The organism is Bartonella bilalgolemi, from assembly GCF_023500045.1.
Classification (GTDB): Bacteria; Pseudomonadota; Alphaproteobacteria; order Rhizobiales; family Rhizobiaceae; genus Bartonella; species Bartonella bilalgolemii.
In genome coordinates, this window is sequence record NZ_JAMCOF010000003.1 from 1 (window position 1) to 115,343 (window position 115,343).

Below are 115,343 nucleotides of genomic sequence, written 5' to 3' on the forward strand. Positions count from 1 at the left end.
CCCAATATGTTTGATTTTCACCAAACATACTTTGATCTTCACCGTGAGAGGAAGCTTGAGGACCGTAGGCGTTAAGAGTATATTTATAAGGAGAATTATTTATTGTGGTGTAACCATTTGCCAATTTAAAGGAGTCTTCATTTGCTTTCCCAGAAACTTGGATGAGTGAGACTCCACGTTCTTTTGCAGGAATAGAAGTATTTTCTGTTGTTTGCGTCTTTCCCTTGATACCGTTGACATAAACTGTCGTTGTACCTAAAGCACTACCATTAATTACAAGTCGATCTGTTTTTTGCTCTTTTGTTTTAAGTCCGTTACTCCATTCAGTATTGAAGTAAATTTTTGCATCACCTTTTGCATTATAGACTGTTGCTGGGTCATTTGCAACTATTGCAGGTCCTTCTGCTTTTTCTATTGCAAGTCCTACATGTAATACCTGATATTGATCATCTGTTGGTTTGTCAAAAACAATGCTACTGTTATCAAGATTAAGCATAGAAACAGAAGAGGTTGAACAAGTATGAATACTAGTATTGTTGATACGAGTTATTTCTTTTTTACTGATTTTTGGTGTCCATACTGTACCATTGCTCAGATTAAAGACTACTGTAAGACTTTCCGATACGTCAACCAAGGCACCACCTTCTAAAATTGAGTGATCTGCGTTTAATGTAAAATTTTGCAGGGGATATTTTCCTTCTATTAGAACATTAGAATGTATTTCTGAATTTTTAAGATTAAAGTTAATTAAATTTGTAGAAGAGGACGCTATAATACCAGCTGTTTCTGACTCGATTCGTACATCAGTTAATCTAATTTCAGTTCTTTTCTGTAAAATTCCTAATAATTTTCTATCTATTGCAAAATCTACATATCGATAAATCCCCACACCCTCTCCTTTCGCTTTGATAAAGCCTTTATTCATCATGAAGGTACCTCCAGTTAGAATGGAAACACCTTCTCTTTCTGCTTCAATTTGTACATTATTTACTTCAATCATGGATCCATTTTCAATATGTATACCTGTTTGCCCCTTAATAGAGCCTTTTTCCATTGTAACGATGCTGTTGTTATTAGCATGAATACCTCCAGTCTTTCCTTGGATTTGTATATCACCTAATTTAATCACACTATTATAACCCGCAGCTTGCACAGCAAAGCTTTGTGCTGTAATCAAACCTTTTTTCATTGTGATGGTAGCGTTATTTCCAGTATAAAGAGCTGTTACACCAGACTCAATTTGTACATTACCTAATTCGATCATACTGTTAAGACCATATGCTTCCGCAGAAGCTCCATTCTTATTTATAATAGAGCCTTTTTCCATTACGATAACATTGTTCGCCTTCATAGCAGAAAGAGCTGTGTATTCTGATTCGACTCGTACATCACCTAACCTAAACCTATTTCCTTTTCCTTTAAGGAGGACAGCAGTCTTATAATCAGTTGGTTTGATGGTACCTTTTTCTATCACAGTCTCGGTATTGTCCGCTTCAATAGAAAAATTTTCATAAATCACACCATTTATTTTGCTTTCCTGACTGTTTGCAGTTGTATGAGAGAACATTCCGAGATTTATAAATGTAGAACACACTAACATACATTTGATATATTTAAAATTCATTGATATAATCCACAGAAAAACCCCCATTGTTACAAGACTTCGATTAAGAGAGGAATTCTAACTTAGATTGTGTCTAAATTATGTCTAATTAAAATAAGAAAGATGAAATAAATAGTGAAATATACTTTATAAATAATCTTGCGATATAATTACATTATGGGCTTTTCTATCAAAAGCAGGCATCATTTTCACGCAAGTTTTGTTTTTTATGATTTAAGCAGTAGGAGTGGGGAAACAGCTGTTTCCCTTTAGTTTTACGTGAGATTTTCTTATTTAAAATAATGGTGCAAATCTATGTTTGATAAATTTTTGGCTTTTCTTTCTTCTTCTGGAAATGCTCTTCATAAACTAGGAGTAAAGCGCCTTATTGCGCTTGGTATGGTTGGATTAACTTTGTTTGGAACAATTTTGTTTTCTAGCTTTTATTTAACACGTCCTGTTTATGAAACACTTTATGTGGGTCTTTCTCGTGATGATGTGAATCGAATGGGAATGGCGTTGGGTGAAGCGGGGATTACTTTTGATGTTTCTTCTGATGGTAGTGTTGTTCAGGTTCCTGTAGGACAAGCAGAGCAAGCACGAATGTTTCTTGCTGAAAAAGGATTGCCAACATCAAATAATGCTGGATATGAATTGTTTGATAATATGGGGTCTTTAGGGCTTACATCTTTTATGCAAGAAATTACACGCCAACGTGCTTTAGAAGGTGAAATCGCACGGACGATTCAAGTTGTACAAGGTGTAAAGGCAGCACGTGTCCATATCGTTTTACCAGATAAAGGATCATTTCGTAAGGCTAATCAGAAGCCTACTGCTTCTGTTGTAATTCGTACTAATAGTGGTTTTGCAGTTGAATCTGCTCAGTCTATTCGTCAATTAGTAGCGGCAGCTGTTCCTTCACTTGAAGCAAGCTCAGTGACAGTAATGGATACGCGTGGACAGTTGCTTGCTTCTGGAGTGGATGCAATGAATGGAGCTCCGATAATGATGGCGTCGCTTGAGCAACAGGTTGCTTCGCAAATTGACGCGAATATTCGTAAACAATTGGTTCCTTATCTTGGTCTTGATCATTTTCAAACCAGTGTGCAAGTTGTTTTAGATACAGATCGCCGTCAAACGAATGAAACCGTTTTTGATCCAGAATCACAAGTTGTACGTTCTGTGCGTTCTGTGCGTGATCAAGCTGATAGCGAAAATAATCGCAATAGTGATGCTGTTGGTGTAGAACAAAATATTCCGCAAGAAGAAATTGCTAATGGTGGTGGAGAAAGATCAACGGATAAAAAAGATCGCCGTGAAGAAACAACTAATTATGAAATTAACTCTAAGACTATCTCTACAGTTAGTGATGGTTATAGTGTGAAGAAATTAGCTGTTGCTATCGTGGTAGATCGTGCGCGTTTGATTCTTCCAGATGGTACAAAGCCAACCTCTGAAAATGCTCTTAATGATGAAGTAAACCGTATCCAGCAGATGGTAGCAACGGCAGCAGGTCTTGATCCAAAACGTGGGGATATTATTAATGTTACAGCCGTTGATTTCGTCGGTCATTCTGAGTCCGATATGGCACCTGTTCAAACACCTATTTGGAAATCATTGTCACGTTATACATCTGGTTTGATCAATGGAGTTGCTTTAGTGATTGCTGTTTTCTTGATTTTATTCTTAGGTGTGCGTCCTTTGATGCGTGAAATGCGGGAAGGGAAAAAGGCACTTGAAAGTAATGAAAGTACTGTAGCTGGTCTTGGAAATATACCTGCTTTGGAACACCAATATCAAGCTAATGCAGAATTCGGTAGCGTTACAGGGACAAATAATGATACACTTAACAATTTGCGCAATCGTATGCGTGTTCCACCACAGGATCGTCTTGAGAAAATGATTGCAATGGATGAAGAACGTTTTGCTGGAGTTTTGCGTGAATGGGTCAATGACACCAATACAACTATGGCTGCGTAGAAGTGAAATGTTAAATGGAAGTGGTAAATGGAATGGAACAAATAGGTGAAAAACTTGAAAAACAAGTAAGTCTTCCGTTATCTTCTTTTTTGAGTGATTTTTCATCGCGCTATATTTCTCCTGAGGATATAGAGATTTCGCCTTCTGATGATGAAAGCGAACTCATGTATAATAACGAGAAGCAGGAAGATTTTTCATCATCCAATATTGAGTTTGCAAAAGAATATATGGAAGAGATATTATCTTTCGATCTTTCTTCTGAAGGCGTTGTTGATGTTGAAGTAGCCCGAAAGGAGGCTGTTGATCAAGCTGTGCAAGAGGCAACAGAAAAATTGCAAAAACAGTTTGAAGTGGAAAAAAAATGTATGGAAGAAGAGCATGCAAAAGCTATTGAAGCGGTTAAACAAAGTTTTGTTGAATCGCTAGGAGCTAATGTACAGCGTCAATTAACAAAGGATTTTGCCGATTTACGTCAAGAAATTTCTCAAGAAATTGCACAGGTTCTTTCCATATTTATTGGTGAAAAAATTACAGAAGAAGCACTTCAGGAATTTGCTACAAAAATGTTAGATCAGGCTCTTGGTGCAGAGAAACCTTTAGTCCTTGAGGGGAGTGAAGAATTATTTGAACAACTCAAAAAGCAGCGTGATTTTGATGCATCTCAATTTGAATTTCAACCGACCAAAAGTACAGAGATACGTTTACATCGTGGTGAAATGGTCATTGCTACACAGCTTACTCCATTGTTGATGACGTTGAAGGAGTTGATACAATGAAATCTGATGATCAACAATCTTCTTCTGAAATTATTATTGTTCGTCGTGGGAGACATGGAGATCATGATGATCATCATGGTGGTGTTTGGAAGATTGCTTATGCCGATTTTATGACAGCAATGATGGCGCTTTTTCTCGTTTTGTGGCTTGTTAACGTCCAGGATGATGAGGCAAAGGAAGCTATCGCAAACTATTTTAATCCAATCAAACTCGTAGATCCCCAAACAAGTAACCGTGGTATTCAACATAATGATATTGAACAAGATAAAAAAAGCTCTCTTGATCAAGAGCATAGAGATGATGCTCAGTCAGAAAAGTTAAATGCTACGGAGGAAGCAGAATTAATGCTCAATCCTTATCCTGGATTGGAAAAGATTGTTCAATCAGAATACTCCGCACAAAATCCTGCTGAACAGCAGTTCAAACAAGGGGATCTTGTAGGGCAGGGAGCTGGTGATTCTAAAGAAAATTTACAATTAGGAACAAAGCATCATGATCCTTTTTCACCATATTATTGGAAAGAAAATATTGATTCTTCTCAAAAAAGAAAAAACCAAAAGCAAAAAACACTGGTAAAAGAATCCACACAAGAAAATAATTTTTCTGAGAATACACGTACTCTTGCAAAAGACTTAACAGATTTAATAGAAGGGACAAATAGTGATATATTGGTTCATGTGAAGCCGATTAAAGAAGGAGTTATGATTGAATTAATGGATCAGCCGAAATATGAAATGTTTAAAGTTGGTCTGTCTGTTCCAACGGCGCGGACTGTTGATTTGATTGGTAGCATGGCAGGAATTATTGCAAAACATCAGGGAGATATAGTGATTAGTGGGCATACTGATGCGCGGCCTTATCGTAGTACTGTTTATGATAATTGGCAACTTTCGACAGCACGTGCACAGATGGCCTATTATATGTTGGTGCGTGGTGGTTTGGATGAAAAACGAATTTTGCGTGTTGAAGGTTATGCAGATCGGGATTTGAAAAATAAAAAGGATCCATATGCTGCTGAAAATCGGCGTATATCCATTTTTATACGAGATCCAAAAGGTGAACAAATACAGGAAAAATCGACATTAGGAACGTCTTCCTCTGAGGGGGCTATACAAGACAAATCAGTTTTTGAAAAGGAAAAAACACCATGATTGTGAAAAAGACATACTATGTCTATTTTCTATCTTTTGTGGTCTTTCAAGGAATTTTCATACAAGAGGGTAGAGCTTTTTTACAAAAGATAGGAAGAGATTCTCAGGAAGTTTTTGTTGCACAGGCAGAGCGTGAAATTAAAGAGCCCTCTATATTATCAAAAAATATTGTCTCTGAGCCAGTAAATCTTGTGCGTTCTTTACAAAATTTACAAGATAAAATTATATCAGGACAAGAGGAGGACCTGCAAAAACAACTACAGCTTTTGGGAGAAATTGGTGATAAATTTTTAACTTTTGATTCTAGTGTTTGGAAAGATAAGAATAATCTCTATGCGTTATTGATCTATCTTTTTAATGGTGGAAATCCTCGAGTAGTGCAAAGCATCCTAGAGAAATATGGGGAGGGAGTGATCTCACAAAATGTAATAGATGTTGCTTTGGCGTATGCATCTCATAAAAAAAACGCTTTTTTAAAGGCATATACACAATTAACTGAAAAAGATGTTCAATCTATTCCTCCTGCTTTATTTGCATCTATTGTGCTTTCTACAGTTGTTAATATTATAGAAAAAGATCCTGTTTTAGCTTTGAATAAACTAGATCAAGTAAGGCTTTTTGCTCCAGGAACTTTATTTGAAGAGGGTGCTATTCGTCGAGAACTAAAAGTTGCATCAATACTTGGTGAAATAGATCTTATAGCTTTATTAACTCGTCATTATGCGCATCGTTTTTGGAAATCACCTTATGCTTATGACTTTTGGCATGAGTTTATTCCCGCTATATTGCAGGTTGATGAAAAATTAAGTGTTGAGCAATTGGAAACATTGCTTGTTTATGCACCGACAAAAGTCCGGTTTATGGCATATATGGCAGTGAGTCGTGCTGCGTTAATTGATGCACGTATGGAAAAAGCGCAAATAAGTGCTCAGAAAGCTTTGGCATTAGCACGTGAGATCAGTGTAGATGATACATCCGCACGTCTATATTATGCTATGAGTCTTGCTGCTTCAATCGCTGCAGAAGAAGCTCTACAGATGATACAAAATATCGTCTACAAAGATTTATCAGAAAAAGATCGTTTTTTATTTATTGCTGCACAAGCTGTCGCAAAAAGAGTTATTTCTTTTCCGTTGGGTATTCTGAAAGAGAAAAAGGCACAAGTTGCATTACAACCGCAAAGTTACGAAGAATTAAAGTTAACCTTAGAAAAAGATGCTAAACAACAAAACACAACATCTTCTATAGAAACAGAAATAAAGCAGTTTATTCAACATACACGAGAAAAGATAAACGAAGTCGACCAAATTATTAGGATACAAAAATGATGATAAACGCTGATGGGTTGTATGGTCTCCTTTCTGTACAAATGGCTACAATAAGTAAAACTACAGCAGATAAAGTTGCAGTTCAATCAGAAGATTGTGCAGATAATCAACTACCTAAAACGTTTGATACGTTGCTTAAACAAAGTAAATTTGTGCAAGATAAAAATTTTCATGAAGATTCTTCGCTTATGTATATGGGGAAAGAAGCTTTAGGAGAGTCTGTAAAAAAGACAATTCTAGATGATGGTTTAGAGTATTTAAATGAAGTTATGGAACAGGATTCTTTAGATAAAATTATAGAGTTGGAAATATCAAAAGAAATTGTGGAACAAAATGTAATTAAAGCTTTTGAGAAAAAATTGCAAAAAGCAAAGCATAATTATATTGGTAATAAAGAAAATATTTCTCTTCAAAATTTTTTGAATCCACTTTATTTGGTGCAGAGGTTTATAAAGCAAGAAAAAATTGGAGAAAAAGTTAATGAGTATATAAAAAATGAGAGCACTATAGCTTCTATAAATGATGATATACAAGATCAGTGGGTTGCAGATATTCAAAAAGAATGTGCTGTTGAAGAAAAAATTCAAGTTAAAGCAATCGGCAAACATTTTCTTACACAACAAAAAATACCACAGCATAGTATACAAAATTTTGCACATGGAAGTGAATCCTTGATGCTACGTGTGGGTATGGAGATAGAAAAAGCTCAATTTCTTAAGAATTTAGAAATAGGGAATAGGCTTATTTTTCAAGAAGAAAAGCCTGATTTTATGATGCAGTTAAGTGGTGTTGATATTACGTGTAATAAAAAGGTTGGGGATGTAAGGATTCTGCATTTAAAACTCACACCTGTAGAGCTTGGGACAGTTGATGCAAAAGTGAGAATGACTGCGCAAGGGCTTCATATTGAATTATGTGCTCAACATCGGGAAACAGCGCGTCTTTTAATCAGCAATCAGCAGATGTTATCATATGTTTTAGAAAAGGCACATATTCATGATGGTGGTCATTTATTAATTAGTGTTGTTGATAAAAGTGCTCAAGTTGTTCTACAGAACCAATCTTTACAAATAGAGCAAGATAATAGCGGACAACATTTTGATGGTCAACATCAAGCGTTTGGTGATAATAAACAGAATGGAAAAAATGAATCAAAGCAATTTTTCAAGCAATTTTCTTTGTCAGATGCATCATTTTTGGATATTCCTCTTGAAGATATTTCCTCACGCACTTCTTATCGGTTGGTCGTATAGCATTATAATATTAAATTGTGCGGTAGCTAAGAATATTTGTGAAGCAGAAATGATTTCTGCTTCTAAACGCTATGGTGTACCGCTAGGCATATTATATGCAGTTGGTTTAACAGAAACAGGCCATAAAGAATCGCTCCAACCTTATGCATTGAATATTGATGGCAAAGCTGTTTTTGCAAAAAATCAAGCGGAAGCTTTACATATCTTTAAAAATGCTAAGCGTTATGGAGCAAAATTCATTGATATAGGTTGTATGCAAATTAATTATTATTACCACGGTAAAAATTTTTTTTCTGTTGTAGAAATGTTAAAACCTCGTCTTAATGTTGATTATGCTGCGCGCTTTTTAAAAAAATTGTACCAAAAAGAAGGCAGCTGGACTATGGCAGTTGCACGTTACCATGCAGGACCTAATAATGATCCAGCTCAAAAGCGTTATGTATGTCGTGTTATGCGTAACATGATTGCTAGCGGGTTTGGTCGATGGACACCTAATTCCCGATCATTTTGCGAAGGAGTTTTATGAATCATTATGACAAAAACAGTGAATCATTTTGATAAAAAAATGAAATTTTGTACCACTTTGAGACAATGATATCTTTAAAAACAACCAAAAGTTGTTTTTGTGTCAAAAAAATGCAACTAAAAATAGCAATTGTGTTTTTATGGATAATAAATCGTAAAAATAACTTGTATTTTTAAAAATTAAAGTTGTATAAATTTAAGAATATGTAGATTTTCCTGCGTATGCATTTTAAATTTTAGTTCTAAATTGCTGAGTGAGTGCTTATGATTGTTGTAGTAGATGACCGTAAATTGGTAACAGATGGCTATGCTACCTTATTTTCTCGCGAAGGAGTTGCTGCAACAGGTTTACCTCCTTCTGATTTTAGTGAATGGATTTCAACCGCCCCAGATAATGAGTTATCTTCAATTGAAGCAATTCTTTTAGGAAAATGTAAAAACCAAATTGAGTTACCGAAAGAGATTCGGAATTACAGCCCAACCCCAATTTTGGCCTTAACAGAGACAAATGCTTTAGAGCACACGATAGAACTTTTCCAATCAGGTATTGACGACGTAATCCGCAAACCAATTCACGTTCGTGAAATTTTAGCGCGAATTGCCGCTATTCGGAGACGAATCAGAAGCGATATACGAGGAACAAATACCGCAATTAAAATCGGCCCTATCAGCGTTTTTAATGACGGGCGAGACCCACAAATTAATGGGGTAAACTTCCCTCTCCCACGCAGAGAACGTCGCATTCTTGAATACCTAACAACAAACCCTGGCAGACGCGTCAACAAAACACAAATATTTAACGCTGTCTACGGTATCTTTGATGATACAATAGAAGAAAATGTTATTGAAAGCCACATAAGCAAACTTCGCAAGAAACTAACAACAAAACTCGGCTATGATATCATAGACTCAAAAAGATTCCTTGGTTACAGTTTAAAAATTAAAAATGACTTAGACTAAATTTATACTAAGATCTCCTCTGACTTTAAAAAATACACTTCAAATTAACATTTTAACCTGATCCCAAATACATAAAGATAAATTATGTTTTTTTTATGATCATATAATTTATTTTTATAAAAACATTTAAGCAAAAGCTTCACGTAAGGAAGTTTATTTATGGTAGTGTTATAGGCTAAAAATCATAGGAGATGATATGGGTATTTATGGAATGATGCGTACTGGTGTTTCTGGTATGAACGCTCAGGGGACGCGGCTGTCTGGTGTGGCTGACAATGTCGCTAATGTTGGTACAGTCGGGTATAAACGTACGAATGTTCAGTTTTCTAATTATGTAACGCCTTCAGGACAATATGCTTATGTTCCTGGTGGAGTGAAGAGCCATATTGGTCATGATATTTCGATTAGTGGTCCGGCGCATGCAACAGGTCGTTCTGGTGATGTGATGATTCATGGAAATGGCTTTTTTCGTGTTGCAGATGAAAATGGAAAAGAATTTTTAACGCGTGCAGGGTCTTTTACACGCGATAAGGATGGGTATCTTCGTAATACTGCAGGGTATTATCTTTTAAATGAAGATGGAGAAAGAATCCAAATTAAAGGTGGTCCAACCGATTTATTCGGTCCTGAAGCGACGACGAAAATTGATTTTAAAGCAAACTTTAATCCGAGTGCAAAGGTTGTGATGCCGAAGGATGGTCAAATTGATCCTGATAATCCTAAAAGTTATAGTCAGAAGAAGTCAATGACGACTTATGACAGCCAAGGTAAAAAGGTGCAGGTTGATTTTTATATGAGAAAAACCGATGAAAATAAGTGGGTTGTTGATGCTTATTCTAACGGAGAAAAAGTTGGCTCTACAAAGTTTAATTTTGATAAAGAAGGAAATCTTATAGAGCCTACAAAAGAATTTAAATTAACATTGCCAGATAGTGAAGGGCAAACTTTTGAGGTCAATGTTAATTTTGGCGGGGTGGGGGCAGATTCCTTGGTGACGCAAAAGGGCAATTTATTTGCTTTTGAAGCGGAAGCAGATGGTATGGAGTCGGGAGCCTTTGATGGTTTTACTTTTGGTAAAAATGGTGAAATTGAGGTTATGTATTCCAATCAAAAAACGCGGATTATTGGGTATGTAGGCATGACGACTGTGGCTTCACCAGAAAGTTTAACTTTTTTAGGTGGCTCTGCTTTTGAAACTAATAGTCAGACGGGAGCTCAAATGATGGGACGTCCTGGTGATGGTGTCTTTGGTACTCTATCTTCTGGTTATTTGGAGGATTCAAACGTTGATATGGGCGATGAACTGACAGATATGATTGAAGCGCAACGGAATTATACAGCGAATTCCAAAGTATTTCAAACGGGTTCGGAGTTGATGGATGTTATTGTTAATTTGAAACGATAATGTAAACACAATCAAAAGGGGATAAGATTATGTCGCTTAACTTAGCACTTAACTCAGCCCGAAACTCGCTAAAAGCAACTACAGGTCGACTTGATACTGTTTCGCGTAATGTCGTGAGAGCAGGTGATCCGAATTATACGCGTCGCACTTCATATTTAGAATCGGGGCCGGGGGGAGCGGTTCATGTTGTTGTGCGTCGTGATGGTGATATCCATTTGTTGAATAATTATTTGGTCAAAGCAAGCGAAGCTGCTGCTGCTGGCAGTCTTTCTAATGGGCTTAATCGTTTATCTGATATTTATGGAGCGGATAAATTTTCAAATTCACCTTCTAAATTGCTTGGTGAATTTCAAAAAGCACTTCAGTCGTATGCTAATGATCCACAACAGCGTTCTAATGGAGAAGCAGCAGTTGATCGTGCTCGTGATTTGGCCAAAGGATTGAATACAGGAAGTCGTGAAATTGAGAAATTATGTAATGATGTGAATAGTGATATTGAAGATTCTGTTAATTACATCAATGATTTATTGCAAAAATTTCATGAGATTGATCAGCTTGTGGTGCGGGAGAGAAATGCAAATCGAGATGATAGTGTTTATATGGATCAAAGAGATTCTGTTTTAAAAGAGTTATCTCAAGAAATTGGTATCAATACAGTTAATCATTCTGATGGAACAATATCCATTTATGGTATGGATGGCAGTACTTTGTATGATAAAATACCACGGACAGTATCGTTTCAATTCAGTACTTCTTTGCCACCTGGTATTTCTGGAAAACAGGTTTTCATTGATGGTGTCCCTTTAGGTCATTCATCTTTTATTGATCCTAATGGAGGAGGTAATCTCGGCGGTTTATTGAAGCTACGTGATGATATTATACCACAATATCAAAAGCAGTTAGACGGAATAGCACATGCTTTGATGCAGATGTTTCCTGGCCCTCCTTCTTTATTTTTAGATGGAGATCAGCTGAGTGATCAGATCAGTGCTTTTGAGGGGCTAGCAGGAAGGATACAACTTAATCCTATATTTGACAGCAAAACAGAGGGTGGTGGTCCAGAACATTTTGGTGATAATCTTCAAGAATTAGTAGATGCTTTTAATAAAAAACAGAAATTTGGAATAGGTACAGGTTTGGGTCCAGAGCAGTCAATTATGGATTTTGGTAAAAACTCAATAGGTTGGCTTGAAGGTTTACGGTCAAATGCAGACAAAGAATCTAGATATCAGGGTGCAATGTTTTTGCATGCTGCTGAGGCATTATCCAATGCAACAGGTGTTAATACGGATGATGAATTAGCTTTGATGTTACAATTAGAGCAGACATATGGAGCAACCTCTCGTATTATCAGTACGGTTGGTAAAATGTTAGATGATCTTCTAGCAGCAGTTAGGTAGGTGTAAAGTGAGAGTTTCTTCAATTTCGACATATGTTTTAAACAATGCACGGCGTAATATAATTTCTGAAGGGCAGTCTGATTTGATGAAAGCGGGCTATGAAATGGCTACTGGACAGGTGTATGATCCAGGTCTTGCATTGGGGCATAAAACAGGACGCTTAATGGATCTTGAGAATCAGATGAGTTATCTCGAAGGTTATAGTACGAGCAATAAACTTCTTTCATTAAGACTATCTTCTGTGCAGGTTGCGATTCAAAGCTTAATTGCATCAGGTGATAAAGAAGCAACACCAGGGGCATTGACTATTTTTAATAATATGCTTGTAGGTGATGCAGGAAATGCAACACCATCTGCAGCGCAAGCTGTTGCCCAAAATTCTTTGGGTGCATTTATTTCGGCTTTAAATACCAATTTTAATGGTGAGTATGTATTTGGTGGAATAAATACGAGTGAACCGCCGTTAAAGTTTTATAAAGTAGGTGGTGAAACGGGTCCCAGTAAAATTGTGCAAGAGACGTTTGAGAATTTTCTAAATGGTAGAAAACTAGAAGATCTCACCAGTGAAGAGATGGAAGAATTTATTGATGGGTCCTTTAGCGATTTATTTAATGAAGAGAATTTTAAGGAATTTTTTTCAAATGCTCAAGATGGTTCTATTGAGAAGCACATTGCATCCAATGGTGATAAGGTAGATGCTGCGGTAAGTGCTAATGAAAAAGGTTTCCGTGATGCTATGAAAAATCTGATTTTAGTAGCAGAATTTGGTGATATCGGTTTATCAAAAGAAGCACAAGAAAGTCTCTTTTCAAGAGCACGAGTGTCTGCCGATGATACATCTACAAGCAGTGCTGTAGATAAAATTATTGCAACAGCTTCTAGAGTGGGAAGTACAGAGGCAAGGGTGAAAGGGGCTACGCAACAAATTGAAACTCAAGTAGGCCTTCTCAAAGGAGCACAAATTAATATGATTGGTGTTGATGCGGCAGAGGTCGCTCAAAAAGTCAAAGCTTTGGAGGCTATGTTAGAAGCTTCTTATACTTTGACAGATATGATAAGACGATTAAGTCTTATTAATTATTTAAAATAAAGAGGTTAAGCTGTTTAATGTATCAAATGCGATATGAAGATATCATGGAAGATGATGCAATGAGTGCACGTGAGCGTGAACGGTTTTTGTTTGATCGCTGTATTAAGCTTCTTTTAGCTGCAAAAGCGAAAGGTCCTGGTACGTGTGAAGCTAAGGATGCAGTTCAGTTCGCTCGAAAGCTTTGGGTTATTCTTATTGAAGATCTTGGGCAGGCAGCAAATGCCTTACCACAGGCATTGAAAGCATCTCTCATTTCTATTGGTTTTTTTATTTTAAAAGAAATTCAGAAATTAGATGAAGGAGAGATTACTGATTTTGATGTTCTTGTTGAGATCTCTGAGTCTATTCGTGATGGTTTGGCAGAAAATGCGGAGATATGTGAATGAGCAAGAAAACAATTCATTTGACACTCAAACCAAATGAAAGAATCTTTCTTAATGGTGCTGTATTACGAGTGGATCGTAAAGTAACTTTTGAATTGTTGAATGATGCAACTTTTCTTTTAGAAGGGCATGTTTTACAAGTTGAAGATACTGATACTCCTCTTAAACAGCTTTATTTTTCTGCTCAGCTTATGTTGATTAATCCAAATGAAGCGGAGAAAGCATTAACTGTGTTTGTTGATCTGTTAAAAAAATTACTTCAAACTTTTACTGATTGTGACCTTTTGAAAGGCTTAAAGGAATGTATTTATTTAACTGAGCAAAATAAAATTTTTGAGGTATTAAAAGTTCTCCGTAGTTTGTTTCAGAAAGAAGCACAAATTATGGGTAAAATATCTTCAACAAATTCGACAAGTATGAATGTAAGGCAAGTTAGAATATAATATTAACGAGGTGTGATATGGTATTGGATGCGGTTAGTGCTCTTAGAAGTTATTCTCAAGATAGTGGTGGACAGCCGGAAATAGCTGGAGCAAAGAGGAATGCAGATTATGATACGTTTATAAAGCTGTTGGTAGCACAGATGAAAAATCAAGATCCAACAAATCCTATGGATTCAACAGAATTTGTGGCGCAGTTGGCAAGTTTTTCATCTGTTGAACAAGGTATAAAAATGAATGAGACACTTGCCCAGATGCTTTCTAATGGATCAATCAACGGGGCAGAGGGCTATGTTGGCAAATATATTCAATTTACAGATGAAAAAGACACAGTTATTGAAGGATATGTGGTTTCTATTGATATTTATAGTGATGGTATAGTTGCAACATTGGACAATGATGAAAAAGTTGTTATTGGTCCAGGTGTTAAAGTTATGGCTGAAAAACCTGATATAGAGAATGATAAACCTGGTGAAAATGGTGATAAAATTGAAGCTGATGGTCGTAAATCTTATGTTGGTAGGTTTTAGAGTATGAATGAAGCTGATGCTATTGATATGGTAACAGCAGCTATATGGACTGTTTTAACTGCTAGTGGTCCAGCAGTTTTTGCTGCAATGTCTGCAGGTATTATTATTGCTTTATTTCAAGCGCTAACACAAATTCAGGAAATGACTCTGACATTTATTCCTAAAATTATTATTATTTTTTTAGTGTTAGCATTTACAGCTCCATTTGTTGGAGGACAGATTTACGCTTTTACACAATTTGTTTATAATCGAATAGAAACGGGATTTTAGAAATTTTTGTTAAAAGTGTATCATAGGATACTAGAATACTTTTTCTTATATCTGCCTATTACAAATTTTTTAGAAAATTCTTTGTAAAACACGCATTAAACCTTTTTATAAACAACAGTCATTCATTTCACACTGATTATTTTAACTCAATTACCATTCTGTAAATTTCATATATATTTATGCAGGGCTTTCTTTTTCTAATGCAATTAATTGGCCATTTGTCCTTTGTGTTGTAAGAAGCTCTTCTTTTTTTACCATTTCACGTTGTTGCATTGGTTGCTTCTTATACTCTTCTGCAGCATTTAAAAAGAAAAAGTCATCATAGTTTGTGACTGGTTTCATTACTTTCTGACGGATAATCTCATTAATATGCGTAAGCATATCAGAGATATTTGCTGAAAGAGGATAATGGGGCATGGGTTCAACAACAGGAGCCATTTTTATAAATTTCTGAGTTGATTGCACGCCATTTTTAGAAAATGTTACTGGCGGCATTGGTGTTGCAAAACGCATTGTTGAAGTAATTTTCTCTGGCTTCATAATCATTACCCCTCATTGCATTAACTATTTAATGATTCATAAAAACTACATAAAGGTAATCGATTTTTTTCATAAAATCAAGCAGCTAATAGATAATATGGGAAAAGGATACATAAATAGGGCACTTAGATTAAGAAAAAAGCTGAATTTTCATTTTATAAATGTTCAGGAGTCATGTAGCGTTAATTTCTTTGTATAAAAAATGATCGAATTAGAATTTTCTTACGTACACCTGTTTTGTTTTTTGTAACACTGTCTTCTATTTTTGAAATAACAATTAGCAGATTATTTGAAATGGTGTTGCTCCTTTTTGTCATTAGGGTTGCTATTTTAATGATTACAAAATTTCAGGATTGGGAAAAATTAGTTAGATGAGAAAAAAGATCAAGATTTCTGGATCTAAAATGTAAGTTACTGATTTTATTAATTTTTTATAATTTTGATTTGTTCCAAGATTGATGGTATCAGAGTCTATTATTACTCAATATTCAAAATTCAAGTTTTATTTTTTTAGAAAATTTTGAAGAGTATACGAGTTCTAAAGAAAAGTTTTTTATTGGTAATAAAGAGCAATAGGTATATCATTGATGGTTGTAACTTGAATATCCATATCATAAATGTCTTTGAGAATTTTAGGCTGGATAATTTCTTTTGGACTTCCACAATAAACAGCTTTGCCATTTTTGATTGCGACAATCAAATCTGAATAATATGAGGCAAAATTAATATCATGCATAACAAGAAGAATGGTTTTTTTTAATTCATTGGCTGCACAGCGTAGTTGCTTCATCATGGAAACGGAATGTTTCATATCGAGGTTGTTCAATGGTTCATCTAATAAAAAATAGTTAGTATTTTGACAAATGACCATTGCAATAAAAGCACGTTGACGCTGTCCTCCAGACAATTCATCTAAAAAGCGCGTTTCTAAGTTTTTTAAACCAAGATATTGAATAGCACTATTGATAAATTGTTTATCTTCATTATTATATCGACCTTTAGAATAAGGATAGCGACCAAAACTGACTAAATCACGAACTGTTAGGCGAACAGATAAAGGATTATCTTGACGTAAAAGTGAGAGTTTTTTAGCTAAAATATCGTATGATGTCGTTTGAATATCAAAGCCATCGACATTAATTGTGCCTTTAGTAATCGGCAGAAGGCGTCTGATCATCATTAAAAGAGTTGATTTTCCTGAACCATTAGGGCCAATAAGAGAAATAATTCCCCCCTTTGGTAAATGAAGGCATAAATTATCAATAACCGTCTTAGCTCCATAGGTTTTGGAAAGATGATTGATTTTAATCATTTTAATTGTCCCTTCATCAATAGAGTTAAAAAGACGATACCACCAAAAAATTCAATAATGAAACTTAGTCGTCCTCCCATATTCAAGATTTGTTCTAAAATAAATTGTCCGCTTACTAAAGAAATTATGGCTAATAATATTGTAATAGGTATAACAACATGGTGTTTTGCTTGAGGTGAAAGCTCATAAGAAAGATTGGCAACTAATAATCCAAAAAAAGTGACTGGTCCAACAAGTGCGGTAGAAATCGATACAAGAATAGAGATGAAAATAAGAATAGCTGTAGCACTTTTGTGATAATCAACGCCAAGATTAAGAGCAGCTTCGCGCCCAAGAGAAAGAACATCAAGTAAGTGAAGTAAACGCCACCCAATCAAGCTTACGATGAAAACAATGATTGTAGCAAAGCCAATTAATGATGTATTGAATTTATTAAAATTTGCAAACATAATATCTGTCAAATTCATCATTTGATCTGGATTCAGTTGTAATTGCATAAACATGCGTAAGCTGAAAAAAAATCCACCAAAAACGACACCAATCAATAAAGTCAGATGAAGACCTTGAATGCTTCCTGAAAATAACCAGCGAAAGAGGCTTGTTGAAAAAATAATAAGAATAAGAGCTTCAAGAATTAATTGCCCTTCTTCATTGAGGAATGGTAACGAAAGAGAGTCGAGAGAATAAAGAATAACGGTTTTGATTAAAATATAAAGCTGATCAAATCCCATGATTGAAGGTGTTAAAAGACGATTATTAACCACTGTTTGAAATAAAACAGTAGAGATAGCAATTGTATAAGCAATGAGAAGAAGAGAAACAAGTTTTGCGAAACGAAATTTCCATGTAAAAATAGTTATATTCCATAGCATATAAAGACTAATCATGACACATGCCATTATGGTCAGTGCTGTCAATATCAGTATAGTCGTTTTTTTTCTATCCAAAACGCTGCCTCCAGTGTAACAGCAGTATGATAAAAACAAAGCTACCAATGACACCCATTACAGTACTGATAGGAATTTCAAAATCATGGTGAAGAACTCGTCCTAAAAGATCACAGATTAATACCAGTCCAGCACCGCTAATCATTACCCAGGGAGCACTATGACGCATATTGTCTCCCATGAAATTTGAGATAAGATTTGGGATAATCAATCCGACAAAAGGAATACGACCAACTGTACAAGTGACCAAAGCGGTAATTGATGCAACGATAAAGAGCCCAAAAAACATGACAGTACGGTAATTAAGACCAAGATTATTGGTCAAATCTTCTCCGAGGCCAACTACAGTAAAGTGATGGGCAGCAAAATAGGCAAGAATGCATAAGGGAAAAGATAACCATAAAAGTTCATATTTCCCATCAATAATCATTGAAAAACTACCAAACAAATGGGCTTGAAGAGAGGGAAGAAGCATTTCATGGTCAGCAATAGCATTTGTTAGGGCATTAATGACATATCCCAGCATAATTCCTATAAGTGGTACGATGAGAACAGATTTTAAAGGAACCTTGTATAATAAAAACATAAAAATTAATGTACCAATCATAGCAAAAGCTGTGGAAACAACCATTTTTCCAAGTACAGGTATGTCAGGCATAAAAATCATAACGAAAAGGATGCCGAGTGATGCGGATTCAACTGTCCCAGCGGTTGAAGGCTCGACAAAGCGATTACGTGTTAACAATTGCATAATCGTTCCTGAGAGAGCAAGTGACATACCTGTCAAAAGTACTGCAATTGTTCGAGGAAGACGCGTTTGCCAAAAAAGAAGCCATGCTTTTAAATCGCCTGATAATAAATCAGCAAGTGTCATATCAGAATAACCAACGAAAATGCTACAAGCAGAAAATATTGCAATGATCGCTATGGTTATCGAATAATTTTTCACATCAAATTCTTTTTTTTAAATAACAGAAGCTTTTTGGTATAACAATATAAAAACTTCTGTTATTAAATCTTGTTTTATAACGAGCAAGTTATTTTATATTTAACTAGTTCTTATTTACTTTCTGTAAAAGCTTTGCTGATTTGTTTTGTTGCTTCATTAAGTCCAGTTAAACCACCACTTGCACGATACCAGCTCCAGGAATCTAGGTAAATAATTTGATTTTTTTTCCCAGCAGTTGTGCGGTGAACAAGTTCATTGTCTAACAATTTTGCTGCAGATTTTCCTTCCCGTCCAATTGCGGCATCACGATCAATAACTAATAGCCAATCAGGATTAGTTTCAAGAATAAATTCAGGAGAAATAGGTTGTCCATGTTTGTGCACAACTATCTTATCAGTTGCAGCAGCAATTCCAAAGTTAGTATGAATAATATCTATGCGTGATTTTGGACCCAAAGCATTTATTTTTCCACCTGAAGTCATAAGAACGAGTCCTGTACCTTTTCCCTCCGTGCTTTTACGAACCATTGCTAAATTTTCTTTGAGCGTTGCAATTTCTCGTTCCGCTTCTTTTTCTTTACCAAAAATTTTTCCAAGAATGGTGATATTCCGTTCAATATTTTGGAGAGCATTTTCATACCCTACTGTCAAATCAATCGTTGGAGCGATTTTCGATAAATCATGATATTTAGATTTCGTTCTTGAGGAAATAATAATAAGATCAGGCTGAAAAGCAGCGATTTTTTCATAATTAGGTTCAAAGAAAGTACCGATTTTTTCATATTTTACATCATCAAAATGTTGCAAATATATGGGTTTTTTTCCTTCAGGAACACCAACCTCAATGTTAATGCCTAAACGATTTGCATTATCAAGCGATGCGAGATCAAAAAATACAACCTTTTTAGGATTGTTAGGAACAGAAGTTGTGCCTGAAGCGTGCTCAACTGTTAGATTGGCCCACGCGGTGGTTATAAAGCTCATTATTACAGTTAAAGTAAAAACTGCTTTTATTATACGTTTAACAATCATTATTTTGTCCTTTTCTTAAAAAAACATTTTTAAAATTTTAGGATCAAGATCCTTATATTAAGTTTTTTACACAATAAATATATAGCAAGAACACATTATGTTACCAAAACGATCTAAGATATGCAATGTTTAGTTTATAATTCAATGTCAATCAAGGATTAAATTTGTTTTTGTATTTTTCATGTTGTACAAACTTTTTATGGCTAGTTTACAGAAAATTATTGAGTAAGCTGATAAAGTGTATCTATGATTTTTTTATTTTTTCACAAAAGTTGTTTCCTGCTTTTTATTTCATATGATTTGTGAGCATGATGTGCAAAGCGAATTTGATGCTTATTTGAAAAAAGAGTGACGATTTATAAAATTGTTTATAATTTTATTTTTGTATTGATTAAGGCTTGTTAATATTTTTGTTCTTTTAAAGGAATGGGCAATTAAAAAGTTTGTGATTATTAAATGCTTTGATTTAAAAAGAATAAGTAATGTTTTTCTCTTTGAGGCTAAGAAGTGATTTAGTTTCTTTTTTTATTTATCTGGGGTTGTTTTACGCGGTTTAGTACTTTTAAATGGCCAGTATGGCTTATACGAGGAGAATATTTAATGTAGCAAGAGGTCTTGTTTCTTACGCAGTTGTGCAATCCATTGATTTTCGTGAATAGTTGTATTGTGTATTGTAATGAGTTCATTCTTTTTAATTGCGGCTGTAACCGTTGCTTTTTCTAAAAGTCCACAAGGGATAGCTTGATGAGCACGTGCTTCTTCAACGCTCATTGTCCAAGCACGATAGCTGTAAAGACCTATAAAATCTAATTGTTCACCAGGGTGTAAGTCTTTTTTAGCAACAGCACAAACCTCCGCTACTGGGTGTTTAAGTGGTGCCATATCTGTTTTACCATACAACATAATGCGTGCGCAGGTAAGCGGAACTTCCATTGCAGTTAAGTGATAGGGGCGATGAAAGGTAAAGTAAGGTCCTTGACCGATTTTTAAATCTTCCATACGTTCACGTAAACGTGGATGTGCTATTTCTGCAATGACAAAAACACCAGGGGCCACTCCTTTACCTATTGAATAATCTACAACACCGCATCTGTTTAAAATGCCACCATCTTGTTTTGGAATAAGTACTTTATTTAAATCTTTGAGTGCAGCATTAGGGCCATGCATTCCTGGGCAATCGGGAAGGAGTCCTGTTGCATTAGCAATTGCTGCCATTTCAACCATTGTTTTAGATCCATCAATAAATTCAACTAACATACGAACATTCATATTGCGTCTTCTGGCTTCTTCTTCGTAAGCATCAGGAGTGGCATCTAAAATAAGTGGATTATTTTTTCCTTTACCTACTGCAACAATCTTATGTCCGAGTGCTGAGACAAATTCAATGAGTTCCATACAAGATGTCGGTTCATCACCAGCACCAAGTGTATAAATAAGACCTCGTTTATCTGCTTCATACTTGAGATAAGCACCAATCGTAACATCAGCTTCCACATTCATCATGACAAGATGTTTATTGTTGCTAAGTGTTTTGAAACCAATTTCTGCACCTGCTTCAGGATGACCTGTTGCATCAACAATAATGTCAATTTGTTCATGGCGTAAGACAAGGTCTAAATCATTCGTAGCAGCAATTAAGCCTTTTTCAATAGTTTGGGTTAAGGCAGTAGTGTTTTCAACTTCACATACATGGCCTTCTTCTCCATAGGCTAATGCAGCAGCATCAAAAATGCGAGATGGTGTGCGGCTAGCAACAGCTGCGACTGTTATGCCATCCATATGCGTAATACTAGATAATAAATCTGTTCCCATTTCACCACAACCAATTAGTCCAATACGAATGGGTTTATAGGTTTCTGCACGCTGTTTCAAATCACGCGCTAAGCCTGTTAGGTTTATATTGCTGGTCATTGTTGTTTCCTATTTAAATTTTTCTTTAAGAAAACATTTTATTATTAATAAATGCGTTTATCTATGAGACATTTAAACTTTATATTGTTGATGCTCTAAACAATGGCTTTTATAAAAGCAAGAGAGAAGGCATTTAGTCTTTTGTCCAGTAAAACAAGGATAGTGTTATGCAACGAAAAATAGCAGTACAAGACATAGCCAATTTCATTGGAAAAGAAATTGGCTTATCACAGTGGCGTCTTGTTACACAAGATATGATCAATCAATTTGCATATGCAACGGATGATCATCAATGGATTCATGTAGATGAAGAAAAAGCGAAAAAAACGCCTTTTGGAGGTACTATTGCTCATGGTTTTTTAACATTGTCACTTTTGTCTGTGTTGGCTTATGAGGCATTGCCAGAGTTGGAAGGCGCGACGATGGGGATTAATTACGGTTTTGATAAAGTTCGTTTTATAAATCCTGTAAAAACAGGGGCACGAGTGCGTGCTCGTTTTATTTTAAATAATGCTAAAGTTCGTCCTTCTGGTCGTGTTGTTTTTAATTATGAAGTAACGATGGAAATTGAACAATTAAAAAGTCCAGCTCTTATTGCCGATTGGCTTATTATTGCTATGATTGAGGAAAAAAAGTCAGCTTGTGAAACTGTTTAATATTTTGTTTTATCCAATTTCTGTGCAATTTGATCACCAGTCCATTGAACAATTATATTGAGAATAATTAAAAAAATAATCGCTATTGTCATGATAATGGTATTGTAGCGTTGATAGCCGTAGCGAATTGCTAGATCACCCAAACCACCACCACCAAGATATCCAGCAAGCGAGGTAGCACTGATTAGAGAAATGACCATGACTGTAAAACCAGTAATGAGGCTAGGGAGTGCTTCAGGAATAAGGACATATCTGATGATTTGAAAGCGATTGGCTCCCATAGAACGGACGGCTTCAACTAAATTATGATCAACTGTTTTAAAAGATAATTCTGCTATGCGCGCATAAAAAGGAGTAGCTGAAATAGTAAGAACAAAAATCACTGAAGAAATTCCTATGCCGCTTCCTATTACCGCACGGGTAATGGGTAAAAGATAAAAGGCTAGTATAATAAAGGGAATAGCACGAATACTATCGATAATAATAGTCAAAAGGCAATGAATAAGGAATGACGGAAAAAGTTCTTCATGTGCAGTTGTATGAAGCAACAAACCAAGCGGTAGTCCTAAAATAAGGGCCATAAAAGAGGCACTTATTGTCATGAATAATGTATCAAAAATAGCATTAGGAAGCTCATGATATAGAATATTAAACATAGCCCAAAACCTCACAATATTGTCCCTTTTCAGTTAACCATTGGACAGCTTTTTTTAGAGCTACTTTATTATGTCCAGGAAGTCCTAAAAAAAGACGTCCAATAGTTTCTCCTTGGACTGTATCAAGGCCACCATGAAGAATACGCGCTCTTAAACCTGTTTCATCTTCAAGAAGATTAAGAAAAGGTTGTTGAGTAATTTCACCGGCAATATTGATTTCGATAATCGCTTCTTGACCTATTGATTTAAGATTTTGTGCAAATTCTATAGGAAGTTGCGGTGTTACAAGTTTTAGCATGGCAATGGTTGTATCTTCTTGGGGTGATGTAAAAATGTTTTTAACACATCCTTCTTCTACAATTCGTCCTTGGTTAAGGACAACAACGCGATGCGCAATAGTACGCACAACTTCCATTTCATGAGTAATGAGAACAATAGTAAGATTAAAACGTTTATTAATATCGGCAAGAAGCTCCAGAATAGATTGTGTTGTTTCAGGATCAAGAGCAGAGGTTGCTTCATCTGATAACAAAATTTTGGGGTTTGCTGCCAAAGAGCGGGCAATACCAACACGCTGTTTTTGTCCTCCCGAGAGTTCTGCAGGATAACAATATTCTTTTCCGCATAATCCCACTAATTCAATGAGTTCAGAAGCTCGTTGGCGGCGTTTTTTTTTGTTTATACCTGCTAATTGGAGTGGTAAAGCAATGTTGTCAATAATGTTTTGCGATGATAAAAGATTGAAATGTTGAAAAATCATTCCAATATGTTTGCGGTAGGAAGCCCACTCTATTTCTGATAAGTTGGAAACGTTAACGCCATCAAAAAGGATGTATCCTTCATCAATTTTTTCTAGGCCATTTAAACAGCGAATAAGTGTCGATTTTCCTGCACCACTGCGTCCAATAATACCAAGAATTTCACCAGCATGGATATCGAGAGATAAATTATCAATAGCTGGAATACCTGTTGTTTTTTTGAAGCGGCGGCTAATGTTCTTTAGAGAAATAAGAGTGGTATTTTCCATTCACAATTACCAAGATATTTGAGCAGCTGTACCAAAAATTTCTTTAATTTTTGTACGAACAGGTTCACTATTATAGGCATCAACTAATTTTTTGACCCATAATTCATCTTTATCGATAGTGCGCACAACAATGATATTGTTATAAGGGTTGTCATCTATTTTTTCCCATGCAATAGCATTTTTGTGTAAGTTTAATCCAGTGGTCAAAGCCCAGTTTGTATTGACAATTACAATATCAAAATCATTGATTACTCGCCCTAAAATACCGGCATCTAATTCACGAATTTTCAATTTTTTAGGGTTTTCAATAATATCAAGTGGAGATGCAAGAATATTATTAGGATCTTTCAATTTAATAAGACCTAAGGAATCAAGAAGAAGCAAAGCTCTTCCACCATTTTATGGATCGTTAGGAATACCAACAGTTGCTCTATTCGGAAGCTCTTTTATATCTTTGATTTTATGTGAATAGATACCAATTGGAGTGATAAACGTATATCCAGCAATTGAAAGTTTATAATTACGCTGCTCAATTTTATTGTTCAAATAAGGTATATGCTGGAAGGCATTTGCGTCGATATCTCCCATATTAACAGCATCATTAGGAAGGGTGTAATCAGAAAAATAAACAAGTTCAATATCTAAATTGGCCTTTTTTGCTTGTTCAACGGCAACTAACCAAATAACTGCTTCTTTTCCTTCCATAATACCAAGTTTAATTTTTGATTTATCTTCTGCTATAGTGTAGGAAGCGTGCAAGATAAAGGCAGAGATAGAAAGAAATAATCCAATGATTTTGTACTGGAACAGTTTATTCAATTTCATACGTATTTATCTTTCTTTTATTTTTGTATAAAGGGTTTTAAGGGAAAATTTTGTATATTCGAATTGTCTTGAAAAAAATTAAAGAATATAAAAGCTTCAAAGAATGTTCAATTATTTTTATTTAAAAAATAATATTATTTTTTATCTTCTGTTACGAAGTGTTTATTTTTGAGCAAACACACCCTATTGGTGGAAGAGCTTTACTCCAACTTAGGTCAATATATTCTATGTTATGATCTTTTTTGTGGAACCAATAGTATTTTCAAAACTTTTTTAAGAACTGATGATCAGGTGATCAAATGATATTTTTGCACGCAATGATTGATAAGGTCAGCATTGTTCGCAAGAGAAGAGCTTGTGTCTATAGGGTGGTGGGAGACACGTAAGAGAGCTTTTGCAATTTTCTCAAGATGTAGCAGACTTTTGAGAAGTTAGAAAATTTACCACCATTTTATTGCAATGAGACAAATTTTTGCAAAGACAAATTTGAGTCTCCGAATACTATGAATAGGAAAAAGAGAGAATGTTTAAAAAGAATTTTTTATCAGCAACAATGATGTTGACATCTTTGATGGGAGCTGGGCTTATGATGGTTACTTCTGATGCAGCTGCTGGAACAGTTGCTAAAATAGAAAAAGGTAAAGCAATTTTACGCGCAGGGCCAGCTACAACTTATAAAGTTACGGCGATAGTTCCTACTGGAGCAAAAGTGCAAATTAATGGTTGCCTTGCTAATAAAGTATGGTGTTTACTTCAACATAATGAAATGGTTGGTTGGGCATCTGCAAATTATTTTAATGTTCACAATGTTCCCGTAATTTCTTTTATACAGGTGAAAGGAAAGTCGAAGCCTGTAATTCAAGAGCAAATAGTACAAGAAAAAAAGGTTGTCTCTCATTCAAAAAATACGCCTATTGCTCCAGTAGTAGAAAAGAAGGCGCAAAAAAAAGATGAAACAAGCGTGATGGTTAAGAAACCTACAGATATTAAGGATATTGTGCATACAGGTGTGAAAAAAACTGATGATCGAATAATTTTAAAACCGTCTGAAAATACACGTGAAATATCTATAAAACGAGTAACAGCTTATAATCCTTTGTTTCCAGATAACGTCAATTTTGAAAATGCTGAACGCAATGAAACACGCTATCGTATTATAACATATCCTACTCTATAAAAATCAAGAAAACTTTCTTGTATTTTCTGGAGAAAAATAAACAAAAATAGCAGCATAAAAATTCTCTTTATGCTGCTATTTCCATTTAGATAGCTGATTTAGGTGTGATTAAATTACGAGAGATGAGAAGTTCAGCAATTTGAACCGCATTCAATGCTGCTCCTTTTCTTAAATTATCAGCAACAACCCAAAAAGCTAAACCATTTTCAACTGTGGCATCCTCACGAATACGGCTAATAAAAATATCATCTTCTCCTGTGCACTCATAGGGAGAGATGTAACCACCGTCTTCTTGTTTATCTATTATTTGGCAACCAGATGTGTTACGTAAGAGAGTGCGTGCTTCATGAGCACTTAATGGCTTTGCAAGTTCAACATTAACAGACTCAGCATGACCAATAAAGACAGGAACTCGAACAGCCGTAGCCGTTAATTTGATCTTTGGATCAAGAATTTTTTTTGTTTCAGCCATTATTTTCCATTCTTCTTTAGTATAGCCATCTTCCATAAAAACATCAATATGAGGAATGATATTAAAGGCGATGCGTTTAGTAAACTTTTTTAATAAGATTGGATCAGCAACGAAAACAGCTCGTGATTGTTCAAATAATTCATCCATTCCTTCTTTACCAGCTCCGGATACTGATTGATAAGTGGATACAACAACGCGTTTGATGATTGCTACATCATGGAGAGGTTTTAAAGCAACAACAAGTTGAATGGTTGAACAATTAGGATTGGCAATAATGTTACGTTTAGAAAATGCTTTAATGCTTTCTGCATTTACTTCTGGTACAATCAAGGGAACATTGGCATCATAGCGCCATGTAGAGGAGTTATCGATGACTATACAACCAGTAGCACTAATCTTAGGAGCGTATTCTTTGGAAATATTTCCTCCTGCAGACATAAGACATAAATCAGTGTCAGAAAAATTATATGTATCAAGTGCTTTGACTTTTAAAGTTTTGTTGCCATAAGAAACACTTTGCCCTAGTGAGCGTCGTGAAGCTAAAGGGACTATTTCGCTAGCTGGAAAGCAACGCTCTTCTAGAATTGTTAATATTTCACGACCAACATTTCCAGTAGCACCAACAACTGCAACTTTAAAATTCATATTTTAACTTCTTTCTCTATTTTATAAAAATAGATATGAGGCTGACCTTTTTGCTTGGATCAAATCTAATAAAGAGGATAAATAAGCCAAGAAATTTGCATATTTTTAATCATTACCTCCTTAGATCTAATTGTATGTATACAATTATTATGACGAAGGTACTATAGATCATCTTACTTGACAATACACTGTTTCCTTAGTTCTTTTAGAACTGGAGAGTGTCTGCTATCAATTGTCATTCCTTTAAGATTTTTTGTTGCGTAAGGATCAGAATTTAAAAGAATAAGCCTGTTTTGATTAGCAGATGATAAATCAGATTATTTACGCCTTTATCAAGGGATATTCAAAGAAATAGCATGAGTTTTTTATGGAAGCAAAGAATGAGTTTCTTTATTGAATAAAATTAAAACCTTAACATTATTAGTAAGTAGAATAGTTTTTTGAGATTCTTTTTGAGTATGCGTTGAAAAAAGCTGATCGAGAGAAAATATATTTTGATATAAAATTTATAATCGGTTTTATAAAAAGGGAAATAAAAATTATTTTTTTTCATTATGTTCTAAAGGACGCGCTTCTGAAGTAAGCATAATAGGGACACCATTACGAATAGGATAGGCTAGTTTTGCTTTTAATGAAATTAATTCTTGTGTTTTTTTATTTAAAGAGAGAGGCTCTTTTGTAATTGGGCAGACCAGTAATTCAAGCATTTTAGGATCAGTTGTCATTTTTTTCATATTTGAAAATCCGTTAATGTAAGCGATGATATGCCCCTGTTTGTTTCATAAGTGAACGCTCAGTTAAAGCAAGGAGAGTTTGGGCGCGACTTGCAATATCTGGTGCTTCCAGTAAAGCTTGTTTTTCTTCTGGAGCAAAGGGAATAAGAGTTGAAAGAGCATTAACGAGTACAGGTGTAGGCGTTTGTACAATATTATTCCAATTATGTTCAATTTCATGGAGTACAAGATAGTGTTCGATCGTATTGAGTAAATTTTCTCGATTAACATTCTCTGAATTTTCACGTTCTTGTAAATCTTTTATATTAAATTCAATGATGGCAATCCGATAAGGTTTTTTACTCACTAATTCTTTTTTTAAGGTAAAACGACAAACACCTTGTAATACGATAAGAAGTCGCCCATTTCCTGTTTCATTATAATTTGTAATACGACCAACACAGCCCATTTCATAGAGTTCTGAGGAAAAATTATTTGTACCCGATGATAACGGCTGAATGATTCCTAATAGACGATTAGATGTCATAGCATCTTCAACCATTTCAAGAGCACTTGGTTCAAAAATGTTAAGCGATAAAAAACCTCCAGGAAGCAATAATGCGCCTTCTAAAGGAAAAAGGGCAATTTGTTTTGGTAAGTCATTTTCACTATTATAGTGGATATTACCAGCTTTCATGAGTGTTCTGTAACCTTTATCTAATGGCAGTTTCGTATGTAAAATTATTATAGTTTTTTTATTATAAGGAAAATTACATTATTGTGAGCGAGATCAGATCACATAATATAAGTTATTATAATGAGAAAAACTATAATCCTCTCTTATAGAGAAAAGGAAGAGAAACAACAATATCTTGGGTTATATTCAGCAAGATTTTAAAGAATATGAATTTCCTCTAAGTAAAGATTTATGATGATAGTTTGAAAAAACAAGATTATTATAAAAAAATTAAAAATTTAGAGGATTATAATCAGTTTTTTAATGACAGTGTAGAGAAGATAAGTTATAGCGAAAATGTGTTGGAAAGAATGTCATTGCTTCTTTAATTCTTTGCGGGAGAGTGCAAAATGCTCACTTTAACATCTGCTGCTAAAGAGTAAAATAATCTGTAATCTTGCAGGTTTAAGACAAAGGGTAAGAAAGACGACTACAATATAGAGTAGTAAACGCGGCTTTGGAGAAATTATGAGCACCGATTTGCTGGCACTTGAGACATTGCCTTTAAAAAAGCTTCCCTTACATGATTTGCATGAAAAAGCACAAGCGAAATTTGGTGCTTTTGCTGGTTGGATGATGCCTTTAGTCTATCCTCTAGGTGTTTTGAAAGAGCATTTGCATACACGTGCTCAGGCTGGTCTTTTTGATATCTCTCATATGAAGTTGATAGCTATTGAAGGGCAAGAAGCAGCTGAATTTTTATCTTATGCTCTTCCTATTGATGCATCACTTTTACAAAAAGGCCAATCACGCTATAATTATTTGCTGAATGAGCAAGCTGGTATCCTTGATGATCTTATTCTTACTCGTTTAGATGAATGCCGTTTTGTGCTGGTTGTCAATGCAGGGAATGCACAGGTTGATTTTTCTGAGCTTAAAAAACGTGCTGTTGGTTTTAAGTGTCAAATAGTTACGCTTGAGAGAGTATTGCTTGCTCTTCAAGGTCCGCAGGCTGCATCTGTTATGGCTGATGTAGGCTTGCCTGGTAATGAGCTTTTATTTATGCAAGGGTTTGAGCCACATCAAGATTGGTTTTTAACACGTTCTGGTTATACAGGAGAGGACGGTTTTGAAATTGCACTTCCAGAAAATCAGGCACGTTCATTAGTTGAAAAATTACTCGATGATTGTCGCATTGAATGGGTCGGTCTTGCTGCGCGTGATAGTCTTCGATTGGAGGCGGGATTGTGTTTACATGGTAATGATATTACACCTGACACTACTCCTATTGAGGCTGGGCTGACATGGGCTGTGTCCAAAAGTGTTCGGGAAAAAGCTAAGTTTTATGGAGCAGAAGCTTTTCTTAGAGCATATCAAAAAGGCCCTTCTCGTTGTCGCGTTGGTTTAAAACCACAAGGACGTCAGCCTGTACGTGCAGGTGCAGTTCTTCTAGATAATAAGGGGAATCAGATTGGAATAGTAACATCAGGTGGTTTTGGTCCTTCTTTTAATGGTCCTGTAGCAATGGGCTATGTTCCTATTGATTGGAAAATCGAAGGAACAGAAGTTTTTACTGAAGTGCGTGGCAAAAAAATCATGTTGTCTGTTCATTCGCTTCCTTTTGTTGTACAACGTTATATTAAGGGATAATTTTTTATGTCTGAAATTTATTTTACGCAAGATCACGAATGGGTAAGTGTTGAAGGACAGATTGCTACGGTTGGAATTACCAATCATGCTCAAGAGCAATTAGGTGATTTAGTGTTCGTTGATTTGCCACAGAGCGGAACACATTTTTCTAAGGGAGATGCAGCTGCTGTTGTTGAGTCTGTTAAAGCGGCATCAGACGTTTATGCACCTATTGATGGAGAAGTGATTGAAAGTAATAGAGCTTTAGCAGATGATCCTGCATTGGTAAATCGGCAAGCTGAAAAGGAAGGCTGGTTATGGAAAATGAGGGTACAGGATAAGACACAGCTTGATGAGCTATTAGATGAGCCTTCTTATCATGCGTTGATTGGGTAAAAATCATGCAAGAACATCGTTTTGTTTCGCGGCACATTGGGCTTCGACCTGATGAAATACAAAAAATGCTTAGTGTATTAGCACTTGATTCAATAGAAGCTTTAGTTTCTCAAGCTGTCCCTCAGTCCGTTCATTTGAAACGATTACTTAATTTACCAGAAGCAGCAAGTGAAGCACAAGCTTTGAAAGAATTATCGAAGATTATGGAACGCAATCATGTACGGAAGAGCTTTATTGGGCAAGGCTATTATGGAACATCTGTACCACCTGTTATTTTGCGTAATTTTTTTGAAAATCCAGCTTGGTATACCGCTTATACACCCTATCAGGCAGAGATTAGCCAAGGCCGTTTAGAGCTTTTGTTTTATTTTCAAACATTAGTAAGTGAATTGACGGGATTACCTATTGCTGCTGCTTCACTTCTTGATGAGGCGACGGCTTTAGCTGAAGCTAATGCGGTGGCTGTCCGTTTTGCACGTGAGAAAAAAACAAAAATTTCAATTCAAGGCTTTTTGCATCCTCAAACATTGAGTGTTGCGCAGACACGTGCTCAGACACAAGGAATTCACATAAGCGAAAAGAGCAAAATTTGCTCTGATACGGCGGCTGTTATTTTACCATGGCCAGACACAAGAGGATGCTTTAATGATTACAGTGAAGTCATTAAAGAAGCAAAGGAGAAAGGTGCTCTGGTTATTGTTGTTGCAGATCCTTTAGCACTCACTCTTATGGAAGCACCAGCAAAATGGGGTGCTGATATTGTTGTTGGTTCTATGCAGCGCTATGGAGTCCCAATAGGTTTTGGCGGTCCTCATGCAGGTTATCTCGCAGTGAGTGATGCTTTAATGCGTTTAATTCCAGGGCGTATCGTTGGACAATCAACGGATACGAAAGGGCGTATTGGTTTTCGATTAGCGTTGCAAACTCGTGAACAACATATTCGACGTGATAAAGCAACGTCGAATATATGTACTGCGCAGGCTTTGTTGGCTAATATGGCGGCGGCTTATGCTATTTGGCATGGACCACAAGGCTTACAGGAAATTGCTAAACGTGTTCATCATTTAACATGTCGTTTCGCTGCGGGTTTAGAAGCGGAGGGTGTTCGTTGTGAAGGTAAATATTTTTTTGATTGTATTAGTGTTTTTGTTGAGAAGAGAGCTCAGGATATTGCGGATCAAGCAAAAATGGATGGACGGCTTGTACGTATTCTTGATGATGATTGGGTTGCAATTAATTTTGATGAATTGTCAACAGAAGAAGATGCTATTGCTTTAGCAAAGCTTTTTAACGCTCAATTAGCTGATGAAACTGTTTCAAGGCTTTTTGGTAAAGAGCGCGATTCTGCTTTTCTTTCGCAGTCATTTTTTCATACAGTGTGTTCAGAAACAGATATGATGCGTTTTTTACGTCGTTTATCAGATAAGGATTTAGCACTAGATCGGGCGATGATCCCACTTGGTTCTTGTACAATGAAACTTAATGCTGCTGCTGAATTAATACCTGTGAGTTGGCCTACAGTGGCCAATATACATCCTTTTGCACCTAAAGATGATGCGTTGGGATATCAGGAAATGATGAATCAGTTAAATGCATGGTTATGTGAAATTACAGGATTTGCCCAAGTTTCCTTCCAGCCTAATTCTGGTGCTCAGGGTGAATATGCTGGACTTTTAGCTATTCGCAGATATCATCAATCTCGTGGTGATTATCAACGTAACATTTGTCTTATTCCTGCATCAGCACATGGAACCAATCCAGCCTCAGCACATATGGCAGGGATGGAAGTTGTGGTAGTGAGATGCTTAAGCGATGGTGATGTTGATATTGATGATCTTAAAGTAAAAGCGCAATTGCATAAGACTCATTTGGCAGCTTTAATGATTACCTATCCTTCAACACATGGTGTTTATGAGGAAAACATTAAAGACATTTGTGCCATTATTCATGAAAATGGTGGACAAGTCTATTTCGATGGAGCTAATTTAAATGCACTTGTAGGTCTTGCACGTCCTGCGGATATGGGGGCAGATGTTTGTCACATGAATCTTCATAAAACATTTGCAATTCCTCATGGTGGCGGAGGTCCTGGTGTTGGTCCGATTGGCGTTGGAACGCATTTAAAACCATTTTTACCTGGGCATGAACAAGATAAGACGACGCATGCTGTTTCGGCAGCTCCCTACGGAAGTGCTTCTATTTTAGTGATTACATGGATGTATATTCGGATGATGGGGGCTGATGGACTAAAATGTGCGACACAGATAGCAATATTAAATGCTAATTATATCGCTGAGCGTCTCTCAAAAGCTTATTCTATTCTTTATCGGGGTAAACATGGGCGTGTTGCACATGAATGTATTGTAGATACACGGTTGCTGAAAGAGCAATATGGAGTCAGTGTTGATGATATTGCAAAACGTCTCATTGATTATGGATTTCACGCTCCAACGATGTCATTTCCAGTTCCTGGAACTTTGATGATTGAGCCAACTGAATCAGAACCGAAAGCAGAAATTGATCGTCTTTGTGATGCTTTGTTATCTATTGCTGAAGAGTCTAAGAAAATTGGCGCAGGCATTTGGCCAAAAGATGATAATCCATTGGTGAATGCACCGCATACGTTAGCAGACACTTTAGATGATAATTGGAAACGGGCTTATTCACGAAAAGAAGCTGCTTTTCCTAATCCTCACTTTGATCCAGCGAATAAATATTGGCCACCTGTTTCACGTATTGACAATGTTTCTGGTGATAGAATGTTAATTTGTTCTTGCCCACCATTAGTGAATACCTTTTAAATTTATTTGCTTATGTTTCAATCAAATAAGCTTACGTAAAATCTGTAGAATTGGGTATAAGTTATTTCAATTTTTGTTTAAGATTGATCATGGTTGTCTTAGATTCACTTTATGAGAATACGAAGATTTAAATGTAAATACGTTTATAACGAGAACCAAGTGAGGTAAGAATTTCGTAAGGAATGGTTCCTGCATCTGCAGCAACGTTTTCGATAGTTTGATGTCTTCCAATAAGCTCTACCCAATCACCTCGTTTTGGTTTTTCATGTTTAAGATTGGTTGCATCAACGATAATAGAATCCATAGAGATTTGTCCAATGATGGGTAGCTTGTGTCTTTTAAAATAAACGAAACCTTTATTAGAAAGGTTTCGTAGCCAGCCATCAGCATAACCAATAGAAATGGTGGTAAGAATGCTGGGTTTTTGGGTGATGAAACTTCCTCCATAACCAACAGGAGCCCCTGCTTCGGTGTAACGGCTCTGAATAACTTGAGCCTTAAGTTTTAAAACGGATTTAAGAGATGTGGAATGTTTTTTATGGGGATCAATTCCATAAAGTGCAATACCTGGGCGAACAAGATCAAAATAAAAGTCTGGGCCAAGAAAGATTCCTCCAGAATTAGCAAGTGAGGCTTTACAGGCAGGAAGTTGTGCAAGTGCTGTTTTCATGGCATTTTTTTGGATACAATTGGATGCATGTGTTATATCATCTCCGTTAGCAAGATGACTGATAATATATTTTATGTTTGCTCTTTCGAAGAGAGTGGGATTTTGGATCAACCATTTTAGCTCTTCTTGATCGAGCCCTAGTCGATTCATATTAGTATCAATTTGAATGATTGCTGGAAATTTTTTACCATTTTTTTGACAATGCATTTGCCAGTTTTCAATTTCATGCCGAGAATTAAGAACAGGAACAATACCAGTTTTAATTACGAGTTCTTCTGCAGTAGGGGGAATACCGTTCAGAAGGACAAGGGTGATATTTTGTGGTAAAATTGCTTTTAATTGAAGTGCTTCTTTAAGATGGGCAATAAAAAAAGTGCGGCAACCAGCTTGATAAAGTGCAGGGGCAATTTTTTCAGCTCCTAGCCCATAGGCATCAGCTTTTACAACAGCTGAACATTCTATAGGAGCAACACGTTGGACTAAAGTTTTATAATTAGCGACAATTGCACTAATATCAATAGTTGCTATGGCAGTATAAGGTAAAGTTGCATTTGCTTCATAACCAGCGAATTTATCCATTTTGTAATCCTATCTCTATATAATAAGATGCGAATTTCCTTTTAAATTATTATCCTTATAACTATGCCTATAATATACAAAAATGCGAATATTATCTTTATTTGAAATATAAAAATGGTGAAAGCACTTATTAAAGTGATAGATGCAATGTTGATATAATGAATAAAAGTGTTATTCTCTTTGAATAACAGTTTATTTTGGAAAAATATTTTTTTATTTCAATTTATCTTTTGAAGCAAAAAACATTTATCTAAATGTCATAAGAAAAAATAATAGATGATAAATTATTTAAAAAAGAATTTTACAATACCTTTTAGGGGGTATCTGTATAGTTGTAATATTATAAGAAAATAAAATATATGAAGTAATGATGATATTGATTTTTGCTTTATAAATATAAAGATGGTAGCAATTCAGTTGATTTTACGTTATATTTTCTATGGATGATGCTAAGAGATAGGTTTGAGAGAAAATATAAATATCTTTTAAAACGGATTTGTAAAGTGGTTGTGCACTGTTTTTTCATAAGAAATACGGTTCTATTAAAGAATGCGAAAAAAATGTGCAGTTATTGGCAATCTTCATTATTTAAGAGGTATTGCTTTAGATAATTTTTAAAGCCATTAAATTGAATTTAAAAAGATAGTAAGGCCGGGCATTAGGTGTATTTTGACCATGTTTTTTTAAAATTAGGCTGTCTCTCTGTTGTAGAGATAGGCTAAATTAATGTATGTAACATTTTCATTTCAATCTGTTATATATAAAGTTGGAATAGCAGTGAGAGCTCTAAACTGTTTCAGTGTGTCACTGCATTAGAGGTAGATACTTAATTTACAGGTAAAAGTTAAAGTATATTCTTCACAATTAGGCCAATAATATAATAAAAGATATCACTGCTATGAACTAAAGGGATATTCCGACTTTTATTAAACACTTCAAAAGCAATCACATATATGGCTTTGTGTTTGCTTATTTTGAAATCGATGAGAATTTATGGTTTTTTGTAACCAGCAATGAGATCAGATTTGATATCTGTTGTTCCAGTGAGGCGCGCTTTGTAAATTTCATAATTTTCTATAACACGCATCACATAGTTACGCGTTTCTGTATAGGGAATACGTTCAATCCAATCGACAACGTTATCAAGAGATTGTCCTCTAGGATCACCATAACGTTCTATCCATTCATTTGCACGACGGAAGCCTGCATTATAGCTAATAAGAGCCAATATATAAGATCCATTAAAACGTTTTAGTTGTTCACTTAAAAAATGAACACCTAATATAGTATTATAATTGACATCACTGCTAAATTTTTTGTGAGACCACGCTATTGAATGTTTTTTAGCTAATGCTCTTGCTGTGGTAGGTAACAATTGTAACATACCTTGAGCTCCTGCTTTTGATATAGCGATAGGATTAAATTCGCTTTCTTGGCGTGCAATGGCATAGATGAGTGCTTTTTTTGTTGCAGAAATGTTGATGGATGTTGGAATAGCACCGATAGGATGAGAAAGAGCACTGACAGCCTTACCTTGAAAAACAGCAGTTTTACCAATTTTGAGGCTGGTATAATAGTCACCATTTTTTTCTGACATAACAGCTAAAAGAGCTAGTTCACCAGGATTTTCTATTGTTTTGCTGAGTTCTTGATAAAAAATTTTAGCGAGATTAGCATAGCCAGCAGCTTCAAGCCTTTGGATAATTTGGACACCTTTTCGTGCACTAAAACTTTGCCGTTCATTCATTGTTGGTTTAGGAAAATGAATTTCAAGTTTTTGTTTGTTAAGTCGAGAGGCTGCTAATTGACCATAATAAGTTGTACTAAAATGAGCAGCACGTTGGAAATAATGCTGAGCATTTTTATGTTCACCTAAGGCTTCTGCTGTTCTCCCCATCCAGTAATAGCCACGGGATGTTGAGAGAGGAGAAGAAGAGAGTTGAGAAATACGCGCAAAATGGTGCATTGCTGTCTTGGGATTATGCAAAAACCGAAGTGCATACCATCCTGCATGAAATGCAGCATCAATTTCTAATGAAGGTGTTCCTCCAATATGAGCTGAAACAAGTTGATAAGCGATTTTAGGTTTGTTTAAATCAAGCATTTCGCGAGAAAGAACACGTCGTTCTATCCACCATGCATCAGGGTTAATCAGATTTATTGCATCTCGCGGTGCTCGCATCATGAGTTGTGCAGCAGTATGGTATTGTCCAGTTCGTCGAAAATAACGAATTTTAGCAAATTGTAAGAGAGGATCTTTTCTCCATGATTGATCAACAGTTTTTAGTTTTTGTGCGGCTTGAGGTTCATTTTTTTCAACAGCAGCAAAAGCGTTAAAGAGAGATTGAGCATAGGCTAATTTTGCAATTCGCTGGGCTGAATCGATACGATTTGCATAAAGCATAATCTTCATACGTTTTAAATGATCAATAGGTTTTAATGCAGCGCTTGCATTTTTAAGAATAAGGTCTTCTTCTTGAGCCTTGAGCTGTACTATATGCCACCATGGCGCAATGATTTGTCGCGCACGGGTGGTTTGCCCAGTTGCGATAAGGGCTTTGGCAAGTGCAGCCATTCCTTGTACTGTGAGGGGGGAGTGGTGAGTAAATTTTTGAATAATAGCTTGTGTAGAATTGTTTTCATTAATGAAGGTACGTTCAGCATTGCGTTTCATTATATTCATACCTGGCCAATCTTTTAATTCATTGATGGCACTTAATATTTCAGAGCTTGGTATATTCGTTTGATATGATGTATTGATTGCCCACGTTAAGATATGGCGATCAAGACTGTTTCGAGGCATTGTATTGCGAAGTGCTATTGTTTTTGTAATATCTTTGTTTGAAAGAGTATCTAAGCCGAATTTAAGTTGGCTAGTTCTAGTAATATTAATTCTTGTTGGGGTGTTATTATTTATAGGAGGAATAACCTCAAAAGATTTTTTAAGTTTTTTTATGGTCGTAAGAGAATGAGGATGAACTAAGGGGATTGGTCCATTTTGTGGTAGAAGAACTATTTGTGCTGAGGCGTTTGAGAATAAAATTATAGCTGCCAATTTAAGTATAATAAAGATTGATACAAAAAAGTGAGCAGAGATTATACGCATGGAGGAAAGACCTTTAGATATTGCTTTTTAGGCAACATTTTATAATTTTAAAAGAGAAGCATGAAAGACATGTTAACGGATTAGTTGTGTTTTTAGGAAATGTTCAGCGTACAGAAAAATAGATTAATAATATGGATCAATATTGTAAGATCTTTATGAAATTCAACTTGCTTTGGCTATAGAGCAAGACTATGTTTTATAATAAGGTGACTATTGAAAATAAAATAAAGTTAAATATTATCGGGAGTTTATTATGCTCAAGGGAGCACTAACTGCATTAATCACACCGTTTAATGAAGATGGTGTTATTGATGAAAAGTCATTTTGCAGTTTCGTTGAATGGCAAATTAAACAAGGCATTAACGGTGTGAGTCCCGTTGGAACAACAGGCGAGTCAGCTACTTTAAGTCATGAAGAACATAAGCGAGTTGTAGAATTATGTGTTAAGCAAGTTGCTAAACGTGTTCCTGTTGTTGCTGGGGCAGGATCAAATAGCACAGATGAGGCTCTGAAGCTTGCACAGCATGCAGAGAAAGTAGGTGCAGACGCAGTATTAGTGGTAACCCCTTATTATAATAAGCCTAATCAAAAGGGATTATATGCTCATTTTTCTACTATTGCGAAAGCTATTTCTATTCCCATTGTGATTTATAATATTCCTGGGCGCTCTGTTGTTGATCTCGCTGTAGAAACTATGAAAAATCTTTGTCAGGATTTTAAAAATATCATTGGCATCAAAGATGCAACAGGTAAAATTGAGCGGGTAAGTGAACAACGAGAAAAATGTGGTCAGGATTTTATACAGCTCTCCGGTGATGATAGAACAGCGTTAGGTTTTAATGCACATGGAGGTGTAGGGTGTATTTCAGTTGTATCCAATGTTGCTCCAAAGCTTTGCGCAGAGCTTTATACCGCTTGTCATCGTGGTGATTATAATACAGCATTAGAATTAAATAATCGTTTAATGCCTCTCAATCGCGGAATATTTATTGAGCCCAATCCAGCAGGTATTAAATATGCTGCTGCAAAATTAGGGCTTTGTAGTGATACTGTTCGTTTACCGATTGTTCCATTAGATGATACTACAAAGAGGATTATTGATGCTGCTTTGCAATATGCAGGTCTTATTAAAGAATAAAATGATGTTGAAATAGCCATGAACAACAAAAAAAAGACTGCATCAATACGAAAAGTTATTGCAGATAATCGTAAAGCACGTTTCAATTTTGAAATTCTTGATACTCTTGAGGTCGGTATTGTTCTTCAAGGAACAGAGGTTAAGTCTTTACGTTCTAGTCATGCTAACATTTCTGAAAGTTATGCTAGCTTTGAAAAGGGGGAATTATGGTTGATTAATTCTCATATTCCTGAATATACACAGGCGAATCGTTTTAATCATGAGGCACGTCGTTTACGTAAATTATTACTTTCAAAGCGTGAAATGGCACGTTTCTTTAATGCAACTTCTCGTGAGGGCATGACGATTACTCCACTTAAACTTTATTTTAATGAGCGGGGGCGTGTTAAATTGGAGATTGCTTTGGCGCGTGGTAAAAAACTTCACGATAAACGTGAAACGGAAAAAAAACGGGATTGGGGACGTGAAAAGGCACGACTTTTGAAAAGGCATGGATAATAGGAAAGAAATTTACATATCTTGGTTAGAGAGATTTCAACGTTGATTTAAATAGATTTTTGCAGCTTGGAAGACTTGATAAAACATAGTATCTGTCAAGCGACCGGTATTAGTATTGTAGCGTGAACAGTGATAACTTGAAAAAATACGTAGTCTACCAATATCACTGATTTTTCCGTGACCAAAAGGGTGCGCTAAGATTTTTGCGTTTAAAGCTCGTATAGTGGAGTTATGAGCAATGCTGCCAAGAGTAATGATGGCTTTAAGTTGGGGAAGATTTGTTAAAAGAGGTGAAAAAAAATGCCGACAAGTGTTAATTTCAGCGCTAGTGGGTTTATTTTCTGGTGGGACACAACGTACTGAATTAACAATAGCGGCATCGATGAGCTCGAGGGTATCATCTGCTCTTTCTGCAAAGGTACCTTGAGCAAAGCCAAATTTTTTTAAAGTGGAATAAAGGAGATGTCCAGCATAATCGCCTGTGAAAGGGCGTCCAGTTCGATTTGCTCCACGTAATCCAGGAGCAAGTCCGATGATTAGAAGGCGTGTTGTTGCAGCCCCTTTATGAGGGAAAAATGGACTGACAGGTGCATTGTGCCAATGAGGCTCTTTAATACGCCAGTTAGCGATAAAGTTGTTTAGGCGAGGACACAAATTACAATTTGGTGGCGGTTCTGGGCACAATGATGTTAATTTACTATTCATGGATTGCAGGTACCAATTATGTTTTATCAAAAATCTTTTAAGTTATTTTATTTCATATTCAGTAGAGTATATCTTTGTAAACGATCTTATAATATGTATACAAAGATTTTTTCACAATAGATTAAAATGAATTTCTTGCTGATTGTATTATAGGGAGAACATGTATTGCTATGATTAATTGCTAATACATTGACTGAGATAGTACCAAATGAGTTTAAAGCTCTTTCTATAAAATCTGTGATGTTGATGACTTAATCTAGAGCTAGAGATTCACAGGTAGTGTATTTAGGTAGTGTATTGTTGTGGGTACTTCATTGAGCTTTTTCTCTTCTGAAAAGGGACATGTTATTTCCTTAATTATAGTGGACCTAATTTTTTGTATAGTTATGGATCAAAAAACTATATCTTTTAAAGATGCTTGTGGATTAGGTATATTTTAACGCTGACAAAAGGTTTAGATATTTATGCCTAATAGCCTTTTAATATAGTGTTTTATAGTAGTCTATTATATTAATTAAGTTGATTAAAGCTTTCTTCTCTGCAGTTAGTTTTTTAGCTGCAGTATGCTATCAGTTTTCATTATATTTTAAGTAAATCTTTATAGAATGTAGAGAGAAGGAATTATAGCAATGCGTTTATGTTTATATTGTAATTTTTTTGATAAACGCGCTTATTTTTTTGTACAATTCATTTTCTTTAATTATGATAATCACTGTGTTATTAAGAATGCAATAGTTTGAGATTATTTTGTTTTCAAAAATTTATGGATTTCAGTGTCTTTGTAAACTTAAATTTTTTAAAGAGTTTTGGGGTATTGAGAAAAAAGTAATAAGGTATATGTTGTTTTTCTTGTTTTTTGTTTTGATTATTGTATATACTCTGCAACAATCGTTAATTTTTGAACCTTGAAGAAAGGGACATAAATGGCCCGTGTAACAGTAGAAGATTGTATTGATAAAGTTGATAATCGTTTTGAGTTGGTGCTTTTAGCTGGGCACCGGGCTCGTCAGATTTCACAAGGTGCACAAATTACCATTGATCGTGATAATGATAAAAATCCAGTTGTTGCTTTACGTGAAATAGCAGATAAAACTTTATCACCTGCTGATTTAAAAGAAGATCTTATTCATTCTTTACAAAAGCATGTGGAAGTCGATGAACCAGAGGGAACAATGGAGTTTATTTCTCACTCAGGTGAATCCGGAGATATTTTGGGCTCTTCATCAGAAGCGAGTAATGGTTCATTTGATTACATGTCAGAAGAAGAGCTTTTGGCAGGTATTGAAAGTTTAGTTGTGCCAGAGAAAAATGATGATTATTAATGACCATATCTTATTGAAAAAGTAATACATAGATTATAATTTGGTAGATTTATTTTTTCTTTTATTAGTAGGGTATTCAATAATAATTTAATTACAAAATTTCTGAGGATATATCTATATGATGCGTCAGTGTGAGCTGGTTGAGCGTGTGCAGCGTTACAAGCCTGACGTAGATGCGGCTTTATTAAATAAAGCCTATGTTTATGCAATGCGAAAGCACCGCCATCAAAAGCGTGCTTCAGGTGATCTTTATTTTTCTCATCCTTTAGAAGTTGCTGCTATCTTAACGGATATGCATTTAGATGAAGCAACAATTGCTGTCGCTCTTTTACATGATACAATTGAGGATACAAATGCTACAAGAGCAGAAATTGATCAACTTTTTGGATCTGAAATTGGTAAATTAGTTGAGGCACTTACAAAGCTTAATAAGCTTGATCTTGTATCGAAGAAAGCTGTGCAAGCAGAAAATCTTCGTAAACTTCTTATTGCTGTTTCTGATGATATTCGTGTTCTTTTAGTTAAATTGGCAGATCGTCTTCATAATATGCGTACCCTTGATGTTATGCGTGATGATAAGCGTCGCTGGATTGCTGAAGAGACAATGGATATTTATGCGCCGCTTGCTGGCCGTATGGGTATGCAAGATATGCGTGAAGAGCTAGAGGATCTTTCTTTTTTTTATTTAAATCCAGAGGGTTATCGTACTATTACTGATAGGCTTTCAGAATTATCAGTGCGCAATCGCGATTTGCTTTCCACAATTGAAAAAGAATTGACAAAACTTTTTTTAAAAAACGGTATTAAAGCCAATGTTAAAAGCCGTCAGAAAAAATCTTATTCAATTTTTCGTAAAATGGAAAGCAAGATTTTATCTTTTGAACAATTATCTGATATTTTTGGGTTTCGTGTAATTGTTGAGAGCGTGGATGATTGTTATCGTGCTCTTGGTATTATACACACTACATGGCCGATGGTTCCTGGGCGTTTTAAGGACTATATTTCTATACCTAAACAAAATGATTATCGTTCAATTCATACAACAATTGTTGGGCCTTCAGGGCAACGCATTGAATTACAAATTAGAACTGGTGCAATGGATAGGATTGCTGAATATGGTGTTGCTGCACATGCCATTTATAAAGATCATGGTTCTGATTATTCAACATCAAGATTATCAAGTGAGACTAATGCTTATGCATGGTTGCGTCAAACAATTCAATCTTTGTCAGACGGCCATAATCCAGAAGAGTTCCTAGAATATACAAAACTTGAGCTTTTTCATGATCAGGTTTTCTGTTTTACGCCGAAAGGGCAGCTAATTGCATTTCCAAAAGGTGCTACACCTATTGATTTTGCTTATGCAGTACATACCGATATTGGTAATTCTTGTGTGGGAGTAAAAATCAATGGTCGTATTATGCCTATAATGACCAAATTAAAAAATGGTGATGAAGTTAATATTATATGTTCGCAGACTCAATCTCCACCAGCAGCATGGGAATCGCTCGTTGTAACAGGTAAGGCACGTTCTGCAATTCGTCGAGCAACACGTTCAGCAATACATAAGCAATATTCAGGTTTGGGATGCCGTATTCTTGAACGTTCATTTGAATGTGCGGGAAAACAATTTTCGCAAGATATGCTTAAGCAAATTTTACCACGTCTAGCGCGTAAGGACGTGAACGACGTTTTAGCAGCTGTTGGGCGTGGTGAATTAGCTGCTATAGATGTGGTGAAAGCAGTTTATCCAAATTATCAAGATCATTCTGTGGTGAGAAAGCCATCGTTTAAGTTTAGGGAGAGAAGTTGGTTTAATATTGAAAATGCTCAAGATATGATTTTTAAAATTCTTGAGAATAAAAAAAGCAAAAATTTAAAGAGGGGACATAAGTATAGAGTATTACCTATTCAAGGTACAAAAGGGGATATTCCAGTACAATTTTCTCCTGAGGGAGCTGTGCCGGGAGATCAAATTATTGGTATTATGCAGCCGGGTGCAGGTATTATTATTTATCCGATACAATCTTCGGCTTTAATGGCTTATGCTGATCAGCCAGAACGGTGGATTGATGTACGCTGGGATATTGATTCTAAGATGAATGAACGTTTTCCTGCTCGAATCAATATTGTGGCTGTAAATAATCCTGGTTCTTTAGCTGAAATTACTCAGATCATTTTTGCAAATGATGCCAATATTGAAAATTTATCTTGTGTTCATAAGGCGATAGATTTTACAGAAATTATCATTGATCTTGAGGTTTGGGATTTAAAACATTTAAATTGTATCTTTTCTCAGTTAAAAAGAGCAAGATCAGTGAATATGGTACATCGGGTTTATGGGTGAAAGAGATTTTGCAATGAATACACAAGATGTGATTAATATTTTCAGACAAGCAGATGCCATTTTAGAAGGGCATTTTATTTTAACATCAGGCCGTCATAGTGCTACTTATTTACAGAAGGCAAGAGTGTTTATGCATGCTGATCTTACCGAAAAGTTGTGTTACGCTTTGGCTAAAAAAATTAAGAAATATGTGGAAGGAAAAATTGATTACATAGTTGGGCCTGCAATTGGTGGTCTTATTCCTTCGTACGAGACTTCACGTCATCTTTGTGTTCCTTCTATTTGGGTAGAGCGTGTGAATGGTATATTCCAATTACATCGCTTTGCAATTGAAAAAGATGCACGGGTTGTTATTGTTGAAGATATTATAACAACTGGTCTTTCTATTCGTGAGACCATTGAAGCATTGGTTGAAGCAAAAGCCAATGTGATAGCAAGTGCATGTATTCTTGATCGGTCTGGCGGTAAGGTTAATGTAGGAGTTCCCCTCATTTCACTTGCTGAGTATGAAATTGCATCCTATGATGCTAATGCTGTACCTCCTGAGCTTGCTAGACTTCCAGCTATTAAGCCAGGGAGCCGAAATATTTGATTTTTATTAATTTTTCTATGAAAATGCTTGATAAAATAAACTTGAATAACATAAAATATAAGTATTATTTAGTGTGTACAAGATATATATGAGTAACCATATGTTTTTTAGTTATCGAACACCGATGAATTTTGGAGAGCGTATTCGACGTAAGTTTAGCTTGTGTCGTTTATTTTATTATATACGTAAACGTATTTTACGTATATCAGCAACGCCTCATGAAGTGGCGTTGGGGTTCTCTATTGGTATTTTTGCAGCCTGTTCACCTCTTTTGGGGTTGCACATTATTTTAGCAGTATTTTTTTCTTGGGTTTTACAGGGTAATTTTGCTGCAGCAATTATCGGGACTGTTTTTTCTAATCCATTGACATTTTTACTTATTATTATGGCTGATTATAAAGTGGGTCGCCTATTTTTATTGTTTTTTGGTAATGAAGATGAAATTTCTTTTTCACAAATTCGCACTATGTTAGGTGATTTGACGTTTTCGCAAGCATGGTCATTTTTTGGGGAAACATGGGATTTGATTATGATACCGATGTTTGTGGGTGGAATGTTTTTAGGTGTTATTTTTGGTAGTTTGTCTTATATAGGCGTTTACAGAACAATAATCCATTTTCAAAAAAAATCGCTATCAAAAAAGATGTTCAAAGCAAAAAAGCTTAGGTAATATTTATGATTATTGGTCTTGGCAATGATATGGTTGATATAAGGCGGATTGAGAGGATGTTGGTTCGCTATGGTGGCCGTTTTATACGGCGTATTTTTACAGATGTTGAACAAGAAAAATCTGAAAGTCTCTATCACCGATCTAGTTCCTATGCTAAAAGATTTGCTGCTAAAGAAGCGTGCGCTAAAGCGTTAGGAACAGGGGTTGCTTGTGGTGTTAGTTGGAAAGATATGGGGGTAGTTAATTTACCATCTGGTAAACCTACTATGAGATTAACGAATTGCGCGCGCGAGCGATTAAAAGAACTATTACCTCCTCACCATGAGGTGATGATACATCTCAGTATAACAGATGATTTTCCTTGGGCGCAGGCGTTTGTTATTATAGAAGCACTTCCATGTGTATAGTTGCGTGAGAGATTGCGCTTTTATTATTTGGGCATTATGATGACAAAATAAGTTTTATCTATAAAAAGGTAGTACAGGATGAAGCAAGAAGAAAAAATGAAAAAAAAAGATAAAAAAAGTGAAATTATTGAATTTTTTTCTGTTTTGATACAAGCTTTGTTTTTGGCTGGGATTATTCGTACACTTTTTTTTCAGCCTTTTACTATTCCTTCTGGTTCAATGCGTCCTACTTTGTTAGTGGGGGATTATCTTTTTGTTTCTAAATATGCATATGGGTATTCTCGTTTTTCTATACCTTTCTCTCCTCCTATTTTTTCAGGACGGATTTGGGCATCTCAGCCTAAGCGTGGGGATGTTTTGGTTTTTCGTTTACCGAGCAATCCGGATATTGATTATATTAAACGTGTTATTGGATTACCCGGTGATCGTGTTCAAGTTCGTCAAAGTGTTATCTATATCAATGGTGAAGCTGTTCCACGTCAGTTTATGGGGAAGATTGATAATCCTGATGTGACAGAGGTTAGTTACCCTGTTGATGTTTATCGCGAAACAATGTCTAATGGCGTAAGTTACGATACGCTTAATTTAGGGTTTGTTCCTCAGGTTGATGATACAAAGGTTTTTGAGGTTCCACCAGGACATTATTTTGTGATGGGTGATAATCGTGATAATTCAGATGATAGCCGTTTGAGTGTAGGATATGTTCCGGATGAGAATCTTATTGGCAGAGCCAATTTGATTTTTTTCTCTATTAGTAATGGTTCTAGTGCGTGGCAGATTTGGCGTTGGCCATTTGATGTACGTTGGGATCGTTTATTTTCTTTCATTCATGCTCTTCACTATTTTCCGCTTGATAAATAAGTAGGAATTCGGTGATGAAGTATCACGTTATTGATCAGCTGGAAAAGCTGACAGGGCATAGTTTTAAAGATGTAGATAGATTAAAAAGAGCATTAACGCATTCCAGTGTGCAAAGTTCAGAGAATGGTAATTATGAGAGGTTAGAATTTTTAGGTGATCGAGTTCTTGGGCTTTTGATTGCTGAAATGCTTTATAAAATTTTTCCACAAGCAAGTGAAGGTGAATTATCCGTACGTTTAAATGGTTTGGTAAATGCGCAAACATGTGCCGATATTGCATTAGAAATGGGATTACCCGATATGGTTTATGTTGGTTGTGAAATGAAAAACTTAGAAGGTCGTCGGTTAGCTAATATGCATGCCGATGTTATTGAAGCCTTAATCGCTGTAATATATCTTGACGGAGGTTTAGAAAGTGTTCGACCTGTCATTCAAAGATACTGGCAAGATCGAGCAAAGAAGATGAATGCTGGTCGACGTGATGCCAAAACGGAGTTACAGGAATGGGCTCATACACAAGATAGTGCACAACCTCATTACCAGGTTGTACAGCGTTATGGCCCAGATCATGATCCGATTTTTGTAGTTGAGGTAAGTATTTGTGGTTATGCACCTGAGATAGGGCGGGGTAGTTCTAAACGTCAAGCCGAGAGAGACGCTGCTGAAAGAATCTTGCGACGTGAAGGTATATGGGAAATAGAGGGGAAACATAATCATGAATGATCTTATTAAAACGCGTTCAGGTTTTGTTGCTCTCATTGGTGTGCCTAATGCAGGAAAGTCAACGTTAGTTAATCAGTTAGTTGGAACGAAAGTCTCAATTGTAACACATAAAGTACAAACAACACGAACTTTAATTCGTGGTATTGTAATTTATGATAAGAGCCAAATTATTCTGATTGATACACCAGGTGTTTTTCGTCCTCATAAACGATTAGAGCGAGCTATGGTTTCAGCTGCTTGGGGTGGTGCGAAGAATGCTGATATTCTTTTGGTTCTCATTGATGCCCAGAGTGGTCTTTCAGATGAAGTTAATGCAATGTTAGATATTTTAAAAAGTGTTGAACAGGATAAAGTTCTTGTTCTGAATAAAATTGATACGGTTGTTAAATCATCTCTTTTGGCATTAACCGCTAAAGTGAATGAACGAGTGAGTTTTTTGCAGACATTTATGATTTCAGCTTTAAATGGTTCTGGGTGTAAGGATTTGCTGCATTATCTTAGTACAATTATGCAGGAGGGGCCATGGTATTATCCAGAAGATCAAATTTCTGACATGCCTATGCGTCAGCTTGCTGCTGAAATTACGCGTGAAAAACTTTTTCTTCGTCTCCATCAAGAACTTCCTTATTCTTCAACAGTTGAAACAGAAAATTGGGAAGAGTGTGCAAATGGTTCGGTTAAAATTAATCAAGTCATTTATGTAGAACGTGATAATCAGAAAAAAATTGTTTTAGGAACAAAGGGTAGCACTATTAAAGCTATTGGTCAGGCAGCACGTAAAGAATTAATGGATATCATAGGACAGAAGGTTCATCTTTTTATATTTGTGAAAGTGCGTGATAATTGGGACTCAAACCCAGAGCGTTATCGCGAAATGGGATTGGATTTTTTTTAATGCGATGAAATGGAAAGAACAAGCTATCATTCTCGGCACACGCCAACATGGTGAAACAAACGTTATTCTTGAAATTATGACGCGACAGCATGGTCGCTATATGGGAATTGTAAAAGGTGGACGTTCTCGTCGTATGGCTCCTCTCCTTCAGCCTGGAAATTTTGTTGAAGCTGAATGGTGGGCACGTTTAGATGAACATTTAGGATTATTTAGGCTTGAAGCACTTGATTTGCATGCTTCAAGATTGATAGTTTTACCAGAGGCACTTTATTCCCTGCAATTGATGGTTTCTCATTTACGGCTTCTTCCTGAGCGTGATCCTCATCCTGTTTTGTATGATATGTTATCTTTTTTTATGCAAAATTTTGATGATCCATTTGTAAATGCTGAATTACTTGTACGTTTTGAGCTTCTACTGCTTGAAGAACTTGGTTTTGGACTCGATTTGTCCTGTTGTGCTGTAACAGGTCGTCAAGAAAAACTTTGTTATGTTTCTCCAAAATCGGGACGTGCTGTATGTGAGGAAATAGGACGCCCTTGGAAAGATAAGCTTTTACTTTTACCGCAATTTCTTGTACAAAAAACCATTTGTCCTGTTGATTTTAGTGATATAAACAAAGGACTAATTTTGACAGGTTTTTTTTTAACACGCTATGTTTGGGAGGCGAGAGGTATAAAACAGCCGTCTTTACGTGTTAGTTTGGTACAATTGTTTGAACGGCGGTTTTGTATGGAAATGTCAACGTTTTGATTTTGTGAAAGTAGATAGAATGCAAACTTTGCAAACAATTGTTGAGTTGCGTCAATACCTCAGAGAGGAGCGACGTTTAGGGCTGTCAATTGGTTTTGTACCAACTATGGGGGCGTTGCATGAGGGCCATCTTGCATTGGTGCGACAGGCACGGGCAATGTGCGATCGTATAGTGGTTTCTATATTTGTTAATCCCAAGCAATTTAGTCGACATGAGGATTTTAATATATATCCGAGAGATCTAGAAGGAGATTGCTCTTTATTGAAAAGAGCAAATGTTGAGTATGTTTTTGTGCCTTCTGTAGAAGAAATGTGGCCGCTAGGCAATGAGACAATTGTAGAAGTAGAAAAATTATCACGTATTTTGATGGGAAAATTACGTCCAGGACATTTTTGTGGTGTAACCAGTGTTGTTGCTAAACTTTTTAATATTGTTCAACCAGATAAAGCTTTTTTTGGGGAAAAAGATTTTCAACAGCTTTTGATTATCCGTCGTATGGTTAAAGATTTGGCTTTTCCTGTTGAAATTGTCGGTGTTCCTATTTTACGTGATGCAGATGGAGTTGCTAGTTCTTCACGCAATAAACTTTTGACATTAGAAGATCGCAAAGCTGCGAAAATTATTCCTGAAAGCCTTAAAGCCGTTAAGAAACTTTATGAGCAAGGTGAACGATCTGTTGATAAATTGTGTGAAGTTGTCCGCTCTGTTTTACAAAAAGAACCACGTGCTGTTATTGAGTCAATAGATTTACGTGATGTAGAAACTTTGTGCGTGATTAAAAAGGAATTAAATACGTCTGCGGTTTTGTTGCTTACGGTTTGCTTTGGTGAAGTTAGACTTATTGATCAATATATATTACAATAAAGAGGCTGAAAAATGAGTTTTCATAAAGATATAAAGCGTATTACTGCTTCTGAAATACGTTCGAGAAAAAAACAAGAACCTATTGTTGCTTTAACAGCTTATCAGGCTTATAGCGCTCGGATTGCTGATTCACATTGTGATGTGCTTGTGGTTGGTGACAGCGTTGGTATGGTTGTATATGGGTTTGATACAACGCTCCCTGTAAGTGTGGATATGATGATTTTGCATGGACAAGCTGTTGTGCGTAGCTCTAAACGAGCTCTTGTTGTTGTCGATATGCCTTTTGGTTCTTATGAGCAAAGTCCAGAACAAGCTTTTACTAATGCATCCCGTATTATTGCAGAAACAGGATGTGGTGCAGTGAAGCTTGAAGGTGGTGCTTATATGTCAGAAACAATTAGTTTTTTATGTAATCGTGGTATTCCAGTTATGGGTCATATTGGTCTCACACCACAAGCGGTGAATCGTTTTGGCGGTTTTAAGACGCAAGGGCGTAATAAAAATGATTGGTCACAAATTGAAGCGGATGCTACAGCTATTGAAATGGCAGGTGCTTTTTCTGTTGTTGTGGAAGGGGTGGTAGAGCCATTGGCGGTAAAACTTACAGAGAATCTTTCTATTCCTACTATTGGTATTGGTGCGTCTAATCTGTGTGATGGACAGGTTTTGGTGATGGAAGATATGTTAGGTTATGGTACTTATGTACCTAAATTTGTGCGTCGTTATGGTGTTTTCGAGCAAGCGATGGATACAGCAATTAGAAATTATTCGAATGATGTTAAATCACGCATTTTTCCAGCTGATTCAGAGGTCTACAAGCTCAAATAAATTGAGTTTAAAAAGGAAATTCTACAAAAAGATGAAGAGATTCAAGGGAGAGATACGATAGAATCTTAATACTTCACCAAAGTAATGGCCGTCTGATAGTAAGAAATTTTATATTTTTTCAGTTATGACAAAAAATCAGCAACCAGAATATGACCTTTGAACATCGAGATCATTAAAACGAATTAAAAAGGCGTTTTCAATTTGTTGCGTGGAACATGGTTGTAAATTGAGTCCATTAGGTAAAATATTACTTGGATGACCAAAATAACGAAGAGCTTCTTCTTTACTAAAACCAGCAAGAGAGGTGGCTTCATAGAAAGCAGCGATGCGATCAGCTTGTTTGATTTTTTTTAGGATCTTTTGAGGTGGATTGACGGGTAGGGAAAAGCGTATGTGAATGATATCTTGTATACGTTTTTCTACGCGCTCATAATGTTTTCCTATCACAGCTTTAAACGGTGAGATTATATCGCCTATAACATATTCTGGTGCATCGTGAAGAAGAGCAAAAAGACATTCTTCATTGGAGGATTTTGGGAAAAGTTTCTGAAATATTTGTTCGACCAAAAGTGAATGTTGTGCGACAGAATAAGCATATTCTCCTTTTGTTTGTCCGTTCCAACGTGCAACGCGAGCGAGGCCATGGGCAATATCTTCAATTTCAATATCAAAAGGAGAAGGATTAAGTAAATCAAGTCGTCGACCAGAAAGCATTCTTTGCCATGCACGCGTTGTTCCATCTTGTGATAAGTCAGCTTTAGCCATTAGTCAGTCTCTACGGAGCTTTTAGGGAAGGTAAAATTCATATTTTCAGCAATATTAATTGTTACAGGAATATCATCTACTGTAAATTGAAGATTTTTTTCCATAGCTTCTTTGACATGATCAATACGCATTAAGGCTAAAGCTTCATTTTTGACACATGTTCTTAATTGACTCAGTATTTTTGTACCTGCTTTAACGGTAGAGCCTGAGGTTAAGGGATATTGGCTTTTGACCACTAAAAAACGGCGGCGAGCTGTTCTGCGGTGATGCATTCGTGAAATAACCTCTTGTCCAATATAACATCCCTTATTGAAGAAAAGTCCATGAATTTGATCATAATTAATATCATGAGGAAAGACTTTACCTATTTCATAATCTTGATCACTTTCTGCTATCCCATAATGGATACGAATTAGATCCCAATAAGTATTATACTCTGGAATAAGAAAAGGAATTTTTCCATAAGTTCGTACTACTTTTTCCTTCTTTGGAAATCGCTTATCTATAAAACTTAAATTAAAATTTAAACTATCTAATTCATTTTGCCAAAAAACATTTATAATTTCTTGTAGTGGTTGTATAATTTCTATTTTTTTATGAAGCCTGTAGAGGATAAGACGCTTATGAAAAGTATCAGCTAAGGAAGCCGCAATATCAATCATATAGTTTTGGTCTATTTTGCCAATAAGAAAATCAGCGATAACCTTTCCCTGTGGGGATAATAGAGCACCAGGAAAGAGCTCCCGTGAGTTTATTTTTGTTACATCTGTAGTAATAAGAGCTTGCAGAAAATCTGTTGCTTCTTCACCTATAACTTTAATAATTTTACGGTTTTTTAAATTTATGGCATTCTGTTTTTCAATCATGGTTCTTGCCTTTCTGCTCAGAGTTACATAACGATGGAGAAGCGATATACAAGGAGCATGGCTATGTTTAAAACATTTGATACAATTTTTAAAGGCGCAACGCTCGTTAATCATGATGGTAGCAGTAAGCGCGATATTGGTGTTGTGAGTGGTCGTATTGTTGAAATTGGTGATCTCACACGCGCATCTGGTGGAGAGGTAATTGATTGTACAGGACTTCATATTTTGCCTGGTATAATTGACAGCCAAGTTCATTTTCGTGAACCGGGTAAGGAATATAAGGAAGATCTGGAAAGTGGTTCTCGTTCTGCTGTTTTAGGGGGAGTTACAGCAGTATTTGAAATGCCAAATACCAATCCATTAACGATATCGAAAGAAGCTCTGAATGATAAGATTAAACGTGGATTTCATCGGATGCATTGTGATTATGCATTTTGGGTTGGAGCAACACGTGATAATATTTATGAATTAGCAGAATTAGAAAAACTTCCTGGTGTTGCTGGCATTAAAGTATTTATGGGATCATCGACAGGTGATCTTCTCGTGGAGGATGATAGAAGTGTGCGTCTTATTTTGCAAAATACACGCCGTCGCATAGCTTTTCATTCTGAAGATGAAGCACGGCTTAAAGAACGTAAAGCTTTTTGTGTTACAGAGGATGTGTTATCACATCCAGTTTGGCGTGATGAGGCTACGGCTTTACAATGTACACAGCGTTTAGTTAAAATCGCACGTGAAACAGGAGCACGTATCCATATATTACATCTTTCTACAGCGGAAGAAGTTGAGTTTTTGAAAGAGTATAAAGACATAGCAACAGTTGAAGTTACGCATCATCATTTGACTTTAAGCGCTGATGATTATCAACGGTTTGGTACATTTATCCAGATGAATCCACCTATTCGCGAAAAACGTCATCGTGAAGGTCTTTGGTATGGGGTTCAGCAAGGTATTATCGATATTTTAGGTTCTGATCATGCTCCGCACACGCTTGAAGAGAAATATAAGCCTTATCCCTTATCTCCTTCAGGGATAACAGGTGTACAGACAACAGCAGCAATTATGCTTACCCATGTTAATGCAGGGAAAATATCTCTTGAGCGTTTTGTTGATCTTACTTCGCATGGTCCTAATCGGGTTTTTGGTATAAGCTGTAAAGGGCGTATTGCTGTTGGATATGATGCTGACTTAACTATTGTTGATCTTAAACGTCAGGAAATTATTACAAATACATTAGTTGGTTCACGTGCTGGTTGGACACCCTATGATGGTAAAAAGGTAAAAGGATGGCCAGTGGGGACAATTATCCGTGGTATGCGAGTTATGTGGGAAGGTGAAATTGTTACATCTTCGCAAGGTGAGCCTGTTAAATTTACAGAAGTCTTATTGTAGTACCATTTACAAATGGATAAGTATTATTGCATAATTTTGCAATTCAAAATATTCAATTAAGTTATTATGCAATAGAATATATTAATTTTATTTATATAAAAAGCTTATAATAGGAATGGGATTTTAAAATGTGCTTTTATTAAAGTACATTCTGTTTGCCAATTGTTTCTTTTAATTTTTTATATTATTTCTCAATAAAACGAATATTGTGTCTGTAAAACAAATCGGCTACGGAGTAATGCTCATAGTCGCTAGAAAAGGATGTATGGGATAGTAGGATTGTTTTTTAAATTACTTTGCTAGAAGTAATAATTATTACGGTATTACTTTCTTGTTGTAATGATGATGATCTGCAAGAACAGTTTAATGAAATTGCTTCTGTAGCTAATAGTATACTTTAAGAAGTAATTATCTCATACTTCATTTGACAAGTTGGCGAGATTTGAAAATTTAAAATTTGGCTTCTCTCAGAAAATCATAAGATAATTATTATTTTATTATAGGTATATCTTTATGGTCCTAAGGATTCCGGATAAAACGCATTCCCTAGTAATAAAAGTTCCGGGTAAAGTCAATCAAGAGAGAGAAAATTAAGAAAAATCTAGAGATTATAGAGATCTATAATAAAAGGATAGCATAAAATCATGTTTATCAGCAATAAATTTCTTATATTTTCATAGGCTAGTTTATTTTTTGGGATTGCTTATGTCAGTTAAATAAGGAATCTATCGATTTGTTTTCTAGTTTTCACTATTGAAATGCTTAAGTAAACTTGTAGATAAAGCATTGCCTTCTTTTACATATCTTTGATCTGCTTCGATTGCTGAATCTGTACAACGATGATAATTTTCTGAAAAAGCGCTGTAAGCTGCATTAAACGTTTCATATAGGTGAGCACGTATTTGTGGTGTTGGTTTTTCTGCTTCAATCAATGCAACCATGTGGTCATACCATTGATTTGTTGGATTGCTACAAAGATTACGTAGATAATGCAGAGATCCTAAAATTTCTGCTAATCGTAAAAATTTGATATAATAGGGTGGAAATTGTTGTGCAAAGGTTGGTGTTGGAATTAAGAAAAAAATTAAAAAAATAATATTTATCAATATATTATTCATTATTCTTATTGCTTTCTTTTAACAGTATCTTTATGAATTATCAATAATGGATAAAGGAGTTTTATTACGGACTATATTTTGATAAATAGAGTCAGAAAATAGCCCACTCATTCTTATTCGTTATAGATGTCCAATAAGTATTTAGGGCATGATAGACGTAAGAAAATAATCATGAAATATAAATTGAGTATTTTAGAATATTTGTTTTTTATACAATCAATGTTCTTTTCTCCATAAGATTACAGAGTATTTCTTGTTCATCATTCTATCTTGATGGAAATTATTATCTAATAGATAAAGGCAGTTAATATTTGCTCATAACGAATAGAATGATTTTGCTTCATTAATAAAAACGGATTATTGAATAAAAACAGATTATTGTTTTTAGCATAAGATAGATATCTCTTTATTGAAAAACAAAAGAAAATAATTTTGAATTTTATAAAAAATGTATGTGTAGTTTTTATTTTCAATTACATTTATTGTGTAGTAGCTTGATTGTTCTCGTTCAAGGGAAATGATGTTATTGAACCTTATGCTAGGTTCAGTATATGATGATTTTGAGTTTTATCCTATTTCAAATAAAGTTAATAAGACAATTTATATGTTAGCAGATATTTTTGAAGCTATATCTTTTACTAAATCAAATAGCTAATTTATCCGATAGTCAAAACAATGAACAGTTTGATTTGTTTTAATTTTTTGAGTCTGCATAGTTAGTGTGTTTGCTAATGAGCATTTATTACTATTTTTTTTTTATATTATATTGAAAAAATTGATGTTAGCAGTAAACGCAACAGAGCAATATTTCTTTTCAAACAGTGCTATTAGTGCGATGATGTAAACAATTTTTAAAGGAATGGCTAAGAAGTATCACGAATGGAGTGTGATGATGGGAGAGTTGCGGTTTTATAATACGCTGACACGGAAAAAAGAGGATTTTATACCGATCGATGCTACTAAAGTACGCCTTTATGTTTGCGGTCCAACAGTTTACGATTACGCTCATATCGGTAATGCTCGTCCTGTTATTGTTTTTGATGTTTTATTTCGTTTATTACGTCATGTTTATGGTGAGAACCATGTTATATATGCTCGTAATATCACTGATGTGGATGATAAAATTAATGCAAAAGCAGCTTTTCAGTATCCCAATCTGGAACTTAACGATGCTATTCATCAATTAACAGAGCATACATCTTATCAATTTCAGCAAGATACATTGACGCTTGGTTGTTTGCCACCGACCAGTCAACCGCGCGCAACGGATCATTTGGAGGAAATACGGTCTTTGATTGAAAGGCTTCTTGAAAAGGGCTATGCTTATATAGCGGACAATCATATATTATTTTCTGTCAGCAGTATGGGAGATAAGCCTCGTTATGGTATGTTTGCAAAACGGTCGCTTGACGAAATGAGAGCGGGGGCACGCATAGAAGTGGCTTCTTATAAAAAGGAAGAAATGGATTTTGTTTTGTGGAAACCTTCCGCTCAAGGAGAACCAGGCTGGACATCACCAGCAGGAATTTCTGTTTTAGGTCGTCCTGGTTGGCATATTGAGTGTTCAGCAATGTCAATGGCGAAGTTGTTATCTCCTTATGGTGGTGGTTTTTTTTGTGAGGATCCAACTGCAAATATTTTTGATATTCATGGTGGTGGTATTGATTTGATTTTTCCTCATCATGAAAATGAAATTGCGCAAAGTTGTTCAGTTTTTGGGACAGAACGAATGGCTAATTTTTGGATGCATAATGGTTTTTTGCAAATTGAAGGTAAAAAAATGTCTAAAAGTCTTGGGAATTTCGTCACTATTCGTTCACTCTTACAGCATGATTTTTTCGAGTTTTCGGGTATTTTATCAGACGAAGTAAAACGGATCTGGGCTGGTTTATCTATACGTTTTTCGATGTTACAAACACATTATCGAGAGCCTTTAAATTGGACAATGCAGCGTTTAGAACAGTCCAGTAATGAGTTGTATCGTTGGTATGAATTACTTCGTAGTGAAAAATGGTGTTTGGATGATAACCAATCCGTTGATTCTTCTTTAATTAAATCGTTAAGTAATGATCTTAATACTTGGAATACAATTACTATTTTAAGAAAATTTTATAAAAAACACAATGTTGCAGCTCTTGCACGTGGTATGGATTTTTTGGGGTTATTGCGACAGGAGTTAGTTAAGGAAAAAGAATGTCCACTTTTCATTGGCAAAATGCATTTTGATTTACAATTTATTGATCAGCGTATTGCTGAAAGGCTTTGTCTTATCCATAATAAGGAGTGGGCAGCTGCGGATAAAATTCGTGATGAGCTTGCAGCAGGGGGGATCTTCTTAAAAGATAGTAAAGATCCACAGACTGGTGAGCGTATAACCACGTGGGAGACGAAACAATTCTAATTCCCGTATTAGTAGCTCTTATAAATATGAGGAGAGATTTTTATGGAATTATATGGTTATGGATATATCACACTTAAGCTAGTTGTGGGTCTTATCGCTTTTTTGTTTATTTTAAGAACGACAGGTCGTGGCAGTCTCAGTCAAATGACACCAATTGATTTGGTAAGCAATTTTGTTCTGGGGGGCATTATTGGAGGAGTTATTTATAATTCAAATATTAGTAGTATCCAGTTGTTGCTTGTTTTATTTATTTGGCAAATTTTAATTACATCTTTTAATTTTTTTGCACGATATTCAGTATTTTTTCACCGACTTATTGCGGGAGGAAATGCCAAACTTGTTGTAGATGGTGTCTTTCAGCTCGATGAGATTAAGCGTTTAGGGATCTGTGTGAGTGATTTGGCTACGATGTTAAGTATTAAAGGGTGTAGTTTACATGAAGCAGACTTTGTTCGATTAGAGACGAATGGTGATTTTTCTGTTGTTAAAAAAGAAGAAGGTAAGAGGTCTGTTATTTTAGTAACAAATGGCGAAATACTTGAAGAAAATCTTAAAGAGATTGGTAAAACAAAGAAATGGCTTAAAACAGAGTTGAAAGAGAAACGTGTAAAGGTTGAAGATTTATTTGTTGCAGAGTGGTATGAGAATATAGATAAAGACAATAAGTTTTATAGTGGATTATTTCTTGTTCCTTTTCCAAGAACGGTTTAATTTTAAATGTATTTGTATTGTGTAGTTTACTAGAGGTAAATAAAAGGTATGATATGTTCTATGAAAGAGCAATATAGCAGCTGTTCTTGTGCGTATTAAATGGGTAATAAAGAAGTAAAGATTTTATGAAACAGAATAGAGTCATAAAAACTGTGTCAGCGGCTTCAGGTCAGACTCTACGCACACTTTATAATTTATGGCCTTATATGTGGCCATCAGATCGATCTGATCTAAAAATGCGTGTTATATGGGCGGTATTTTACCTTATTTTAGCAAAGCTGATTCTCATGTCTATCCCATATTTTTTTAAGTATGCTACGAATGCACTTGATATGAGTTTTAGGCCACCTGTGTGGCTTTCATCGACTTGGGCGGTGCTTATCATATTAGTTTTAGCTTATAACGTTGCGCGTATCGCTCAGGCTGGATTTAATCAGTTACGCGATTCTCTTTTTGCGACCGTTGGTCAGCATGCTATTCGCCAATTAGCATATAAGACTTTTGTTCATCTTCATGAATTATCTTTACGTTTCCATTTGGAACGGAAAACTGGTGGCCTTTCTCGCATTATTGAGCGTGGCACAAAGGGAATTGAGGCTGTTGTTCGATTTTCGATTCTTAATACAATACCAACTATTTTAGAATTTATTCTAACAGCATTTATTTTTTATATAAGTTATGGATGGTATTATTTTCTTGTCGTTATGATAACAGTTGGTTTGTATACCTGGTTTACGATTAAGGCAAGTGATTGGCGCATTAATGTTCGGAAAGAGATGAATACGGCGGACACAGAAGCAAATACACGTGCAGTTGATTCTTTGTTGAATTTTGAAACAGTTAAATATTTTTGCAATGAAACCCTAGAAGCGCGTCGATTTGATGCTTCTATGGCTGGTTATGAAAAGACTGCAGTGAAGATTTGGACTTCTTTAAGCTGGCTTAATTTTGGTCAAGCCCTTATTTTTGGTATTGGGATGACGATTCTTATGTTAATGTCAGCTTACGAAGTAGCTCACACGACGCAAACTTTGGGGGATTTCGTCTTTATCAATGCGCTTTTAATGCAGCTATCTATTCCATTGAATTTTATTGGCTCAATTTATCGTGAAGTTCGGCAGGGGTTAACGGATATTGAAGCGATGTTTGATCTTTTGGATGTTCCGCAAGAAATTATTGATAAGCCAAGTGCTAAATCGCTTGTGGTGACTCATGGCACTATCCGGTTTAATCGAGTGAAATTTTCCTATGATTCAGCTCGTCCAATTCTCAAAGATATTGATTTTGAAGTACCTGGAGGTAAAACTGTCGCAATTGTAGGTCCTTCCGGCGCTGGTAAATCAACTATTTCTCGATTACTTTTTCGATTTTACGATGTTAATGAGGGGTCAATAACTATAGATGGACAGGATATCCGTGATGTTACTCAGAGAAGTTTACGTGAAGTGATTGGCATGGTGCCACAAGATACAGTTTTATTTAATGATACAATTGCATATAATATTTGTTATGGACGTCCAAATGCTACAGATGCAGAGATGCGCAAAGCTGCTAAAATGGCTCAGATATCGAAATTTATCGAGATGCTTCCAGAGGGATTTCAATCTCTAGTTGGTGAACGTGGTCTTAAATTGTCTGGGGGCGAAAAACAACGCTTAGCTATTGCACGAACACTTTTAAAAGCGCCACCGCTTCTTATTCTAGATGAAGCAACTGCAGCTCTCGATACAACGACAGAGCAGGAAATTCAGCAAGCATTGAATATTGTAAGCAGCGGGCGTACAACATTGATTATTGCTCATCGTCTTTCGACTGTGGTTGGCGCAGATGAGATATTGGTGCTCAAAAATGGTCGTATTATTGAAAAAGGTACACATACTGATCTCTTATGCAAGAAAGGTTTATATGCATCAATGTGGAATAAGCAGCTTGAGGCTTCACAAGCTGAAGAAAAATTACGTAAAATGCGTGAAGAGGATGAACTAGGTGTTGTTAATCGTGATAAATAAATTACATAAAATGGTAGCTGATTTTATGTATGGTGATTGATTAAATATACAAATAGGGAAAAAGAATTTATTAGTTATTAAATCATCTATGAATAGGAAACTATATGACTATTGTACAATCTATCCAAAATGGGTTCGTCCCAATTCACAAAGAAGGTTATCCATTTATTATAGTATTTTTTGTCATTTCACTCATTTTAGGTTTAATCTGGAGTCCATTGTTTTGGTGTGGTCTTGTTCTAACAATGTGGTGTATATATTTTTTTCGTGATCCAGAACGAGTGATACCTGTGAATTCGAATTGGGTCCTTTCTCCTGCTGATGGTCGTATTTCTTTTGTTGAGCCATGTATTCCGCCTGCAGAGTTGGGATTAGGTGATCAAGAAATGGTACGTGTTTCCGTATTTATGAATATTTTTGCATGTCATATCAATCGTGTACCTATGAGTGGTACGATAGAGTCTATCGTTTATCGTCCGGGTAAATTCTCTAATGCTGAATTTGATAAAGCTAGTCAATTTAATGAATGTAATGGGATGGTCATTGATGGTGAACATGGAAAAATTGGTGTTGTACAAATAGCAGGATTGATTGCTCGTCGGATTGTTTGTTGGCAAAAACAAGATGATTCAATTATTTCTGGACAACGTTTTGGGTTAATACGTTTTGGTTCTCGCCTTGATGTTTATATGCCAGCTAATGTAAAATTGCGTGTTGCAGTTGGTCAGATAGCAATTGCTGGAGAAACAGTTTTAGGCTCTTTTGGTGATGATGTTGCTGTAAGTGACTTTAGGCTTGATTAGGATGAGACATGAAAAATTCTTCACCATTTTCTTCATTTGAACCTGAAAGAAAAAGTGATGATATTGCTCATCGGCGGCGTTCACCTATACCGATGCGGTATGTTATTCCTAATATTATTACTATTTTAGCAATTTGTGCGGGAATGAATGGTATTCGTTTGGCTTTTGAAAATCGCTATGAATCAGCTATTTTAGTAATACTTTTGGCAGCAATTTTAGATGGAACTGATGGCCGTGTTGCTCGTTTGATGGATGGTACTTCATCTTTTGGCGCACAGATGGATTCGCTTGCTGACGTTATTAATTTTGGTGTTACTCCTGCTCTTGTTGTTTATTCTTTTATATTGACTCAGGCTCATCAGGTGGGTTGGGTAGCTGCGCTTGTTTACTGTGTTGCGTGTTGTTTGCGGTTAGCTCGTTTTAATGTGATGCTAGATGATTCTGATATACCGGAGTGGCAGAGAAATTATTTTATTGGTGTTCCTGCACCAGCAGGTGCATTAATGCTTTTATTACCTGTTTATTTAGGGGGGGTAGGTTTAGTCCCCGATTGGGGATGGGCTTTATTCTTTAGTTCTTATACTGTGATTATTGCTTTTCTTTTGGTAAGCCGTTTACCAGTATGGAGTGGAAAAACAATAGGTAATAATTTGAGGCGAGATATTGTAGTACCATGTATGCTGGCTATTGTTATTTATGTTGGTTTTCTGGTTACTTATATGTGGTATACTTTATTAATAACAGCTTTCGGTTATATGGCTTTTCTTCCTTACAGTGCTTGGATTTATAGTAAACGAGCTGTTTTAGAAGAAAAAATGAAAAACATTATAGATAGCTAATTAATAATCCGAGAGTTTTATAACTAGCTATAAAAAAGTTAGAGTATCTACTCTAGAAAGGCTACAATTAGTTTTGTAGTATATACAGATTACAGTTAATCAGGAATATGATAGTTCATAAATCGTTTTTTACGAACATCAAAAAGCCTTCCTGTTTCTTTTAAGTAAGGTGATGAGAGATAGGCTATCTCTGCTGCAACTTTTTGTGGAGAAGGTAAGGTTTGCGGATCTTCACCAGGTAGAGCTTGTGCGCGCATTGTAGTACGTGTAGCACCTGGGTTAACGCAATTAACTTTAATAGGTGTTTGTTTCAGTTCTTCTGCCCAGCAACGAGCAAGAAGTTCCAGAGCAGCTTTAGAGGCTGCATAAGGTCCCCAGAAAGCGCGTGCGCAATGAGCAACACTTGATGAAAGAAGAATAGCACGTCCAGCATCAGATTTGCGCAATAAAGGTTCGACTGCTTTCATTAAACGCCATTGACTAGTAAGATTTATTTGCAATATATCTTCAAACATTGCATTGTTGATATAAGCTATTGGTGAAAGATCCCCTAGGATTGCAGCGTTTGCAACTAAAATATCAAGTTTCTTCCAACGTTCGTCAATTGATATATTTAATGCATCAATAGCTTCCATATTATGCAAATCGAGTGGTATTAGCGTTGCAGAAGCACCTTTTTTTCTAATTTCGTTATTAAGCGTTGTTAAACCACTTATTGTTCGTGCAAGTGCAATAATATGAGCGCCACGTGTTGCTAGCTCTAATGCTAAATGATAACCAATTCCTTTAGAGGCACCTGTGACAAGAGCAACACATCCAGTAAGATCAAAATCAGATTTTATCATTATTAATTTCTTGTTTTAAGGACAGACAATTTATGAACTATTGGAGTACTTTTTCGATCAGTAAGATGTGTAGGGTAATGGCCAGTAAAATAATGATCAGTAAATTGTGGGTGAGAGTTATTTCGTTTTTCTCCTATAACAGCAAGATATAGACCATCAGTTGAAAGAAAGTCTAATGAATCAGCACCAATAAAATTGCACATAGATTGCAGGTCTGGATATTGATTAGCTAAAAGATTCTCAATTGCAGGTGTATCGATACCGTAAAAATCAGGATATAAAATCATTGGACTGGAAACACGCATATGAACTTCTTTTGCTCCTGCATTGCGAAGCATTCTTACAATCTTTACAGATGTTGTTCCACGTACAATTGAGTCATCGATTAAAATAACACGCTTTCCTTCAATAATAGAACGGTTTGCAGAATGTTTTAATTTAACACCGAAAGCACGAATTTGTTGAGTTGGTTCAATAAAAGTACGGCCAACGTAATGATTACGAATAATGCCTAGCTCAAAAGGAATTCCAATTTCTTGCGCGTAACCAATTGCTGCAGGCGTACCTCCGTCAGGAACAGGAACCACAACATCACCATCACAAGGTGCTTCTCGTGCTAAATGTATACCCATATTTTTCCGGACTACATAGACATTTCGTCCTCCGACGATTGAATCGGGACGAGCAAAATAGACATATTCAAAAAGACAAAGCCTTTCTGGCTTCTCTATTTCTGGTTTAATAATTTCTGTAGTAATTTGACCGTCTTTTTGTATTTCACATATGATGATTTCACCATTTTTAACATCACGAATATATTTCGCTCCGATAATATCAAGAGCACAGGTTTCTGAACAAAAGATTGGTTTACCATCAAGTTTGCCCATAACAAGCGGTCTAATGCCTGTTGGATCACGTGCTGCAATGAGTTTAGTACGTGTTAGTGCTAACATAGCATATCCACCTTCTACTTGCCGAATAGCATCAACAAAGCGGTCAGATGATGATTCATGGCGTGAGCGGGCAATAAGGTGGAGAAAGACTTCAGAATCTGATGTTGATTGGCAGATAGCACCAGAGGCAATTAACTCACGGCGTAATGTAAGGCCATTTGTTAGATTACCGTTATGAGCAATAGCAATACCTCCAGCATTTAATTCTGCGAAAAGAGGTTGTACATTGCGTAATGCTACTTCACCTGTTGTTGAATAACGGGTATGTCCGATAGCACGATCTCCTGGTAGACGAGCTAATGTTGCTGAATCTGTATAGTGATCACCTACAAGACCTAAATGTTTTTCTTGGTGAAATATCTTGTTATGATAAGAAACAATTCCTGCAGCTTCTTGACCACGATGCTGTAATGCATGCAACCCAAGAGCCGTCACTGTTGCTGCCTCTTCATGTCCAAGGATACCAAATACCCCACATTCTTCATGAAGTGTATCGTCATCTAATGAAAATTCCTGACAAAAGGCGTTGATTTCTGTCATCATATTCTTTCAGTTATGACATAAGGAATAGCTAACATCATACACTCCATATTATTTAAAGCTCATTCTTAAAAAAACTATTTCTTATTCTGTGAATAATAGTGTTATTAATTGGTTTAATAGTATTTGTAATTTAATTATCTGTTGTGTCATCTTTTTTAAAGAATTTTTCTATTATTTCAAAGGTATAATCGAGATCTTTTGGCATCATTTCTGCTATTTTTTTACTCAGTGAATCTAGCATAGGTTTTGTTTGTGCATTTTTTAGCCAGTCGGATTGTTGTTTAGGTTTAATAAGTGCATTGATAAGCAGTACGCTGATGACAGTAATCAATAAGCCACGGAATGCTCCGAAAATAAATCCAACGGTACGGTCAAGTGCACCAATTCGACTATCAATAATAAAATCAGCAATTTTCATAGTGATGATAGAAGTAATGACAAGAATAATGATAAAAATCATGAAAAACGTGATAATCAATGCTATCATTTTATTAGAGAGATATTGTTCAGTGAAGGGTAATATAAGTTTAAATGAATAAAACGTTGAAACCGCTGCAATTATCCAGGAAATGAGTGATAATACTTCACGCGAGAAACCACGAAGCATAGCTAGAAAAGAAGAAAATAGGATGACTACTACGACAATACCGTCTAGAATTGTTACACTCATTTTTTGATTCCTTATAATGCGTTGCGTTTCATTGTAATCAGTATCAAAATACATTTTTGATTTTTGGTTATGTCGACTCTCTATTTTTATATCAAGAATCTTTATCGTTTTATAGAATTTTCTCTTTAATTATTTTTCTATGGTACAGATCGTTTTTATCTGAAATAATGGCTGCAATCAATTCGGGAAGATCAGAGAATGTGTGTTGTTGAAAGCTTTGTGATTTTATTATTTCAGTTGTTGCTGTAGGTTGAAAAGCTCCTTGAAAGCCTAGCTTTTTTGCTTCTTTAATGCGTTGTCCTGAATGTGCAACGCAGCGGATTGCTCCTGAGAGACTGACTTCACCAAAATATACATAATGAGTCGGAAGAGGGATGTTTGTAAGAGAAGATACCAAAGCCGCTGCAACTGCTAAATCAGCTGCAGGTTCTGATATTCGGTAACCACCTGCAACATTAAGATAGACATCATGTTGTCCAAAGCGGATACCACAATGAGCTTCTAATACGGCTAGAATCATTGCGAGACGATTCCCATCCCATCCCACGACAGCACGTCGTGGCATACCAAGTGAAGAGGGAGCAACAAGAGCTTGAATTTCTACTAATATAGGGCGTGTACCTTCCATTCCTGCAAAAACGGCAGCTCCTGGTGCTTTTTCATTACGCTCACCTAAGAATAATTCAGATGGATTGGAAATTTCCCGTAATCCTTTGTCTGACATTTCAAAGACACCAATTTCGTCCGTTGGTCCAAAGCGGTTTTTCATAGTTCTTAAAATTCGATAATGGTGTCCACCTTCACCTTCAAAATAAAAAACACCATCAACCATATGTTCAACAACACGAGGTCCAGCAATTTGTCCATCTTTTGTGACGTGACCAACAAGAACAACAGAAACTCCTGTTTTTTTTGCAAAGTGGATCATCGCTTGAGCGCTAATACGGACTTGTGTTACGGTTCCAGGTGCTGAATCTGCTAGATTTGACCACAAAGTTTGAATAGAATCAACGATAACCATATCAAGTTTTTCATGTGTGTTTAAAGTTGCGAGAATATCTTCAACATTGGTTTCAGCAGCGAGTTGAACCGCTGTATTTATTGCATTAAGTCTTTGTGCACGTAAGCGAATTTGTGTAATAGCTTCTTCACCTGAGACATAGATGACATTATATCTCTTTTGCGATAAGGCTGCTGCTGTTTGTGTTAGCAATGTTGATTTTCCTATGCCCGGATCGCCAGCAATAAGTAATGCTGATCCACGAACAAAACCACCGCCGGTAACACGATCGAGTTCGGAAATGCCAGAATGGATACGCGGAATATTTTCTATATCTCCAGAAAGAGATGTAAGTGTAACTACATGACCTTTATGAATATTTTTAGGAGGGCCACTACCTACACCACTATTTATACTCTCTTCGGTGAGAGAATTCCAGTCTCCGCAGGAGTGACATTTTCCAGTCCAGCGTGAATGGACGGTGCCACAATTTTGGCAAATAAATTGAAGACGATTACGTACCATAATAGTTTAACCATATTGTTCTGGAAGATAATTACTGTCTGCCAAATCACTGAAACGTGTGAAATCAGCTTGGAAAGAGAGTTTGACTATACCTGTTGGTCCATGACGTTGCTTTGCGACGATAATATCAGCTTTCCCAAAAACTTCATCCATTGATTCTTGCCATTTTAAATGTTCTGGACCTCCTATCTTAGGTTCCTCATTTTTAAGATAATACTCTTCACGATATACAAAAATAACAACATCAGCATCTTGCTCAATTGAACCAGATTCACGTAAGTCTGATAGTTGTGGACGTTTATCTGTCCGATTTTCGACTTGGCGTGAAAGCTGTGAAAGAGCAATAATGGGAACGTTAAGTTCTTTAGCTAAAGCCTTTAATCCCGTGGTGATTTCTGTAATTTCTTGAACACGGCTTTCAGATGAGCGTCTTGAATTGCTTGTCATTAACTGTATGTAGTCAATAATCAAAACATCTAAACCATGTTGTCGCTTAAGGCGACGTGCACGTGCAGCTAATTGAGTGATCGATATGCCACCAGTTTGGTCGATATAAAGTGGAACTTTTTGTAGACGATTCATTATGCGTAATAATTTTGCAAATTGCTCTTCTGAAATATTGCCTCGACGAATGTTAGAAGAAGAAATCTCTGTTTGCTCAGAAATAATACGTGTTGCAAGTTGTTCTGATGACATTTCAAGCGAAAAGAATCCGACAATTCCTCCCTCATTTTCTGGCGATGAGTCTTTTTTTGCATCACAGCTATAAGTGTTGGCAATATTGAAGGCAATATTGGTCGCGAGAGAGGTTTTTCCCATACCAGGACGTCCAGCAATGATAATTAAATCAGAAGGCTGTAATCCTCCTATTTGTTCATCAAGTTTTTTTATGTGAGTAGCGATACCTGATAACCGTGAAGATCGCTTTATTGCTATTCCTGCCATATCAATAGCTTTTTTAATAGCTTCATCAAAACTCTCAAATCCACCACCATATTTTCCCTTTTCTGCTAGCTGAAATAAATCACGTTCGATTCTTTCAATTTGCTGAATAGGTGTCAATTCTAAAGGAGCATCAAATGCGGTATTGACAACTTCATTTCCAAGATTAATTAAAGAACGCCGGATAAAAAGGTCATAAATTACTCGTCCATAATCTTCAGCATTAATAATTGTTACTGCTTCTTTAGCCAAACGAATAACATAATTAAATACAGTAATATCTCCGATTTTTTCTTCAGCTGGAATAAAAGGTTTGATAGTAACAGGGGTTGCTAATTTTCCTTTTTTGATAATTTGCGATAAAATTTCAAAAAGTTTTTGATGTAATTGTTCGAAAAAATGTTCTGATTTTAAAAAATCTGATACGCGATCAAGTGCATCGTTATTAATGAGAATAGCACCAAGCAATGCTTGTTCAGCTTCAATATTATGTGGCATCTGCCGAAAAAAGGTGGATTCTTGTTTTTGCTGAGGGATGAGATTAGAGATGCCGGGTTCTTCCATAACAATCTTCCTATTAATAATATTCAGCCTTTTGGCTGAATATTATCATGATATATCAATTTTAATGGGAGAAGAGAAAAACAAACAGTCAAATAGGCACAAGATATTCATTAATTTTGACTTTCTTCATTAAGATTATTTTCTTCATGGTCGTCAGTGTCTTTTGTTAATGGTTGCTCTTCAGTGCCATATATTGCTTCAATAGAAGTCAGATTGTCACCTTCTGCTTGACGCTGTGCTTCATTGGCTGAACGGGCAATATTAATTGTTACAGAAACCTGAATCTCGGGGTGTAAGCTAAGAGAAATTGTATGAAGACCGATGGTTTTAATTGGGTGATTAAGTTCAACTTGATTACGTCCAATAGAAAAGCCGTTCTCTGTTATAATATCAGCAATATTACGTGTTGATACGGAACCGTAAAGCTGTCCTGTTTCACCAGCTGAACGGATAATAATAAATGATTGTCCCTCAAGTTTTTCAGAAATTTTTTGAGCTTCGTTTTTACGTTCAAGATTACGGGTCTCAAGCTGTGTGCGCTGTGTTTCAAAGTGTCTTTTGTTGGCTTCGTTAGCACGTAAAGCTTTACCTTGAGGTAATAGAAAATTGCGTGCATAGCCATTTTTAACTGAAACAATATCACCAATCTGACCAAGATGAGTGATGCGTTCAAGCAAAATGATATCCATAGTTTTTTCCTTTCGAATTAAGTCAATTAGTAATATTTGCGTGATTGGCTATTATATTGAATGGTTGCCCAAATACCCATAAGCAGCAGCATAAAAGAAATAGGTACAGTAAAAATAACAGTTAAAATAGCAATGTAAACAAGGGATAATATTATCATTCGGCCACTTATCTCTTTTGTAATATTATGGAGATATGCTAGACCACTAATTGATATGATAAATGTATAAGCGGTAATAAAAACATTTGCGCTCAAATTAAAAATGAAACCAATTTCAATTGTTGCGGCTATAAAAGCAGCAATGAAAATGATGAGCCCCCAAATTGGAAGGCGGAAATTTTGTTTCCAATCATCACGAGGTCTTTTTAGCCAATCTATATGATGTGCTATCATCATTGAAAAGTAAAGATTAGCAATAAAAAACAATAAACTGTAAATAGTCAATATTACTGCTGTTAGAGTTGCTGTATGTGTCGTTAAGAGTTCACTAAAAGAAAGGATATCAGTTTCTTTTATAGACTGCGATTGTCGCATAGTTTGTGCTATATTTTCGGTAATTTTTTTTGCAATAATAGGAGAAGCTTGATGATTTTGAACATAAACTCCAATAAAAGTTGATATACAAGCAATAAAATTTGTTAAAAGAAAAATGATTGATGATAATGGATACCATATCAATGAATTTTCTTCTTTTGTTGGTTGCGCAAGCCCAAGGAGCCAAGAAGCATAAACAGCAGGAAGAAAAAACAATAACATAAAACTAAAACCAATATAAATATTATTGGTCACGGAGAGAACAAAAGTAGCGCTAATTAAAGCGACAAGACTAGGTAACGTACCATATCTGAATGCTGTGGCAAAGATAGGAAGCGAAATAAAACAACCCAAAAAAAGAGAACAATAAGGAATGATATTTGAAACACTGATGATTGCCATTCCTATAGTAGCAGTAAACAGTCCTGCTAAAATACCAATTATTGTTTTATAAGAATAGGAATCTTCCATTGATTGCTGTCCTGCTTTTGCAGTTAGAGGTATATAATACCCCAACTTTTTTGGATATATTATAATTAAAATGTTTTTTTAAAGCATTAAACAAAAAGAATAAGTAGCCAGAAGAGATTCTGGCTACACAATAAATTTAAAATTTATTTGACAACATATGGAAGTAAGCCAAGAAAACGAGCGCGCTTAATAGCATTGGCTAACTCACGTTGTTTTTTCTGACTAACAGCTGTGATGCGTGAAGGAATAATTTTCCCACGTTCTGAAATATAACGTTGTAAAAGCTTGATATCTTTATAATCAATTTTAGGAGCATTTGCACTTGAAAATGGACATGTTTTACGACGGTGATGAAAAGGGCGACGTGTTGGAGTTTGGTGAATTTCAGTCATCATGCTATTCCTCCTGTTGGATTTTCATGTTGACGGCGTAGATTTTGAGCTTTCCCTTCATTTTGACCAGGAAGGCCATCACGGTTGAATCGTGAAAGTGTTGTTGATTGTTCTTTTTCATGTTTTTCTACGCGGATAGTCATATAACGTAAAATATCTTCATTAATACGCATTTGACGTTCAAGTTCAGTAATTGCTTGAGCTGGAGCATCAATATTTATTAATACGTAATAAGCTTTACGATTTTTACGGATTCGGTAAGCGAGAGAACGAAGCCCCCAATTCTCTATACGCCCAACTTTTCCACCATGTGCTTCGATAACACCTTTATAAGTTTCTAAAAGCTCATCAATTTGCTGCGGTGCAATATCTTGTCGGGCAAGGAATATGTGTTCATAAAGAGCCATTATTTTGCCTTTCTTCAATTAAATTCTACTGGTTTTGGCGCAAAGCCTCTGCGACTTGTCTTTATTGGAAGACCCAAAGAAGAAAGGACGCGTTTGCAATTCGAGACACTCGAGAGCGGAGATACAGGAGGCCGGAATTATTATATTCCCACTGGTTGTTTCCCAGCCCTCCGTTCAACCCCCAGCCAAATACCGGTAATGAACATTAAATATTTACAGCTTATCGTTTAAAATAGCAAGTTTGTGTTTACAAAAAATATGATTTATTAACTCTCGGGATATTTTTTATATATTTCACGTTTTACTTTACTCCATCATATCACTGTTTTCTTTACCAAACAGTGATATGATGGAGAGGGAGATAATGATATAATAAGTGAGATAAGCATGAGTTTTTTAAACCAGATTGATATAATACTTTTCGAAATGCTCGCTGATAATTGTCAAACGGGGTTAGTTTTGGTTTGGTTTGGTATTATTTGTGCAAAGTTTTTAGTTTATATTATTCCTATACATCTTTGTGTATTATGGTTTTGTGGTGGATATACGGAAAGGCGTGTTGCTTTAAGTATTGGTGTTAGTATTTGTGTTGCCCTTGTTATAGGCTATATTATTTCTCTTATTTATTATCGTCCGCGTCCATTTGTTGCAGGTCTTATGCGACCTCTTATTAAACATGGGGAAACAGCTTCTTTTCCAAGTAATCATGCATTAGTTATTGTGTCTTACTTTGTTAATCTTTATTTGTATCGATACAAAGTTACCTCTAAGTTTGCATTGATATTTTTGTTATTAATTTGTTGGGGGCGTGTTTTTACAGGTGTACATTATCCTTTTGATGTTTTGGCTGGTATGGTTTTAGGAAGCTTCGTGAGTTGGTTTATTATTCGGTTTGTTGCATCATATTTTCCTAAATTTCTATATCAAATTCCGCCTTTGAAATATAATTTTCATATAGGTACTCAATTCTAAATAAGTTGATTTGTTGTAATTTATGTTTATTGAATTGGTTGAAAAGAAGATAAATCTACAATTTAATTTTGGAGATGATGATGGTAGCAGCATTCACTTTCCCAGGACAGGGGAGCCAAGTTGTTGGTATGGGAAAAGTACTTGCAGAGCAATTTGTTGAAGCGCGTATGGTTTTTGAGGAAGTTGATGATGCTTTAGGTGAGAAATTATCACGAATTATTTTTGAAGGACCAGAAGAGGCTTTGACGTTAACAGAAAATGCACAGCCAGCATTGATGGTTGTGTCTATGGCAATTATTCGTGTAATGGAAAAGTTGGGATTTAATATAGCAAAAAAGGTGAAATTTGTTGCAGGTCATTCTCTAGGAGAATATTCGGCGCTTTGTGCCGCTGGTACATTTAGTTTAGCTGATACAGCAAAGCTTTTACGGATTCGGGGAAATGCTATGCAAACAGCTGTTGCTGTTGATGAAGGTGCAATGGCGGCAATTATTGGTTTGGATGAGCGAACTGTTGAAGAGATTTGCAAGCTCGTTTTAGGAGAGGGAGTATGTCAGATCGCCAATGATAATGGCGGTGGGCAGATTGTTATTTCAGGTGAAGCAAAAGCTGTCCAGTTGGCGATCAAGATTGCTTCACAAAAAGGAGCTAAACGTGTATTGTTTCTTTCGGTATCGGCACCGTTTCATTCAGTTTTGATGCATCCTGCTGCTGATGCGATGAAAGACGCTCTTAGAGCAGTTAATATAAAAGCACCTGTTGTTCCGCTTATTGCAAATGTTTCTGTTACACCAGAAAGTGATCCAGAGCGTATTCTTATGCTTCTTGTTCAACAGGTGACTGGACGAGTGCGATGGCGTGAAACAATCGAGTGGTTTGGAGCTAATGGGGTTGATGTTCTTTTTGAAGTTGGTTTTGGAAAAGTATTAACAGGCTTAACACGCCGTATTAATAAGGATATCAATGGTTTAACAATTGGGACGGCTGAGGAAATTGAAAAAGCATTACAAATTCTAGGTATTTAATCTTAGGGAGTCTAAAAGATGTTTAAATTAACAGGTCGTAAAGCTCTTGTCACAGGAGCATCAGGAGATATTGGTGAAGCAATTGCGCGTGCTTTACATGCACAGGGAGTGATTATTGGGCTACATGGAACGCGTGAAGAAAGACTCAAAAAAGTTGCTTTAGATCTTGGTAAAGATGTTTTTATTTTTCCTGCTAATCTTTCTGATCGTGATGCTATTAGACAGTTGGCTGAAACAGTAGAAAAAGAGATGAATGGGGTTGATATTCTTATTAATAATGCCGGAATTACTCGAGATGGCCTTTTTGTACGTATGCAAGATCAGCACTGGGATGATGTGCTGACAGTTAACTTGACAGCTGCCTTTACTTTAACGCGTGAGCTGATATATAATATGATGCGTCGGCGTTATGGACGTATTATTAATATAACTTCTATTGTTGGTGTTGTGGGTAATCCTGGACAAACAAATTATTGTGCTGCGAAAGCTGGTTTAATAGGTTTTTCCAAGTCATTGGCACAAGAAGTTGCATCACGAAATATAACGGTTAATTGTATTGCTCCAGGATTTATTAAATCCGCTATGACCAATCAATTGAATGAAAAGCAGAAAGAAAAAATTATATCTACAATTCCGATGAAGCGTATGGGAACGGGGCAAGAAATAGCTTCTGCGGTTGTTTATTTAGCGAGTGATGAGGCAGGATATGTGACTGGACAAACAATACATGTCAACGGTGGTATGGCAATGATTTGAGAATTTGCTTTATTCTACATTGATTTACAACCATTATTATTTTAGATAACGATGCAGAAAATAGAACAATAAGTTTGTTTTTTTAAGTATGGTAATTGTTCAACTTATCAGGATATCAATTTAGTGCATTTGAGAGGAGATATCCATGGAATATTGTGTATTTGTCGCTAAAGTTTTGGAGCAATGCATCTATTACTTGATTATATGAACTTATATCGCTAACCAAGTATAGGAAAACAATATAAATTCGAGGATACAATATGAGTGATACAGAAGAGCGCGTTAGAAAGATTATCGTAGAGCATCTTGGAGTTGACGCAGATAAGGTAGTAGAAAATGCAAGCTTTATTGATGATTTGGGAGCAGATAGCCTTGATACAGTTGAGCTTGTTATGGCTTTTGAAGAAGAGTTCGGTATAGAAATTCCGGATGATGCTGCCGAGACAATCTTCACAGTTGGTGATGCAGTGAAGTTTATTGATAAAGCTTCTGTATAATTTTAGTTAAAGGGCAAAAGTATTTTATGCTTTTGCCTTATTTTCTAGTTAGGGCATATTTTGACAATATGGCTTCTAGCGGCGGATGGTTCAAGGTTAGAAATATGAGACGTGTTGTTGTTACTGGTTTGGGATTAGTATCTCCACTGGCTGGTGATGTTGAATGGAGTTGGAGGCGGCTTCTTGAAAGAAAAAGTGGTGTTCGGCGTATCACTGAATTTGATGTTGCTGATTTACCATGTCAAATTGCTGGCCGTATTCCTTTAGGGGATGGAACAAATGGTACATATAATGCTGATTTACATATGGAGCCTAAGGAGCAGCGTAAGGTTGATGCATTTATTACTTATGCCGTAGCTGCTGCTGATCAAGCACTTGCAGATGCTGAATGGTTTCCAAAAAGCGATGAAGATCAGATACAGACAGGTGTTATGATTGGTTCTGGTATTGGTGGCGTTGAGGGCATTGTTGAGGCTGGTTATACACTTCGTGATAAAGGTCCACGGCGAATTTCTCCTTTTTTTATTCCAGGGCGTTTGATTAATCTTGCTTCTGGTTATGTTGCTATTAAGTATGGTTTGCGTGGTCCTAATCATTCGGTTGTAACAGCTTGTTCGACTGGTGCTCATGCAATTGGTGATGCAACTCGTTTAATTGCATTGGGTGATGCGGATGTAATGGTAGCAGGGGGAGCTGAATCGCCAGTTAATCGTATATCTCTTGCTGGTTTTGCTGCCTGTAAAGCTCTTTCTACTGGGCATAATGATGAACCTGAGCGTGCATCACGTCCTTATGATGCAGATCGTGATGGTTTTGTTATGGGTGAGGGAGCTGCTGTTGTCGTTTTAGAAGAGCTTGAACATGCAAAAAAGCGGGGTGCTCGTATTTATGCAGAAGTGATTGGTTATGGTTTGTCTGGTGATGCTTATCATATTACAGCTCCTTCGGAGAGTGGTGAAGGTGCGCAACGTAGTATGATGTCGGCTCTTAAGCACGCGCAAGTGAATGTGTGCGATATTGATTATATTAATGCTCATGGTACATCAACGATGGCTGATATTATAGAACTAGCTGCTGTTGAGCGTGTTTTAGGTCATCATGCGTTGAAGGTATCAATGTCATCAACGAAATCATCTATTGGGCATCTACTTGGAGCAGCTGGCGCAGCTGAGGCTATTTTTTGTATTTTAGCTATACGAGATAATATAGCTCCGGCAACACTCAATCTTGACAATCCGTCTGTTAAAACAAAAATTGATCTTGTACCGCATACACCACGTGAGAGAAAAATTGATATAATTCTTTCTAATTCATTTGGTTTTGGTGGAACAAACGCATCTTTAGTAATGCGGCGCTTTAGTTAATCATAAACAATTTCATTTGTTATGGCTGCTTTCATAAGCTTTTTAATTATAAGATTTTGATGAGAAATTATTAGTAAAATACCTAAAATGATTAAGGGTAGTGAGTTATGTCTAATGTAAAAAGTAAGTCATCATTACAGGATATAGACGATTTTTCATTAAATTATTCGCCACATAATAATGGATTGTCACATGAAAAACGGAAAAGATCGCATATTTTGCGCAATCCGTTTATTATTCTTGGTAATTTTTTTTTAATGCTTATTGTGGTTATTCTTTTGGTTGTCGGTATTCCTCTCTATATTGTAAAAAACATTTTTGAGGGAAAAGGGATAGCTGAGAAAGAACAAGTTATTCTTATTGATTCTGGAAAAGGAATTCGTGAAATTGCATCATTGCTTGAAAAACGTGGTCTTATTCGATCATCTGATATTTTTATTTATGGGATTGGTTATTACCAAAACACAACACGTCTTAAAGCGGGTGAATATTTAATTCCAGCATATGCTTCGATGTATGATATTATGAATATTTTTGTAAAAGGAAAATCTATTGAATATACCTTTACAGTGCCTGAGGGTTTAACAGTTCAACAGGTATTCGATCGGTTATCAGCCAATGAAATTTTAATTGGTGATCTTCCAGAAGTTTTACCTCCAGAGGGCAGTTTAGTGACTGATACTATTCATTTTATTCGTGGTACAACACGTGCGGAGATTATAAAAAGGTTACGTGAAGAACAAACAAAATTAGTTAATGCGATATGGGCTGCTCGTTCACCAGATTTACCCATCAAGTCTATTGATGAATTTGTTATATTGGCATCAATTGTTGAAAAAGAAACAGGGGTTGCAGCAGAGAAGCCGCAGGTGGCTGCAGTATTTTATAATCGTCTTGCTAAGCGTATGCGTCTTCAATCTGATCCGACAGTAATTTATGGTATTTTTGGCGGAAAAGGTAAACCTGTAGGTCGTCCAATTTATCGGTCAGATCTTGAGAGAGAAACACCATATAATACTTATAAAATTGATGGGCTGCCACCAACAGCTATTGCAAATCCAGGTCGCGATTCTTTAGAGGTAGTGGCAAGTTTTCCGAAAAGTGATGCGCTTTATTTTGTAGCTGACGGTTCAGGTAGACATATTTTCTCTAAAACTTTGGATGAACATAATGCAAATGTTCGTAAATGGCGTGCGTTAGAAAAACGATAAATCTTCTTAAATTTAGAATTCATATTTAGAAAATTTTGAAAAGAGTAACATTATGACATTATTTGATCATGAATTGAGTGCTCAACAAAAAAATAAACGTCGCGGTTTTCTATTTATTCTTTCTTCTCCTTCAGGTGCTGGTAAATCAACAATTTCACGATTAATTCTAAAAGATCAACAACTAGAGCTTTCTATCAGTGTGACAACGCGAGCAAGGCGCTCTAGTGAAGTAGATGGCGTTCATTATCATTTTATTTCAAAAAAAGAATTTGAACGTAAGTGTGCAGGAGAGGAATTTATTGAGTGGGCAGAAGTGCATGGGAATTATTATGGAACTTTACGTGAAAGTGTTGAAAATGCATTGAGCGCTGGTCGGGATATGTTATTTGATATTGATTATCAAGGGACTGAACAACTTCAAAAAAAAATGCCAGGTGATACTGTTTCTGTTTTTATTCTTCCTCCATCAATGAAGGAGCTTGTTGCTCGTTTACATCGTCGAGCAGAAGATAACCAAGACATTATTAATTTGCGATTAAACAATGCACGAACAGAAATTCAGCAATGGCGCTCTTACGATTATGTCGTAATTAACGAAGATTTGAATCAGTCGTTATTATTTATTAAATCGATTTATTTAGCAGAAACAATGAAACGTAAGCGTTGTCGTTTTCTTAAATCTTTCATTGATAAGCTTATCGCTGAAAAAATTAATTAATATGCTTATCATTTTAAGAGAAACTTCGGATTAAAAAGGTTCTATTTCTTTAAGTGATTAGGTTAGCTAAAGTTACGAATTCAGAAATAGAAAGTGTTTCTGCTCGGCGTGTTCCATCAATGCCAGCTTTTTCTAAAAGTGTTTTGCCTCCAATAGTTTTAAGACTTTGGCGTAGCATTTTGCGTCTTTGTCCAAAAGCAATTTTTGTTATGAGGCTTAATTTTTTTGTAGAGCAAGCGAGAGGTTGTAAGCGTGGAATAATGTGAACAACGGAAGAAGTCACTTTTGGCTCTGGTATGAAGGCTTGAGGAGGAATATCAAAAGCGATTTTTGCAATGCTACGCCAACCAGTCAATATGCTAAGACGACCGTAGTAAGGAGATTGAGAAGTTGCTGTAATACGTTTTGCAACTTCACGTTGAAACATTAAAGTCATTGACTCATAAAAAGGAGGCCATGATTTTGTTAAAAGCCAATTTAATAAGAGTTGTGTTCCAATATTATATGGCAGATTTGCAATAATTCGCGGTTTTTCCGGATATGCTTCAAAAAGTTTTGAGAAATCTTGTTTTAATGCATCATTAAAAATAAGTTTGAGTTTTTGTGGATAGTGCTTTTCTATTTCTAAAAGAGCTGGCATACAACGTTCATCACGCTCTATCGCTGTTACAATAGCACCTTTTGCTAGTAAAGCGCGAGTCAAACCACCAGGACCAGGACCGATTTCAAGAACAGGTTTTCCTTCTATATTTCCTGCTTGATGAGCAATCTTAGTTGTTAAATTAAGATTAAAAATAAAATTCTGCCCTAGAGATTTATTAGCTTGTAACTTATATTTATTGATTACGTTACGGAGAGGAGGGAGATTATCTATTAGCATGTGATTGGATTGTTTTTTGTGAGTTGATCTGCAAGTTTAAGAGCAGAAATAAAACTTTCGGGAGAAGCTATCCCTTTATGTGCAATATCAAAAGCAGTGCCATGGTCTGGGGAGGTGCGAATGAAAGGTAATCCTAAGGTAACATTAACAGTAGTATCAAAGTCTAATGTTTTAACAGGGATAAGAGCTTGATCATGGTACATACAAAGAGCAACATCATATGCTTTCCTTATACGTTCATGAAACATTATGTCAGGAGAGAGGGGGCCTATAATATTAAGTCCTTTTTTTTTAAGATATTCAATAGCAGGAATAATAATTTTTTTTTCTTCTTTTCCTATTGCACCATTTTCTCCAGCATGAGGATTAAGACCAGCAATAGCTAAGCGGGGTGAATTCATTGCAAATCTAGTTTTTAAATCATTTTCAGTAATTAATGCAGTTTTAATAATTAAATTACAGGTAAGAGATGAAGATACTTTGTTAAGTGGAATATGAATAGTAATTGGTACCGTTTTTAGTTGAGGTCCAGCTAACATCATAACTGGATGATATTGTTGATTGGAAAATTTTTGAGCAAGATAAGCAAGAAATTCAGTATGACCTGGAAAGTTGAATCCAAAATCGTAAAGACTCTTCTTTGCAATAGGGCAAGTAATTAATGCACGCCCGTGACCACTTTGAATCAATTGAACGCTGCGTTCGATTGATTCAATTATTCCAGCAGCGTTATCAGGTGAAGATAATCCTAGTTGATCACTTTGTCGATTTTTTAAAGGAATTATAGGAAGAGATATTGGAAAACTTTCTACAACATTATGAGTAGAAACAGATTTTATATCAATATTAAGTTGTAAAAAATGAGCGCGTGAACGAATAATTTCAGGATCGGCTAAGAGAACAAAGGGTGGAATTTGACGTATATTACGCATATTCCACGTTTTTATAACAATCTCAGGACCAATTCCTGCTGGATCGCCACTGCTAACGATTAGCGGAGTCATTATGAATTTTGAATACGTGCTGTTTGTCTCAATTCTTTTAAATATTTTTCACTGATAGCTTCAAGAAGTTGCGGAATATCTTTTTTTTGATGATCTTGGATAGAAAATATCAGTCTGGCTACACGATCATCAGAAACTCTTTTTATTTGACAGACAGCAACTGCTTCAATACCATGCTGTGTCTCTTGAAGGTTGGTCATTTTTCCAGCTGGTGTTGCAAGGATAGCTTTTTCCCAATTTCTAGGAAGCTGAGGTTCCAAAAATTTTCCCAAATGACGGATAGTAATATCTAAAATACCTTTTGCTTGGTTTTTAGCGCTATTACATCCACGGAAATTTGCACGAAACTGATTTGCTTCTTGTATGCGTTTTTCCAGAATTGCTGACCGTCGATGTTCAGGAATAACAAAAATAATTTGTTGTAGTGTATATTCGTTTGTTGAAGGTTTTACACCGCCATTTTTTAATATTCTATGGACAGCTTCTTGTTCTGTAAGAACGCCACCTTCAGCTTGATAACGTGCATTAACAAGACGTCCCCACCCCATTTGTCCAAGAATATATGCTTTAAAGTGTTCCACTGTAACATCAGTTTGAGCGAGCATTTGACTGAGTTGCTCAACAGTCATATTATTTTGTATTGCGAAATTCTCAAAAGCACTCTCAAGTTCATCTTTGCTAACCTCAATATTCCGCCGCTTTATTTCATTATTTTTAAGGGTTTCATCAATAAGCTCATTTTTAGCTTGTGCAGCAAGATTTCCTTGTCTCTGTTGCAATTTAAGAAAAGCAATGCGCCTTTGAATATCATAACTTGTAATAGCACTACCATTAACTGTGACGACAACTGAAGTTTGTGCAAAAGCTTGTGATGTAAAAAATATGCTTATGGATAAACTGCTTACACTCAAAAAAGTGATACAAAATAAAGCAAGAGCACTATTTTTTAGTATATTCATGTAAGTAAACCTTTACGATCAATTTTCACCCGTTACCCAAAATATATGTTTTTCTGCATAAAAACAATGATAAGTTAAGATCTATATGTTCTCTATTGTAAATCTGATTTTATTTTTTTGCCAATATCTGTGATTGTACGTAATGAAAAAGAAAAATTAAAGTTTTTTAAAGGCATATTTCTTTTTGGATTTTTTACTTGTTGATAGCCAATTGTTATTCCAAAACATTCATCTATATAACTTAGATTTATTCCTTGTTTTACCAAAGCGTTAGATACTAAATCGTAACTAGCATTATTATTAATGGACCAATAGTTGGAAAATTTAAGCCCCACTTGAAAAGAAATCTCTTGTCGATCTTGCGTATATTCATCATTTTGTTGATGTGAAATATAGGCATATTGCATAGATGCCCAAAGATTTGACCATTTTTGTGATGCTTCTAATTCACCACGACGGATTTTTCCTGTTTTTTGATTAAAACGTCCACGAGATGCTATAGAAAAACCACGAGTATGATTTGCTTCAAACATTGTCACATAGTCTGAGTGAGCTGTTTCAAGACCAGAGTATGCACCTAAATTGACAAAGTCTTTCTCTGCGAACGAATTTTTTCCTGCGAGATGAAATGACTGTCCAAAAAGCCCATAAAGAGACCAATTATTATTAAAACTTCCAGAATATCTAAGACCTATATTTACTCTTGTTCCTCCTTCTACACGATCATAACCAGAGAATTTATCTCTTTGAAATAAGGTAGTTGTATCAAATACAAGGCTTTGTGCGTCTTCGTTTGGTAATTGTTTTACATATTGTTCGTTATTGCGTATAAAAATTTGTGCTATTGGTTCTAGTATATGTGTAGATATTTGGGCAGTAATAAGAAGAGGATATCGTAACTCCAAGCCTGTCGTTGCCATACTACGAATTGTTGAGGAAGCAATATTAAAATTTTTCGAAGAGATATTTTCTATGCCAGTAATATAATTATTGTGAGTGTTTATCGCACTTGTATCAATGCGTAAGGCAAAGATGGGGGTTAATACTAAACCATTTTTTGTATTGAAACGTTTTTTCCATTCTAATTCATTTGTTAAACGAAAACTGTTTCCAGCTATACTGGAAAACTGATGGGCATTACCGGGATAATTTGGCAAATTTGTATTATTAAAATCAGCATGACGACGATAAATTGATTGTATATTACTACGGAAGGTAAGATTTCCACTATAAATTGATTGATTTGGTGTCCAAAAATAATCAATAATAGGTAGAACCCATGCTTGCTGAGAATGGCGATCGTTGAGGGTATCTTTAAGTATTGAATTTTGGATATTGAAACGGTAAAAATGCATGTCAAAATAATTTTTATCTGCAAGACCATTTAAATAAAACTGAGAAATTTTTACAGGGTCATTATAATTTTCAAGTTTGTATGTACGGCTAAAATTTCTGTCTGACTGTGCAAAGATATTCCAGCCGTAAACCCATCGGGAATTAATACGAAAGTCACCTCTTGTTGCTACCATATAACGATTGGTATTTTGTGAATCAACTCTATCATTATCGAAGTTGTGAGGATTAATTTGGTATATATGAGCAAAGTGGACGTTATAATGGCCTGTTTTTAAGCGTTGATGCCATGTACCTTCAGTTAAAAGCCCCTGTTTTGTATAGATTGTAGAAGAAAGTGTGAAATCATTGTAGAGTGATAGGTTCCAGAAATAAGAGTTTTTTATGCCAATACCAAGGTTATCAGCATAAAAAAAATGAGGAGACAAAAAACCGCTGATACGTTTTACTGTTGGGTCAGGGAATTCGATAATTGGAAAATATAAAATTGGGATGCCAAAAGTTTCGAAGTAGCCGTTTTCAAATCGAATTGTTTTTTTTACATTGTTCCATATGATTTTTTTCGCTTTAATTTGCCACGAGACTACTCCACCTGATTTTTTATGGCAAAGTTCACATGCTGTATAGATAGCATTATTAAAAATTGTTATTTGATTCTTGTTGCGGTTAGCATTTTCAGCTGTGAAGTATGTATTATTAGTTGTTTTGATGCGTAAAGAATTTACAAATCCGTCTCCAAAGTCCTTTGTCATATCAATATAATTAGAATAGATTTTATTTCCATCCTTTTGAGTAATCTTAACATTTCCTTGAGCTATGACGCGTCCTGTTTTTTGATTATAAGTGACTCTTTGAGCGACAGCTTTATTGCTGTTATATTCAATTTGGACATTTCCTTGTGCAGAAATGATGTTTGAATCACGATTGTAAATAAGTTTATCAGCAGAGAGTAAGAAAGGACTTTTTGTATTTTTGAGATGATTTTGAAAAAAAGGATTAGAATTTTGTGCTATTGCAGAATAAGATATAAGGGTACCTCCAGAAAAACTGATGAGACTTTTTATAACCAATGTTCTCAGTTTTGCTAACATTTTTACTTAACCATCCTCCGTATAAAGTAAAAAGGATATGCCAAAAAACAATGCCACTATAACTGGTACCCAAGCAGCAATGATTGGTGGAATGTAACCGGCGTTACCAAAACTTCGAACAAGCATAGAAATAACATAAAGTATAAATCCCGCAATTACACCACCAAGAATTAATGTTTTGGATTGTCCAAAGCGTGGAATTTTTAGTGATACAGTTGCTGCAATGAGAGTCATTGCCACAAGTAACATTGGTAACGCAATAAGTGATTGTAAATGCATATCAAATTTATTGGCAGAATAACCAAATGAACGCGCAACAGCAATTTTTTTTGGTAATTTGTAAAATGGAATAGTTACAGGGTCGGCTAAATATTCAGTTAAAAACTCAGGTTTTAAGTGAGTTTTTATTCGTAATTCAGAGAATTTTTCAGGAGTTTGCCCTATTTTATAGATTGTTCCATTTATTAATAACCAAGCACCATCTGTCAACATTGCTTTTTTGGTATTAATCCAGTTTTTTACTGTTGCATTCTCATTATATTGTACAAAGGTTGCATCAATAAGAGAAAGATCTTTATGTGTGATTGATTTGGCACCAATGGTTGTTCTTCCTAAATTTGTGTGTTGTGTTAACCATGGAATACGCGTGTTACTGATAGATATTTGGGTATTATTATTACGCCATGCTGCTACAATTTTTTCTGCTTGGGAAGAGCTCCATGCAGCAAGTGGATTAATAAAAAGAATAGAGAATAATCCAAAGAGAAAAGCTCCGAAACAAGCTGGTGTGAGAAATTGCCATGCGGAAATACCGATTGAACGAGCAATAACAAGTTCAAGTCTTTTATTAAGGGAGATAAGCATTGTTATTGCAGAAAATAATGTAATAAAGGGGAAGAGTTGTTGTATAATCAAGGGAATTCTCAACAATGAAATAAGGAATGCTCCTTTTGCTGTATAATGAGGAAGCAACGCTAGTTTACTAAAGTTTTCTGTAAAGTCGATTAAGAGGACGAGAATAAAAACACCTAGCAAGAAACAACAGACTGTTTTGAGATAAAGCATGAAAAAATATCGTCCGAGCGTCAATCCAATCATGATACCTTATCCGAGAGATATTAAGAGTTTCGATGTGTAGATATCATGATGCATGCGAATATTCAATGAAACGCAAAGTAGCTTTATCATAAGAGTTTGTAAACCGCATGATATGCTTTTATCACAACATTAAAAAGCATTAATTAAGGATTCAGTAGTTTGAAATTTCACCAATCTAACATTACTTTAACTTACAGTATATAGATGATTTTATATGCCTTACAATTTTAGATATTAATAATTCTTTAATATTTTACATATCTACTTTATATAAAAAAATATCTTGTAATTTGTTAGAAATGATAACTTCCTATAATTATAATTTAGATTTAATCAGTTTTCTGTATTTTGTATCAGTGTTATTTGTAGAAAATTCTATGTTATAATAAAGTACGCGTCACACTGAGCTTGAAGATAGAAAAATGAATAGTAGGAAACACAGCTATTATTAATCATTTCCATATTGATATACTATCATTAATGTGAGTTATGATGCAGTTTGAATAAAAGAAAAGTTATCTCTGTAAATCAATTCTTTGTAATTTTTTGAAAAATTATTTGAATAACATTATTGAATTTTTCAAGGACACCAATTTTATGGTCTGTTATCAGTATAAAAAAGGTTAATAAGCATATTCCTATTGGAATGATATAAAGTAGTGGAATATAAGAGGGGTTATTTTCTGTTTTCTGTGCAAAAAAATATCCTAACCAATAAATCAATAAGGAAAAAGTAATTGTAGAAAAAGTTGCAGATATATGCGCTTGTCGATATGAGTGTGCATTTCCTGCTATGGCTATTGCAATTAATGCAAAAACAATAGGATAGAGACATTCCGTGAAACGACGATGGAATTCAGCTCTATATTGAAACGGTTTTCGTTGATAATGAGGATCATTTGGATTGGGGTTGGATAAATAAGAAAGAGGGCGATCTTTAGGATAAATATTAGGTGTTTTCTTATTGGGAATAAATTCGCTTAGACTAAAAGTATGGGAGCTAAATTTGATAATTGAAACATTATCATTTTTATAATCAATTCTTTCTATTTCGCCATCATTGAGGATTAAAAAATTACCTTTTTTATTGTTAACAATAGCTCCTTTTGTTGCATAGTAAAAAAGCCCAAGCTGAGGATTGCGCTGATCAGCAATGAAAAGACGGCCAATGGTTCCATTTGCATTTCGTTCACCAATTTCTATGTAAAGATTTTTAGTTAATTCTTGGAAGCTACCCTCACGAATGAAAAGACTAATAAGATCAGAATGAGCATTTGCTAACATTTGTCTCATATTAAGACGTGCATGAGGGGCAATAAAATTAGTAATGGAAAAGGAAGCAAATGAAGCCAGAATTGCTAAAAGAAGAATTGGCTTCCAAACAATATTTTTGGATATGCCTGAGGCGCTGATAACAGCTAATTCTGTGTCTTGATTCATTGTCGACAGGATGATTGTAATTGCAATAACTAATGCGAATGGTATAACAAGAGAAGTGACAGAAGGAATTAATAGAGATGAAAAATATAAAATTGTTAAAAACGTTTGTCCACTTGTTGTAAGAAAATTGATTCGTGCAAGAATTTGTACAGTCCAACTGATGCCAATTGCTCCAAGCATCACAGCACTAAAAAGAATAAAAATGCGTTTTAATATATATAATTCAAGAATCCGCATAGAATAGATGTTATCCTCAGTTTTCACTTCAAAATAGATATTCTATAATGCGTTAAATTTAAGCATATAATCGAAATTTAAAGATTGTTTCTATGTGCGTATGCTTGTTTCTCATTAGCAATAGAAGATGATTAACTTATCTTAAATATGGTTAGCCTCATACAGGCAATTCATTTATTATTTTGAATAATAAGTTTTCAACAGAATAATATTTTTCAGTCTTTCTTATTTTGAATTAACAAGGTGTTTTATGTATGCATTACGTAACTAGACTGGTATATGAATAAAATCGTTTGAGAAAAGAATCAAGGCATTTTGTATGAAATATTTAAATGCAAGGAAATTATAATATCAGGAATTAGTAAATATAATGGTGATGTTGGCTTGTTATTCTATAAACATAGCATTATTCTGAGGTTTTTTTACATTTGTAGATATTTTAGAGAAATGGGATTAAGTGCAAGTAAAAATTCCTCTTTAAAAGTTATATGAATTAGCTGCATCAAATGATATGCAGCTCTATGTGAAAGAAGCAATTCTATTAAAAAATGCAAAAAGAAAAGCTATGATTGCAGTTACATAGTCATCTTATTTTCTGGCTTATATGAGAATAATATGATTTTATAAATATCAATATATGATATTATTTTTTGAGAATATAATTATTAAAATAAAACGAGATTTTCAACTCTAACTTACTTTATTGTATTAAAATACTGAAGACCTAATAGTGCGTTATAATGAAAAGTATTGAGGATTAAAATGGTTGATATTCTTTTCTATCATTTAACGAAGTCAACTTTAAAAGATACTTTGCCTGTGTTGGTGGAGCGTGCATTGAAGCGTTTTGGTAGAATAACAATACAATGTATAAGTAAAGAACAATGCAATTTTATAGATACTTGTTTATGGGTTTATTCTGATGAATCATTTATTGGGCATGGGACAGAATATGATAACTATCCAGATTTGCAGCCTGTATTTCTTACTACAGGACAAGAAAATCCAAATGATTCAAAAGTGCGTTTTCTTATAGAGGGCGCTGTTTGTTCAGATATTGATATTTATCAACGACTTGTGATTATGTTTGATGGTCATAATGATGCACAATTGAATCTTATTCGTGAGCAGTGGAAAAACTATAAAACAAAAAATTATAATTTAACTTATTGGCAGCAGACTGAAGATCATCGTTGGGAACAGCAGGTTTGAGGTATAGGATATCTTTATTTTGTTTTTTTCAGTATTGAGCTCTCATAAATCAGAGCTCTTGGTTGGGAAATAATCAGGTTGAATTTTTCTTATGATTTTTATTTTAGGGGTGACAAAAATATAGCCTAAGATTAAAATATTCAATTGGAATGATAATGATATTTGACCGAGTTTTACTTATTCTATGGGCTGTAATATTAGCTTTTTTTTGTGTTTCATGGTTGGGAACAACAAATATTCTATCGCAGATATTTTCTGCCTCTCATATTAATACTATGATTATTGATATCTTATTCTTTTTCCTTTGTGCATTATTTGCTGGAATATTATGGTGGACTTTACCTAGACCGATGCCCTTAAAAATAAAATTAGCGGCATCTCTGCCGCTAATATTAGTTTCATTATATTGTTTTAGTGTGATATCTCTTCATCTGTAAAGCTAATAAAGCAAACGAGTGAGATAAAAGAAGATAAGAAGAGATAATAACTAATATAAGAAGTACTAAAATGTTGTACTAGATATTCTGCAATATAAGGTGCAATAGCTGCGCCTAAAATACCAGCTAAATTAAAGGTTATAGAAACACCACTATATCGAACTTCTGTTGGATATGCTGATGAAAGAACCGCACCAATCTGACTGTACGTCATTCCCATTAAAGATAAACCAATAACAGACATTGCACAAATACCTAAAATTCCATTATCGAAGAAGTAAGGAATTGCAAAGGAATAAATACAGGTAGCTATTGTAACCCAAATCATCAAACTTCTGCGTTTAATATGATTAGCAATTTTTCCTGTAAGAATAGTAAAAATACCAAAAAAAACAGCACCGATCATTTCTACTTGAAGTGCTTCATTAAATGATAATTGCAGATGATTTGTTGAATAACTTAGCAAGTAAGTCGTAACCAGGTAAAATAGCACAAGAGCTGTCATGCTAGAAAATGTACCAAGAAACAAAATCCGTGGGTGTTTGAAGAATACATCTAGTACAGGTATTTGGGAGGTTTTTTCGTGGCCGACATTTTTTTTGAATTCAATTGTTTCATTGATCGACATACGAATCCATAATCCTAAAATAATGAAGACAATTGAGCCAACAAAAGGAATACGCCATCCCCATGAAAAAAGTTGCTCTTCATCAAGCGCATGCCATAATGCTAAATAAACTATAATAGATACACATAAACCGATTGGAGCGCCTAATTGCGGAAATATTGCATACCAACTACGTTTTTCTGGGGGAGCATTTTCTGTTGCAAGTAACACAGCTCCTCCCCATTCTCCTCCTAATCCGATTCCTTGTCCAAAACGACACACTGTTAAAAGGAAAGGCGCAAACCATCCAGCTGTTTCATAAGTAGGTAAAATACCAATAATAACTGTTGAAATACCCATTGTTAGAAGAGAGGCAATGAGTGTTATTTTTCGTCCAATTTTATCACCAAAGTGTCCAAAAATAACTGATCCTATAGGGCGTGATAGGAAAGCGACACCAAAAATAAGGAAGGATTGCAAAATAGCGAGCTGTTCATTTTGAGATGGGAAAAATAATCGAGGAAATATGAGAGCTGCGGCAGTTGAAAAAGCATAAAAGTCAAAATATTCTATTGTTGTGCCGATAAAACTCGCGAATAAAATTCGACCAGGTGAAGATTCTCGGTTAGTGCTGCATTTTTCTATGCTTCTAGACATGGATAAAAAGTTCCTTTATATGTGAAATTAAATTACAAAGTTTACAATTATAAAAAATTCATATCAGTATCGAATCATTAGCCTTGTTGATTTTTTATGCTGCGAATTCTAAATTAAACAGAAATAAAAAACTACATGTTCGCATAAAAAATACACATTTACGTAAAATATGCGTTGCCTTTGCTAATCGAATTTGTAATTACATTTTGATATTTTCAATGAGTATAAAATCCGTATAATAATAAGTCAAGAATGTATAATGTTGTTGACTTTATTGTATTTTTTATTTGAATATATTATTATTTTTAATAATTCAAAAAATCAAAATGTTTAAATTAGTATGAATTGGTAGTTACTAGCTTTAGTATTTTTGTCAAGCTTTGAGAATTTGTACCTAGTTATTTAGTATTAGTAGAAGGAGAGTTTAGAGTTTTATGATGATTTTCTAAAGTAGTGTGTAAAAGTGTGGCGTTTTAGGTGAAACTTGAAGAGAGAGAGTTTTTTAATTTTTTAATAAGGAGCTAATAAGTGTTTAAAAGAAAGATACAGAAACAGGAAGCTTCAAAATATGCGTCTGATTATGCTATACCTCAAAGTCTAATAAAAAAGCGTCGTGAAACAATTAATTTAGTGATTAGTGCGTGTATAATTGAAGGATATACTCTTAATTCTAAAACTTTAGATATTTTAGAGAAATATGCGAATGGAGATTATTCACTAAAGCAGTTTAATACTCATATGGATCGTTCTGTGGAAAAAGTAAAGGTGGTGCGAAAGAAATATTCAAACCATGATGTTTATACTTCTAATGGAGTGCCGATAAATAAATATGGAATAACAGATACAGTTGCTTTTCGTGAAAGAAGTGCACATGATATAGCGAAAGCAATTATTAATCTCTCTTGTGAAGAGGCACCAAAACAATTTGATTCCTCTTATCTAAAATGTCTTCATAAGCGCTTATGTGGGAATATATTTGAGTGGGCTGGGTGGATTCGCAACGAGATTCCATTTAATGAGAGTGTAATAAACGACGAGCTGGTACTAATGGGAGAATCGAGATCTGTAAACAGTAATGAAATTCAAGAAAGTTTAAAAAAAATTGACAAAATTCTTTCTGAGAAGAATAATCTGAGAGAGTTACCATGCGAAGAATTTTTTCATAATGCAGCAAGAATCTTTTCTTTGCTTAATGATATATGTCCTTTTATCGGTGGGAATGAATGTACGAAACTGGTGTTTTTTGATGAGCTTGCTAAAGCTGCTAATTATAAACTTGACTTTTCAGTTATAACAAAAGAACGCATGGAATTTGTCAGCAATGCTGCAAAAACTTTAGAAGGTGACATAGGTGATCTAGCTCCTATGGAACATTTGTTTGAAGATGTTTCTGATCCAAACAAAGTGTGTATGCTGAAAGAGTTTATCAGAAATAATAAGTGTAAAGATATTGAAAATCAGATTATTGTAGCTCCTCGTAAAGATATAGTTTATAGTGGTATCTATAGAGGCCATAGTCCAAATTCCATTCTAGTTGAAACGGGAGATGTGTGTGTCGTATGCCACAAAGATTATTTAATGCCAGAAGAATTAAAAACATTAAAATTAGGTGATAAAATATCTTTTAAAGCTGTAATACCTAAGGCTCTTGAAGACTTGTTCATTCCAGAAGGAATATTAGTCTCTTTGACGAAAAAAGAACTTATTAAAAGAGTTAAAAAAGATTTTTCTGTTCAAAGAAGCTACGAAAATGTTAAGTATTATTCAAAACTTGTTTATAATAATTCGGAAATCTTGAAAGAAAAGATGGAATTGATTGATGAATTTGCATGTTTTGATAAGCAGCTTGCGAAGCAGCTTGCGAAGCAGCTTGCGAAGCAAATTACGGAAGCTCCTCAATCTATTTTTATGCTTGCAGGTGTTGAGATATTTGGTATGAGCAATTTCAGGCGCAAAAAAGCTGAAGAATCTTGTGGTAAACTTAGTTATGCAATTAAGCAATATACAGATAATGTAATATACACTAGAGATGCAATCTTACAACAACACGAAGCACAAAATAGTATTAAAAGGAAAGCGGTAACAATGCCCAGTAAGGAAATGCAAGATGTTTTAAATTTGCCAGAAAATATGCGGCGAAAAATATTTGACAATTCTTGTTCATTACAGCAGGAGATTTGTAGTTTTGTAAGTAAAGTCATGAGCCGTCTTTCATTTAACGAGTATCAAGCACTTCATAATAATAATTATGAAAAACTCTCTCAAGATTTGGGCGTGTCAGTGAATAAAGCAGAGAAAATTACAAACATTTTTAAAGCGAGTGAGAAAATGTATATGGAAATTAGAGGTTTCAGAATTAATCACTCAGAAAGTATGGCTATAGCTAGCTCAGTTAAATTGTAAGTTATTGCATCTTTCTAAAAATTTTTGCTTTATTTATAAGTAAAGCGGAAGATTTTTTTGCGATTGAATGTAGTGAAAAAGTGAATGGGTAGGCTTGTATTTTATTGAATGAAATTACCAATTCTATTAGTGTTTAGCAGTTTTCATAAGTTTTGCAGACGCATATTTAAAGGATATAGTTGAGATTTTGCGAAGGTAGTTTAGTTATAGCCTATTCTGTATTAATTTATAGTGGATTTGCTAATTTGTTGTATTTTTGTCTCATATCATTTCAAAAATCAGATTAGAGCTTTATGCAGAATTTTTTTATTCAGATCAGAATGGTGATAATTTTCTGAGAGTGATAGAAAATATCTTCTGATATAAGTCGCATATTGATTTATTCGTGTTGGATGGATTATTACTAATCGTACTAGTAAAAGCCTTATTTTGAAGTTGTCTACACTAATTATGTTGTAGAAGAATTCAGAATAGCATGTTGAAATTGCTATTAAAAGTTCTCATTTCTGATTTTTATGTGCGTGGATTTTTTACTTAATAATAAAATGAATAATTAATGTTTTAAAAAAATATCAAATGTATATCGTTTAATTCTGAATAATGTTTCTTCAAAAGATGAAGCAATAGCTATTAAAGGTCTGTATACTTTACACTTTTTATAAATTTTGATGGGTTCTGGTTGAAATGTAATTTTGCAGAACTATTTACTCCCATTAGTTTGTCCAAGACGGAATAATAAGGATGTAGTTATGCAATATAAGTGGAAGTTAGGTTATTGGATACTTATGATCAGTAGCTCTTTTGTGGGAGTTGCGAATGCAGATAAGAATGAAATGCAGAGATTTGATAGCAGTTATAGTGGTAATGTTGTTTATGATCAGGATGAGAAAGAAAAAAATACTGAGATTGTTAGAAAAGATGAAGTTGCTGTTATTCAAGATGGAGCAGTTTTAAAAAATTTTCTAATAGATAATGATATTAAAATCTATGTTGGAAATGATGGTAAGCAAGATAATCCAGGTCAGTCTATCGATAACATAGTTAGAAATTCTGGAAGGCTTTATATTTATGCAGGTGGTTTGAGTAAAGGTACTAAAATTGAAAATGGCGGTGTTGAAAATATTATGGCTTTCAACGGTAAACAAGGTTTTTCAAGGAATGCTATTATTTATAAAGGTGGACAACAACAGGTTAAGGATGGAGGAAAAGCAGAGGAAACGAAAATTTATGGTGGTAAACAGTTTATTTACGGGGAAGGTAATGTTGGAGGCCAAATAACAAAAAGTTCTGCTAATGGTACTATCATTTATGGTCAAGGTGATATACTAGGAGAACAGAATGTATATGAAGGCGGTGTGGTATGGAATGCGAAAGTGATGGAAGGGGGAATACAAAATCTTTATGCAAGGGATAACGGAGAGGGAGGTACTGCAGTAAATACTGAAATTTTTAGGGATGGCATACAGCGCGTTTTCGCAGAAGGTGTAGCCATCACCGTTGCTTTACATGATAATGCTGTCCAAGAGATATATAAGGGTGGTTATGTATACGATCTAACTATTAATGATCATGCGAGTTCATGGGCATATGCTGGTGCAATGTTAGAAGGAAATACAACAATTAATGATTCTGGAAAGTTTTTGCTTTATGCTGGTGATGAAAAAGATCAATCTACAGTAGAAAACTTTATTTTAAATGGAAAAGATACAGAATTATTTGTTATTAGTGCACGTGATGAAGACAGCGCTTTGATTAAGAAATTAAGTGGTAAGGGAACTGTTAGTTTTATCCTTGATCAGGCTCAAGCACGTTATTCTCGTCTTCATATTGAGAACCTTTCTGGTGAATTAGGAAGTTTACATTTTAGATTTAATACCAGTATTGCAGAGGATCGTGGTGATTACCTTTTGATTGATAAGGGTGATGGTAATCACATGATAAGCGTTGTTGATTCAGGTGCTGAAATTACCACTCCTCTTTCACAACAACGTGATTTGGTTACCGATAAAAGTGCAGGAGCTCATTTTACTCTAGCAGATTTTTCTGGAGCAAAAATTAATGCTGTTGATGGTGGCACTTATATGTATAGTTTGAAACAAAGAGAAGATGGTTCTGAAAAGATTTGGTATTTAGCAGCAGATCATTTTGATAAGCCGAATCCTCCAGTTCCAGACCCAGATCCAAATCCAGATAAAGAGCCAAAACCAACACCAACTCCATCTACAACACCATCGACAGATGCAGTTTTGTCTTTGGCGGTAGCTCCTGAACTTGTTTTTAATAATGAGTTGCAAAGTTTGCGTTTTGGAAGAGGTCTTTTAGGAAAGAACAAGAAGAATACAGCTTTCTGGACATATGGGATCAAGGGTCGAGATCGTTTAGCTACAGATCATACGCATTTTAGACTTGGTCAGACTGGTGTAATATTAGGTGTTGATTGGTTGAAAGAACTAATGAATGGGGATTTTTATATTGGTGGTTTTGGAAGTTATGATCAAGCGCGTATTACCCATGCACGAGGTGGTATCAGTAGTATGGATGCTTACAGTGTTGGAGCTTACGCGACTTATTTTGATAATCAAGGATGGTATTTAGATAGCGTTTTGAAATATAATTATTATATCAATAATTTAAAGACTATTTCAACGAATGGTTTGGGTGTTCAAGGTGATTATAATCAATGGGCTATAGGTACCTCATTTGAGGCAGGTTATCATTTTGATGTAGCGCCAGATACCTGGATACAGCCTTATACTCAATTCACAGGAATACGTGTTTCAGGTCAGGAAGTAAAACTTTCTAATCAGATGACCGGTGATGTGGATAGCTCTATTTCGTTACGCAGTGAAGTTGGATTATCTGTAGGTCATAAGTTTAATTTAAATAGTGATACTCACTTAATGACTTATATAACAGCAGCTTGGTTGCGTGAACATATAGATAGCAATCATACGATAATTAATAAGCAACATAAGTTTACCACTGATTTGTCTAGGGATACAGGTAAATTAGGAGTTGGTTTGAATAGCTTTGTTGGTGAAAACTTATCGCTTTACGCTGAAACTCATTATCTTAAAGGACAGAAGGTAGAACAGTCCCTTCAAGGTGTTGTAGGATTACGCTATAGTTTCTAAAATCTAGCTGTGTTTTGTTTTCTGATCATTTTGTAATTATATTTTATAAGCCAGATATTAATGATCAGAAAACTCTTTGTGAGAGAATATAAATATTGGATGTTTTTGCAATTTAATATACAATACCAATCTTTTATTAATTAAATTCATTTTGATTATTTGTATCACACATAGTGTGCATATATTTTTCTCTTTAATTTTTCAGTAGTTCCGATAATCTAATATAATTTTGTCATTATATCTCTTTGTTAGATATTATTATATTGTAATGTAAAACACATTATGATATATATAAAACACATTATGATATATAAAACGAGCTATTTGATAGTCAGGGGGTATTAATCTAGCTTTTGATGATGGAGTGTAGATCGTGCAATATTATAAATTAAGTTTTTCAGTATTAATGGTCAGTACTTTTTTCATACAAAGTGTGAATGCGCGGGAACAAATGCAGGAGATGTCTGATGAATCTTTGGATTTAAGTGAAACAATAAGAGATTTCTCCTCTATGTTTATCAATGGAAAGGTATTGAAAAACTCTTCGAGTGTTACTCAAGGTATCAGTATGCATACTAAAATTGAAGAGGGTGGTCTTGAGATGGTTGACAATAATGGAGCTTCAATGAGTGCCATTGTTTCTAAAGGGGGGAAACAGGTGATTACGCGTGCAGCTACTGCAATATCAACTCGAGTTGATGGTGGTTCGCAGTTTGTTTTTGAAGAAACCCCTAGAAATCTTGGTACAGAATCTAAGCGAAGTAGTGCTTATGATGCTATAATTGTTGGTACAAATGGAAATAGTGGGCAACAAAATGTGTATGATGGTGGGGAAGCGTGGAATACAAAAGTCATGGAAGGGGGAATACAATATCTTTATAAAGGAAAAACAGCAAAAGGTGGTTTTGCATCAAATACTGAAGTTTCTTCGAATGGTAAACAGCTTGTTTTAGCAGGGGGTGAAGCTTCAGGAGTTACTTTGAAGGATAAAGCTCTTCAAGTAGTGTATCCTGATGGGACAGTAAAAAATTTAACAATTCAAGATCAAGCGCAGTCATGGGTGCATGTTGGTGCAAATTTAACGGGGGCCATAAGGGTCAATGGTCAAGGGCATCTTCATTTTTATGCTGGTGATAATATAAGTTATATTACAAAAGAGGATATTATTCTCGAAGGGCGAAGTACTGAAAAATTATTTTCTGTCGGTGCACGGAATGGCAACCGTAATTCTGATATTGAGATTGAGGATTTAGGTGGTAATGGTGGAACAATAGGTTTTTCTTCTGTTGAATATGATAAACGTCATTCTAAACTTTATATTAAAAAGCTTTCAGGAAATTTAAATTTCAATTTTAATATTAGTGATGTAGGGGAGGGAAGCGATTATATATTCATTAAAAATGGCTCAGGTAAGCATACAATAAGTGTTGCCGATTCTGGTCGTGAAATTGCAACTTTTTTTTCGCAAAGTCATGGTCGTATTGCTGAGATCAATTTAGTTACTGATACAAGTGAAAATGGAGAAGCGAGTTTCACTTTGGTAAATAGTGCAGGTGAGTCAATTAGCGCTATCGATGGCGGAGCTTATATGTACACTTTACAACAGAGAAACAAAAGTGGAAATTGGAAGGTTTGGTCTTTGTCTGCAGATACCGGTCAATCTCGTTATATAAGTCCCCCTCCTAAACGGTTAATTCAAAAACCAGTTCTAAATTTTCCATCTACTTCTAATGGTAAATCGGATAAAAGTAAACTAAAAAATAACAAAAATTCTCGTCAACATTCAGAGACTCGGTCTCGCCCTCCCCGGCATGTGAGACAGTCTGAGCAGAGTTCTCTAGCACTTAGTTCGGGAGAGGCACAGACTTCTTTATATAAGGAGTATCAAAATGATGAGGCAAAAAGTCGAAAACGTATCTTACAGTCTCATGATAGTGGTGATGGGGGGACGTATAGTTATCCGGTGTTGAGTGGTTCTCCAATCTTAGATTCAAAGAAATTGAAAATTCCTGATATTGAAGTGATTCCATATGAATTGGGACAACAGATTGATGTTAATGAAGAGATTCCAGCTTACTCAAGTCGTTTGTATCTAAAAGAAGATACTAGTTTAGAAGATCAAGAAAGTTCCCCACAATTAATGAATCAAGATGATGAGGAACAGTTTCCAATATTAGACTCGATATCTACTGCTCTATCTACTACTCCATCGACAGATGCGTTGCTATCCTTGTCGGTAGCTCCTGAGCTTATTTTTAAAAATGAGTTGCAAAGTTTGCGTGCTGGAAGAGGTTTTTTAGGAAGAAATAAAAAGAGTGCTTCTTTATGGACATATGGGATTAAGAGTAAAGAAAATCTTTCTACAGATCATACAAATTTTAAGTTGGATCAAACTGGTATAATTTTAGGAATTGATGGGTTAAACGATTTAATGAACGGGCAACTTTATATTGGTGGTTTTGGAAGTTATGACCAATCAGATATTGCTCATGCACGAGGTGGTATTAGTCGTATAAATACTTATGGCGTTGGGGCTTATGCAGCTTATTTTAGTGATCGCGGTTGGTATTTAGATAGCATTTTGAAATATAACTATTATCAGAATAATTTGAAGGCTATTTCGACGAATGGTTTAAATATCAAAGGAGATTATAATCAGAAGGCGATAGGTACTTCATTTGAAGTAGGGCGCCATGTTAAGTTAGCACAAGATACTTGGGTTCAACCTTATGCTCAATTAATTTGGTTAAAAGTTGAGGGTAAAGAAGTAAAGCTTTCCAATGAAATGATAGGTAATATTAGTCCATATACTTCGTTGCGTAGCGAAATTGGGATATCTATAGGGCATGAATTGAATTTAGGTACTCCTGGTCAGATGATGACTTATCTAACAACAGCTTGGTTGCATGAATATATAGATAACAATCATACAATAATTAATAAGCGGCATAAATTTAATACTGATTTATCTGGTAATGCTGGTAAATTTGGTGTTGGTTTGAATAGTTTTGTTAGTGAGAATTTGAATTTTTATGTTGAAGCTCATTATCTCAGAGGGAAGAAGACAAAGCAATCACTTCAGGGTGTTTTAGGATTGCGTTATAGTTTTTAAACAAGAATAGCCTCATTCTCTATTTTGAGATGTTTTCTCGTGATGATTGAGGCTACTTAATTCATTAATTTTGATAGTAGAGTTTGAATAATGCGCTATAAATTAGTTTCTGGAATGTTAGTAATGAATATTTCTCTTGTACAAGCTGCTTCATTTAATTCTAATATGGATATAGAAAGGCAGGGGCAAGTATTATTATCTGCACCTTCAAATGATCTAAAAACTTTCCCTTATGGTCAAGGTTATATAAGGGGAGAACAGAATGTATATGAAGGCGGTGTGGTATGGAATGCGAAAGTGATGGAAGGGGGAATACAAAATCTTTATGCAAGGGATAACGGAGAGGGAGGTACTGCAGTAAATACTGAAATTTTTAGGGATGGCATACAGCGCGTTTTCGCAGAAGGTGTAGCCATCACCGTTGCTTTACATGATAATGCTGTCCAAGAGATATATAAGGGTGGTTATGTATACGATCTAACTATTAATGATCATGCGAGTTCATGGGCATATGCTGGTGCAATGTTAGAAGGAAATACAACAATTAATGATTCTGGAAAGTTTTTGCTTTATGCTGGTGATGAAAAAGATCAATCTACAGTAGAAAACTTTATTTTAAATGGAAAAGATACAGAATTATTTGTTATTAGTGCACGTGATGAAGACAGCGCTTTGATTAAGAAATTAAGTGGTAAGGGAACTGTTAGTTTTATCCTTGATCAGGCTCAAGCACGTTATTCTCGTCTTCATATTGAGAACCTTTCTGGTGAATTAGGAAGTTTACATTTTAGATTTAATACCAGTATTGCAGAGGATCGTGGTGATTACCTTTTGATTGATAAGGGTGATGGTAATCACATGATAAGCGTTGTTGATTCAGGTGCTGAAATTACCACTCCTCTTTCACAACAACGTGATTTGGTTACCGATAAAAGTGCAGGAGCTCATTTTACTCTAGCAGATTTTTCTGGAGCAAAAATTAATGCTGTTGATGGTGGCACTTATATGTATAGTTTGAAACAAAGAGAAGATGGTTCTGAAAAGATTTGGTATTTAGCAGCAGATCATTTTGATAAGCCGAATCCTCCAGTTCCAGACCCAGATCCAAATCCAGATAAAGAGCCAAAACCAACACCAACTCCATCTACAACACCATCGACAGATGCAGTTTTGTCTTTGGCGGTAGCTCCTGAACTTGTTTTTAATAATGAGTTGCAAAGTTTGCGTTTTGGAAGAGGTCTTTTAGGAAAGAACAAGAAGAATACAGCTTTCTGGACATATGGGATCAAGGGTCGAGATCGTTTAGCTACAGATCATACGCATTTTAGACTTGGTCAGACTGGTGTAATATTAGGTGTTGATTGGTTGAAAGAACTAATGAATGGGGATTTTTATATTGGTGGTTTTGGAAGTTATGATCAAGCGCGTATTACCCATGCACGAGGTGGTATCAGTAGTATGGATGCTTACAGTGTTGGAGCTTACGCGACTTATTTTGATAATCAAGGATGGTATTTAGATAGCGTTTTGAAATATAATTATTATATCAATAATTTAAAGACTATTTCAACGAATGGTTTGGGTGTTCAAGGTGATTATAATCAATGGGCTATAGGTACCTCATTTGAGGCAGGTTATCATTTTGATGTAGCGCCAGATACCTGGATACAGCCTTATACTCAATTCACAGGAATACGTGTTTCAGGTCAGGAAGTAAAACTTTCTAATCAGATGACCGGTGATGTGGATAGCTCTATTTCGTTACGCAGTGAAGTTGGATTATCTGTAGGTCATAAGTTTAATTTAAATAGTGATACTCACTTAATGACTTATATAACAGCAGCTTGGTTGCGTGAACATATAGATAGCAATCATACGATAATTAATAAGCAACATAAGTTTACCACTGATTTGTCTAGGGATACAGGTAAATTAGGAGTTGGTTTGAATAGCTTTGTTGGTGAAAACTTATCGCTTTACGCTGAAACTCATTATCTTAAAGGACAGAAGGTAGAACAGTCCCTTCAAGGTGTTGTAGGATTACGCTATAGTTTCTAAAATCTAGCTGTGTTTTGTTTTCTATTGTGTGAGAAGTTTTTAAAGGTCTTTTTTATGGAAGCTATTATTCTACTAAGCGAGATAGCTAATGCTATGTTGGCTATGTTTTTGCATAATTTTTTGTTTCGTATTGATTAGATAAATCAAACCAAAGTGTTTCCGCTTCTTCTAGTTTTTTCATTGTTTTAGCGCGTTCTTTTGCTTTTTCAGAAAACTGATTATGGGAAAAAGCAGGGATTAATTCTTTGTCAAATTGTTCAATTTGTTTTTGAAGAGAATTGATCAATGCTTCAGTTTCAGCGATTTGTTTGCGTAATGGTGCAAGAAGAGAGCGATTTTGTGCATTGATCTTTCTTTGCTCATTTTTAGAAAGAAAACGTTCTTTTTTAGGAGAGGTATTTGTTTCTTTTTTAGAGGAAAGGCCAAGAACTTCTATGCGGTAAGTGTTGATATCACCATCATAAGGTAGAACGGTTCTATTTTTTACAAGCCAAAACTGGTCCATTGTCGCTTCAATAAGGTGACGATCATGAGAAATGAGTATAATTGCTCCATTAAAATTATTGAGTGCATGGATTAGTTCTTCACGACTATCAATATCAAGATGATTGGTAGGCTCATCAAGGATAAGAAGATGGGGCCCTTTGAAAACCATAAGTCCCATAAGTAAGCGTACTTTTTCACCTCCTGAGAGATCTTTGACTTTTACCATCATTTTTTCTGTTGATAGTCCCATCTGTGCTACTGTAGAACGTATTTTGGTTTCTGATTGTTCTGGCATTAGATAGCGCATATGTTCTATTACATTTTTTTCTGGTATAAGATCATCCAATTGATGTTGTGTAAAAAAGGCAATTTTTAGATGGGGAGCGAATGTTATTGTTCCTTGTTCTGATTTAATACGGCCTGCAAGTAATTTGGCAAGAGTTGATTTGCCATTTCCATTTGAACCTAAGAGAGCGATACGGTCATCATTATCAATTCTCAAATTTAGTTCTTTAAGAATAGGTTTCCCTTTTTCATAACCAATATTTATATTTGATAATGCAATAATAGGAGAAGCTACAGGTTTATCAGCTTTCGGAAAAATGAAAGATTGAGTATGTTTTATTTTCCATGGTGTAATTAGTTTAAGCTTTTCTAGTGCTTTAAGGCGTGATTGTGTTTGTCGGGATTTACTTGCTTTTGCACGAAAACGGTTAACAAAATCCTCCATATGTTTTTTTTGTGCTTCTTGTTTTTCCTGTTCTTTTTGTTGTGCTCTAATAGTTTCTGCTTTTTGTTGTTTAAATTGATCGTAATTACCACGCCAGAAGGTAAGCTTATTATTCTCGAGATGCATGATAGAGTTAACAGTATTATTTAAGAAGTCGCGATCATGGCTAATGAGAATAATTGTATGGGGGTATTGGTGTATATACTCGATGAGCCATAAAGTGCTTTCAATATCAAGATAATTTGTTGGTTCATCAAGCAGTAAAAGATCAGGCTCAGTAAAAAGTACAGCTGCCAATGCGATGCGCATGCGCCATCCACCAGAAAAAGAGGATATAGGTTGTTGGTGTGTATGAGGATTAAATCCTAGACCAGAAAGAATTTTACTAGCTCGTGCTTTTGCGGAATGAGCATTAATATCATTTAAACGTGTATGAATGTTCGCAATATGCATTGGATCAGTGGCTGTTTCTGATTCACGGAGAAGATTAATAAGTTCTTTGTCTGCATCTAAAATAATTTCGAGTAAGGACTGTTCAGTTGCTGGTGCTTCTTGGGAAACTAAACCGATTCGTGCTTTTTGTGGTATGAGAACCTCGCCGTTTTCAGGCGAAATTTCACCTGTAATAACGCGAAAAAGAGTTGATTTACCAGTCCCATTATTCCCAACAAATCCAGTTTTTGAGCCAGCGGGAAGTGCAACATTAGCGCGATTGATCAAAAGGCGCCCAGCTATCCGTATTGTAATATCATTCAACACCAACATAATGAAAAGTTTCCTTTACATGATTTTCCAATAAGCACAAGTTTACTCAATTTTTGAAGGAAAAATGATGATATGATTAAGATAAATGACTACTAATATTTTAATATTTTTATTGTATGAAGATTACGATCTTAAAAAGAATTATACAATTGAAAATTAATACAAATTTTCTTACCGTTACTTGGTAGAAGGTTCTTTACTTGTTATAAAGAAGTGAAGACAGTTTTTAAATGAAAGAAAGGTAGATAATCAAATGGCTGTAGAGCGCACTTTATCGATAATTAAACCGGATGCAACACGCCGTAATTTGACAGGGGCAATTACAAAAATGCTTGAAGATGGTGGATTGCGTGTTATCGCATCTAAGCGCGTGTGGATGAGTCGACAGCAAGCAGAGAGATTTTACGCAATCCATAAAGAGCGTCCATTTTTTGAAGAGCTGGTAATATTTATGTCTTCTGGTCCAACTGTTGTGCAGGTTTTAGAAGGGGAAAATGCAATCCTTAATAATCGTGAAATTATGGGAGCCACAAATCCTATTGATGCACAGGAAGGAACGATTCGTAAAGTACATGCTTTATCGATTGGTGAAAATTCTATTCATGGTTCAGATAGTGCTGAGTCTGCAAAAACGGAGATAGCTTATTGGTTTTCGGACATTGAAATTATTGGTTAATAAAAGGTCATTTAGAAAATGAAAAGTTCCGAAATATATTGCGGGACTTTTTTAGAAAAATTATTCGCTTTAAAAAGAACATGTTGATATGACTATGTCTAAGGTTATTTTTCTATCCTCTTAGATTGTAATTATATATGTGTCCTGTCTTTCACATGTTCTATGCGTTAGTTTAAGTAATGGTAAATGCCTTATTATTTAGTGTAATGAGACTTTATTCATGTATTGTAATTTGGCCGTTTATTTTTTTATGTGATAACATGCTTCAAGCCAGCGCGGAAATAATCCCATCCTGTCCATAATGTAAGCAAAGCAGCAATCCATAGCATAGCAATGCCGAATTCTGTTGTGTAGGGAATTATTTTATTACCGGCAGGTCCTGCTAAGAGTAATATAATAGCTATCATTTGTACAAAAGTTTTCCATTTTGCAAAACGAGAGACGGGAACACTGACTTTTAATTCAGCTAAATATTCACGTAGCCCAGAGACAAGAATTTCTCGGCAAAGAATAATAATCGCTGCCCAAAGTGTCCAGCCGGCGATAGTACTTTCTGCGGCAAGTAAGAGCAGGCAGGCAGAGACGAGAAGTTTATCTGCAATTGGATCCAACATCCGGCCAATATTAGAGGTTTGTTGCCAAATACGGGCAAGATAGCCATCCAAAAAGTCAGTAATAGACGCAATAATAAAAATAGACACAGCAGTCCAACGAGCAATATCGCTTGATTGTAGTCTCCCTTCTAAGAAAAAACATGCTACAACTAATGGGACAGCAATGATTCGTGCATAAGTCAGAATATTAGGAAAAGAAAAAGTATGATTTTTCATAGAGCAATTTTCAGTTTTTAGAGTATAATTTATTATATGAACGTAACAAGGCAAAGCTTATGAAACAAGCCTTATTTTTTATTAAAATAGCTATGAATTTTGTAAGCAATTGCTTTAGAAATACCTACAACTTTTGTTAAGTCTTCAACAGATGCTCTGGAAACTGCTTTAGAGCTTCCGAAATAGTTAAGCAAAGCACGCTTTCTGGTAGGGCCTATTTTTTCAATTTCATCAAGTGGATTCTTGAATGCTTCTTTTTTTCGTTTTGCTTTATGAGTTTCAACTGCAAAACGATGTGCTTCATCGCGTAGACGTTGTAGAAAATAAAGAATAGGATTGTGTGGGGGGAGTGTAAAAGGTTGTTTCCCTTTTATAAAAAACCGTTCTAAACCAGTTTTCCGATCAATGCCTTTAGCTATGCCGATTACAGTGATAAAATCATCTAAACCTAATTCAGATAACACTGCGTTGGTAATATTTATTTGTCCTTGCCCTCCATCAATTAATATAAGATCAGGCCACAGGGGACAAGAATCTTCATAGCCAATATTTTTATTTTTGTTAGGTAAACCATACGTTTTGAGAAGGCGTAAAAATCTTCGTTCAATTACTTCTTTCATCATACCGAGATCATCACCAGGTTTGATATTGGTAGAGCAAATATTAAATTTACGATATTGATTTTTTACAAAACCTGTTTGGTCAACAACAATCATTACACCCACTGCATTAGTTCCCATAATATGTGAGTTGTCATATACTTCTATACGGCGTGGAGTATGGGATAGTTGAAATGTTTTAACAAGACTATGAAGGAGTTTTGTATGTGCTGATGTTTCAGAAAGCTTGCGTTGGAGTGCTTCATGGGCATTAGTGTAAGCATGATTCACGAGAGCTTTGCGTTCTCCTTGTTTTGGTAAAGATAAAGATATTTTGTGGTTTGCCTTCAGACTTAATGCTTGAGTGAGAAGTATTTCTTCTTCAATTGTATTAGATAAAAGGATAAGCTTTGGAATTGGCTTATTATCATAAAATTGTATAAGAAAACTTGCTAGAATTTCAGAACTGGAAAAAGACGGATCTGCTTTTGGAAAATAGGATCGATTTCCCCAATTTTGGCCCATACGGAAAAAAAATACTTGAATACAAGTCATTCCTTCTTGTTGTGCAATTGCGAAAACATCTGCTTCTTTCACAGTTTGAGGATTAATATTCTGACGGCTTTGTATGTGAGAAAGAGCTGATAAGCGGTCACGATAGGTTATAGCACGTTCAAAATCAAGATTTTCTGCAGCTTTATGCATAGCTTGAACCATATCATTTTTAACTGACTGACTTTTTCCTGAAAGAAAAGCTTTTGCTTTTTTAACAAGTTGTAAATAATCACTATTGCTAATTTCATATGTGCAAGGAGCTGAACAGCGTTTAATTTGATAAAGTAAGCAAGGCCGTGTACAGTTTTCAAGAACTGAATCAGTGCAAGTTCGTAATAAAAAGGCACGCTGTAAAACATTGATTGTTTGTGTAACCGCTTCCGAAGAAGCAAAAGGACCAAAATAATGGGCTTTTCGTGTTTGGGCACCACGGTGTTTGTAGAGCGCAGGTGCTCGGTGATCATCTGTGATAATGATATAAGGTAAAGTTTTGTCATCACGCAATAAAACATTAAAACGTGGGCGTAATCTTTTAATTAAATTAGCCTCTAAAAGGAGTGCTTCTGTTTCTGTATGGGTAACGACAAATTCCATATGATTTGTTTCACGAATCATGCGTGTGATACGGTTATTGTGCCCATGTTCACGGGTATAATGTGAAACACGTTTTTTGAGATTTCGCGCTTTGCCAACATAGAGAATATCGCCATTTTCGTTGAGCATCCGATAAACCCCTGGTTTATAAGGAAGATTTTTGACAAATTCTTGGATGAGTGCAACGCCTTTAGTTAGGTTACTCTTATTTTTTTGATGAGCATTGTGCCATGTAATGTCAGATAAAAAAGGCAATTTTTCTTCATTTTTTGTACAGGGGAGTATATGATTGTCTAAGCTCATTAATGTACCTGAAACTATTTTATATTTGAAATATGAAATGATTGTTTTTAGTCAAGCGCTTTGTTTATGAATTGCTATTTTTTCTAGTTATGGCATCAAAATTGATAATTTTTAGTATGAATTTTTATTTAAAATACAAAATAACCAATATCGTAGGTTAGTTCTATGAAAGCCATTTTTGTATAATATGCGCATACTTATCTTGTCCAAGATGATTGATAAGGAAAGGGCCAATTTTTTTTATTTCGTCTTCAAGAAGATAAGGAGGATTAATAAGAATCATGCCACTACCATCCATTTTACGTGGGGATGCGCTTTTCCGAATACGCATCTCGAGTTGTAAAATTTTTGGAATTTCTGTTTTATGAAGTGCATGAAGAAAAATTTCAATCTCTTTATCATATTTAACAGGATACCATAAAGCATATACTCCTCCAGAGAAACGTCTATATGCTTTTACTATTCCTTCAATAAAACGGGAAAATTCCCCTGGTTGTTCAAAAGAAGGATCGATGAAAATGAGTCCACGCTTTTCTTTTGGTGGTAGGTGAGAGTTCAAAGAAAGCCAACCATTTAGATGCAGAATTTTTGTTTGGTAATCACCAGAAAAGTGATGAGCTAGAATTTGGTAATCTTCACGGTGCAATTCAATTGCGGTTAGTCGATCTTTTTTACGCAATAGTTGGCGAATGAGAATAGGAGATCCAGGATAGAATGCAATCTCTTTAGTTTCTTTATTGATTGCAAAAATAACGTTATACCATGGAGCAAGAAGTTCTTTTAAGTCTTGGGGGATAGGAATTGAGAGAAGTCGTCCGATGCCTTCACGCCATTCTTCTGTTTTATGTGCTTCTACAGAAGAAAGATCATAGAGCCCAATACCTGCATGCGTATCTATAACGCGAAAGGCCTTTTCTTTGCGCTTAAGATATTCTATGATGCGTGTGACAATAATGTGTTTAAAGACATCAGCAAAATTGCCAGCATGATAAATATGCCGATAATTCATGAGTAAAATTTATCATATATATAATTGTTTACCAAATTTCTTTTTAACGTAAATAATGACTTTTGCACTAGTAAAAGATCTAAAATCTAGAAAATTTAAATCTTCAAAATCTATGAAGATTATTAGAGTTTTAACAGCGTTGAGGATTTTATTGTAAAATTTTTAGAATAATAAAAATTTTGAAGACCATTGATATTTTTGAGTAGCTTAAACACATCCTATTACGTTTCTGATATCAAGATATTTTGCAGAGATAAACATTAAAAAATATTCTTTAAATTTAAGGGCACGCTGATAAAGTAAATCAATTGTAGACAGAAAAGATATTTGAATCTAACGATAGTATATTTTTATGTTTCTTTATTAACAAATTAATTTTATTGGTGGGTGATGAGGGAATTGAACCCACGACCCGCTGATTAAGAGTCAGCTGCTCTACCAACTGAGCTAATCACCCACATTTTTCAAGAGGTAAAAATAAGCACTCTCCTATAACGTTTCAAAAAGAAGATGTCTAGATAGACTTGTTGTTTTTAATCTATTTATATGGAATAAAGAGAGCTTATAGTTATGTTATAAGTTAAAAAATATTCTTCTCCTCTTGATATTATATAAAAATAAACCTATTAGTTAAGATATTCTATAAATAGATGTTCTACTTAATGTAGAGCGATAATTGGAGGGTCGTCGAGCGTAATGCCCGGGCAAGATTCAGGAGAACCTTCTTGTAGTGTCAAGAGGTGTGCGTTATTATTGTTTTTTATAGATTCCATCAATAACCATATGGGTTCAAACACTGCTTTGAAGAAACTTACTTTTGCATGTAATTTATTTGTACTCAATATTATTGATTACTTATGCGGATGAAAGTTTATGATTTTTTTCATCAGCAACATGTGTTTAAGCTTTTTAGTTTTAAAGATATTTTTAAAGGGTGAGCTATAATGGAGTGGATCACTGATCCCCATGCGTGGTTTGGCTTGGTTACATTAATTTTTCTCGAAATTGTTTTAGGCATAGACAATCTTATTTTTATTGCGATCTTAGCAGAAAAATTACCGTTACATTTACGTGATCGTGCATGTTTTATAGGTCTAACTTTAGCGTTATTGATGCGACTTTGTCTTCTCACAGTTATTGGTTGGGTAATGAGTTTTGATAAGGTAATTCTTTCCATCTCATCCTTTGTATTTAGTTGGCATAACCTAATCTTGATTGGTGGTGGAGCTTTTTTATTAGCGAAAGGAACATTGGAATTACACGAAAGACTAGAAGGTACGATGCATACACAAAAAAAAGGAGTTATTTATGCTGTTTTTTGGCAAGTGATTATTCAAATTGTTGTGCTTGATGCAGTATTTTCTCTTGATAGTATTATCACTGCAACGGGTATGATTGCTAAAGACCAAACAATGGTTATGTATATAGCGGTTATTATCGCTATGGGTGTGATGATGTGGGGATCAGGAGTCCTTATGAATTTTATTAATCGTCATCCTACTATTGTGATTCTGTGTCTTGGTTTCTTGATGATGATTGGTTTTGCTCTCATTGTTGAGGGCTTTGGCTTTCATATTCCAAAGGGTTATTTGTACGCTGCTATTGGTTTTTCAGTTGTCATTGAAGTTTTTAATCAAATTGGACGTCGTAATCGTGAAAAAATGATTACGACAAATGATCTACGTGAACGGACGGCTGATGCTGTTTTGAGGCTTTTAGGAGGTGGGAAAAAAGGTGGAAATCTTAGTGAAACTGTAGATGTCATTGTTGAACAAGCTACTACTTCAGAAATTTTTCGGCCAGAAGAAAAAGAAATGATTCGTGGTGTCCTTGATTTAGCAGATCGCCCTGTACGTTCTATTATGTCACCACGTAATGAGATTGAATGGTTAGATTTAAATGGTGACGAAAATGCAATGCGTGAAGAATTGCAACGAGTTAAGCATAGTCGCTTAGTTCTTGCGCGTGAAAAAGTAGATGAATTTGTCGGTGTCGCTTTGACGAAAGACCTTCTTTTAAATTTAGCTGAAGGTAAAAAGATTAATTGGCAAAAAGCTATGCGTGAGCCACTTGTTGTTCATGAGAATACAGGTGTTTTAAGATTAATGGAAAAATTACGCCATTCTTCAATTCAGCTTGCGATTATTGTTGATGAGCATGGATCTTTGAAAGGTATTGCAACACCAACAGATATTTTTGAAGCGATTGCAGGTGATTTTCCTGATGATGATGAATCTGTTGTGGCAGAAAAACTCGAAGACGGAAATCTACTTGTTGAGGGATATGCTGATATCCGTCGTTTAAGCGGTTACCTTGAGCGTGATCTTGTTGATGAAGCAGACCGTTATACTACCCTTGCAGGGTTTATGCTTTGGCGTTTGGGGTATTTACCGAATGAAGGTGAAAGTTTTGAAGCTGAAGGTTTATGTTTTAAAGTCGTTGAAATGGATCGCCGGAATATCTCTAAAGTTCTTATTTCTCCAATTGTTGTGTAGTAGAAATACTAATTGTTGTGGTAATTACGCAAATATTATCACGTAAGCAAATTGCTCATCATATATGAAGAGATTAGGCTTTAAACAAGTTTTCCTGTGGAAATCTTATTAGTTAAGTTTAGGTATTAATTTGTATCAACATAGTATAATTATTTTTTATTTAGGCGGTTTTTTTGTATTCGTTTAAGATATTGTTTGGTTTCAAAAATTGCTATAAAGAATAGTGAAATGATAAACGGTATGATCAAATAAAGCATTCTAAATACGATAAGTGCTGCAATAACATCAGTAGGGTCTACATTAGGCATACCTGTTATAAATAAAGCCTCAAGTACTCCCATACCTCCTGCAGGGGCATTGGAGAGAAGAGTTACAGAGAAAGATGCAAGGAATACACCAAGTACAGAGATAAAATTAATATCAGCGTCATGTGGTAGCACAGCATATATAATTCCTGCTGCTCCTAAAATCTCTAATGGGCTAATAATAAGTTGTCGAATAACAATTTTAAGCCGTGGATAAAAAAGCTGAATTTTTTTACTTATACGTAAGGGTTTTAACTGCAGCCAACTACCGAAAATATAAAGAGCTATACAGATGAGTAAAATCACACCAATTATCTTTCCTAACCATTTAGGAAGATCATTATGAATGAGGGTAATAATTTCTGGTTGTAAAATTAAAACAATACCAGAAAGTAAGATTGTACCAATTACAAAAGTGAATGAACAAAAACCGACTAATATAGCAATCTCTGTGCCACTTAGCCCTTTTATTGTATAAGCGCGATAACGTACGACAGCACCAGAAAAAACCGATGCACCGATATTATGTGAGAGTGCATAAGTAGTGAATGAACATACAGCTATAAATATCCAAGAAATTTTACGACCAAGATGTTGCAAGGCAATTCGATCATAACCAGCAAGAGCTGTATAAGCAATGAATGAGCAAAGACACGCTAAAAGCCAATGATGTGTGCTTAAATTAGAAAGACGTTCTAATACAGCACTAAACGAAATAGCAGATAACTTTATATAAAGAATGCGAATCGATATCAACATTGCTAAAATGCCAATAAATGGCCATATAAATTTCTGTAGTTTCACACTTCATTTACCCGTTTTGGTTTTTGTTTATATTTTTTGTAAAGTTAATTCATTATTAGGCGTATTCATTACAGATCGCTGTCCAATTATATACTCAATAAAACCATTAGCGATTTCTTTGTCATTTGTTACTACAACATCTGCTCCTAAATCCATTAAATAAGATGTTTCTGCTTCAGATAGTGCATGAGCAATTATTTGAAGGTTTTTGTTCAGATGGCGTATATTTACTATACATTGTCCCGCTTCAATAGTACTTCGCATTGTAATAACGACTTTACATGCGCTTTTAATATTGGCTGCATTAATAATTTCCTTTTTAATGATATTGCCACAAATGGTTTCGATTCCATTTGCTATTGCTTTATCAGCAAGACGCTTTGATTCTTCAACTACTATAATAGGCTGACCTCTTTCCATTAAAGATAATGTTATGTATTTTCCAATACAGCTATAACCAATAATCACAATATGGTCAGTTTTTGAAGTAATTGATAGAGATTCTTCATCGGAATCTTCAGGATTGATATTAATAATTGTTTGTTTATCTTGCGAGTTAGCAGAAGAATTTTCTAGATATTTTTTAATTTTATCAACAGCAATAAAAACAAGGGGATTGAGCAAGATAGAAAGAATAGCACCTCCAAGAATTAAATCGCGAGCGTTGTTATTTAAAAGCCCAAGGCTTGACCCAAGTCCTGCAAGGATAAAAGAAAATTCTCCAATTTGTGCCAGACTGGCCGAAATAGTTAAAGCTATTCCATTAGAATAGCGGAAAGCTTTAACAATAAAAAAAGCAACAGCAGATTTTCCTATGATGATAATCGATAAGGTTGCGAGAAGAGAAAAAAAGTTGGTCAGAATTTTCATAGGATCGAATAACATACCCACAGAAACAAAAAAAAGAACTGAGAATGCATCTCGCAGTGGTAAAGATTCTTCTGCTGCACGATGACTTAATTCTGACTCGCTCATCATCATACCTGCAAAAAAGGCACCGAGAGACAGTGAAACACCAAATAAATGAGCGGCTCCAAAAGCTACTCCTAATGCAATAGCAAAAACACTAAGGCGAAATAATTCACGCGATCCAGATTGTGCGCTCGCTTTTAGTAGCCACGGTATAAAACGCTTTCCAATAACGAACATTAGAGCAAAAAATACAATGATTTTTAAAATTGTTAAGCCAACAATTCCCCAGGTGTTTAAATTGAGCCATTGAATAAGAGGGTCGATTGGTTCCTTTTTTGCGTTACCAAGGATATTTGCTAGTGCAGGCATAAGAACTAGTATTAGAACCATAGCTAAATCTTCAATAATTAACCAGCCAATGGCAATACGTCCTTTTTCTGTTTCAATCAGGTATCGTTCTTGCAGAGCACGCAGCAAGATCACAGTACTTGCCGTCGATAATGCTAAACCAAATACTAAACCATCACTAAATCCCCATCCCATAATCCAACCGAGGCATAAGCCAAGAAAAGTAGCAAATACCATTTGTATAATAGCTGCAGGAATAGCTATGGCTTTAACAGATAAAAGATCTTTTAATGAAAAATGCAGTCCAACACCAAACATCAGCAAAATAACGCCGATTTCAGCAAGTTGGTTGATCAAAACAGAATCTACTTTAAAACTTCCGACATTAGGTCCTACGACGACACCAGCTAATAGATATCCTACTAATGGAGAGATACGCAAACGGTTAGCAATCATTCCGAAAATAAATGCTAGACATAAACCTGCAACAATAGTTGTAATTAATGGCGTATCGTGAGGCATAATTATAGTATAGTGCTTTCTTTAGAAATAGTTGTCACAATGATTATAATTTTTAAAAAGAGAAAAATAACATATTATATAAATTAACGCGCTATTTTAATTGGTAGCTATATAATTTGAATTGTTGTTTCTTTTATTCTTCCTATAGCACCAATTATTTAATAATAATAAAATAGGAGCTGCAATAAAAATAGAAGAGGATGTTGCAATAATAATTCCAAAGACTATTGGCCATGCAAAATTATTAACAGCGCTTCCTCCCCATAGAGCCATAGGTAACATAGCTAATATCGTAGTGGCTGATGTAAAAATACAGCGTATAAAGACCTGATTAATTGAAAGATCAATTATTTCACGCAGCGGTATTTGTTTATAAAGACGCATATTTTCACGCATTCGATCATACACAACGACTTTATCATTAATTGAATAACCAACAATTGTCAAAAGAGCAGCGATGGCTGTTAAATTGAAATCAAACTGAAATAAAACAAAAAAACCAATCATTTTTGTAATATCAAGGATAAGTGTAACTATTGCTCCAATAGCAAAAAACCATTCAAAGCGCCACCAGATATAGAAAGACATAGCGACTATTGCTAGAATGACAGCAGTAATACCAGCTGTAGCAAGCTCACCTGAAATTTTAGGACCAACAATTTCTGTTTGATTGAATGTTGTATCTGGGTCAATGCTTTGCAAAGTTTTTTTGACTTTATCAATAGCAATAGTGTGTTGAATTTCTCCACCACTTTGTTGCTGTATGCGAATCAGTATTGTATTTTCATTATCAATATTTTGTAATGTAACTTCACCAATATTAAGAGCAGAAAGATGTGAACGCAAAATTGCCAAATTTGCGGGTGTTTTTGTCGTAATGGTCATTTGGCTGCCACCAACGAAATCAATTCCAAAGTTTAAACCAGGTTTAAAAAACAAAAAAATTGAAAACAGAGATAAAACGATTGAAATACCAATACCAATGAAACGAGCATTCATAAAACGAAAAGTGGTGTTTTTAGGGATAAAATTGAAAAAAGACTTAAGCTGCAATTTTTTTATTTTCCATTTCTTCACTACCCAAATCATCATAATTCGTACTATGGTGATTTCAGTAAACATTGATATAATAATGCCAAGCAGCATTGTTACAGCAAAACCGCGAACTGGGCCGGTACCAAACCAAAATAGTAAAACAGTTGCAATAACAGCTGTCACATTGGCATCAAGAATAGTTGCAAAAGCTTGTTTAAAGCCACGATCTAAAGCAGCGAAGGCACTTATACCTTTTTGACTTTCTTCGCGAATACGTTCATTAATTAAAATATTGGCATCAACAGCGATACCAATACCTAAAATAATACCAGCAATGCCAGGTAAGGTAAGCGTTGCACCAAGAAGGCTTAAAGCAGAGAATATCAAAATAGCATGCAGTGCTATTGCTATATCAGCAATAATACCCCAGATGCCGTATAGAAGAAAAATAAAGACTGTAACGAGAATAAAGCCTATAATGCCTGTATATAGACCCATTTTAATAGAATCAGCGCCAAGATTTGGACCTACAGTTCTTTCTTCAATAACGGTTAATGGTGCCGGTAAAGCACCAGCTCTTAGTAGAGCAGCAAGAGTTGATGCTTCTTTGGAATCAAAATTGCCTGTAATTTGTCCTTGTCCATTAGGAATGACACTATTAATGACGGGAGCAGTTAAGACTTTATTATCAAGAACAATTGCAAAAGGACGATTAATATGTTGGCGTGTTATTTCTGCAAATATCTTTGAGCCGATAGAATTCATAGTGAATGAGATGATAGAGCGCCCTGGTATTTGCGGATCAAATCCTGCCCGCGCATCTTTAAGAACATTTCCATCTAAAGCAATTTGGTCATAAATTGCATATTTTTGATTTGTATCAGTATAACCAGAAAGAATTGAAACACCTATAGGTGGATCATTGATATCGACATTAGAAGGTACAAGATGAAAAGTCATTTTAGCAGTAGTTCCTATAAGATCACGTAATTGTTTTGGATCTTGTAGGCCAGGCAATTGAACCATAATACGATTGCTTCCCACCTTTTGGATAGCAGGTTCAGTAACACCGACTTGATCAATACGGCGGCGAATAATTTCCAAGCTTTGCTCGATAGCTTTGCTAACACGATCATTTATACCAGATTCAGTTAATGTCACACGAATAGTTTCATTTTGATTATTAATCGCAATATCACTAGTTATCGTACCAAAACTATTGTGTATAGACGTGATTAATGTTTCTAAAGTAGTAACGGTTTTTTTATTTTGTGTGGTATCAGAAAGAACAACAACAATACTATCTTCAATGATACGGATACTGGATGTATGAATTTTTGCTTCACGTAATTTTGTACGTACATTACTTAAAACTGTGTGTAACTGATCCCTCTTTAATGTTTTGGTATCTACTTCGAGTAAAAGGGAAGAGCCCCCCTGAAGGTCAAGCCCAAGTGTTACATGGGTATTAGGCAGGAATTTTGAATTTTTGATTTGTTCTTGCGAAAATAAATTAGGCAAGGCAACGTAAATGCCGCTTAAAAGAATGAAACAGTAAATAGTAGCCAGCCAGGCAGGTGTACGCATGATATATTCCAATTAGTAAATACGTTAAAATAATCAAAATTAGACGAGAAAAAAGTAAAATAAAATTGTTTTTATAAATCAAGTAAAAGAAAGTGAATGTTGATTTAAAAATTTTGCGTTTAAAGGCTTTGAAATTGTGTAGGGAAATTATGACAGGAATTGAGAACACATTCAATACTAATATATTTCGAAAAAGTATAGCTATTAAGCTATGGTATTCATAGGGTATCGCAATTTTTTATTTACAACTTTTATAACGAAATTGGTTATATCTGTTTCTTTGAGAAAAGAGCACTATTTAAATTTTACAATCATTGTGTTGTTTAGATAGATATAGGCTTTTGAACAAATGTTATCTAAAATGTTAGAATTGGATAAAAAAGGCAAATTATAAAGAAAAAGAATTTCTTTTTTACAATGTGAATGCAAAAAAAACACAGTTAAGTGCTTTTTTCTATTGTTGATTTTAACTTATAATTATCAGCATTATTGAATGAGAGAAGGTTTTTATAAGCTTGTTTTATAAAAAAACGAGATGTTTATCGCATATTATAATTTAAAGGGAGTACTCAATAAATGCTTATTCTTAAGATAAATATGTATTCACTTTTAAATAGAAACTTCCTTTTTTTCTTAATTTTTTTAACCAATGTTTTTTCTAGTTTTAGTGCATGGGGAGATTTAGCATCACCAACTGAGACAATTGCACAGTCAATAGGCTCACAATCAGTTGATAGAATTATTCAACAACAGGAAAAGGTTATTGAGACTCTTGTACAGAATATTAAAATTTTACAAACAAACTTAGAAAACAAGTCAGAAGATGTACATGTTTTGACAAAATGGAGATTACAGGCGCGAGATATCAGTAAACGAGCTTTGGACGGGGTATTTGTTTTGCGCACTTCTCTTAATGAAATTAATGAGGTTATCGGTCAGTTGACAGCATTAGATGATAATCCAAAAAAAATGGAAAGTGAAAGAAAAAAATACTCGAATATTATAGAACAAAAAAATAGGATTAATAACGCACTTCATCAATTGGAGGAAATATTTTTAGCTGCAAATGAGATAGCAAAACTGACAATTTCTCAGTCTCGAGAACTTTTTGTATATATGTTTAAACAAGTTAAATTTTCAATATCAATGCTTCAAGAGGTTGTTGAAAAAACAAAAGAGGCCTTTTTTGACTTTATTTTATTATTTGATTCTTGGTGGAAATTTGCATCTTATTTTAAACCTTTACAATTATTTTGTGCTTTTTTTATTCCATTTGTTGTTACCTTAGGTCTTGCATATTTTTCTAGTAAATTTATTACGCATGTAAAGTCTTATGTTTTCAAAGAAAATGATGAGGTATCTTATTTACAACGTTTATTGATTGTTTTGATTTCAATTTTACTGCCTTCTTTTGTATGTCTTATTTATGTTTATCTGACATTATTTCTATTTCGTAATTTTGGCACAGATATAGGAACACTTACAGACATATTTCATACGATTGGGAATCAAATTATATTGGTCTTTTTATTGAATCGTACAGCAGTTATTCTTTTATCACCGCATAGACCACATATACGTCTTTTAAATGTTACACCGTTGGCAGCATATCAATTAATAATTTGTATGACTCTTTTAGGTGTGGTGTTTGCATTGGATACGATTCTGGATAGTATTTATCGAATAATATCAGCATCTTTTTCTTTGATTATTGCAAAAAGCTTTATTGCTGTTTCTCTTGTAGGAGTATTGTTGTTTATTATCTCGTTTATACCTTTGCAATTTAAGCGCCAAAGTATAAGAGAGGAAGCACCGTCTTGGCTGTTTTATATACGTATTTTGTTTATTATACTCGGGTTATTGCTAATTGTAATGAATTTTTTAGGGTATATTGGTTTAGCTCGTTTTATTATGCAACAAATTGTGATCTGTGGGGTATTTTTGGTGTTAATGTATTTGGGGATGCGAAGCGCTTGTACTATGGGAAACGAAGGAGAGCTTATCAGAACGAGTGTTGGTCGTGCTTTGATGAAAAGGTTTCATTTAGAAGAAAAAACAATGAATCGATTGGGGATCATTAGCAGCATTTTTTTTAATTTGGTTGTTATTGTATTTTGCGCAATACCAATTGTTATGCAGTTTGGTTTTTCATATTCCGATATGAAAACAATGTTGTGGCAATTAATGACTAGTATTCAAATTGGGAATATATCCATTTCTTTGATTTCTATTATCATGGGAATAATCGTTTTTTTTGTTTTTTTATTTTTTAGCCGCTTATTTGTTAGTTGGTTAGATACTGCGATAATGGTGCGTGGAGAATTCGATTCTGGTGTACGTAATTCTATCAAAACAGTCATAAGTTATAGTGGTATTGCTTTATCAGCCTTAGTAGGGTTATCAATTGCAGGATTCAATGTTAGAAATTTTGCACTTATTGCTGGTGGGCTTTCGCTTGGTATTGGTTTTGGTTTGCAGAATATCGTCCAGAATTTTGTGTCTGGGCTTATTATTCTAATTGGGAGGCCGTTTAAATTGGGCGACTATATAGAAACTGGAGCAGTGCGTGGTATTGTAAAACGTATTAGTGTACGTGCGACAGAACTTGAAACATTTCAGCGACAAACAATTATTGTTCCCAATTCAAGTCTTATTAATAATAATGTGAGCAATTGGACTCGTCCTAGTAAAATGGGGCGAATTGATATACCT

95 protein-coding genes, 1 tRNA gene and 1 pseudogene (1 of these 97 running past the window's edge) are annotated in these 115,343 nt (G+C 35.1%); 54 read left to right on the top strand and 43 right to left on the bottom strand.

Annotation, left to right across the window (positions count from 1 at the left end; genetic code table 11):
• Nucleotides 1–1,624: autotransporter outer membrane beta-barrel domain-containing protein (locus tag M4Z11_RS02345; RefSeq protein WP_249675695.1), on the bottom strand; the 1,624-nt coding region annotated here is incomplete at its 3' end.
• A 294-nt stretch (nt 1,625–1,918) separates the two neighbouring features.
• On the opposite strand from M4Z11_RS02345, the gene fliF reads away from it, so the two are divergent.
• The 14 genes from fliF (at nt 1,919) to fliQ (ending at nt 15,094) form a co-directional block, all read left to right on the top strand.
• Nucleotides 1,919–3,583 (top strand): flagellar basal-body MS-ring/collar protein FliF, encoded by a 1,665-nt coding sequence (gene fliF / locus M4Z11_RS02350; protein ID WP_249675698.1) that lies wholly within the window; start codon nt 1,919–1,921, stop codon nt 3,581–3,583.
• Between the two features lie 14 nt (nt 3,584–3,597).
• A complete protein-coding gene (locus tag M4Z11_RS02355) occupies nt 3,598–4,359 on the top strand; it encodes a hypothetical protein (protein ID WP_249675703.1) in 762 nt (253 codons plus the stop codon).
• Nucleotides 4,356–5,510, top strand: a complete 1,155-nt coding sequence (locus M4Z11_RS02360; RefSeq protein WP_249675706.1) for a flagellar motor protein MotB — start codon at nt 4,356–4,358, stop codon at nt 5,508–5,510. Before M4Z11_RS02355 ends, M4Z11_RS02360 begins: the two co-directional genes overlap by 4 nt.
• Entirely contained in the window at nt 5,507–6,838 is a 1,332-nt protein-coding gene (locus M4Z11_RS02365; protein WP_249675710.1) for a MotC family chemotaxis protein, read from the top strand. Before M4Z11_RS02360 ends, M4Z11_RS02365 begins: the two co-directional genes overlap by 4 nt.
• Entirely contained in the window at nt 6,835–8,091 is a 1,257-nt protein-coding gene (fliK, locus tag M4Z11_RS02370) for a flagellar hook-length control protein FliK (RefSeq protein WP_249675713.1), read from the top strand. Before M4Z11_RS02365 ends, fliK begins: the two co-directional genes overlap by 4 nt.
• Nucleotides 8,092–8,140: 49 nt before the next feature.
• Nucleotides 8,141–8,617, top strand: a complete 477-nt coding sequence (locus M4Z11_RS02375; protein ID WP_249676054.1) for a transglycosylase SLT domain-containing protein — start codon at nt 8,141–8,143, stop codon at nt 8,615–8,617.
• Between the two features lie 263 nt (nt 8,618–8,880).
• A complete protein-coding gene (locus M4Z11_RS02380; protein ID WP_249675715.1) occupies nt 8,881–9,576 on the top strand; it encodes a response regulator transcription factor in 696 nt (231 codons plus the stop codon).
• Between the two features lie 196 nt (nt 9,577–9,772).
• On the top strand, nt 9,773–10,981 hold the full coding sequence (locus M4Z11_RS02385) for a flagellar hook protein FlgE (protein ID WP_249675717.1): 1,209 nt from the start codon (nt 9,773–9,775) through the stop codon (nt 10,979–10,981).
• Between the two features lie 29 nt (nt 10,982–11,010).
• Nucleotides 11,011–12,381, top strand: a complete 1,371-nt coding sequence (flgK, locus tag M4Z11_RS02390; RefSeq protein WP_249675720.1) for a flagellar hook-associated protein FlgK — start codon at nt 11,011–11,013, stop codon at nt 12,379–12,381.
• 7 nt (nt 12,382–12,388) lie between these two features.
• Entirely contained in the window at nt 12,389–13,471 is a 1,083-nt protein-coding gene (locus M4Z11_RS02395) for a flagellar hook-associated family protein (RefSeq protein WP_249675723.1), read from the top strand.
• A 17-nt stretch (nt 13,472–13,488) separates the two neighbouring features.
• Nucleotides 13,489–13,857, top strand: a complete 369-nt coding sequence (flaF, locus tag M4Z11_RS02400) for a flagellar biosynthesis regulator FlaF (protein ID WP_249675725.1) — start codon at nt 13,489–13,491, stop codon at nt 13,855–13,857.
• A complete protein-coding gene (flbT, locus tag M4Z11_RS02405) occupies nt 13,854–14,297 on the top strand; it encodes a flagellar biosynthesis repressor FlbT (protein WP_249675727.1) in 444 nt (147 codons plus the stop codon). Before flaF ends, flbT begins: the two co-directional genes overlap by 4 nt.
• Before the next feature lie 17 nt (nt 14,298–14,314).
• On the top strand, nt 14,315–14,824 hold the full coding sequence (gene flgD, locus M4Z11_RS02410; RefSeq protein ID WP_249675730.1) for a flagellar hook assembly protein FlgD: 510 nt from the start codon (nt 14,315–14,317) through the stop codon (nt 14,822–14,824).
• A 3-nt stretch (nt 14,825–14,827) separates the two neighbouring features.
• On the top strand, nt 14,828–15,094 hold the full coding sequence (fliQ, locus tag M4Z11_RS02415; protein ID WP_249675732.1) for a flagellar biosynthesis protein FliQ: 267 nt from the start codon (nt 14,828–14,830) through the stop codon (nt 15,092–15,094).
• Between the two features lie 177 nt (nt 15,095–15,271).
• Here fliQ and M4Z11_RS02420 read toward each other — a convergent pair whose 3' ends face one another.
• The 6 genes from M4Z11_RS02420 to M4Z11_RS02445 all read right to left on the bottom strand — a co-directional run bounded on the left by M4Z11_RS02420 (nt 15,272) and on the right by M4Z11_RS02445 (nt 21,784).
• The gene (locus tag M4Z11_RS02420) at nt 15,272–15,634 is read right to left on the bottom strand and encodes a hypothetical protein (RefSeq protein ID WP_249675734.1); all 363 of its coding nucleotides are present in this window, start codon (nt 15,632–15,634) and stop codon (nt 15,272–15,274) included.
• A gap of 553 nt (nt 15,635–16,187) precedes the next feature.
• Entirely contained in the window at nt 16,188–16,946 is a 759-nt protein-coding gene (locus M4Z11_RS02425) for an iron ABC transporter ATP-binding protein (protein WP_249675736.1), read from the bottom strand.
• Nucleotides 16,943–17,893 (bottom strand): iron chelate uptake ABC transporter family permease subunit, encoded by a 951-nt coding sequence (locus tag M4Z11_RS02430; protein WP_249675738.1) that lies wholly within the window; start codon nt 17,891–17,893, stop codon nt 16,943–16,945. Before M4Z11_RS02430 ends, M4Z11_RS02425 begins: the two co-directional genes overlap by 4 nt.
• The gene (locus M4Z11_RS02435; RefSeq protein ID WP_249675740.1) at nt 17,886–18,842 is read right to left on the bottom strand and encodes an ABC transporter permease; all 957 of its coding nucleotides are present in this window, start codon (nt 18,840–18,842) and stop codon (nt 17,886–17,888) included. Before M4Z11_RS02435 ends, M4Z11_RS02430 begins: the two co-directional genes overlap by 8 nt.
• Nucleotides 18,843–18,952: 110 nt before the next feature.
• On the bottom strand, nt 18,953–19,873 hold the full coding sequence (locus M4Z11_RS02440; RefSeq protein ID WP_249675742.1) for a siderophore ABC transporter substrate-binding protein: 921 nt from the start codon (nt 19,871–19,873) through the stop codon (nt 18,953–18,955).
• 597 nt (nt 19,874–20,470) lie between these two features.
• Nucleotides 20,471–21,784: an NAD(P)H-dependent oxidoreductase gene (locus tag M4Z11_RS02445; RefSeq protein WP_249675745.1), complete on the bottom strand. Its 1,314-nt coding sequence runs from the start codon at nt 21,782–21,784 to the stop codon at nt 20,471–20,473.
• Between the two features lie 167 nt (nt 21,785–21,951).
• Between M4Z11_RS02445 and M4Z11_RS02450 the strand changes: the two genes are divergently transcribed.
• Nucleotides 21,952–22,440, top strand: coding sequence for a MaoC family dehydratase (locus M4Z11_RS02450; protein ID WP_249675747.1), 489 nt, complete (start codon nt 21,952–21,954; stop codon nt 22,438–22,440).
• Here M4Z11_RS02450 and M4Z11_RS02455 read toward each other — a convergent pair.
• From M4Z11_RS02455 to M4Z11_RS02465, 3 genes and pseudogenes are all read right to left on the bottom strand, one after another.
• On the bottom strand, nt 22,437–23,096 hold the full coding sequence (locus M4Z11_RS02455; RefSeq protein ID WP_249675750.1) for a methionine ABC transporter permease: 660 nt from the start codon (nt 23,094–23,096) through the stop codon (nt 22,437–22,439). The genes M4Z11_RS02450 and M4Z11_RS02455 overlap by 4 nt on opposite strands.
• Complete coding sequence (locus M4Z11_RS02460; protein WP_249675753.1) at nt 23,089–24,123, bottom strand: methionine ABC transporter ATP-binding protein; 1,035 nt, start codon at nt 24,121–24,123, stop codon at nt 23,089–23,091. The genes M4Z11_RS02455 and M4Z11_RS02460 overlap by 8 nt, the downstream gene beginning before the upstream one ends.
• Before the next feature lie 6 nt (nt 24,124–24,129).
• Nucleotides 24,130–24,948 (bottom strand): annotated as a pseudogene (locus tag M4Z11_RS02465) (MetQ/NlpA family ABC transporter substrate-binding protein).
• A gap of 523 nt (nt 24,949–25,471) precedes the next feature.
• Between M4Z11_RS02465 and M4Z11_RS02470 the strand changes: the two are divergent.
• Entirely contained in the window at nt 25,472–26,125 is a 654-nt protein-coding gene (locus M4Z11_RS02470; protein ID WP_249675755.1) for an SH3 domain-containing protein, read from the top strand.
• Between the two features lie 85 nt (nt 26,126–26,210).
• Here the strand turns inward: M4Z11_RS02470 and M4Z11_RS02475 are convergent, their stop codons facing one another.
• The 3 genes from M4Z11_RS02475 to M4Z11_RS02485 form a co-directional block, all read right to left on the bottom strand.
• Complete coding sequence (locus tag M4Z11_RS02475) at nt 26,211–27,242, bottom strand: aspartate-semialdehyde dehydrogenase (protein WP_249675757.1); 1,032 nt, start codon at nt 27,240–27,242, stop codon at nt 26,211–26,213.
• A 539-nt stretch (nt 27,243–27,781) separates the two neighbouring features.
• Nucleotides 27,782–27,976 carry a Trm112 family protein gene (locus tag M4Z11_RS02480; RefSeq protein ID WP_249675760.1) on the bottom strand — a complete coding sequence of 65 codons (195 nt, stop codon included), beginning with the start codon at nt 27,974–27,976 and terminating at the stop codon, nt 27,782–27,784.
• A gap of 13 nt (nt 27,977–27,989) precedes the next feature.
• Nucleotides 27,990–28,652, bottom strand: coding sequence for an LON peptidase substrate-binding domain-containing protein (locus tag M4Z11_RS02485; RefSeq protein WP_249675763.1), 663 nt, complete (start codon nt 28,650–28,652; stop codon nt 27,990–27,992).
• Nucleotides 28,653–29,159: 507 nt separating this feature from the next.
• Here M4Z11_RS02485 and gcvT point away from each other — a divergent pair.
• The 3 genes from gcvT to gcvP are packed head-to-tail and all read left to right on the top strand — an operon-like array spanning nt 29,160 to nt 33,457.
• Entirely contained in the window at nt 29,160–30,281 is a 1,122-nt protein-coding gene (gcvT, locus tag M4Z11_RS02490; protein ID WP_249675765.1) for a glycine cleavage system aminomethyltransferase GcvT, read from the top strand.
• 6 nt (nt 30,282–30,287) lie between these two features.
• Nucleotides 30,288–30,656 (top strand): glycine cleavage system protein GcvH, encoded by a 369-nt coding sequence (gene gcvH / locus M4Z11_RS02495; RefSeq protein ID WP_249675768.1) that lies wholly within the window; start codon nt 30,288–30,290, stop codon nt 30,654–30,656.
• A gap of 5 nt (nt 30,657–30,661) precedes the next feature.
• Nucleotides 30,662–33,457 (top strand): aminomethyl-transferring glycine dehydrogenase, encoded by a 2,796-nt coding sequence (gene gcvP, locus M4Z11_RS02500; RefSeq protein ID WP_249675771.1) that lies wholly within the window; start codon nt 30,662–30,664, stop codon nt 33,455–33,457.
• Nucleotides 33,458–33,584: 127 nt separating this feature from the next.
• On the opposite strand, the gene alr is transcribed toward gcvP, so the two are convergent.
• Nucleotides 33,585–34,706, bottom strand: a complete 1,122-nt coding sequence (alr, locus tag M4Z11_RS02505; RefSeq protein WP_249675773.1) for an alanine racemase — start codon at nt 34,704–34,706, stop codon at nt 33,585–33,587.
• Between the two features lie 991 nt (nt 34,707–35,697).
• Nucleotides 35,698–37,812 carry a lytic transglycosylase domain-containing protein gene (locus M4Z11_RS02510; protein WP_249675776.1) on the bottom strand — a complete coding sequence of 705 codons (2,115 nt, stop codon included), beginning with the start codon at nt 37,810–37,812 and terminating at the stop codon, nt 35,698–35,700.
• A 253-nt stretch (nt 37,813–38,065) separates the two neighbouring features.
• Here M4Z11_RS02510 and dapA point away from each other — a divergent pair, with 253 nt between their 5' ends.
• Together dapA and smpB are read left to right on the top strand one after the other, a co-directional pair.
• The gene (dapA, locus tag M4Z11_RS02515) at nt 38,066–38,950 is read left to right on the top strand and encodes a 4-hydroxy-tetrahydrodipicolinate synthase (RefSeq protein WP_249675778.1); all 885 of its coding nucleotides are present in this window, start codon (nt 38,066–38,068) and stop codon (nt 38,948–38,950) included.
• 18 nt (nt 38,951–38,968) lie between these two features.
• Complete coding sequence (smpB, locus tag M4Z11_RS02520; protein ID WP_249675780.1) at nt 38,969–39,448, top strand: SsrA-binding protein SmpB; 480 nt, start codon at nt 38,969–38,971, stop codon at nt 39,446–39,448.
• A 36-nt stretch (nt 39,449–39,484) separates the two neighbouring features.
• Here the strand turns inward: smpB and M4Z11_RS02525 are convergent, their stop codons facing one another.
• Nucleotides 39,485–40,153 carry a uracil-DNA glycosylase gene (locus M4Z11_RS02525; RefSeq protein ID WP_249675782.1) on the bottom strand — a complete coding sequence of 223 codons (669 nt, stop codon included), beginning with the start codon at nt 40,151–40,153 and terminating at the stop codon, nt 39,485–39,487.
• A 923-nt stretch (nt 40,154–41,076) separates the two neighbouring features.
• On the opposite strand from M4Z11_RS02525, the gene rpoZ reads away from it, so the two are divergent.
• The 11 genes from rpoZ to panB all read left to right on the top strand — a co-directional run bounded on the left by rpoZ (nt 41,077) and on the right by panB (nt 50,413).
• Nucleotides 41,077–41,475 carry a DNA-directed RNA polymerase subunit omega gene (gene rpoZ / locus M4Z11_RS02530; protein WP_249675785.1) on the top strand — a complete coding sequence of 133 codons (399 nt, stop codon included), beginning with the start codon at nt 41,077–41,079 and terminating at the stop codon, nt 41,473–41,475.
• A gap of 118 nt (nt 41,476–41,593) precedes the next feature.
• Nucleotides 41,594–43,822 carry a RelA/SpoT family protein gene (locus M4Z11_RS02535; protein ID WP_249675787.1) on the top strand — a complete coding sequence of 743 codons (2,229 nt, stop codon included), beginning with the start codon at nt 41,594–41,596 and terminating at the stop codon, nt 43,820–43,822.
• A gap of 13 nt (nt 43,823–43,835) precedes the next feature.
• Nucleotides 43,836–44,414, top strand: a complete 579-nt coding sequence (gene pyrE, locus M4Z11_RS02540) for an orotate phosphoribosyltransferase (protein ID WP_249675789.1) — start codon at nt 43,836–43,838, stop codon at nt 44,412–44,414.
• A gap of 100 nt (nt 44,415–44,514) precedes the next feature.
• Nucleotides 44,515–45,084 (top strand): DUF2062 domain-containing protein, encoded by a 570-nt coding sequence (locus M4Z11_RS02545; RefSeq protein WP_249675791.1) that lies wholly within the window; start codon nt 44,515–44,517, stop codon nt 45,082–45,084.
• Between the two features lie 5 nt (nt 45,085–45,089).
• Nucleotides 45,090–45,491, top strand: a complete 402-nt coding sequence (gene acpS, locus M4Z11_RS02550; RefSeq protein WP_249675794.1) for a holo-ACP synthase — start codon at nt 45,090–45,092, stop codon at nt 45,489–45,491.
• A 78-nt stretch (nt 45,492–45,569) separates the two neighbouring features.
• The gene (lepB, locus tag M4Z11_RS02555; protein ID WP_249675795.1) at nt 45,570–46,352 is read left to right on the top strand and encodes a signal peptidase I; all 783 of its coding nucleotides are present in this window, start codon (nt 45,570–45,572) and stop codon (nt 46,350–46,352) included.
• Between the two features lie 14 nt (nt 46,353–46,366).
• A complete protein-coding gene (gene rnc / locus M4Z11_RS02560) occupies nt 46,367–47,074 on the top strand; it encodes a ribonuclease III (RefSeq protein ID WP_249675797.1) in 708 nt (235 codons plus the stop codon).
• Entirely contained in the window at nt 47,067–47,969 is a 903-nt protein-coding gene (era, locus tag M4Z11_RS02565) for a GTPase Era (RefSeq protein ID WP_249675800.1), read from the top strand. The genes rnc and era overlap by 8 nt, the downstream gene beginning before the upstream one ends.
• Before the next feature lie 4 nt (nt 47,970–47,973).
• The gene (gene recO / locus M4Z11_RS02570; RefSeq protein WP_249675802.1) at nt 47,974–48,720 is read left to right on the top strand and encodes a DNA repair protein RecO; all 747 of its coding nucleotides are present in this window, start codon (nt 47,974–47,976) and stop codon (nt 48,718–48,720) included.
• 19 nt (nt 48,721–48,739) lie between these two features.
• On the top strand, nt 48,740–49,585 hold the full coding sequence (gene panC, locus M4Z11_RS02575; RefSeq protein WP_249675807.1) for a pantoate--beta-alanine ligase: 846 nt from the start codon (nt 48,740–48,742) through the stop codon (nt 49,583–49,585).
• A gap of 12 nt (nt 49,586–49,597) precedes the next feature.
• Complete coding sequence (gene panB, locus M4Z11_RS02580) at nt 49,598–50,413, top strand: 3-methyl-2-oxobutanoate hydroxymethyltransferase (protein WP_249675812.1); 816 nt, start codon at nt 49,598–49,600, stop codon at nt 50,411–50,413.
• Nucleotides 50,414–50,548: 135 nt separating this feature from the next.
• Here panB and M4Z11_RS02585 read toward each other — a convergent pair whose 3' ends face one another.
• Together M4Z11_RS02585 and ygfZ are read right to left on the bottom strand one after the other, a co-directional pair.
• Nucleotides 50,549–51,178 (bottom strand): YfbR-like 5'-deoxynucleotidase, encoded by a 630-nt coding sequence (locus M4Z11_RS02585; RefSeq protein ID WP_249675818.1) that lies wholly within the window; start codon nt 51,176–51,178, stop codon nt 50,549–50,551.
• Nucleotides 51,178–52,044 (bottom strand): CAF17-like 4Fe-4S cluster assembly/insertion protein YgfZ, encoded by an 867-nt coding sequence (gene ygfZ, locus M4Z11_RS02590; RefSeq protein WP_249675823.1) that lies wholly within the window; start codon nt 52,042–52,044, stop codon nt 51,178–51,180. Before ygfZ ends, M4Z11_RS02585 begins: the two co-directional genes overlap by 1 nt.
• A 63-nt stretch (nt 52,045–52,107) precedes the next feature.
• On the opposite strand from ygfZ, the gene M4Z11_RS02595 reads away from it, so the two are divergent.
• Entirely contained in the window at nt 52,108–53,436 is a 1,329-nt protein-coding gene (locus M4Z11_RS02595) for a dihydroorotase (protein ID WP_249675826.1), read from the top strand.
• A 740-nt stretch (nt 53,437–54,176) separates the two neighbouring features.
• Here the strand turns inward: M4Z11_RS02595 and M4Z11_RS02600 are convergent.
• Entirely contained in the window at nt 54,177–54,554 is a 378-nt protein-coding gene (locus M4Z11_RS02600) for a TIGR02301 family protein (RefSeq protein ID WP_249675832.1), read from the bottom strand.
• Nucleotides 54,555–55,446: 892 nt separating this feature from the next.
• Between M4Z11_RS02600 and cysS the strand changes: the two genes are divergently transcribed.
• The 5 genes from cysS (at nt 55,447) to pssA (ending at nt 61,317) form a co-directional block, all read left to right on the top strand.
• Nucleotides 55,447–56,955, top strand: a complete 1,509-nt coding sequence (cysS, locus tag M4Z11_RS02605; protein ID WP_249676057.1) for a cysteine--tRNA ligase — start codon at nt 55,447–55,449, stop codon at nt 56,953–56,955.
• Nucleotides 56,956–56,997: 42 nt separating this feature from the next.
• Nucleotides 56,998–57,666 carry a DUF421 domain-containing protein gene (locus tag M4Z11_RS02610; RefSeq protein ID WP_249675836.1) on the top strand — a complete coding sequence of 223 codons (669 nt, stop codon included), beginning with the start codon at nt 56,998–57,000 and terminating at the stop codon, nt 57,664–57,666.
• A gap of 125 nt (nt 57,667–57,791) precedes the next feature.
• On the top strand, nt 57,792–59,675 hold the full coding sequence (locus M4Z11_RS02615) for an ABCB family ABC transporter ATP-binding protein/permease (RefSeq protein ID WP_249675842.1): 1,884 nt from the start codon (nt 57,792–57,794) through the stop codon (nt 59,673–59,675).
• Between the two features lie 104 nt (nt 59,676–59,779).
• A complete protein-coding gene (locus M4Z11_RS02620; RefSeq protein ID WP_249675848.1) occupies nt 59,780–60,478 on the top strand; it encodes a phosphatidylserine decarboxylase in 699 nt (232 codons plus the stop codon).
• Nucleotides 60,479–60,486: 8 nt separating this feature from the next.
• Nucleotides 60,487–61,317, top strand: coding sequence for a CDP-diacylglycerol--serine O-phosphatidyltransferase (gene pssA / locus M4Z11_RS02625; protein ID WP_249675852.1), 831 nt, complete (start codon nt 60,487–60,489; stop codon nt 61,315–61,317).
• Nucleotides 61,318–61,412: 95 nt separating this feature from the next.
• Here the strand turns inward: pssA and M4Z11_RS02630 are convergent, their stop codons facing one another.
• The 9 genes from M4Z11_RS02630 to rpsF form a co-directional block, all read right to left on the bottom strand.
• Nucleotides 61,413–62,162, bottom strand: a complete 750-nt coding sequence (locus M4Z11_RS02630; protein ID WP_249675857.1) for an SDR family NAD(P)-dependent oxidoreductase — start codon at nt 62,160–62,162, stop codon at nt 61,413–61,415.
• A gap of 2 nt (nt 62,163–62,164) precedes the next feature.
• Entirely contained in the window at nt 62,165–63,658 is a 1,494-nt protein-coding gene (purF, locus tag M4Z11_RS02635) for an amidophosphoribosyltransferase (protein WP_249675860.1), read from the bottom strand.
• Nucleotides 63,659–63,788: 130 nt separating this feature from the next.
• Complete coding sequence (locus M4Z11_RS02640) at nt 63,789–64,328, bottom strand: CvpA family protein (protein WP_249675864.1); 540 nt, start codon at nt 64,326–64,328, stop codon at nt 63,789–63,791.
• A 109-nt stretch (nt 64,329–64,437) separates the two neighbouring features.
• The gene (gene radA / locus M4Z11_RS02645; protein WP_249675866.1) at nt 64,438–65,853 is read right to left on the bottom strand and encodes a DNA repair protein RadA; all 1,416 of its coding nucleotides are present in this window, start codon (nt 65,851–65,853) and stop codon (nt 64,438–64,440) included.
• Between the two features lie 6 nt (nt 65,854–65,859).
• The gene (locus M4Z11_RS02650; protein WP_249675869.1) at nt 65,860–67,359 is read right to left on the bottom strand and encodes a replicative DNA helicase; all 1,500 of its coding nucleotides are present in this window, start codon (nt 67,357–67,359) and stop codon (nt 65,860–65,862) included.
• 110 nt (nt 67,360–67,469) lie between these two features.
• Nucleotides 67,470–68,048: a 50S ribosomal protein L9 gene (gene rplI / locus M4Z11_RS02655; protein WP_249675871.1), complete on the bottom strand. Its 579-nt coding sequence runs from the start codon at nt 68,046–68,048 to the stop codon at nt 67,470–67,472.
• Nucleotides 68,049–68,074: 26 nt separating this feature from the next.
• On the bottom strand, nt 68,075–69,052 hold the full coding sequence (locus tag M4Z11_RS02660) for a DUF2232 domain-containing protein (protein ID WP_249675876.1): 978 nt from the start codon (nt 69,050–69,052) through the stop codon (nt 68,075–68,077).
• A gap of 143 nt (nt 69,053–69,195) precedes the next feature.
• Nucleotides 69,196–69,444: a 30S ribosomal protein S18 gene (gene rpsR / locus M4Z11_RS02665; RefSeq protein WP_249676061.1), complete on the bottom strand. Its 249-nt coding sequence runs from the start codon at nt 69,442–69,444 to the stop codon at nt 69,196–69,198.
• Nucleotides 69,444–69,851, bottom strand: coding sequence for a 30S ribosomal protein S6 (rpsF, locus tag M4Z11_RS02670; protein WP_249675881.1), 408 nt, complete (start codon nt 69,849–69,851; stop codon nt 69,444–69,446). Before rpsF ends, rpsR begins: the two co-directional genes overlap by 1 nt.
• 387 nt (nt 69,852–70,238) lie before the next feature.
• On the opposite strand from rpsF, the gene M4Z11_RS02675 reads away from it, so the two are divergent.
• The 7 genes from M4Z11_RS02675 (at nt 70,239) to gmk (ending at nt 76,394) form a co-directional block, all read left to right on the top strand.
• Entirely contained in the window at nt 70,239–70,823 is a 585-nt protein-coding gene (locus tag M4Z11_RS02675; RefSeq protein WP_249675885.1) for an undecaprenyl-diphosphatase, read from the top strand.
• Nucleotides 70,824–70,903: 80 nt separating this feature from the next.
• A complete protein-coding gene (gene fabD, locus M4Z11_RS02680) occupies nt 70,904–71,848 on the top strand; it encodes an ACP S-malonyltransferase (RefSeq protein WP_249675890.1) in 945 nt (314 codons plus the stop codon).
• Nucleotides 71,849–71,866: 18 nt separating this feature from the next.
• Nucleotides 71,867–72,604 carry a 3-oxoacyl-[acyl-carrier-protein] reductase gene (gene fabG / locus M4Z11_RS02685; RefSeq protein ID WP_249675894.1) on the top strand — a complete coding sequence of 246 codons (738 nt, stop codon included), beginning with the start codon at nt 71,867–71,869 and terminating at the stop codon, nt 72,602–72,604.
• 260 nt (nt 72,605–72,864) lie between these two features.
• Nucleotides 72,865–73,101, top strand: coding sequence for an acyl carrier protein (locus M4Z11_RS02690; protein ID WP_013544895.1), 237 nt, complete (start codon nt 72,865–72,867; stop codon nt 73,099–73,101).
• A 104-nt stretch (nt 73,102–73,205) separates the two neighbouring features.
• Nucleotides 73,206–74,465 carry a beta-ketoacyl-ACP synthase II gene (fabF, locus tag M4Z11_RS02695; RefSeq protein WP_249675897.1) on the top strand — a complete coding sequence of 420 codons (1,260 nt, stop codon included), beginning with the start codon at nt 73,206–73,208 and terminating at the stop codon, nt 74,463–74,465.
• A gap of 107 nt (nt 74,466–74,572) precedes the next feature.
• The gene (gene mltG, locus M4Z11_RS02700) at nt 74,573–75,676 is read left to right on the top strand and encodes an endolytic transglycosylase MltG (protein ID WP_249675899.1); all 1,104 of its coding nucleotides are present in this window, start codon (nt 74,573–74,575) and stop codon (nt 75,674–75,676) included.
• Between the two features lie 52 nt (nt 75,677–75,728).
• On the top strand, nt 75,729–76,394 hold the full coding sequence (gene gmk, locus M4Z11_RS02705; RefSeq protein WP_249675901.1) for a guanylate kinase: 666 nt from the start codon (nt 75,729–75,731) through the stop codon (nt 76,392–76,394).
• Between the two features lie 49 nt (nt 76,395–76,443).
• Here the strand turns inward: gmk and rsmA are convergent, their stop codons facing one another.
• The 6 genes from rsmA to lptF form a co-directional block, all read right to left on the bottom strand.
• Entirely contained in the window at nt 76,444–77,274 is an 831-nt protein-coding gene (rsmA, locus tag M4Z11_RS02710; protein WP_249675904.1) for a 16S rRNA (adenine(1518)-N(6)/adenine(1519)-N(6))-dimethyltransferase RsmA, read from the bottom strand.
• Complete coding sequence (gene pdxA / locus M4Z11_RS02715; protein ID WP_249675907.1) at nt 77,268–78,278, bottom strand: 4-hydroxythreonine-4-phosphate dehydrogenase PdxA; 1,011 nt, start codon at nt 78,276–78,278, stop codon at nt 77,268–77,270. Before pdxA ends, rsmA begins: the two co-directional genes overlap by 7 nt.
• Complete coding sequence (locus M4Z11_RS02720; protein ID WP_249675908.1) at nt 78,278–79,237, bottom strand: SurA N-terminal domain-containing protein; 960 nt, start codon at nt 79,235–79,237, stop codon at nt 78,278–78,280. The genes pdxA and M4Z11_RS02720 overlap by 1 nt, the downstream gene beginning before the upstream one ends.
• Nucleotides 79,238–79,329: 92 nt before the next feature.
• Nucleotides 79,330–81,681 carry an LPS-assembly protein LptD gene (locus tag M4Z11_RS02725; RefSeq protein WP_249675912.1) on the bottom strand — a complete coding sequence of 784 codons (2,352 nt, stop codon included), beginning with the start codon at nt 81,679–81,681 and terminating at the stop codon, nt 79,330–79,332.
• Nucleotides 81,682–81,687: 6 nt separating this feature from the next.
• A complete protein-coding gene (gene lptG, locus M4Z11_RS02730; RefSeq protein WP_249675915.1) occupies nt 81,688–82,779 on the bottom strand; it encodes an LPS export ABC transporter permease LptG in 1,092 nt (363 codons plus the stop codon).
• A 528-nt stretch (nt 82,780–83,307) separates the two neighbouring features.
• Nucleotides 83,308–84,456 carry an LPS export ABC transporter permease LptF gene (gene lptF, locus M4Z11_RS02735; protein WP_249675917.1) on the bottom strand — a complete coding sequence of 383 codons (1,149 nt, stop codon included), beginning with the start codon at nt 84,454–84,456 and terminating at the stop codon, nt 83,308–83,310.
• A 762-nt stretch (nt 84,457–85,218) separates the two neighbouring features.
• Between lptF and M4Z11_RS02740 the strand changes: the two genes are divergently transcribed.
• Both M4Z11_RS02740 and M4Z11_RS02745 read left to right on the top strand, forming a co-directional pair.
• Nucleotides 85,219–85,668 carry a DNA polymerase III subunit chi gene (locus M4Z11_RS02740; protein WP_249675918.1) on the top strand — a complete coding sequence of 150 codons (450 nt, stop codon included), beginning with the start codon at nt 85,219–85,221 and terminating at the stop codon, nt 85,666–85,668.
• A 155-nt stretch (nt 85,669–85,823) separates the two neighbouring features.
• Nucleotides 85,824–86,105 (top strand): hypothetical protein, encoded by a 282-nt coding sequence (locus M4Z11_RS02745; RefSeq protein WP_249675920.1) that lies wholly within the window; start codon nt 85,824–85,826, stop codon nt 86,103–86,105.
• Here M4Z11_RS02745 and M4Z11_RS02750 read toward each other — a convergent pair.
• The gene (locus M4Z11_RS02750) at nt 86,080–87,369 is read right to left on the bottom strand and encodes an MFS transporter (RefSeq protein WP_249675923.1); all 1,290 of its coding nucleotides are present in this window, start codon (nt 87,367–87,369) and stop codon (nt 86,080–86,082) included. The genes M4Z11_RS02745 and M4Z11_RS02750 overlap by 26 nt on opposite strands.
• Nucleotides 87,370–87,897: 528 nt before the next feature.
• Between M4Z11_RS02750 and M4Z11_RS02755 the strand changes: the two genes are divergently transcribed.
• The 4 genes from M4Z11_RS02755 to bafA (M4Z11_RS02770) all read left to right on the top strand — a co-directional run bounded on the left by M4Z11_RS02755 (nt 87,898) and on the right by bafA (M4Z11_RS02770) (nt 98,076).
• On the top strand, nt 87,898–89,772 hold the full coding sequence (locus tag M4Z11_RS02755) for a BID domain-containing T4SS effector (protein WP_249675925.1): 1,875 nt from the start codon (nt 87,898–87,900) through the stop codon (nt 89,770–89,772).
• Between the two features lie 749 nt (nt 89,773–90,521).
• Complete coding sequence (gene bafA, locus M4Z11_RS02760; RefSeq protein WP_249675928.1) at nt 90,522–92,906, top strand: BafA family autotransporter; 2,385 nt, start codon at nt 90,522–90,524, stop codon at nt 92,904–92,906.
• Between the two features lie 406 nt (nt 92,907–93,312).
• Entirely contained in the window at nt 93,313–96,018 is a 2,706-nt protein-coding gene (gene bafA / locus M4Z11_RS02765; protein ID WP_283772494.1) for a BafA family autotransporter, read from the top strand.
• A 90-nt stretch (nt 96,019–96,108) separates the two neighbouring features.
• Nucleotides 96,109–98,076: a BafA family autotransporter gene (gene bafA, locus M4Z11_RS02770; protein WP_249675932.1), complete on the top strand. Its 1,968-nt coding sequence runs from the start codon at nt 96,109–96,111 to the stop codon at nt 98,074–98,076.
• Nucleotides 98,077–98,176: 100 nt separating this feature from the next.
• Here bafA (M4Z11_RS02770) and M4Z11_RS02775 read toward each other — a convergent pair whose 3' ends face one another.
• Entirely contained in the window at nt 98,177–100,057 is a 1,881-nt protein-coding gene (locus M4Z11_RS02775; protein ID WP_249675934.1) for an ABC-F family ATP-binding cassette domain-containing protein, read from the bottom strand.
• A gap of 253 nt (nt 100,058–100,310) precedes the next feature.
• Between M4Z11_RS02775 and ndk the strand changes: the two genes are divergently transcribed.
• Entirely contained in the window at nt 100,311–100,733 is a 423-nt protein-coding gene (gene ndk, locus M4Z11_RS02780; protein WP_249675936.1) for a nucleoside-diphosphate kinase, read from the top strand.
• A gap of 248 nt (nt 100,734–100,981) precedes the next feature.
• Here ndk and pgsA read toward each other — a convergent pair whose 3' ends face one another.
• The 4 genes from pgsA to M4Z11_RS02800 all read right to left on the bottom strand — a co-directional run bounded on the left by pgsA (nt 100,982) and on the right by M4Z11_RS02800 (nt 105,080).
• Nucleotides 100,982–101,563 (bottom strand): CDP-diacylglycerol--glycerol-3-phosphate 3-phosphatidyltransferase, encoded by a 582-nt coding sequence (pgsA, locus tag M4Z11_RS02785; RefSeq protein WP_249675939.1) that lies wholly within the window; start codon nt 101,561–101,563, stop codon nt 100,982–100,984.
• 71 nt (nt 101,564–101,634) lie between these two features.
• Nucleotides 101,635–103,614: an excinuclease ABC subunit UvrC gene (gene uvrC, locus M4Z11_RS02790; RefSeq protein ID WP_249675941.1), complete on the bottom strand. Its 1,980-nt coding sequence runs from the start codon at nt 103,612–103,614 to the stop codon at nt 101,635–101,637.
• 163 nt (nt 103,615–103,777) lie between these two features.
• A complete protein-coding gene (locus M4Z11_RS02795) occupies nt 103,778–104,623 on the bottom strand; it encodes a 23S rRNA (adenine(2030)-N(6))-methyltransferase RlmJ (protein ID WP_249675943.1) in 846 nt (281 codons plus the stop codon).
• Nucleotides 104,624–105,004: 381 nt separating this feature from the next.
• Nucleotides 105,005–105,080 (bottom strand) — tRNA-Lys (locus M4Z11_RS02800).
• A gap of 487 nt (nt 105,081–105,567) precedes the next feature.
• On the opposite strand from M4Z11_RS02800, the gene M4Z11_RS02805 reads away from it, so the two are divergent.
• The gene (locus M4Z11_RS02805) at nt 105,568–107,118 is read left to right on the top strand and encodes a TerC family protein (protein ID WP_249675944.1); all 1,551 of its coding nucleotides are present in this window, start codon (nt 105,568–105,570) and stop codon (nt 107,116–107,118) included.
• A gap of 149 nt (nt 107,119–107,267) precedes the next feature.
• Here the strand turns inward: M4Z11_RS02805 and M4Z11_RS02810 are convergent, their stop codons facing one another.
• From M4Z11_RS02810 to secD, 3 genes are all read right to left on the bottom strand, one after another.
• Entirely contained in the window at nt 107,268–108,227 is a 960-nt protein-coding gene (locus tag M4Z11_RS02810; protein ID WP_249675947.1) for a lysylphosphatidylglycerol synthase transmembrane domain-containing protein, read from the bottom strand.
• A gap of 27 nt (nt 108,228–108,254) precedes the next feature.
• Nucleotides 108,255–110,009, bottom strand: coding sequence for a cation:proton antiporter domain-containing protein (locus M4Z11_RS02815; RefSeq protein ID WP_249675950.1), 1,755 nt, complete (start codon nt 110,007–110,009; stop codon nt 108,255–108,257).
• A 96-nt stretch (nt 110,010–110,105) separates the two neighbouring features.
• Nucleotides 110,106–112,631, bottom strand: coding sequence for a protein translocase subunit SecD (gene secD, locus M4Z11_RS02820; protein ID WP_249675952.1), 2,526 nt, complete (start codon nt 112,629–112,631; stop codon nt 110,106–110,108).
• Between the two features lie 597 nt (nt 112,632–113,228).
• Here secD and M4Z11_RS02825 point away from each other — a divergent pair.
• A protein-coding gene (locus M4Z11_RS02825) for a mechanosensitive ion channel domain-containing protein (protein ID WP_249676064.1) crosses the window boundary here: on the top strand, nt 113,229–115,343 show its 5' portion. The gene runs 246 nt beyond the window's last position; 2,115 of the gene's 2,361 nt are visible here — the first part of the coding sequence; it begins with the start codon at nt 113,229–113,231; the stop codon falls past the right edge of the window.

Excerpts from the sequence above, each read along its gene's own strand:
- fliF (WP_249675698.1), top strand. The coding sequence starts at position 1,919 with ATGTTTGATAAATTTTTGGCTTTTCTTTCTTCTTCTGGAAATGCTCTT.
- M4Z11_RS02355 (WP_249675703.1), top strand. The coding sequence starts at position 3,598 with ATGGAAGTGGTAAATGGAATGGAACAAATAGGTGAAAAACTTGAAAAA.
- M4Z11_RS02360 (WP_249675706.1), top strand. The coding sequence starts at position 4,356 with ATGAAATCTGATGATCAACAATCTTCTTCTGAAATTATTATTGTTCGT.
- M4Z11_RS02365 (WP_249675710.1), top strand. The coding sequence starts at position 5,507 with ATGATTGTGAAAAAGACATACTATGTCTATTTTCTATCTTTTGTGGTC.
- fliK (WP_249675713.1), top strand. The coding sequence starts at position 6,835 with ATGATGATAAACGCTGATGGGTTGTATGGTCTCCTTTCTGTACAAATG.
- M4Z11_RS02375 (WP_249676054.1), top strand. The coding sequence starts at position 8,141 with ATGATTTCTGCTTCTAAACGCTATGGTGTACCGCTAGGCATATTATAT.
- M4Z11_RS02380 (WP_249675715.1), top strand. The coding sequence starts at position 8,881 with ATGATTGTTGTAGTAGATGACCGTAAATTGGTAACAGATGGCTATGCT.
- M4Z11_RS02385 (WP_249675717.1), top strand. The coding sequence starts at position 9,773 with ATGGGTATTTATGGAATGATGCGTACTGGTGTTTCTGGTATGAACGCT.
- flgK (WP_249675720.1), top strand. The coding sequence starts at position 11,011 with ATGTCGCTTAACTTAGCACTTAACTCAGCCCGAAACTCGCTAAAAGCA.
- flaF (WP_249675725.1), top strand. The coding sequence starts at position 13,489 with ATGTATCAAATGCGATATGAAGATATCATGGAAGATGATGCAATGAGT.
- flbT (WP_249675727.1), top strand. The coding sequence starts at position 13,854 with ATGAGCAAGAAAACAATTCATTTGACACTCAAACCAAATGAAAGAATC.
- flgD (WP_249675730.1), top strand. The coding sequence starts at position 14,315 with ATGGTATTGGATGCGGTTAGTGCTCTTAGAAGTTATTCTCAAGATAGT.
- fliQ (WP_249675732.1), top strand. The coding sequence starts at position 14,828 with ATGAATGAAGCTGATGCTATTGATATGGTAACAGCAGCTATATGGACT.
- M4Z11_RS02420 (WP_249675734.1), bottom strand. The coding sequence starts at position 15,634 with ATGAAGCCAGAGAAAATTACTTCAACAATGCGTTTTGCAACACCAATG.
- M4Z11_RS02425 (WP_249675736.1), bottom strand. The coding sequence starts at position 16,946 with ATGATTAAAATCAATCATCTTTCCAAAACCTATGGAGCTAAGACGGTT.
- M4Z11_RS02440 (WP_249675742.1), bottom strand. The coding sequence starts at position 19,873 with ATGATTGTTAAACGTATAATAAAAGCAGTTTTTACTTTAACTGTAATA.
- M4Z11_RS02445 (WP_249675745.1), bottom strand. The coding sequence starts at position 21,784 with ATGACCAGCAATATAAACCTAACAGGCTTAGCGCGTGATTTGAAACAG.
- M4Z11_RS02450 (WP_249675747.1), top strand. The coding sequence starts at position 21,952 with ATGCAACGAAAAATAGCAGTACAAGACATAGCCAATTTCATTGGAAAA.
- M4Z11_RS02455 (WP_249675750.1), bottom strand. The coding sequence starts at position 23,096 with ATGTTTAATATTCTATATCATGAGCTTCCTAATGCTATTTTTGATACA.
- M4Z11_RS02460 (WP_249675753.1), bottom strand. The coding sequence starts at position 24,123 with ATGGAAAATACCACTCTTATTTCTCTAAAGAACATTAGCCGCCGCTTC.
- M4Z11_RS02470 (WP_249675755.1), top strand. The coding sequence starts at position 25,472 with ATGTTTAAAAAGAATTTTTTATCAGCAACAATGATGTTGACATCTTTG.
- M4Z11_RS02475 (WP_249675757.1), bottom strand. The coding sequence starts at position 27,242 with ATGAATTTTAAAGTTGCAGTTGTTGGTGCTACTGGAAATGTTGGTCGT.
- M4Z11_RS02480 (WP_249675760.1), bottom strand. The coding sequence starts at position 27,976 with ATGAAAAAAATGACAACTGATCCTAAAATGCTTGAATTACTGGTCTGC.
- M4Z11_RS02485 (WP_249675763.1), bottom strand. The coding sequence starts at position 28,652 with ATGAAAGCTGGTAATATCCACTATAATAGTGAAAATGACTTACCAAAA.
- gcvT (WP_249675765.1), top strand. The coding sequence starts at position 29,160 with ATGAGCACCGATTTGCTGGCACTTGAGACATTGCCTTTAAAAAAGCTT.
- gcvH (WP_249675768.1), top strand. The coding sequence starts at position 30,288 with ATGTCTGAAATTTATTTTACGCAAGATCACGAATGGGTAAGTGTTGAA.
- gcvP (WP_249675771.1), top strand. The coding sequence starts at position 30,662 with ATGCAAGAACATCGTTTTGTTTCGCGGCACATTGGGCTTCGACCTGAT.
- alr (WP_249675773.1), bottom strand. The coding sequence starts at position 34,706 with ATGGATAAATTCGCTGGTTATGAAGCAAATGCAACTTTACCTTATACT.
- M4Z11_RS02510 (WP_249675776.1), bottom strand. The coding sequence starts at position 37,812 with ATGCGTATAATCTCTGCTCACTTTTTTGTATCAATCTTTATTATACTT.
- dapA (WP_249675778.1), top strand. The coding sequence starts at position 38,066 with ATGCTCAAGGGAGCACTAACTGCATTAATCACACCGTTTAATGAAGAT.
- smpB (WP_249675780.1), top strand. The coding sequence starts at position 38,969 with ATGAACAACAAAAAAAAGACTGCATCAATACGAAAAGTTATTGCAGAT.
- M4Z11_RS02525 (WP_249675782.1), bottom strand. The coding sequence starts at position 40,153 with ATGAATAGTAAATTAACATCATTGTGCCCAGAACCGCCACCAAATTGT.
- rpoZ (WP_249675785.1), top strand. The coding sequence starts at position 41,077 with ATGGCCCGTGTAACAGTAGAAGATTGTATTGATAAAGTTGATAATCGT.
- M4Z11_RS02535 (WP_249675787.1), top strand. The coding sequence starts at position 41,594 with ATGATGCGTCAGTGTGAGCTGGTTGAGCGTGTGCAGCGTTACAAGCCT.
- pyrE (WP_249675789.1), top strand. The coding sequence starts at position 43,836 with ATGAATACACAAGATGTGATTAATATTTTCAGACAAGCAGATGCCATT.
- M4Z11_RS02545 (WP_249675791.1), top strand. The coding sequence starts at position 44,515 with ATGTTTTTTAGTTATCGAACACCGATGAATTTTGGAGAGCGTATTCGA.
- acpS (WP_249675794.1), top strand. The coding sequence starts at position 45,090 with ATGATTATTGGTCTTGGCAATGATATGGTTGATATAAGGCGGATTGAG.
- lepB (WP_249675795.1), top strand. The coding sequence starts at position 45,570 with ATGAAGCAAGAAGAAAAAATGAAAAAAAAAGATAAAAAAAGTGAAATT.
- rnc (WP_249675797.1), top strand. The coding sequence starts at position 46,367 with ATGAAGTATCACGTTATTGATCAGCTGGAAAAGCTGACAGGGCATAGT.
- era (WP_249675800.1), top strand. The coding sequence starts at position 47,067 with ATGAATGATCTTATTAAAACGCGTTCAGGTTTTGTTGCTCTCATTGGT.
- recO (WP_249675802.1), top strand. The coding sequence starts at position 47,974 with ATGAAATGGAAAGAACAAGCTATCATTCTCGGCACACGCCAACATGGT.
- panC (WP_249675807.1), top strand. The coding sequence starts at position 48,740 with ATGCAAACTTTGCAAACAATTGTTGAGTTGCGTCAATACCTCAGAGAG.
- panB (WP_249675812.1), top strand. The coding sequence starts at position 49,598 with ATGAGTTTTCATAAAGATATAAAGCGTATTACTGCTTCTGAAATACGT.
- M4Z11_RS02585 (WP_249675818.1), bottom strand. The coding sequence starts at position 51,178 with ATGGCTAAAGCTGACTTATCACAAGATGGAACAACGCGTGCATGGCAA.
- ygfZ (WP_249675823.1), bottom strand. The coding sequence starts at position 52,044 with ATGATTGAAAAACAGAATGCCATAAATTTAAAAAACCGTAAAATTATT.
- M4Z11_RS02595 (WP_249675826.1), top strand. The coding sequence starts at position 52,108 with ATGTTTAAAACATTTGATACAATTTTTAAAGGCGCAACGCTCGTTAAT.
- M4Z11_RS02600 (WP_249675832.1), bottom strand. The coding sequence starts at position 54,554 with ATGAATAATATATTGATAAATATTATTTTTTTAATTTTTTTCTTAATT.
- cysS (WP_249676057.1), top strand. The coding sequence starts at position 55,447 with ATGGGAGAGTTGCGGTTTTATAATACGCTGACACGGAAAAAAGAGGAT.
- M4Z11_RS02610 (WP_249675836.1), top strand. The coding sequence starts at position 56,998 with ATGGAATTATATGGTTATGGATATATCACACTTAAGCTAGTTGTGGGT.
- M4Z11_RS02615 (WP_249675842.1), top strand. The coding sequence starts at position 57,792 with ATGAAACAGAATAGAGTCATAAAAACTGTGTCAGCGGCTTCAGGTCAG.
- M4Z11_RS02620 (WP_249675848.1), top strand. The coding sequence starts at position 59,780 with ATGACTATTGTACAATCTATCCAAAATGGGTTCGTCCCAATTCACAAA.
- pssA (WP_249675852.1), top strand. The coding sequence starts at position 60,487 with ATGAAAAATTCTTCACCATTTTCTTCATTTGAACCTGAAAGAAAAAGT.
- M4Z11_RS02630 (WP_249675857.1), bottom strand. The coding sequence starts at position 62,162 with ATGATAAAATCTGATTTTGATCTTACTGGATGTGTTGCTCTTGTCACA.
- purF (WP_249675860.1), bottom strand. The coding sequence starts at position 63,658 with ATGATGACAGAAATCAACGCCTTTTGTCAGGAATTTTCATTAGATGAC.
- M4Z11_RS02640 (WP_249675864.1), bottom strand. The coding sequence starts at position 64,328 with ATGAGTGTAACAATTCTAGACGGTATTGTCGTAGTAGTCATCCTATTT.
- radA (WP_249675866.1), bottom strand. The coding sequence starts at position 65,853 with ATGGTACGTAATCGTCTTCAATTTATTTGCCAAAATTGTGGCACCGTC.
- M4Z11_RS02650 (WP_249675869.1), bottom strand. The coding sequence starts at position 67,359 with ATGGAAGAACCCGGCATCTCTAATCTCATCCCTCAGCAAAAACAAGAA.
- rplI (WP_249675871.1), bottom strand. The coding sequence starts at position 68,048 with ATGGATATCATTTTGCTTGAACGCATCACTCATCTTGGTCAGATTGGT.
- M4Z11_RS02660 (WP_249675876.1), bottom strand. The coding sequence starts at position 69,052 with ATGGAAGATTCCTATTCTTATAAAACAATAATTGGTATTTTAGCAGGA.
- rpsR (WP_249676061.1), bottom strand. The coding sequence starts at position 69,444 with ATGACTGAAATTCACCAAACTCCAACACGTCGCCCTTTTCATCACCGT.
- rpsF (WP_249675881.1), bottom strand. The coding sequence starts at position 69,851 with ATGGCTCTTTATGAACACATATTCCTTGCCCGACAAGATATTGCACCG.
- M4Z11_RS02675 (WP_249675885.1), top strand. The coding sequence starts at position 70,239 with ATGAGTTTTTTAAACCAGATTGATATAATACTTTTCGAAATGCTCGCT.
- fabD (WP_249675890.1), top strand. The coding sequence starts at position 70,904 with ATGGTAGCAGCATTCACTTTCCCAGGACAGGGGAGCCAAGTTGTTGGT.
- fabG (WP_249675894.1), top strand. The coding sequence starts at position 71,867 with ATGTTTAAATTAACAGGTCGTAAAGCTCTTGTCACAGGAGCATCAGGA.
- M4Z11_RS02690 (WP_013544895.1), top strand. The coding sequence starts at position 72,865 with ATGAGTGATACAGAAGAGCGCGTTAGAAAGATTATCGTAGAGCATCTT.
- fabF (WP_249675897.1), top strand. The coding sequence starts at position 73,206 with ATGAGACGTGTTGTTGTTACTGGTTTGGGATTAGTATCTCCACTGGCT.
- mltG (WP_249675899.1), top strand. The coding sequence starts at position 74,573 with ATGTCTAATGTAAAAAGTAAGTCATCATTACAGGATATAGACGATTTT.
- gmk (WP_249675901.1), top strand. The coding sequence starts at position 75,729 with ATGACATTATTTGATCATGAATTGAGTGCTCAACAAAAAAATAAACGT.
- rsmA (WP_249675904.1), bottom strand. The coding sequence starts at position 77,274 with ATGCTAATAGATAATCTCCCTCCTCTCCGTAACGTAATCAATAAATAT.
- pdxA (WP_249675907.1), bottom strand. The coding sequence starts at position 78,278 with ATGACTCCGCTAATCGTTAGCAGTGGCGATCCAGCAGGAATTGGTCCT.
- M4Z11_RS02720 (WP_249675908.1), bottom strand. The coding sequence starts at position 79,237 with ATGAATATACTAAAAAATAGTGCTCTTGCTTTATTTTGTATCACTTTT.
- M4Z11_RS02725 (WP_249675912.1), bottom strand. The coding sequence starts at position 81,681 with ATGTTAGCAAAACTGAGAACATTGGTTATAAAAAGTCTCATCAGTTTT.
- lptG (WP_249675915.1), bottom strand. The coding sequence starts at position 82,779 with ATGATTGGATTGACGCTCGGACGATATTTTTTCATGCTTTATCTCAAA.
- lptF (WP_249675917.1), bottom strand. The coding sequence starts at position 84,456 with ATGCGGATTCTTGAATTATATATATTAAAACGCATTTTTATTCTTTTT.
- M4Z11_RS02740 (WP_249675918.1), top strand. The coding sequence starts at position 85,219 with ATGGTTGATATTCTTTTCTATCATTTAACGAAGTCAACTTTAAAAGAT.
- M4Z11_RS02745 (WP_249675920.1), top strand. The coding sequence starts at position 85,824 with ATGATATTTGACCGAGTTTTACTTATTCTATGGGCTGTAATATTAGCT.
- M4Z11_RS02750 (WP_249675923.1), bottom strand. The coding sequence starts at position 87,369 with ATGTCTAGAAGCATAGAAAAATGCAGCACTAACCGAGAATCTTCACCT.
- bafA (WP_249675928.1), top strand. The coding sequence starts at position 90,522 with ATGCAATATAAGTGGAAGTTAGGTTATTGGATACTTATGATCAGTAGC.
- bafA (WP_283772494.1), top strand. The coding sequence starts at position 93,313 with ATGGTCAGTACTTTTTTCATACAAAGTGTGAATGCGCGGGAACAAATG.
- bafA (WP_249675932.1), top strand. The coding sequence starts at position 96,109 with ATGCGCTATAAATTAGTTTCTGGAATGTTAGTAATGAATATTTCTCTT.
- M4Z11_RS02775 (WP_249675934.1), bottom strand. The coding sequence starts at position 100,057 with ATGTTGGTGTTGAATGATATTACAATACGGATAGCTGGGCGCCTTTTG.
- ndk (WP_249675936.1), top strand. The coding sequence starts at position 100,311 with ATGGCTGTAGAGCGCACTTTATCGATAATTAAACCGGATGCAACACGC.
- pgsA (WP_249675939.1), bottom strand. The coding sequence starts at position 101,563 with ATGAAAAATCATACTTTTTCTTTTCCTAATATTCTGACTTATGCACGA.
- uvrC (WP_249675941.1), bottom strand. The coding sequence starts at position 103,614 with ATGAGCTTAGACAATCATATACTCCCCTGTACAAAAAATGAAGAAAAA.
- M4Z11_RS02795 (WP_249675943.1), bottom strand. The coding sequence starts at position 104,623 with ATGAATTATCGGCATATTTATCATGCTGGCAATTTTGCTGATGTCTTT.
- M4Z11_RS02805 (WP_249675944.1), top strand. The coding sequence starts at position 105,568 with ATGGAGTGGATCACTGATCCCCATGCGTGGTTTGGCTTGGTTACATTA.
- M4Z11_RS02815 (WP_249675950.1), bottom strand. The coding sequence starts at position 110,009 with ATGCCTCACGATACGCCATTAATTACAACTATTGTTGCAGGTTTATGT.
- secD (WP_249675952.1), bottom strand. The coding sequence starts at position 112,631 with ATGCGTACACCTGCCTGGCTGGCTACTATTTACTGTTTCATTCTTTTA.